Raw genomic sequence first — 115,343 nt, 5'->3', positions numbered from 1 at the left:
CAGAATCCAATACCGAGACCTATGCTGCACTGACTTTGCAGATTAATTCCCGCCGTTGGGCCGGTGTGCCGTTTTATTTGCGTACCGGTAAGCGGTTGGGTCGCCGTGTCACTGAGATTGCCTTAGTCTTCAAAGCCGCGCCACACCTGCCATTTGCCGATGTGATGACCACTGCGCTGCACGAAAACGCCATGGTGATCCGTGTGCAGCCAGACGAAGGTGTGCTGATGCGCTTCGGTGCGAAGGTGCCTGGCTCCACCATGGAAGTTCGCGATGTGAACATGGACTTCGCTTACTCTGAGTCCTTCACGGAAGAATCGCCAGAAGCCTACGAACGCCTGATCTTGGACGCTCTCCTTGACGAAGCAAGCCTCTTCCCCACTAACGAAGAGGTGGAACTGTCCTGGAAGATCCTTGACCCAGTGTTGGAATACTGGGCGCAGCGTGGCCGTCCGGAAGACTATCCGGCAGGCTCGTGGGGGCCAGAATCCGCCAACCGCATGTTGGCCCGGGATGGGCGTGCATGGCGGCGCCCATAACCGTCAACATAACCGTCACAAAGCGAAGGCGTTAAGGACTCAGGATGATTATTTCATTGCCGGGAACCACCACCCGGGCGATTTCGCGACAACTGTCGGAAATGCGCGAATCCGGCGGGCAGGTGACCACAGGGCGGGTGCTGTCCCTCATTGTGGTACTGTCCGTCACTGACGATGTCGAAACGGCGATTTCCACGGCGATTGAGGCATCGCGCGAGCACCCAGCACGTGTGTTGGTGATGATCACTGACGACACTCCGGACCAGCCAGATTCCTTCAATGCAGAGATTCGTGTGGGCGGTGACGCCGGCGCCGCGGAAGTGATTGTGATGTGGATTGGCGGGCAAGCTACCGGCCACTTGGAGTCCATTGCGACGCCGTTGCTGCTGCCAGACACCCCAATTGTGGCGTGGTGGCCATGCCGAGCGCCGGATTTCCCGGCAGAAACGGGCATCGGGCGGATTGCAACGCGTCGCATCACCGACAGTCAATCGGATATGACTGATGATTCAATTACGATTCGTCGCTCCGGCTACTCCCCAGGCGACACCGACCTAGCATGGGCGCGGCTGACATCCTGGCGCGGAGTGCTCGCCTCCATTTTTGACCTCCCACCGGCAGAACCAGTCACCCGTGTGACTATTTACGGCCCGTCGAAGTGTGCGTCGGTTGACTTGGCGGGCGGTTGGCTCGCGGACCGCCTCGGCATTGGTGTACGCCGTGTCGACACCGGCGAGACCGCCCCAGCCTTAGATGCGCGCGGTCATTTGGCCCCGCCAGTGACGAAGATTGTGCTGGAACGTTCCGAGTCCACCGTCGAGCTAGAAGTCGTTGACGCTACGACCTCTGTGCAGCGGATTTCCGGCCGGGAAGAACTAGCCATCGCACTATCAGCCCGCTCCGATGTGGACTGCCTGTCGGAGGAGCTGCGCCACTTGGACCCCGATGTCGCCTACGCAAAGGCACTGCGTGGCCTGTCCCGCCTCAGCTTCGTCCGCGCTGACCAGCTTGCGGACTAGACTCTGCGGACTAGATGAAGGGCGCAGCCTGCCCTTGTCGCCCCTTCCCCCGACATTGTTGCTTGTTGACGAAAGGATTGCCCCGTGACCACCCATAGCTTTTCCCACCACAGTGACCTTGACAGCCTAGTGGCCGCTGCCCGCGCTGAATTTTGCCGAGTCGTGGAAGCAAAACAAGCAGGCGGAGGCGATGCCTATGTGGTGCTGACCGGCGGCGGCGCCGGAATTGGTTTGTTGCGGGCGCTGCGCGCCGACTCCGGAGCTATCGATTGGCAGCGGGTGCACGTGTTCTTCGGCGACGAACGGTTTGTCCCGGCAGCTGACGGTGACCGGAACGCATTGCAGGCCCGAGAGGCGCTGCTCAACCATGTTGATATTCCAGCCGCGCAGATTCATGAAATTGCGGCCAGCGATGGTGAATTTGGCGATGACCCAGACGCTGCCGCCGCAGCATATGCAGCTGTCATCGCTGACCAAGCTCCTGAAGGCTACGACATTCACCTGCTGGGCATGGGCGGCGAAGGCCATATCAACTCGATCTTTCCGCACACTGCGGAAGTCGCCGAGGGGGCGCCACCGGTGATGGCGGTGCGGAACTGCCCGAAGCCGCCACCAACCCGAGTGACGCTGACCTTGCCGGAAATTCACCGGGCGCAGCATGTGTGGCTCTTGGTAGCTGGACAAGAAAAAGCGCAAGCAGTCCGGGGCATTGCCGGTGGACTGCCTGCGCGTGACTTGCCAGCTGCTGGTGTTCAGGGGCAGCAATCAACCATTGTGTTTGTTGATGCTGCCGCTGCCAGTGAACTGAACTAGAAGAAAACCCGCGGGAGCTTTACCAACCCGCGGGGCTTTTACCAACCGAAGCGGGTAAACAGCAGCAGCAGGATGATGCTGGCCAACCAAATCACTGCGGTGATAACGGTGAAGCGATCCAGGTTCTTCTCCACCACAGTCGAACCAGAAAGGTTCGACTGCATGCCGCCACCAAACAGGCTGGACAGGCCACCGCCGCGGCCCTTATGCAGCAAGATGAAGGTCGTCATCAGCAGGGTTGAGATGACAAGCACGATCTGGATAGCGAGGTACACGCGGTATCCCTCCGGGGTTGGTGGACATATGGACGTTAATCATAGCCATGATACACGCCATGGTTATGAATCCAGGTTTCTAGCTCGAGTTTCTAGCCCGAGTTTCGCAGTGCGGTCGCCAGACCATTCATGGTCAGCTGGATCCCGCGACGCACCTTCGGCCGGTCATCGCCGGCGCGGTAACGTCGCAACAGCTCTAACTGGATGATGTTGAGCGGCACCAAATATGGGAAACGCATGGCAGACGAACGCTGCAACTCAGGGTTGTCCTGCAGCAACGAGTCATACTTGGTGACCTTGAGGAACATTTCCAAGGTCAGCTCGTATTCCGCTTCAATTGTTGAATAGATACGTTCGGCGGTTTCCGAATCGTCAACAAGCTCCGAATACATCTTGGCTAACGGCAAGTCGACCTTACTCATCACCTGCGCCATATTGGACAGCACCGAGTTGAACCACGGCCACCGGTCCTTCAGGCTTTGCAGGTACTCGAGGCGCTCTGCGGAGCCAGCATCGTCACCAATCCACTGCTTCAAGGCACTGCCGACGCCGAACCAGCCTGGCAGCATCGTGCGGGACTGCGACCACGCCAGCACCCACGGAATTGCCCGCAGATCCGCGATGGACGTGGTCTGTTTGCGGGACGATGGCCGCGACCCAATATTGAGGTCACCAATCTCCGACACCGGCGTCGACTGCTCAAAGTAGGCAATGAAACCAGGGTCTTGGTGCATCACCGCGGCGTACGCTTCCTGGGACAGCTCTGAAATCTCTTTCATCGCCTGGAAAGCGTGCTCTGGGTCCTCCAGCGCGTCCACCGGCAGCAGCGATGCTTCCAGTGTCGCGGACACCAACACCTCAAGGTTTCGCGTCGCCGTCGACGTCGTGCCGTACTTGGCGGAAATGATTTCGCCCTGCTCGGTGACTCGAACACTGCCCTGCACGGCACCTGCAGGTTGCGCCAAGATCGCATCGTAGGATGGGCCACCGCCTCGACCGACAGTGCCACCGCGGCCGTGGAAGAGGCGAAGGGAAATGCCGTTATCTGCTGCGGCTTGCACAATGTCTCGTTCTCCGTCGTAGAGCGCCCAGTTCGCCGCGAAGTAGCCGCCGTCCTTGTTGGAGTCGGAATAGCCGAGCATCACTTCCTGCAAATCACCGCGACTAGTCACATAGCCTCGGTAGAGCGGCAGGTTCCACGCATCGCGCAGCACAGTCGCGCCAGCTTGCAGGTCTTCAATCGTCTCGAAAAGCGGGACGATGTCAACGCCGCCGGTGATGGTGCCGTTGGCGCAGTCGATGATGCCAACTTCCTTCAGCAGAATCATTGGTTCTAGCAGGTCGGAAACTGAGGTGCACATCGAAATGATGGAATGCGGCACAATTTCGCGGCCAAAACGGTGAACCGCCCGCGCAGCTGCACGATGGATGCCCAATTCCTTCTCTGCAACTTCGCTGAGTTGATGTCCCACCGGCACCAGTGGGCGCGCATTCGACAACTCGGAAGTCAAGACCTTAACCTTGTCGGCTTCTGGCAAATCACGGTAGTTCTCGCAGACTCCTCCCAACGCGAAAAGCTCAGTGAGAATATTCTCGTAGCTCTCCGAATTCTGTCGAAGGTCCAGGGAATACAAGTGGAAGCCGAAGGATTCAACCGCATATTGCAGGTCTTTGAGCCGGTGGTCGGCAATGATGTCGTCATTGGACTGTCGCAGGGACTTTTCGACGATTGCAAGGTCCGTTCGCAGTTCGTCGGCGTCAGAATATGGGGTGTATTCGTCCCAATTGCCTTCCACAGCGCCAGTTCCCAGCAAGTGTAAGGCAGTAGCGGCCACGCGTCCGCGAATGCCATGGACAGCCTTGCGGTATGGCTCGTCGACGCGCGACGGTATGTCATTGTGGCCTTGGGATGCCAGGTTCACGAGGTCAACGGTGACATTGGACAGGCGGTCGGACAGCGACAGTTCCCGTTCCAGCAGATGCAGCTGACCAAGGTAATAGCGCAGCACTACCCCGGCGGCACTTCGGGTGGCGTAATCGACCACTGAGCTATTGACGTAAGGGTTGCCATCGTGGTCGCCGCCGATCCAGGAACCCATCTGGATGACCGGGCGTTCTGGGAGATTTTCGCCGAAATCTGCGCGCAAACCTTCGATGACGGCGCGGTTAATCTTCGGGACGGTCTCCAGTAAAGAAAGCTTGTAGTAACGCAGCCCAACGTCCACTTCGTCAGTGATTTGTGGGCGGTTCAGGCGGATCAATGCGGTCTGCCAGAGCGTTGAAATGCGGCGGTAGATGTCCGCATCAATTGCGTCAAGACGCTGCTGAGTGCGCGCGGTGTGCGGCGCCTGTAGAACATCGTGGCGTTGTGCCATCAGCGCGGTGATGTGCTTTTGGGAGTCGAAGACGGTGCGACGACGCGTTTCCGTTGGGTGAGCCGTCAGCACCGGCACCACTTCCACCTTGTCCAAGATTGCAGCGACTTCCTCTGCCGAAACGTTGTGTTCCTGCAGTTTCCGGCGGGTTGCCGTGAACGAAGAATCCGGTGCTGGGGCCCCAGCATCCAGCAGCGCTTCTCGCTTGCTTTCGTCGTGCAGGTCCTCTGAGAGGTTGGCCAGCAAGGCGAAGTGGGAGAAGGCTCGGATGACGGGGTTTGCGGACTCAGGGTCGATGTCTTGGAACAGCTCGGAGATTTCCTCAATGCCGGATTCGCCCCGGCGCAGCCGGAAGGCGGCCTGCCGTGCGTTTTCCACGAGGTTGAAGACTTCTTCGCCTTCTTGTTCGCGGATGACATCGCCGAGGATTCGTCCGAGGTGTCGGATATCCTCGCGCATCGTGTCATCGAGGGAATGTCCCTGCTGATCGGTTAGAAGATCGGTTTCGATATTCATTGCACCTTCACAAGCGTCCGAGGTGGAAGTGGGTATTCAGTTATTAGTTGTTAAGCGGTTGGCGCTGGCTTGGAGATATCGCCGGCTGCCAAGGCGCAAAGCTTGGCGAACATTTCGCCGTCCAAAGAAGCGCCGCCGACGAGGCCACCGTCAACGTCTGGTTCGTTGATGAGTTCTTCGACGTTGTCGACCTTCATGGAGCCGCCGTAGAGGATGCGCATCTTGTCAGCAGTCTCCTGGCCCGCCAGTTCCACCAGTGCCGCGCGGATAGCACCGCACACTTCCTGGGCGTCAGCTGCAGAAGCGGTCTTGCCAGTACCGATTGCCCACACTGGTTCGTAGGCAATGACGACGTTCGCAAGGTCGGTGTCGCGCAGGTTCTTTAGCGATTGCGTGGTCTGCTCAACCACGAAGTTGACGTGCTCGCCAGCTTCACGAACTTCGAGGGACTCGCCGACGCACACGATTGGGCTGATGCCTTCGCGCAATGCAGCGGCGGCCTTCTGGGCAACCACTTCGTCGGTTTCGCCGTGCATGGAACGGCGCTCGGAGTGGCCGGCAACAATCCAGCGGCAGCCGAGCTTCGACAGCATACCTGCGGAGATTTCACCGGTGTAGGCGCCCGCCTCGTGCACAGAGACATCCTGTGCACCGTAAGTGACCTGAAGCTTGTCTCCTTCCACCAAGGTCTGCACGGAGCGGATGTCGGTGAAAGGTGGGATGACGGCAACGTCAACGTACTCGTAGTACTCCTTCGGCAGTGCAAAAGCCAGCTTCTGCACAACGCCAATGGCCTCGAGGTGGTTGAGGTTCATCTTCCAGTTACCTGCGATAAGTGGCTTACGAGCCATAATCAGTTCTCTTTCGTCTAGAGGTGGGCAATACTTCAGATACTAGAACAACTCGGTTCTGCTGGGTTTAGCTCTCCAAGACAGCGATGCCTGGCAGTTCCTTACCCTCCAGGAACTCCAGCGATGCGCCGCCACCGGTGGAAATGTGGGAGAAGCCAGCTTCGTCCAAGCCCAGCACGCGGACCGACGCTGCCGAGTCGCCGCCGCCAACGACGGAGAATGCGCCGGCTGCGGTGGCATCAATGATGGCCTGAGCCACGCCACGGGTGCCATCAGCAAATGCTGGCATCTCAAACACGCCCATTGGGCCGTTCCAGAACACCGTCTTGGCGGTGGACAGTACCTCTGCGAACTTCTTCACAGATTCTGGGCCGATGTCCAGGGACAACCAGCCCTCAGGGATACCGTCCAGACCGTTGACCTGCTTGTCAGCATCCGGTGCGAACTCGCTGGCAGAAACCAGGTCCACTGGCAGCACAATCTGGTCGCCGTACTTTTCCAGCAGTTCCTTACAGGTCTCCAGCATCTCTTCCTGCTTCAGGGACTTCTGCACGTCGTAGCCCTGGGCTGCGAGGAAGGTGTAGCACATGCCGCCGCCAACAATCAGCTTGTCTGCCTTGTTTGCCAGCGCTTCGATAACACCAAGCTTGTCGGAGACCTTCGAGCCGCCGAGGACCACTACATACGGTGCCTCTGGGTTCTTAGCGATCTTGTCCAGCACGTCCAGTTCCTTCTGAACCAAGTCGCCGGCGTAGTGAGGCAGCAGCTTCGCAACGTCGTAGACGGAAGCCTGTGCGCGGTGAACCACACCGAAACCGTCGGAGACAAAGGCACCATTGTCGGCAGTCAGTGCAGCCAGTTCCTTGGCAAAAGCAGCGCGTTCTGATTCATCCTTAGAGGTCTCGCGAGCGTCAAAACGCACATTTTCCAGCAGCAGCACATCGCCGTCGTTCAGGCCATTAGCGCGTTCGTGGGCGTCTTCACCGGTGACATCCGCAGCTAGTGGAACGAACATTTCGAGGCGTTCGGACAGGGCCTCGGCAACTGGGGCCAGGGAGAACTTTGGGTTCACTTCGCCCTTTGGACGACCCAGGTGTGCGGAGACGATGACGCGGGCGCCAGCATCTGCGAGGGCCTTGATGGTTGGAACCGAAGCGTCGACGCGGCCAAAGTCGGTGATGCGGTCACCGTCAAGTGGAACGTTAAGGTCTGAACGGACGAGGACGTGGCGGCCTTCGACGCCTTCCTTCAGCAGGTCAGACAGGGTCTTAACGGACATAATTTTCCCCTTTACAAGGTGTTGTTCGTGCTGTGAGCAAAAATAAGATCCCCTCGGATGTCTGGAGTCGCGCTCAGGCGCGCCCCAGCCCGAGGGGATGAGTATTCAGTTTTTGGTCGCTCCTACAGAGCGTTGCACACCTGGGAGGTCAGGTCGACCAGACGGCAGGAGTAGCCCCACTCGTTGTCGTACCAGGACACAACCTTGACCTGGTTGCCAATGACCTTGGTCAGTGGTGCATCGAAGATCGAGGAGTGGGAGTCACCAACGATGTCGGTGGAGACAATTGGGTCCTCGTTGTATGCCAGAACGCCCTTCAGTGGGCCTTCAGCAGCTTCCTTGATGGCAGCGTTGACAGCTTCGATGGACACTTCGTTCTTTGCTTCGAAGGTCAGGTCGGTGACAGAGCCGGTTGGTACTGGAACACGCAGAGCGTAACCGTCCAGCAGGCCCTTCAGCTGTGGCAGCACCAGGGAGACAGCCTTAGCTGCACCGGTGGAGGTAGGGACAATGTTCAGAGCTGCGGCGCGGGCACGGCGCAGGTCCTTGTGTGGTGCGTCGTGCAGACGCTGGTCACCGGTGTAAGCGTGAATAGTGGTCATCAGGCCGCGTTCGATGCCGAACTTCTCGTCCATGACCTTTGCCATTGGTGCCAGGCAGTTGGTGGTGCACGAAGCGTTAGAGATGATGTTGTGCTTCTCTGGGTCGTACTGGTCGTTGTTCACGCCCACGACGAAAGTTGCGTCTTCGTTCTTCGCTGGAGCGGAGATGATGACCTTCTTCGCGCCTGCTTCGATGTGGGCCTTAGCCTTCTCAGCGTCGGTGAAGAAACCAGTGGATTCGATGACAACGTCAACGTTGTTCTCGCCCCATCCCAGGTTCTGTGGGTCGCGCTCTGCCCAAGCAATGATGCGCTTGCCGTCAACGGTGATGGACTCGTCATCGAAGGACACGTCTGCGTCCAGCTTGCCCATGATGGAGTCGTACTTCAGCAGGGTTGCCAACGTCTTGTTGTCGGTCAAGTCGTTGATGGCCACGATTTCGAAATCTGCATTCATCTTGCGCGCTGCGCGGAAGAAGTTACGACCGATGCGTCCAAAGCCGTTGATACCTACACGAACCGTCACGATGTACTCCTAAAGCTAGGGGATGTTCGATGGCCGGACTAGCCGCCCGGCGAGGCCGAACCTGAATGCCCGGCTTCTAGGAACCACTGTACGCAAAGTGAAGGTTTGGCGCAGGGGTGAAAATGGCCTAGGGTGGTTAGATTTCATCCATCAATTCTGCCGTGACAGCAGCATGCGTGTCTGGTATATCAAGCTCCTGCGCACGACGGTCCGCCATCGACAACAACCGTCGAATCCGACCTGCCACAGCATCTTTCGTCATTGGTGGATCGGCAATCTGCCCCAATTCCTCCAACGAAGCCTGTTTGTGCTGGATACGAAGTTGCCCGGCGGTCATCAAGTGGTCCGGAACTTCCTCGCCCAAGATTTCCATGGCCCGCTCAACTCGTGCCGCCGCAGTCACCGCCGCCCGCGCCGAACGACGCATATTCGCATCATCAAAGTTCGCCAACCGATGCTTTGTCGCTCGTGCTTCCCGCACCTGCGACAATTCATCCCATTCCAGCCGCGAAGCGTGTGCCCCCATCCGGGACAACAACGCCCCGATGGCCTCTGCATCACGCACAATCACGCGATCATTGCCGCGCACTTCCTTCGACTTTGCTGCCACACCCATCCGACGGGCGCAGCCCACTAATGCCAGTGCCACTTCTGGGCACGGACACACCAGCTCCAAGGAAGAAGAGCGTCCTGGTTCCGTCATTAAGCCCTGCGCTAAGAACGCACCGCGCCAGGCTGCTTCGGCATCTGCAACGGTGCCGGAGACCACCATTGGCGGCAAACCACGTACTGGTCGGCCGCTCCGGTCAATCAAACCGGTACGCCGAGCGACCTCTTCTGCCCCATCAGTGACCGTGACCAGCAACTGCGCTGACTTATCTACCGCCCGTGGCGCCGCATTCGACACCTTCGTCTGGCAGCCGAACTGTTCCTCCAGCTCATCGGCGAGCCGTCGCGCAATCGCCGCGGAATCGACCCACACCTCGATAGCCATTTTCCCGGCAACCACACTGAGGGTGCCGGACATCCGAATCATGACGGACACTTCCGCAGACCGGCAACTGCCCCGGCTCGTACCAACCTGGGTAAGTTCCTGTTTAATTTTGGCCGTCAGCGTCACCTAGTTCGCCCTTTCCGCATGCATCGACTGCCCTTAACCCTACAAGCCAGTGATGGCCGAGAAGGCCGCTGCCAGCTTTTCCGGATCATGGCGGCCGGTGGGTTGCCCAGTGTCAGAGAGCTTTGCGACGTCGTGGTACACCACATGCGCACCAAGCTCAGACGCAGACCGCTGCAGGTACATGCGCTCAGTCGGGTCGAGAAGCTGATTTTCGTCAACAAGCACCGTGTCGACCTGAATACCTGGGGCGTGCCGCGCAATCATGTGGATATGCCGCTCCGCCGAAAAGCCTGCGGTCTCCCCTGGCTCGGCAACCAAATTCAACACCACAATGCGGTGCGCATCGGTGTCATTAATGGCCGCCGCGATCTCCGGAACCAGCAAGTGTGGCAGCACCGAACTGAACCACGAACCTGGGCCAAGCGTGACGATATCGGCGTCCATGATCGCGGCAACTGATTCAGGTTGCGCAGGCGGCTGCACTGGGATCAGCGACACCCGGCGGACCTGGCCCGGCGTGGTAGCAACCGCAACCTGCCCGCGGACTTTCCGCACAATGCGCGGATCATCGGCCAAACCCACTACCTCGGCCTCAATATCCAGCGGGATGGGCGACATTGGCAGCACACGTCCGCGCACGCCGACGAGCTTGCCTACTTCGTCGAGCGCCGCGATCTGGTCGCCGAGTACCTCCACTAACGCGGAGATGAGCAAGTTACCGGCAGCGTGCCCAGCGAGGGCACCTGTGCCAGTGAACCGGTGCTGCAGCACCTGCTCCCACAATTGACCGTGGTCATCGGTACCGGACAGGGCCGCCAAGGCCATCCGCAGGTCCCCGGGTGGGATTTGCCCCAGCTCGCGGCGGATCCGGCCAGAGGAGCCACCATCGTCGGCAACAGTGACGACGGCAGTGACTTTTTCGGTCAGGCTTCGGGCAGCGCGGAGTGTGGAAAACAAACCATGGCCACCGCCCATACTGGTGATGCGTGGCATGAGTCGTTAACCTCGCTTCAAATCGCGGTGGACCACCGCAACATCGATCGGGAGTTCTTCTTGGAAACGTTCCGCCAGCGCCTCAACAATCGCGACGGAACGGTGATGCCCGCCGGTACATCCGACAGCCAACGTAATGAAATTCTTGCCCTCGCGGCGGTACCCCGGCAGCATCCCGGCCAGCATGGTGGTGAAGTTCCGAAGGAACTCTTGCGCACCATCTTGCCGCAGCACAAAGTCGGACACCGGCTCGTCAGTGCCGCGCATGTGGCGCAGCTCCGGCTGCCAGTACGGATTCGGCAGGAATCGGACATCAATCATAAAGTCGGCGTCCATCGGGGCGCCGTGCTTAAAACCGAAGGACTGCAACGTGATTTTCTGCCGGTTGCGTTCCTTATTCAAGAAATGCGACTCAATTTCGCGGCGCAGGTCATGCACACTCATTGACGAGGAATCAATGACAATGTCGGCGCGACCAAAAATCTGGGATAACATTTCTCGCTCTTTTTTAATGCCTGCCAGCAGCGTGTCATTGCCTTGCAACGGGTGGGTACGCCGCAGCGCGTCATAGCGACGCACAATGACGTCGTCGGCCGCGTCGAGGAATAGCACCGTTGGCCATCGGCCTTCGGCCTGCAGCCGATCAAGTACCTCCACGAGGTTTCCGGCAAAGCTCCGGGAGCGCACGTCTGTCACAATCGCGAGGCGTTCGACTGGCGATTCAGAGGCGAACGCAAGCTCCACCATTCGCATAATGAGTTCCGGCGGTAGGTTATCGGCGACGTACCAACCGAGGTCCTCAAAAACATTGGCGGCAGTGTTGCGGCCGGAACCCGAAACGCCGGTGATGAGAACCAGCGATGAGTCAGAAAAGTGCTCCGGAGTTTTCATGGCCCCAACATTACCCATTGTTATCTTCCTCATGCAGGGCGTCATACACACTGCCCGCCAGCCGCGGACCAAACCCGGGAACTTCTTCGATCTCCGCTTTGGATGCCTTCTTCAGCTTGGCGACCGAACCGAAGTGCTTCACTAAATCAGTGCGCCGCTGCGGACCAAGGCCATGCACTTTATCTAGTACAGATGAGCGCATTCGTTTAGACCGCTGCTGCCGGTGGTAGCTAATGGCGAATCGGTGTGCTTCATCGCGAATCCGTTGCATGAGGAACATTGCCTCGGAGTTACGCGGCAAAATCACTGGGTAGTCTTCGCCCGGCAGCCAAATCTCTTCCAGGCGTTTAGCTAGCCCGACCAGCATGACGTCGTTAATACCGAGTTCTGCCAGCACCTCGGCGGCTGCGTTGACCTGTGGCAGACCACCGTCGACGATGAAAAGTTGCGGTGGGTAGGCAAACTTCTTCGTTGCCGCCACATCGGTCATCATTTCATCCACGAAGGTGGTTTCCTGTGCCTGTTCATCAGGCACTGCAGTTTTGTCTTGGTGGTATCGCTGGAACCTGCGGCGCGTCACTTCAGCAATCGAGGCAACATCGTCACTGTGACCGTCGCCGGCGGCTTCTTTAATGCGGTAGCGCCGATAATCGGAGTTCTTCGGCAGACCATCTTCAAACACTACCAGGGATGCCACCACATCCGTGCCCTGAATATGGGAGATGTCCGTGCATTCAATTCGCAGTGGTGCATCGGACATATCCAACGCCTCTTGCAGTCCCTGCAGCGCCGCTGAGCGGGCGGTGAGATCACCGGAACGCTTCAATTTGTGCTGCGTCAACTTCTCTTTCGCATTGCGTGCCACTGTTTCCATGAGCGTGGCTTTATCGCCGCGTTGCGGTACCCGCAGGTCAATCTTGGTGCCGCGCAGTTGCTCTAGGAACTGCAATGTTGCGTCGGCATCATCTGGCATCTCTTGCACCAGAATCTCTCGTGGCACCGCCATTTCGGCGCCAGTCTCGGCATCACCATCGACAGCTAGGTGCGCGGCGTTGTCGCCATAAAACTGCGTCAGAAACTCCTGCATGAGCTGTGGAACCGTTGAGTCAGCGGTCTCCACCACCCATCCACGCTGGCCACGGATACGACCACCCCGGACCTGGAAGACAGTCACCGCCGCTTCCAACTCATCCGCAGCAAAGGCGATGAGGTCGGCGTCTGTGCCGTCGCCGAACACCACGGCCTGCTTCTCCATCGCCTTTTCGAGGGCAGCAAGGTCATCGCGCAGCCTTGCTGCTTTTTCAAAGTCCAGTTCTTCCGCCGCCGCGAGCATGTCCCCTTGCAGTTGCTTGGTGACGGAAGCGGTCTGCCCGGACATAAACCGAGTGAAACCACGCACAATCTCGCGGTGTTCGTCTGCTGTAACCCTGCCGACGCACGGAGCACTACATTTGCCGATATACCCAAGCAAACACGGCCGATCTAGTAGCTGCTGGCGTCGGAACACGCCTTTTGTGCAGGTGCGGGCGGGAAATACGCGCAGCAACAGATCGAGTGTTTCTCGGATTGCCCACGCGTGGGAATACGGTCCGAAGTATCGGACGCCTTTGCGGCGCGGCCCGCGGTAGACGAAGAGTCGTGGAAATTCTTCCGCAACGCTGACTGCCAGCATTGGGTAGCTTTTATCGTCGCGGTACATGACGTTGTACCGGGGGTTGTAGCGCTTAATCCAGGTGTATTCGAGCTGGAGCGCTTCTACCTCGGTTTGCACCACAGTCCAGTCCACTTTGCTGGCATGGGTGACCATCTGTTTAGTGCGCGGGTGCAGCGCGGTGAAGTCCTGGAAATAGTTGGACAGGCGAGCACGCAAGTTCTTCGCTTTGCCGACGTAAAGGACTTGGCCAGCATTGTCGCGGAAACGATAGACCCCTGGCTCAGTAGGAATGCTGCCAGGGGCTGGTCGATAAGTTGATGGGTCTGCCACTGTGGACGAACTACTCCTCAGGCATGTATTTGTCTGCCAAGTCACGCAGGTCGTTCAGAGACTGCACGGCGCGTTCATTATCACCGGTATTGATGGCGTACAGCGCTACATAGTCATAGCCCGGCAGTTCCAGACGTGCTGAGCGAGCCTTTGGCGGGAAAGATACACCGTAGACCATGTGCCATGGGAAGAAGCGGCTCGCAGCAAAAGACCGCACCTCTACCCCAGCAGCGTTTGCTCGGACGCGCGGTCGGTAGGTGAGCATCAGAACGACGCCGGAAATCAGTACACCCACGATTGGGTAGGCGAAGCGGTCGACCAGGGTCACGGCGGCGCCAGTGTACTTCAGGCCGACGACGTAGCCCATGAAAATGTGGATTGCCATGACAATGACCACCAAGATCCAGCCCCACATGCGCAGGAACTTGGACACGACTTCGAGCTGCCAGGCACCGCCAGCCCGGGCACCGATGCGGTAATCGTCCAAGGCTGGGTCGTAAGAGCTGGACGCAGGGGTCACTGCGTCGTCACCGTGAGCCACTTTTCTCCCTAACTATTTCGCAGAGTTTTCAGCAGGTGTGCGGTATGTAATGCCGCAATCATCGCTTCACGGCCTTTGTCCTCGGCTGCGCCGGGGACACCGCTGCGATCTACTGCTTGCTCCAGAGTATTAGTAGTCAGCACCCCGTTGCCAATCGCAATCCCGGTGTCCAGTGCAATTCGGGTCAAACCTTCCGTGACCGAGTCACAGACATACTCAAAGTGCGGTGTGCCACCGCGGATCACACAGCCCAAGGCGACAACGGCGTCGCACTGCTTGGCTAGTTCCTGCACCACCACTGGGATTTCCAACGCACCTACAACCTGGACATCCAGCACCGTAGCGCCGGCTTCCTCAGCAGCTGCCAAGGCGTTAGCACGCAGCTGCCCAGTGATGTTCTCATTCCAGTGGCTAGTGACAATGCCAACCCGCATGCCGGTGCAGTCCGGCATCTCGATTGTGGGTAGTCCAGCTCCGCTCATCGCTGTGCTCCTTACTCTGTGCCTTCATCTAGGCAGTGCTCTTTGACACAATCATGCCCGGAGTGGTCGTGTTCTGGGTGGTCTGCCACCCAGTCCTTAACCCACGGCAAGTCGTGCCCCATGCGAATCTGCTTGGTCTGCAGGTAGGCAATGTTTTCTGGGTTCACCTTGACTGGCAACGGAACTCGTCGGCTCATCGATAGACCATAGCCGCCGAGGCCTGCACGTTTGGTTGGGTTGTTGGTCATCAGGGCCATCGACTTTACGCCAAGGTCCGCCAAGATCTGCGCGCCGGTGCCGTATTCTCGGGCGTCGGCTGGCAACCCCAGCTTCAGGTTGGCATCCACAGTGTCGACGCCATCGTCCTGCAGTCGGTAGGCCTGCAGCTTATGGATAAGACCGATGCCGCGACCTTCTTGGCCACGCAAGTAGAGAATAATGCCGCGGCCCTCCCGCTGCACCATCTCCATAGATAGATGCAGCTGTTGGCCGCAGTCGCAACGCTGCGAGGAGAATACGTCACCGGTCAGGCACTCCGAGTGCACCCGAACCAGCACATCCTCGCCGTCGTTTTCGGAGATATCCCCGACCACCAGTGCAACGTGTTCGATGCCGTCAACCAGGCTGGTGTACCCAACAGCGCGGAATAGGCCCCATTCGGTAGGCAGTCGTGTTTCCACGTTGCGTTCGACTAGGACTTCGTTGCGGCGGCGGTAGTCAATCAGCTGTTCAATGCTGATCATCTTCAGGCCGTGGGCGTCAGAGAATCGGCGCAGCTCTGGGCCGCGAGCCATATCCGTAGGGTCTTCCTCGGAAACGACTTCACACAGCACACCGGCTGGGCGAAGACCTGCGAGTCGTGCGAGGTCAACGGCAGCTTCGGTGTGACCCGCGCGCACCAAGACGCCGCCTTCGCGAGCCCGCAGTGGGACCACGTGGCCCGGGCGGGTGAAGTTACTTGCGACGCTTTGAGGGTCAGCCAGCAGCCGAGCAGTGTTGGCGCGTTCCTTCGCGGAGATGCCTGTCGAACCATTCGCAGCGTCCACCGTGACGGCGTATGCGGTACCGCGGGCGTCCTCGTTGGAGGCAACCATCGGTGGCAGCCCCAGTCGGTCGCAGTCTTCGCCGACCAGCGGCACGCAAATGTAGCCGGAGGAGTAGCGCACGGTAAACGCCATCAGTTCTGGGGTGGCTTTTTCCGCGGCGAAGATGATGTCGCCTTCGTTTTCGCGGTCTTCGTCATCGACGACGACGACGGCTTCACCGTTTTTGATTGCGGCGATTGCCTCTTCGACAGTGTCCAATTGAATCACAGTGTCCACCCTATCTAGGAAGCATTTTCTCAATGTATTTGGCTACCACGTCCACCTCGACGTTGACGATGTCGCCTGGTTGACGCAGCCCAACAACCGAATCGGTCAGTGTCACCGGAATCAGGCTGACTTCAAACCAGTCATCGCCCAGCGCAGACACCGTCAGCGAGGTGCCGTCAATGCTGATGCTGCCCTTTTCCACCACGTACCGAGCCAGGTCGGCAGGCAGCGTGAATCGAACAATCTCCCAGTGCTCATCAGCGGTGCGGGAGATAACTTCGGCGGTTCCGTCGACATGGCCCTGCACAATGTGGCCATCGAGACGACTGCCTACTTGTGCGGCCCGCTCCAGGTTCACTTTGCTGCCCACGGTCACTGTCCCGAGGCTGCTGCGGTTTAGTGTTTCCTGCATGACATCTGCGGTGAAGGTGTTGTCGTCCCGTTCGGCGACGGTGAGGCAGACACCGTTGACGGCGATGGAGTCACCAAGTTGTGCATCACCTAAGACGGTGCTGGCGGCGATTGTCAGGCGCAGGGCGTTGGTCTGTTCGGTGATGTCCGCAACTTCGCCGACTTCTTCGATAATTCCGGTGAACACTGTTACTTCGTTTCGTCCAGTGGGCCCAGCTCGTTGACCAGTACTTCCTGTGCGACTTTCATTGCCGACAGAGCAGCCGGTGCGCCGCAGTAGCCCGATGCGTGGATGATGGCTTCGGAAATTTCCTCACGGGTCAGGCCGTTGCGAATACCGCCGCGAACGTGTCCCCGCAGCTCTTCGGTGGCGCGCAGTGCCACCAGCATGCCGATATTTAGCAGGCTGCGGTCGCGCTTGGACAGGCCACCACGGGTCCAGACACTGCCCCAGACTGTTTCACTAATGTGCCGCTGGATAGCTTCAGAGTCGGTGCCGGCGGAACGCTCCAGCGCGGCGTCTACGAAATCGTCGCCCATCACTTCGCGGCGAATGGCAATGCCGTTGTCGAAGCGGTCGTCGTTGTAGATGTTGTTGTCAGTGATGTTAGTCATAGTTTCCTTTATAGTTATGTTTCGGCCACTTTCGGGCCATTTCAGTTAATTCGGATTAATTTCCGGGCGGATCTGCTCTCCGCTCCGCAGTAATGAGCACGTCATCGCCCAGTTGCTGCACCGATGTCGTCGCAAACCGAGCAATATCCGCCATCGACGTTGCCGCAACCCCTGCCAGCGCAGATTTGCCGCTACCGAGCAGTGCCGGCGCCACGTACGCCGCAATCGCATCCACTAATCCGGCCGCCATAAAGGCCCCAGCCAGTTGCGGTCCGCCTTCCACTAGGACGTCGACATAGCCTTCCTCAGCACAGAGCTTGACGACGTTGTGAAGGTCCCGTGATTTCACATGATGAAACGCGGCCCCGGGCGCACGGACTGCGCTATCTGCTGGGATATCGGATTCGCCAACCACGATCCGTGCTGGCTGCCGGTCGTAGAGCGTGCCATCAGGTCGCCGCGCTGTTAGTCGAGGATTGTCTGCAAAAACGGTGCCGGTACCGACGATAATGGCATCGCGACGAGCTCGGTCCGTGTGGACAAACTCCCGAGCTGCTGTCCCAGTGATCCATTGGCTTGATCCATCAGAGGCGGCAACTTTGCCGTCCACGGTCGTCGCGGTTTTCAAGGTGAACTTCGCGCGGCCATACTGTTGTGCGAAAAGCCACGCAGATAATGGGCCAGCTACGACCTCATCACGCAGCAGGTGATGCACAACCTCTACGCCAGCATTTTCCAACGCCGCTGCCCCACCGGTTGCCACCGGATTCGGGTCAGACACGGCATAGACCACTCGGCGCACTCCAGCCTGAATCAGAGCTTGGGAACACGGGCCGGTCCGGCCCTGATGGTTGCAAGGCTCTAGGGTCACCACCGCGGTGGTGCCGGCAGCTGCAGTGCCAGCCGCTGCCAGTGCAGCAGCTTCCGCATGTGGCCCACCAGGCGGGCTGGTAGCTCCGGTGGCAACCACATGGCCCAACTCGTCAATAAGCACACACCCTACGGGAGGGTTCGGGCTGGTAGTGCCCTGCACACCTTGCGCAAGTGCAATGGCCTGGCGCATCGGGCCGACAAAGTCGGACATACTATCGAGCAGCAGCAGCAAGGTCACGCAGCTGGGTGACCATCGCATTCGGATCAGCGGCCTTGTACACCGCGGAACCAGCAACGAAAGCATCACAGCCAGCCTCAGCAGCCTGCGCAATGGTCTCCGCGCCGATACCGCCATCAATCTCAATGGTCACCGGCAAGTGATTGTTATCGATGTACTTGCGCAGCGTGCGGACCTTCTCCAACTGATCCGGCATGAAGGACTGGCCACCAAAACCAGGCTCCACCGACATGACCAACACCTGGTCAAAATGCGGCAGCATGGACAGGTACGGCTCAATTGGGGTGCTCGGGCGCAAGGAGAAACCAGCGCGGCAACCTTCAGCCCGCAGGTGCTTCGCCAAGGCAATCGGCTCCTCGGTGGCTTCGACATGGAAAATGACGGTCTTCGCACCGGCGCCGACATAACCGTCGACCCACAACTCCGGCCGTTCAATCATCAGGTGCACATCTAGCGGCTTATCCGTAACCTTCGCGACCGCCTCCATCACCGGCAAACCAAAAGACAGGTTCGGGACAAAGTGGCCATCCATCACGTCAATGTGCAGCCAATCGGCATCCGACACCCGGGCAATGTCATCAGCCAGATGCGCAAAGTCAGCAGCAAGAATTGACGGGGCAATAATCGGGGCGGGAGCAATCATGATTTCATCCTACTTATCGTTGGGGCGCTGAAGAACGGCGAAGAACATGGCATCAGTGCCATGGCGATGCGGCCACATCTGAACGGAAGTGCCAGGTCCAACATCAGCCATCGGGGTGACAAACTGCTGTGCATCCAATTCCACCAAACCGTGGTTCTTCACTGCGTCAGCAACCACGGAGACGGTTTCACGGAGCAACGGCGAACAGGTAGAATAGACCACAATGCCACCAGGCCGAACCAGCTTCGCGGCGCTCGCCAACAGCTCCTTCTGCAACGCAACGAGCTCCGGAATATCGGTTGGCTGCTTGCGCCAGCGAGCCTCCGGACGGCGGCGCAGCGCACCGAGCCCGGAACATGGTGCATCGACGAGCACCCGGTCATAACCTGGCTCCAAACCAGGTTCGCGACCATCAGCAACATGTACTGTCACCGGCAAGTTCCGGACGGTCTTTGAAATGAGCTCAGCACGGTGCGGCGAGACTTCCACCGCATCGACCGTGGCGCCATCAATCCCGGCGATGGCACCCATGAAAGCCGCCTTACCGCCAGGGCCTGCGCACAGGTCGAGCCAACGGCCGGAGTCTTCACCGTCGACAGGGACTTGAGTAGCGGCGCGTGCGATGAGCTGAGACCCTTCGTCCTGTACGGCAGCCATACCGTCGCGGACAGGTTCCAACGCGCCAGGATCGCCACCGTCCAAGTGCACGGCATACGGCGAGTAGGGGCCTTCCTCACCGCCGGTGATCAGCGCCAGTTCCTCCGCAGAGATCTCGCCAGGGCGGGCAACCAAATGCACAATTGGTCGTTCGTCGGCAGCGGCCAGCGCAGCCTCCAGCTCGGCAGCTTGGCTACCAAGAGACTGCGCAAACGCTTCAACAATCCACTTTGGGTGGGCATACTTAGTGGCCAAATAGCCGATTGGGTCGGCCGCAGGGTTCGGGACCAGCTCCATCACCCAATGGTCAAAATCATGCTGCGCCACTTTCCGCAGGATTGCGTTGACGAACCCTTTCGCCCCCGGTTTGCCAGCGGCTTGTACTGCAATGACGGAAGTATCAACGGCAGCATGCGCGCCGACCCGGGTCTTCAACAGCTGGTATGCGCCCAGGCGCAGAATGTCCAGGATTTCCGGTTCAATATCGCGCAACGGCCTCGTAGAAGCGCGGGACAAAATCTCATCGAGTACCCCTTGGGCACGAAGGGTGCCGTAGGTGATCTCGGTGGCAAAGGCAGCGTCGCGGCCTTTAATCTTCTTCGCGCGCAGTCTCTTCGGCAGCACCAAGTTCGCGTACGCACCATCTTGGCGGACAGCTTTGAGCACTTCGAGAGCAGCTTTACGCGGCGCGTCTAGGAGCTCACGTTCGCGCGTCCGACCGCCACGCTGATCCCGTCGCTGGTTACCGCCCCGGGAGTTACCGCCGCGCTGTCCGCGGCGTTGCCCGCCGCGATTGCTTTGTCCATCGGCCATTAGCTAAACACCTCTCCTGCCGGGTTCGCACCACGCGCCCAGTCCGCAGCATTCATCATCCGCTTGCCTGGTGCCTGCACCTGCTCCAGCTGAACCGCGTCGGAACCGGTCCCCACAAACACTGCCTTCTTCGTTGTGAAAATCTCACCCGGAGCTAGCTGCCGGTCATCCGGCAGAACCACGTCAACTACCCGCGCAAACGGGCCAACTTTGATGCGCTGCTCCCCCAGTACGCTCCATGCGCCTGGCGCTGGGGTGTGCGCGCGTACCTGCCGGTCAATGACGTGTGCTGGCAGCTGCCAGTTAATCTGTGCGTCCTCGACCTCAATCTTTGCAGCGTGGCTGATGCCTTCTGTCGGCTGCGGTTCCGGACGGATCGCACCAGCTGCCAAGCCGGTGAGCGATGCCGCAAGTAGCTCTGCGCCAGTCACCGCCAGCCGACCGAGCAAATCATCGGCAGTATCGGTTGGCGCGATGCGTTCGGTAATGGTTCCAAGGACCGGCCCGGTGTCCAATCCTTCTTCAATGCGGAACGTACTCGCGCCGGTGATGTCATCGCCCGCCGCAATGGCAGCTTGCACGGGAGCTGCGCCGCGCCACGCTGGCAGCAAACTAAAGTGCAGGTTAATCCAGCCATGGGTTGGCACATCGAGCAGGTTTTTCGGCACCAAGTTGCCGTAGGCCACCACCGGAATCGCTTCTGGGGCTAGCTCGGTAATCCGAGCCACTACCGCGTCATCTTTCAGCGTCGTCGGAGTGAGAACTTCAATGCCGTACTCGTCAGCAAGCTCCCCTACTGGGCTGCGGCGCAGGGACCTACCCCGGCCGACCCGCGCATCTGGCCGGGTCAGCACCGCTACGACGTCGAAGTCTGGTGAATCGATGAGCTTTTGCAGTGATGGCACCGCCGGCTCTGGTGTCCCCGCGAAAATTACCCGCATGTGTCACAGTCCCTTTCGTTGCAGCGTCTGGTTACCGGTTCAAAAACCACTCGGCGTGGCGGATCTCCGCCATTGCCTGCTTTCGGTCGGCCGGTGCCAACCGCTTCACAAACAGCACCCCATCCAGGTGGTCCGACTCGTGCTGCATGCAGCGAGCCAGCATGCCGGTCGCCTGCATCGACACTGGTCGACCGGTCATATCAACACCACTCATCTGAATCGTCGTTGGCCGCTGCACATCTGCCCGAATGTCCGGAATGGATAGGCACCCTTCAGCAACCACATCGGTGTCGTCGCCAACACGCTGCCACACCGGGTTCACAATGTGTCCGGCTACCCCATCGACGTCGTAGACGAAGACGCGGCGCAGCACACCCACTTGGTTTGCGGCCAGCCCAATGCCACCTTCAGCATGCATCGTTTCAGTCATGTCGGCAATCAGTTGCCCGAGAGCCTCATCGAAGCTGGTGACTTCTTCAGCGCGGGTGGTCAGCACTGGGTCGCCGAAAAAGCGCAGTGGCAGCAGGGCCATGTATTCCTTCTCCTTGAGTGGTTTTCAGTTTGTGCTGTTAGTTTACCTATTCGTCTTGCGCTACCCGATTGCCGGTGGATCAATCTGCACCCGCAGTGGGAGTCGGTCCTGCTGCGCCGCTCGAATGATCTGCGCCGAGCGCAGTGCATGCCCGAGCACTTTCGATTGCGCCCGCGGCACCCGAATGAGCAGCCGCAGCGTTGGACCATGCAGTCCAGGGTCGGCGCCGGCGGGTGGTCGGACCCCAGGTGGGAGTTCGACCGGGCCGAGCAATTCTGCTTCCGCTGGCAGTTCCGCCACGGCCAACAGTTCGTCGATGGCCGGGTTGGAGCCGTCGATTGCGGCCATCAGTACTGCCGGTGGGAACAGGGCTTGTTGACGAATATTTAGCTCCGCTTGCGCTGCGCTGGCCGCATCCCAGTGCTGCAACGCTGTGATAGCGGGATTGTCGGATTCACCAATGACGATCACCTGGCCGTGTTCGGCTTCACTGCGCACTAGTGCTGCCGCGCCCATCCAGTGGGCAAGCGCTCGTTCATGGGCGCGCAGGTCCTGGCGGTTAAGCAGCGCCCATGTGTCGGCAATAATCGCAGCGCCGTATCCACCATCAGCGATGGGTTCTGCGCCCGGTGTGGCAATGACTAGTCGCGCCCCTTCTGGGACGGTGGCTTTTACATGGTCATCGCTGGATGCGGTGACGGGGACGCCAGGGAAAGCGCGGCCAAGTTCTTCCGCGGTACGTTCCGCGCCCATGACAATCGGCCGCAGACTGGAGCTGCCGCAGGACGGGCAACTGTAATGCGGATCAATGCGGCCACACCACCGGCAGGTTGGCGCTGCCGAACCGCTGCCCTGGTCTGGGCCCTTCTTCGGCATCCCCAGTGGCCCATGGCAGTGTCGACATCGCGCCGGGGTGCCGCAGGACCGGCAGCTGAGCACCGGAATATAGCCACGGCGCGGTACTTGGACCAGCACTGGTTGTTCGGCGGCCAATGTGTGCTTAATGCTGGCGAACACAGCGCCGGGAAACCTCGACCGAGCCAGCGAGGAGTCGCGCCCCAGCACCACTTCTGAATCATCTAGGGTGCGGATAATCGGCATGCTGCGCTGCATCGTCTCTGCTGTCGGCACCAGGTCGTGCAGCCACTGTTGTTGCACCCATGCCGCTGTTTCGGCGGTGCGACCATAGCCAGCAATCATGAAGGCGGCGCCGGTAATCGTCGAGCGCAGTGCAAGTACTTCTCGCATATGTGGGTATGGGGCCCGTGGTTCATTGTGCTGGTCATCGCCGTCGTCAACAAGCACGGTGAGCCGCAGGTTCTGGATCGGTGCCCACGCCGCTGACCGGGTTCCCACCACAATCCGGCCGCCGCCGAAGAGGATGCGCAGGAATCTGCGGTAGCGCGTTTCGTGGCCGGCGTCGTGGTTCAAAATGGTGACTTGTTTGGCGCTGACAAACTGGGTCAGGGCTTCGGCTACCCGGTCAACCATTCGTTGGTGTGGCACCACAATCAGCACGCCACCGCCGCCCACTGCAGTGTGGACGGCAAGCTCCGCGAGCCGGGTCTCCCACTGCGCATTCGGCTGGAGCTGCCAGGCGGCTCGCACTGTCTGACCGCCAATGACCGCATTGGCAAAGGAGCGGCCGAAGACGAACTCGTCCCAGCCGTCTAATTCCGGCAGGCTAATTTCTGGGCCTAACGATTCCCACGCGACGTCGCGGCGTTCCAATTCGGCTGCCTCGGCGCGGGCATGGCGTGGCGGCACCGCTAGTCGCCAAAGGTCCCCGCGGAAACCCGCATAGCGCGTAGCCACCGCTTCAATGAGGGTGGAAATCTCCGGGGTGTGGACGGGCTCTGCAGTGATGACTTGCCGAATATCGGACAAGGCGCCGTCGTAGTCAGTGTCCGCGCGCCGTTCGAGCACAATCGCGTCGGTCAGCCGACCAGCAAACTTGACTCGGACCCGGGTGCCGGGCTGCGCGCTATCGGCAAACTTCGCGGGGACAGCGTAGTCAAAAGGCCGGTCGAGGTGCGGCAGCGACAATAACGGAAGCACCCGGGCAACTGGGGCCTCGGGTGCTGTCGTCTTGGTCATGTACCTAGTTTAGGCCAGCAGCTGCGCGCAGCGCGTCCACGCGGTCCAAACGCTCCCACGGCAGGTCCAAGTCCGTGCGGCCAAAGTGGCCGTAGCTGGCGGTACCGGCATAGATCGGCCGGAGCAAATCCAGGTCGCGAATAATTGCGGCCGGACGCAGGTCGAATACTTCCTGTACGGCAGCCTGGATCGCTTCATCGCTCAAGCCATGCTTGCCGGTGTCGTAGGTTTCAACGTACAAGCCCACTGGCTTCGCCCGGCCAATGGCGTAGGCTACCTGCACTTCAGCGCGTTCCGCCAGGCCTGCTGCGACGATATTCTTCGCCACCCAACGCATGGCGTAGGCACCGGAGCGGTCCACCTTTGATGGGTCTTTGCCGGAAAACGCGCCGCCACCATGGCGTGCCATGCCGCCGTAAGTGTCCACGATAATCTTTCGGCCGGTCAGCCCAGCGTCACCTTTTGGTCCGCCCAAGATGAAGGAGCCGGATGGGTTGACCAGCACGGTCAGCTCGTCGGTGACAAAGTCATGCATTTTGCTTTCAGAGATGACGTAGTCGACCACATGCTCACGCATCTGCTCCGAGAGCCAATCCTGAGTGATTTCCGGGTCATGCTGCGTCGAAATGACGATGGTATCGAGCGCGACCGGCTTGTCGTTTTCGTCATAAGCAAAGGTCACCTGGGTTTTACCGTCTGGTCGCAGGTGTGGCACGATGCCCTTCTTCCGCACTTCAGTGAGGCGGCGCGCCAGACGGTGCGCCAGCGCAATCGGCACCGGCATGAATTCGGGGGTCTCGTTGGTGGCGTAGCCAAACATCAGGCCTTGGTCACCGGCGCCAGCCAGGTCATCAACATCAGCGGAGCCGTGGACGCGGGCTTCATACGCTGTGGTCACGCCGTCAGCGATTTCCTGAGACTGCTCACCGATAGAGACCGTGATGCCGCAGCTTTCGGCGTCGAAGCCCTTCTCTGAGCTGTCGAAGCCAATCTCGGCAAGGGTGCGCCGCACAATCCGTGGAATGTCGACATAAGCCTCGGTGGAGACTTCCCCGGCGACATGGACCAGACCGGTGGTTACCAGCGTTTCGACGGCGACCCGCGAGTTGGGGTCCTTGGAAATCAGAGCGTCGAGAATATTGTCGCTGATTGCATCCGAGATTTTGTCTGGGTGACCTTCAGTGACGGATTCGCTGGTAAACAGCCGATGCGACATGAAATGCCTACTTTCAATGAGGGCTAAGCTAAGAGACAACCTTATCTAAATTAGACCAAGCTGTCTATAAATCCAAAAAGCTCCGCTTGTTGACGATTATGGGCACTTAGTTCCGAAGCTGACGGACACTGTCCAAAAGCGCGGCGGCCAACGCGAACTTGGAGCCAAACTCGACTTCCGTTTCGCCACCATTTTTGTCCAAAATCCAGCCAGCGTTATCGGTCGTACCGAAGGCCTTGCCATCGCCAACTACATTGCACAACAGTACATCGCAGCCTTTACGCGCTAGTTTTGCCCGGCCATATTCCAACGGGGTGCCATTCTCGTCGCCGGTTTCCGCTGCAAAGCCAACAATTGTGGGTTGCTTTTCGAAAACGCCAGCGGTGCGGGACTGAACTAGCCCGGCGAGGATATCGGGGTTCTCCACCAATTTGATGGTGGTCAGTTCAGAGTCCGATCCCTTTTTGGCCTTGGAGGTAATAACGGTCTCTGGGCGATAGTCAGCCACCGCAGCGGACATAATGATGACATCCGCAGTTGGCGCTACCTCGTTCATCGCGGCTTCCATTTCCCGGGTGGTTTCTACCGAAATCACCGTTGCGCCGGCTGGCGTCGGCAAGCTATCCACTGACCCTGCCACCACAGTGACTTTCGCGCCGCGTTGCGCAGCAATTTCCGCCAGCGCAAAACCCTGTCGACCGGAGGAACGGTTACCGATAAACCGGACTGGGTCAAGTGGCTCGCGAGTACCGCCGGCCGAGATGAGAACGTGCAGCTCTTCAAGATCTCGGGTGAACGCCCGAGGTTTGGTTGCCGCCAACATAGCCAACGAGGCGATCTGCTCAGGCTCTAACATGCGGCCAGGCCCGGTATCTTTACCGGTCAATCGTCCATGCGCCGGTTCCAGCACAATGATCCCGCGCTGGCGCAGCGTCTGCACATTTGCAACCGTTGCCGGGTGATGCCACATTTCGGTGTGCATTGCCGGAGCAACCACAACTGGACAGGTAGCCACGAGCAAAGTGGCGGTGAGCATATCGTCAGCACGCCCCATCGCCATCCGGGCCATGAGGTCTGCAGTGGCAGGGGCAATGACGATCAGGTCAGCTTCTTGGCCGACGCGAACGTGGCGCACTTCATCGACACCCTCGAATACGGTGGTGGTGATGACGTTGCCGGAGAGCGCCGCGAAGGTGGTTTCGCCCACAAAGCGCAGTGCTGATTCTGTGGGCACTACGGTGACGCTGTGGCCCTGTTCGGTGAACTGTCGCACCACCGAAGGGGCTTTAAATGCAGCAATGCCGCCGGCCACTCCGACGACAACTTTAAGAGAATCGACATTAGTGGCGGCGGCCATATGCTTGCGGTCCTACCCTTCGGTGTGGTTCAGCAGACCGTCGTTGATTTCGCGCATCGCCAACGACAGTGGCTTTTCGCCAGCCTCGTTGCCGACCAGCGGTCCAACGAACTCCTGGATCTGCTCATCCGACTCCAGGTAGTACTGGTTAATCTGTCGGGCACGCTTCGCCGCGAAGATGGCCAGCGCGTACTTCGAGGACGCGTGTTCCAGCAGCTCATCGATCGGCGGGTTGGTGATGCCATCCGGCTGGTCGAAGATAGCTTCTTCGTGCTTGGCGTTAGTTGCAGCGTTGTCAGTGCTCACGTAAGTGACAACCTTCCCTGGAGGTAGTTAGTTCTCGTTCAGTACAACGGTATCGCGCATGTCATCCCGAACAACTTCCTTGACAGGTTTGTTCAGCAACAGTGCTGCAATTGCGTCGACTGCGTGGTCAACATCGTCGTTGATGACCACAAAGTTGAATTCGTCAGTGCACCGGAGCTCATTCTTTGCTGTCTGCAACCGACGCTCGATGACCTCAGGTGCTTCGGTACCACGGCCAGTAAGCCGTTCTACCAGCGTATCCCAGTCAGGTGGTGCAAGGAAAACCAGTTGTGCGTCAGGCATAGCCTGGCGCACGTTCCGAGCACCTTCGATGTCGACTTCGACCAAAACTGGTCGTCCGTCATCCAACGCTGACTGCACTGGGCTAGCTGGAGTACCAGATAGCTGCAAGCCACCGTGGATTTCCGCCCATTCCAGCATCAGACCGTTGTCGATATTGCGCTGGAATTCGTCAACAGACACAAAATAGTAATGGTGCCCATCAACCTCGCCCGGACGTGGAGCCCGAGTGGTCATGGACACACTAAAGTAGAGCTCCGGAACTTCGGTACGAAGCCGATCCACCACGGTGGATTTTCCGACGGCCGACGGGCCAGCCAGCACAATCAGCTGGCCTTTCGTGGACGCCGCGGATTCGTTAACCGTATTAGCTCCGGTCATCGCCGTTTAGGCCTCTTCGGAGAAGCCGAAACGCTCCAGCAGGGCACGACGCTGGCGGTCACCAAGACCACGCAGACGACGAGTTGGGGCGATTTCCAGGTCAGTCATGATTTCCTGAGCCTTGACCTTGCCCACCTTTGGCAGGGCTTCGAGCAAAGCAGAGACCTTCATCTTGCCGATGATGTCGTCGTTGTCAGCGCGCTCAAGAACTTCCTTGAGGTCGATGTCGCCGCGCTTGAGCTGATCCTTCAATTCTGCGCGAACCTTACGTGCCTGTGCTGCCTTTTCCAGGGCTGCTGCACGCTGCTCAGGGGTCAACTGCGGAAGGGCCACGGATTCCTCCGGTTCAAATAGATTGCAAATGGTGTGCGGCTAACAATAGCCGCGTTATCGTCTGACCAACGAAAATCGGTCAACTTTCGGCAAGTGTAGCACTAACAGCAGCAAGCCCATGCCAAGGGAGCCTGTGACATGGGTTTTAACTGTGTTTATGCAGGAAAATCTTCGGCCGCAGCCAAAACTGCACTACGCAGTTTCTGCAGGTCAGGTCCCTGCTTCAAGATTGCGCGAGAAATATTTGGCAAAGCCGCGTGTCGCATATCCCCAGCAATCCGATCTACATCCGCTGCCGTTGCGCCCTGCGCACCAACACCTGGCATCAGAATCGGGCCACCAAGTTCAGACAGGTAAGGCGGGTCAGTAAGCGTCGCACCGACGACCACACCAAACGAACCCAAACCGGCTTGCTCCACCTCAATCTCATTGAGCGCAGCAACCGTATCCACCACATCCTGCGACAAAGTATCGCCCAGGATCTGGGCATCCTGCACCCGACGAGCCTCCGGATTCGATGTCGCCGCTAGGAAAAACAACCCGCGGCCGTTTTCCTGCGCCAACTCAATAGCAGGCTGCAGCGCGCCCATCCCAAGGAACGGGTTCACGGTCAACGCATCCGCAGAAAGCGCCGACCCCTCCCCTAACCAGGCCTGTGCATAGGCAGCCATTGTCGAGCCAATATCGCCACGCTTAGCGTCTGCGACGACCAGAACACCGGCCGCCCGCAGCTCAGCCATTGTCTCCTCAAGCACAGCGAAACCAGCCGAACCATATGCTTCGTAAAACGCCACCTGCGGTTTGACCACCGCAACAGTGTCAGAAAACGCAGCAACACAGATCTGCGAGAATTCCCGCAGGCCGGCGGCGGTGTGCGGTAGGTCCCATTGCGTCAACAAGCTCGGATGCGGGTCGATACCCACACACAACCTGCCACGCTCTGCTACCGCAGCGGACAGGCGGGCGCCGAAGGACGCGGCGTCAGATGCAACGGATGCCATGATGCTGCCGCCTACTTCCGGTTCGCCTGTGTATCCAGGTCCTGGAGCGCGCACACTTCAGTCTTACCGGTCTGCGCAGCCTCAATACCCTGGATAGCGGCCACAGCGCCCTGCACCGTGGTCACACACGGCACACCCATCCGCACCGCAGCGGCGCGAATCTCGTAGCCATCGACACGCGAAGCGCCAGTGCCCAACGGAGTATTGATAATCAGGTCCACTTCACCATCCAGAATGTGATCCACAATCGTGGCCTCACCTGGGGTTTCCGGCCCATCCTCAGTCAGCTTGCGGACAACAGTGCAGTCAATACCATTGCGCTGCAGCATCCCAGCCGTACCGGCAGTGGCCATGATGGTAAAGCCCAACTTCTCCAGCTGGTGAATCGGCAGCACCATCGCACGCTTATCGCGATTTGCCAAGGACACAAACACATTGCCCTTGGTTGGCAACGCGCCAAACGCCGCTGCCTGGCTCTTGCCGAACGCGGTACCGAAGTCCCGGGCCAAGCCCATCACTTCACCAGTGGACTTCATCTCCGGCGACAGCAGGTTATCCAAGCTGGTGCCGTCTGGGCGCTGGAAACGGTTGAACGGCAGCACAGCTTCCTTCACCGCAATTGGCGCGTCCAGTGGCAGGTTGCCGCCATCAGTATCAGCCGGAATCATGCCCTCTTCGCGCAGCTGAGCAATAGTTGCGCCAGCCATAATGCGCGAGGCCGCCTTCGCCAGCTGCACACCGGTCGCCTTCGACACGAACGGCACGGTGCGCGATGCCCGCGGGTTCGCCTCGATGACGTAAAGGATTTCATCCTTCCAAGCGAACTGGACGTTCATCAGGCCCTTAACACCAATGCCATGTGCCAACTTCGCAGTAGCTTCACGGACCTTGTCGATGGTGTCTTCCGACAACGTCATCGGCGGCAGGGCGCAGGCAGAGTCACCGGAGTGAATACCAGCTTCCTCAATGTGCTCCATCACACCGCCGAGGTACACCTCTTCGCCGTCGCACAGCGCGTCAACGTCAATTTCGATGGCGCTGTCCAAGAAGCGGTCCACCAACACTGGGTGGTCGTCGGTGATTTCAGTGGCGCGAACAATGTAGTCGGCCAGCGACTTCTCGTCGTAGACAATTTCCATGCCGCGGCCGCCCAGCACGTAGGACGGACGGACCAGCACTGGGTAGCCCACCTTCGCGGCAACTTCGCGGGCTTCCTCGAAGGAGGTAGCCGTGCCGAAGGCCGGTGCCGTGAGCTCCGCATCAGCCAGAACCTTGCCGAATTCGCCGCGGTCTTCCGCAGAGTTAATCGACTCAGGGGTGGTGCCAATCACTGGAACACCAGCATCGGATAGTCGCTGTGCCAGGCCCAGCGGGGTTTGGCCACCAAGCTGCACAATCACACCGGCAACGTTGCCGGACTGAGCCTCCGCGCGGTAGACCTCCATCACGTCTTCGAAGGTCAGTGGTTCGAAGTACAGGCGGTCAGCGGTGTTGTAGTCGGTGGACACGGTCTCTGGGTTGCAGTTGACCATGACGGTTTCGTAGCCGACACGGGACAGTTCCAGTGCCGCGTGGACACAGGAGTAGTCAAACTCAATGCCCTGACCGATTCGGTTCGGGCCGGAACCCAAAATGATGATCTTCTCGCGGTCCGTCTGCGGCTTAATTTCCGACACAGCGGTCGGGTCCAGCTCGTAGGTCGAGTAGTGGTACTCCGCAGCGGATTCGAACTCACCAGCGCAGGTATCCACGGTCTTGAACACAGGGAAGATGCCCATACGCTCACGGAGGTTACGAACACCGTCCTCACCAGCTAGCTCTGGGCGCAGCGCCGCGATCTGCTTGTCGGACAGGCCGTAGTACTTCGCTTCCCGCAGCAGGTCGGCATCGACCACTGGGGCGTCGAGGATACGGCTGCGCAGCTCCACCAGGTTCGCCACTTCGGACACGAACCATGGGTCGACACCAGAGTGCTTGTAGACGTCATCAACCGACGCACCGAGGCGCAGCGCCAGCTCAATGTCGTACTGGCGACCGTCGGTTGGCCGTTCCAGGTCCTTGAGGATTGCGTCAACGTCGGTGGCGTTCTCGCCGGCGAAGGTCTCATCTGGCATGGTCCAGAAACCGGCCTGCTTAGTCTCCATCGAGCGCATTGCCTTGTTCAGTGCGCTGATGTAGTTACGGCCAATGGCCATCGCTTCACCAACGGACTTCATGGTGGTGGTCAAGGTGTCGTCGGCACCTGGGAACTTTTCGAAGGCAAAGCGCGGTGCCTTGACGATGACGTAGTCGCATGCTGGCTGGAACAGGGCTGGCGTGGTGCCAGTCATGTCGTTGGTGATCTCGTCCAGGGTGTAGCCGATAGCCAGTTTCGCGGCGAACTTCGCGATTGGGAAACCAGTGGCCTTAGAAGCCAGCGCCGACGAGCGGGAGACTCGTGGGTTCATCTCAATGGTGATGAGACGGCCGTTGGTTGGGTGGATGGCGAACTGCAGGTTACAGCCGCCCGACGCCACGCCAACTTCGCGGATAATGTCCACACCCTGCTGGCACATCTTTTCGTACTCTGGCGCGGTCATGGTCATCGCTGGTGCCAAGGTGACAGAGTCACCGGTGTGCACGCCCAGCGCGTCGACGTTTTCAATGGAGCAGATGACGATGACGTTGTCGTTGTGGTCACGCATCAGCTCCAGTTCGAGTTCCTTCCAACCAAGGATGGACTCTTCAATCAGCACGTTGGCTTCTGGGGACGCTGCCAGACCACCGCCGGCAATGCGGTCGAGGTCTTCGTAGGTGTATGCCAAGCCGGAGCCGAGACCACCCATGGTGAAGGATGGGCGTACCACCACTGGCAGACCCAGTTCCTTAACGGTTTCGTGGACTTCTTCCATGGAGTGGCACACCGCCGAGCGTGCGGATTCGCCGCCGATGGAAGCAACAATGTCCTTGAACTTTTGGCGGTCTTCGCCGCGTTCAATAGCGTCAATGTCCACGCCGATGAGCTCGACGTTGTACTTATCCAGGATGCCGCGGCGGTCCAGTTGGATGGCGGCGTTCAGTGCGGTTTGTCCACCAAGGGTAGCCAGCACCGCGTCGACTGGGTGGCCTTCTTCGATTTCCTTCTGGAAAATCCGCTCAATGTATTCCGGCGCGATCGGTTCAATGTAGGTATGGTCGGCGAACTCCGGGTCGGTCATGATGGTGGCCGGGTTGGAGTTAATCAGGGTGACGCGCAGCCCTTCTTCTTTCAGGACGCGGCAGGCCTGGGTACCGGAGTAGTCAAACTCGCAGGCTTGACCAATGACGATTGGGCCGGAGCCAATGACCAGAACGTGGTTAATGTCTTGACGACGTGGCATGGATTTAAGCCTCTTCCTGGGTCTTACCGGCAACGCGGTTAATGAACTGGTCAATCAGGTTTTCCGCACCAACTGCACCTGCAGCGCGAGTTGGGTCAAACAGCACACCAACAGCGGTGTCGTTCAGTGCGATGCCTTCGACGGTGCCGTCGTTCAGGCTGATGTGGGAGACGCGAGCTTCGCCGAATTCAGATTCGACCTTCTGCCCCTCTTCCCCGACGATGCCGTAAGAGTGGTTCTGCACCGTGATGTAGGTGCTGCCATCTTCCGCACGGACCGGAATATTCGAGCCGCGGTCCGCAACCGGCAGCTTTTCCGTGTCAAAGCCCACTGCTCGTGCCAACAGCTGTGCACCGAAACCAAACGCGAACACTGGCAGGCCAGCGCGCAGGACAGTTTGTACTGCCGAAAGGTCGGCGTCCGCAGGGTTTCCAGGACCCGACGACAGCAGCACAGCTGCTGGTTGCTTATTGACGATTTCTTCACCACAAGTCGCAGAGTTCACAACGGTGACCTTGGCGCCGCGGTCTGCAAATGCCTGTGCTTCTGGCTTCGGCATTCCGTAGTCCACGGCGACGATGTCCAGTCCGTCAGCGTCTGGGTTGTTGACGAGGTATTCCGCTTCGGTGCTCACCTGGTTAGCCAGAATCTCGAAGCTGTACTCGGCAACCGCCTGAGCCAGTTCTTCGACTGGTCGTTTCGCATCCGCACCAGTGAAAATGCCGCCCATCTGGCTGCCGTTGTCCCGGATGTACTGCACTAGGGCACGAGTATCGATATGCGAGATGCCGGTGATTTCCTGGGCATTCATAACGTCAACAAGCGAAGAGGTCGCACGCCAATTCGAGGTGACTGTGGACGGGTCACGAATAATGATGCCTGCGGTCCAAATTTTGCCGTCGCGGCTGAGGGAGTCTTCTTCGTTCCAGCCGGTGTTGCCGATTTGTGGCGCAGCGAAAGCGAGCAGAACGCCGTGGTTAACCGGGGTGGTCATTGCCTCCTGGTAGCCAACGAAATCGGTGGTGAAACCAACTTCACCGTAGACGGTTGCGGTGGCGCCATAGGAGCGGCCATAGAAGGCGCGGCCGTCGGCCAGTACCAGAACTGCAGAGTTCGTCACGACAGTCTCTTTCTGATGTGAGGTGTTAGGAATCATTTTTGGACTACTCCATTGTGCAAGGTCACACGACCACGTAGCAGCGTTGTCGTCACTCTGGAGGAAAAGGTCATGCCTTCATATGGGTCATTTTCGGCCTTGGACTGGGTGTCCTTGCCGTAGGAGGTCCACTGCTTGTTGGTGTCCACAGCGGTGAGGTTGGCAGGTTCACCAACTGCAATTGGGCGGCCATGACCTGGCAACCGCACCAGTTCAGCTGGGCGTTCACTCATGACTTTGGCGACAAAACGCCAGTCTGCCAGACCCGGCTTAACAAAGGTGTCCACGATGACCGCGAGGGAGGTTTCCAGACCAAGCATGCCTGGGCGAGCATTATCAAACTCGCAGCACTTTTCTTCCGATGAGTGTGGCGCATGGTCAGTGGCCACGCAATCGATGGTGCCGTCCAGCAAACCCTGGCGCAGCGCCATAATGTCCCGGTGCTCACGCAGCGGCGGGTTGACCCGGTTCACGCCGTCATAGGTTTCCAAGCGTTCGTCGGTCAGGATGAGGTGGTGCGGGGTGACTTCAGCAGTCAGCGGGATGCCTTCGTTCTTCGCCCACTTCACCAAGCTGACGGTGCCTTCCGTTGAGGCGTGACAGATGTGCATTCGGCCGCCATAGTCGCGGGCCAGCAAAGCATCGCGCACGACGATGGATTCTTCAGCAGCCCGTGGCCAACCACGAAGTCCCAGACGAGCAGCCACTGCACCTTCATGCGCCACTGCCCCGTCGGTCAAGCGTTCTTCTTCGCAGTGCTGTGCCAACATCACGTCCAAGCCTTTGGCATATTCCAAAGCGCGGCGCATCAGCTGCGGGTCGTTGACGCATTTACCATCATCGGAGAACATTCGGACTTTTGCTTCCGAACGGGCCATCATGCCGAACTCGGTGAGGGTTTTGCCGTCGAGGTCCTTAGAGATAGAACCAATTGGGTGCACATCGCACAGGCCGGTGGCTTGTCCCTTGAACCATACGGACTCGGCGATGGAAGGGTCATCCATCACTGGCTTCGTGTTTGCCATGGTGAACACTGCGGTGAAGCCACCCACGGCAGCTGCGGCCGAGCCGGTTGCAATGGTTTCAGTGTCTTCACGGCCTGGTTCGCGCAGGTGAACGTGGATATCCACCAGACCTGGCAGCAGCACCTGGCCGGTCAGTTCAATTTCCTGACCATTCTTCGCATCGTCATCAAGCTGAACGTCCGGACCAATTGCGGCAATGACGCCGTCTTTGACCAGTACGTTCGTTGGCTCGCCTTCGCCATACGGGAGCACACCAACCAGCAAGGTCTGCTGGGGGCTTACCGGCGCCAAGGTGCCTGTTGCTGGGTAGTTTTTATCATCAGCCATGACTTAGGCACCTTCCTTGGCTTGAGCCGAAGCAATGAGTTGGAACAGCACCGCCATGCGGACGTGCACACCATTAGATACCTGCTGCAGCACGGCGGTACGTGGCAGGTCGGCGACGTGGTCGTTGATTTCCATGCCACGGAGCATCGGTCCTGGGTGCATGACAATCGCGTCGTCTTTCATCATCGCTTCTCGTGCCCGCGACAGCCCGTAGAGTGTGGCGTATTCGCGGTGCGATGGGAAGAAGCCACCGTTCATGCGCTCTTGCTGCACACGCAGCATCATGATGACGTCTGCGTCCGCAATTTCGCTATCGAAGTCGTAGCTGACGCGTACTGGCCATGTGTCCACGCCAAACGGCAGCAGCGTCGGTGGTGCAACGAAAACTACTTCCGCGCCGAGCTTCGACAGCAGGTCCGCGTTCGAGCGGGCGACGCGGGAGTGCAGAATGTCACCAACCAGCACAATTTTGCGGCCGTCAATATTGCCTAGACGCTGGCGGATAGTCACTGCGTCCAGCAGGGCCTGCGTTGGGTGCTGATGGGAGCCATCGCCGGCATTAATCACAGCGGGACCGTTGCCGCCTGGTGCTACCCAGTCGGAGATGAGTTTCGCCGCGCCGGAGTTCGGGTGGCGCATCACAATCGCGTCAGCGCCGATGGCCGCGAGAGTCTGGGCGGTGTCTTTGAGGGACTCGCCCTTCTTCACCGAGGAGGAGCTAGCCGACAGGTTAATCACGTCTGCGCTCATCCACTTACCCGCAGTTTCAAAGGACGCGCGGGTGCGGGTGGAGTTTTCGTAGAACAGGGTGAAGATGGTGCGGCCGCGTAGGGTCGGCAGCTTCTTGATTTCGCGGTCCCCGAGCGCTTCCTGGAAACGGTCGGCTTCATCCATCAAGGAAATGATTTCATCGCGGGTCAGGTCCGCGATGCTCAGCAAATGCTTCATCTGCGTTATGCCTTTTCCACCGGGCGGGACAGAACTACCGCGTCGCGGTCGTCAATCTCCGAAATGAGTACATGCACATCTTCGGTAGCGGCGGTCGGCAGGTTCTTGCCGACATAGTCCGCGCGGATTGGCAGTTGCCGGTGCCCGCGGTCGACCAAAGTCGCCAGCTGGATGATGCGTGGTCGGCCAATGTCCCGCAAGCCATCAAGGGCGGCGCGGATGGTGCGGCCGGAGTACAGCACATCGTCAACAAGCACTACGATGGTGCCGTCAATGCCGCTGTTTGGAATTCGGGTTGGTTTCAGTGCCCGGTGTGGTTTGGTGCGCAGGTCATCTCGAAACAGTGTCACATCCAGGGAACCGGTTTGTGGCCGGACGCCGGAGAACTGTTCAATGCGGTCCGCTAGGCGCTGCGCTAGTGGCACGCCGCCGGATGGGATTCCCAGTAGCACCACTGTCGGTGCGCCTTCGGAATCAAGTGCAGTCTTTTCGATTATCTGGTGCGCGATGCGAGATACGGTACGGCCGAATTCATCTGCGGTGAGCAGTTCAATTTCTTGGAACTGCGGTGCAGACTCGCCCGGTTTAGTCGTGTCGCTCATCGTGACCCCCTTCCCCGCCTCTCAGTGCGGTCCGTTAAAGGTTGTCGGATGCGGCCCAACGTGGTCCGCGGGTTGCCCCATCACTTTAGCAGTACCCGCCCGCCATATTGAACCGACCCGACTCATGAATTTTTCAGGCGTTCCTTTTCGACCTCAGGGTCGAAGTCTGCTTCGGGCCATGTCAGCCCCAAGCTGCGCATTTTCTCGAGCATGAGGCCTTTGACCACAAGGCGTGAGTACCAGCGGTGGTCGGCGGGTACGACATACCAAGGATTTTCGCTTGTTGACGTTCGTTTCAATGCAATTTCGTAGGCCTCTTGGTATTGGTCCCACAGCAAGCGTTCGTCAATATCGCCCGGGTTGTATTTCCAGTGTTTGTCCGGGCGTTCAATGCGTTCGAGCAAGTGCTCAGTCTGCTTTTCCTTGGAAATATGCAGCATGACTTTAACGATGTGAACGTTGCGCGCATTGAGCTGATTTTCAAAGTCCACAATGGCGCCATAGCGACGCTCAATCTCTTCCGGCGGTGCCATATTGTGCACCCGCTGCACCAACACATCCTCATAGTGGGAGCGGTCGAAGACTCCGACAATTCCGGGGGTGGGCACTGCTTTGCGGATGCGCCACAAGAAGTCATGGGAGGCTTCTTCCGCGGTCGGTTTACCAAACCCAGTGATGCTGACGCCTTGTGGGTCCATGGAACCGATCACGTGGCGAACAATGCCGCCTTTGCCGGAGGTATCCATACCTTGGAGCACTAGGAGGACCGCAGGCGCGGCACCGTTGTTGACCCGGTGCTGCGCGTACATTTGCTCCTGAAGGTCAGCGAATTCCTCGTCGTGGTCGTCGAAGAGGTCAGCTGCTTCTTCCTTGGCGTTCTTGCCGGTCAGGCCGGGCGTGGAGTCTGGGTCTATGTCGGCTAGTTTGAAGCCAGACGTGACCTTAAGTTGCTCAGCTTGCTTGATAGTGAAGTGGCGTGTCTTTTTGCCCATACCTTCAAGTGTAGGCAAGCTGAGCGACAAGCAGCGTTACTCAGCCGAATCGTCAGCCGATTCCTCGGCTAGTTCCTCGACTGAATCCTGAGGCTGCTCGGCAGGAGTTTCGCTAGGCGGATTATCGTCAATAAGCACGGCGCTGGTGACCGCAGCGGCGGCCTGACGGGCATACTCTGCCACCTCGGATTCCGAATCCAGCACCGCATTGATATACGGCGGGGCGGCATCCGTGGAGTACTCCGAAGCCAATTCAACGGCTTCGACAACTGCAACCTTCACCGGAACTTCCGGATTGTGGAACAGTTCCCACGTTGCGACCCGCAAGATAGCGCGGTCCACCGCAGGGATCCGGTGCAGGGGCCACTGCGCGGACAGGTAAGTAGCAATCGTCGAGTCCAGGCCCGACTGCTGCAGGTGCACACCCTCCACCAACTCCACGGTGTATGGATTCACTGGTGCAATTCCAGAGTCGCGGTCCCGGCCAAGGGCCATCCGCTCGTTGACGATCTTCGCTGGGTTCGCGCCCCGCTGCTCTGCCTCAAAGAGGATGTCCACTGCACGGCGACGGGCACGGTAACGCGCGCCGCGGCGCTGCACTGGGCGCTCCGGCTCTGGCACTGGCTCCGCGACGATATCCCCGGCCGCCAAACCGGCGGCTAGGTCATCTGGGTTACGCGGGTCAAGCTGCTGCCCGCGTTCTTCATCTGGGTATGTCACGGTCTACTTGGTCACGCGCGACAGGTAAGAACCATCACGGGTGTCAACCTTTACAACGTCGCCGATGTTCAGGAACAGTGGCACCTGAATCTCGGCGCCGGTTTCCAGAGTTGCTGGCTTGGTGCCACCGGAAGAGCGGTCACCCTGCAGACCTGGCTCGGTGTGGGAAATCGCCAAGTCAACCGACACTGGCAGTTCTGCGAACAGTGGGGTGCCTTCGTGGAACGACACCTGCACCTGCATGTTCTCCAGCAGGAAGTCGGCAGCGGAACCGAACAGGTCTGGAGCCAGTTCCAGCTGTTCAAAGGTCTTGTCGTCCATAACGACCTTGGCGGTGCCGTCGTCGTACAGGAAGGTCATATCGCGGCGGTCAACGTTTGCAGTCTCGACCTTGACGCCAGCGTTGAAGGTCTTATCGATGGTCTTACCCGAGACAACGTCCTTCAGCTTGGTCCGCACGAAAGCTGGGCCCTTGCCTGGCTTGACATGCTGGAATTCGACGATCTGCTGCAGCTTGTTGTCGATCTTCAGAACGAGACCGTTCTTAAAGTCGGAGGTGCTTGCCACGGGTGTTCTCCTGAATGTTGACGGACTATACGGCTGGATCGAGGTTACTCCACTAAACCACACCGGGGAAACTGGCACGCCGAGCGTGCGCAGAAAGCCAGCGGAAACTACGGCATCACAATCTGCGGTTCGCGTGTCCAGTTGGTCAAAACACGAGCTTCGGCATCGGTGACCACAACGGAATCTTCGATACGTACCCCGCACTCGCCTGGAATGTAGATGCCTGGCTCCACGGTGACCACCATGCCAGCAGCCAACTTATCCTCACTGGTGGCGCTCAGCGACGGTGCTTCATGCACGTCGAGGCCAAGGCCGTGGCCGGTTGAGTGCACGAAGTATTCACCAAAACCTGCTTCGGTAATAATGTCGCGGCACACTTTGTCGACCGCAGCACAGTCGACGCCTGCGGTCACTGCTGCTACGCCCGCTGCCTGGGCACGCTGTACCGCCGAGTAGATATCCCGAGCTCGGCCAGACGGCTCACCGACCGCGACGGTGCGGGTCATATCGGAATTCCAGCCGTTGGAGATGATGCCGAAGTCAAAGGTCACGAGGTCGCCAGCCTCGATGACTCGGTCCGAGGCATTGTGGTGCGGTTTCGCCGAGTTTGGGCCGGAGGCAACAATGGTGTCGAAACCAATACCGTCTGCCCCAGCCATACGGAAGCGGTACTCCAGCTCTGCGGCGATTTCTCGTTCCCGCTTCCCAGCGCGCAGCACTCCGTCGGCAAGCAGCTGTTCGAAGCAGCTAGTGGCTAGGTGCGCCACTCGGGACAGCTCCTGCAGTTCCTCCGGCGCTTTCGTCATCCGCAGAGTTTCCACTTCGTCGGAGACCGCTACCAGCTCGATCTGGTCTCGGAACTCCGCCTGCAGCGCATTCCACTGCGCCACCGTCAGGTGGTTTGCTTCCAGGCCAACGCGCTGCACTCCATCGGCCTCAGCAGCCCACGTCAGGAGCTTCTTGAGCACATTTCGGGCATGTAGCGCTTCAATATCCGGTACCTGTTGGGCGATCTGTGTGGTGTAGCGGCCGTCGGTGGCCATCTTCGCCTCGCCACCGGCAGTGACGAGGACGGCGCCGTTGGAGCCGGTGAAACCAGTCAGGTAGCGCACGTTGACCGGAGTGTTGGTGATAAACGCGTCGATGCGTTCTTGGTCCTGCGCTGGTCGTGCTAGCCGGTCGATAAGCCGGTTTCGGTTCACTGCTGCAGTGCTCACTGGGGTCACTTTTCCTCCGCAAAGTAGATCAACGCAAGTTCGTAGCCCAAGGTACCGAGCCCGGCAATGACGCCTCGGGCAATTGGGCTGAGATATGAATGTGCCCGGAATGGTTCGCGGGCGTGCACATTCGAAATGTGCACTTCGACGAAACCGGCACCGTCGGCAACTTCGGCGAGCGCGTCCCGCAATGCAACCGACGTGTGGGTCAAGCCACCAGGGTTGATTATCACCGGCCAGTTATTGTCGGCTGCTTCATGAACCCAATCAATCAGCTCACCTTCATGATTCGACTGCCGGCATTGCACCGCGAGCCCAAGCCGCTGCGCTGCCGCCGTAATCCTAGCTTCCACATCAGCTAGCGTCGTCGAGCCGTAAATCTCCGGCTGCCGCTTCCCCAGCCGGTTAAGGTTCGGTCCGTTCAGGACGAGCACAGTATTCGTCATGGTGTCGTTGGTCATAGAGTCCATTTAACTGGAAATCGCGTCGTAGGCGCTGCGCAGCTGTTCTTCAGTTGGCCCATCAATTCGCGTGGTCTGCCCCGCCTCCGTCAACGCGACGAAACGAATCTGGCCGTCTCGGTTCTTCTTGTCGCCGCCCATTGCGTCAACAAGCTCAGAGAACAGTCCCGGCTGATAGGTAGTTGGCAAACCAATCGCGGAAATAATGCGTCGATGCCGTTCCACCAGGTCGGCATCAATTAAACCGCAGACCCGCGCCAGCTCCGCTTCAAACATCATCCCGACGGCAACGGCCAGGCCGTGGCGCCACTGGTAGTTTTCGAGCTTTTCGACGGCATGACCGAAGGTGTGCCCATAATTCAAGGTCTCGCGCAGTCCAGCTTCTTTCAGGTCCTGCCCCACCACATTCGCTTTGACGGCAATGGCCCGGTAAATCAGGTCGGCCAACTGGTCGGAATTCGGATCGATGCACGCCTGTGGGTCGGACTCGTACACATCAAGGATGCCGGTGTCGGAAATAAACCCAGCCTTAATGATTTCAGCGCTGCCGGAAACCAGCTCTGCCTCCGGCAACGTCGCCAAGTAATCCAAGTCAATAAATACCGCCGCTGGCTCGTGGAAGGCGCCAACCATATTCTTGCCGGCCGCCGAGTTCACACCGGTCTTACCACCGACAGCGGCGTCGACCATGCCGAGCAAAGACGTTGGTACCTGAATGACGGCGATTCCGCGCATCCAGCAGGCCGCTAGGAAACCAGCCATATCGGTTGCTGCGCCGCCGCCGATACCAATGATGAGGTCTTTGCGACCGAGGCCGAGCTCCCCGCAGCGGTCCCAGACTTCCTCCGCTACTGGCAAGGTCTTCCCAGCCTCTGCATCTGGAATGGTGTGAACCGTCGCGGTGACACCATCGACAGTGGAAAGCGCGCCGAGCAGCCGGAATGCCTGCTGCTCCATAGACGGCTGGCAGACAATCAGCACATTGCGGGCTCCGACATCAGCTACCGCCGCCACAATCTGCGGGGTCAGTCCCCGACCAATCTGCACCTGGTACGGCGCGGGGCTATTGACGTCGATGGTGCGGATACTCATTATCCAGCTGCTCCTTTAACGGGGTTGTTACTGCACTTCCAGGAAACCGAGGATGTCCGCAACCACCCGCTGAGGTGGGCGTTCATCAGAGCGAACCCGATAGGTCGCTACTTCGTCGTAAAGCGGGGACCGGGCGTCGAGCATCGCTTGGTAGGTTTTGCGGCGGTCATCGCCATCAAGCAGCGGCCGGTCCGCGGCTCCGGAGGTTCGACGGAGGCCTTCGTCGGCAGACACCTCAATCGATACGACGGTGTGTTCTTCCAGCAGGTGCCGGGTTGCTTCCGATAGCACTGCCCCGCCGCCCAAGCTCACAATGCCTGGGTGGGTTAATGCTTCGGCGACTACTCGCTCTTCCACTTCCCGAAAGGCGGCTTCGCCTCGGTCGCGGATGATGTTGCCGCATGCGCTGCCTTCTTGCAGCTCGATCATCGTGTCGGTGTCGGTCAATGGCACGTTAAGTGCGCGGGCCAAGCGGCGACCGATGGTTGACTTTCCGGCGCCCGGTGGACCAACTAGCACCAGAATCGGGCCGTCACTCACGAGTTCTCCTCCCACCGCAGCCGCTGAGAAATCTGCTGCAGATATCCAGAAACATTACGCTTCATTTCGGTGATTGAGTCGCCACCGAACTTCTCGACTACGACTTCTGCCAGCGCCAGTGCCACCATTGCTTCGGCAACCACACCGCCGGCTGGGACGGCGCATACATCCGACCGCTGGTGGATCGCGGTCGCTGCAGCGCCCGAAGCCATGTCAATGGTTTTCAGCGCGCGTGGCACCGTCGATATAGGCTTCATCGCAGCTCGCACCACCAATGTTTCACCGTTGGTCATGCCGCCTTCGAGCCCACCGGCCCGATTCGACAGCCGTTCGATGCCTTGGTCACCAAGAATCATTTCATCGTGGGCCTCAGAGCCGCGGCGGCGTGCCTCTTCAAAACCATCGCCGATTTCCACGCCCTTCACCGACTGAATCGACATCACGGCCTGCGCTAGTCGGCCATCCAGTCGAGTGGTGCCGGATACGTGGCTACCCAAACCAACTGGCAGTCCGTGGACCACCACTTCAATGATTCCGCCGAGGGTGTCACCGGACTTCTTTGCCGATTCAATTTCGGCAATCATCGATTTTTCCGCCGCCTTGCTGTAGGCGCGCACCGGCGATTCATCGATAGCAGGCAGGTCGGCGATGGTCGGCAGGTCGCCGTCGAAGGTTTCCGACCGTCCGATTGAGACGACATGGCTCAGCACTTCTACCCCGAGCACTTCACGCAGCAGGTTGCGGGCGACAGTTCCGGCGGCGACGCGCGCTGCGGTTTCTCGGGCGCTGGAGCGTTCCAGCACGTTCCGGGCGTCGTCGAAGTCGTACTTCAGCATGCCGTTGAAGTCGGCGTGTCCTGGCCGTGGGCGCGTCAAGGTGGCGCCGCGGCCAGAGTCGAGTTCTGCTTCATCAACGGGGTCGGCGGACATGACGGTGGTCCACTTTGGCCACTCGGTGTTGCCAATCATGATGGCGATCGGCGAGCCCAAGGTTTTGCCGTGCCGGAATCCACCGAGGAAGGTCAGTTCGTCGGTTTCGAACTTCATGCGTGCGCCGCGGCCATAGCCGAGTCGACGACGAGCCAATTGCTCCGACACTTCTTCGCGGGTTAGGTTCAGCCCGGAAGGGGCACCTTCAACCATCGCAATGAGTGCTTGACCGTGAGATTCACCAGCAGTAGTCCATCGAAACATGGCCCCATTGTTCCATGCTTCACACTTTGTCGACGCACTAGACCCAGGTAACTCCGAGCAGCAGCGCCGCACAGGTGCCAATGAGCATTCCGGGACCGTGCGGAATACGGCGGGAGGAGCTTATTGACGATAGCGACCCAGATCGGGTTCGTGCCCGCGCAGCCAGCACAATTCCCGCCATTCCGGTGCAGACACCAGCGGCAATCACAGCAACAAACCAACCGAGAGCGCCGCCAGCTACCGCTGCTATGCCTCCGACGGTTGCGGCGAGTTTTATATCCCCGCCGCCGTAAGAGTGTGGCGTCACGAGAGCAGCTCCCACGTACAGCAGCCACCATAATGTGGCGCCGAGAAGTGCGGCGCCAAAGTGGCCGGTCATCAGCGCCCACATCAACATGATGGGGATTGCTGGCAAGGTCAGGCTGTCAGGTAGTCGGCGTTGGGTGAGGTCAAAATAGCTGAGCGAAACACCCCAAACGGTAAACACCGTTGCGGCGATAATGACGAAGAGCTGGTCGTAGGCAGTGGAATAGTTGTCGACGAACATTTTCGCTCCCCCTTCCAAGCGGGGAGCCTAGTTGTTCTATCCCAACAGTGCGCGGCGCATTGCCTCTCGCGGAGCTGGCCTGTGAGTAAACTGCTCAAACTGACCAAACGCTTGATGAAGCAGCATCGACAAGCCGCCAACAGCGGAGTGTCCATGAGTTTGCGCCGCCGTGAACAGCGGCGTTGGCCACGGGTCATAGATTACGTCGACGATTCGCGGTGCCAGCGCAAGAATTTGCGCATAATTCATCTCCGAACCATCAGCCACGGAACATACAGGTTCCAGTGCCGCTGATGGCACCGTGGAGACAAGTGCGTCTGCTGCGGCGCAAATTTCCGCGAGTCGCTGCCCGCCTTCGTCAAAAAGCACCAATTCGAAGGTCATGCCACACTGTTCGGCGAGGTTTTTGACAGCCAAACCGCGGTCGCTGCGCGCAATGACGGTGAGATGACGGATGCCGAGCTCGGAAAGGGCCCAAATGGCAGGGCGTGCTGTGCCACCGGCTCCGACCACCACGGCACGCCCGCCAGCGAGGACGCCCGCGGTCGCACCAGCTTCCGCCAGTGCCCCAACGACGCCATCGCAGTCGGTGTTATCGGCGCGCCAACGGCCCTGGCCAAGGTTAACCAATGTGTTTGCAGAGCCGATTGCAGCGGCGCGGTCAGTGGTCTCGTCCGCGTAGGCCAGCGCAGCGAACTTACCGGGCATGGTGACCGAAAAACCGGAGAACTCTGCACCACGAGCATCGACAAGTTCAGGAAGCTGCTCAGCGGTGCACCGAATCTTCTCGTAGTGCCACCCGGCAAGCCCTGCCGCTTCGTACCCAGCATTATGCAGAATCGGTGAGCGAGAATGTTCAACTGGATCACCAAGTACCGCGGCACGTTGTGGCCCAGCCGATGCGGACGCAGATGCAAACATCGATGCAGACATGCAAGCCCCTCTTTTCCCTAGTGGTTAGCGACCGGAGTCCAACACACCGTTGTCGATAGACTCGCGAGTTGCTTCCTGGTGGGCGTCAAAGTCACGGTTGAACACGGTGCGGCCGTCCTTATCGACGGTGACGAAGAAGAGCCAGTCACCCTTCGCCGGGTGTTCCATTGCCAGCAACGCCTCTTGGCTTGGCGAAGCGATTGGGGTCGCAGGCAGTCCGTCCTTAGCGTAGGTGTTCCACGGAGTCTTTCGACCACGGTCCTCGTCGGTGGTAGCTACCTCAACTTCGGACAGGTCATAGTTCACCGTCGAGTCGAACTCCAAGCGCATTGGCTCAGCCAGGCGGTTCAAAATGACTCGGCCCACCTTATCGAAATCGCCTGCTGGTGCTTCCCGCTCCACCAGAGACGCGGCGGTAATCAGCTCATACGGTGTGAGCTTCACTGCCTTAGCCTGACGCAGCAAACCAGTTTCTTCATACGCCTGCACCGACGTGGCGACCAGCTTCTGCAGGATCTGTGCTGGTGCCAACGATGGGTCAAAGGAGTGAATACCAGGTCGAATCAGACCTTCGAGACGCTTGGCATCACCCTTGTGCTCAGAAACCACCTTCATGGCCCATTCCGGCACACCAAGCTCTGCGGCAGGAGTCGTTGCGGCTGCATCCATGAACTCCTGCGGCTGTTTACAGGTGTCTTGGTCTTTACAGGTTGACTGCGAGAGCAACGTGTAGATACCGAAGCGGGTGTCACCGCCGACAACCTTCACGTCCTGCAGGGTCAAACCGTTAGGGATATCAACTACTCCGGCGCGACCTTCGCCATCGAGCAGGGCTTCCACTGCCGACTCGGCGGACATTTCCTCTTCGAGGCGGTAGAAACCCGGCTGGAGGCTCGCGGTATTGGTGGTTGACACCGCTGCCGACTGGAATGCAGCGTCGGAAGCCACCACATTCTTCTCCACCAGCATTGGGCCGAGTTGAGACAAGGAGCTGCCGTCAGCCACTTCGATGAGTACCGCGGTTCCGTTGCCAGTGCCTTCATAGTCTTCCGGCCCGACGTTATTCCACGCGTTCACCACGTTACGGACTCCGATGCCAATGACACCTGCAATGAGAAGGAGGAAAACAATAATGAGTGCGGCCGCGGTTTGCCGGCGCCGACGGTAGACGCGCCCCATCCGTCGACGGGGTGCGCGCCGCGGTCCGGTGGACGCTGGTCTCCGGGAACGGGGTGTGCTCATACACTTCCTTTGCAGTCGGCGGGCCGGCAATTCGGCCTAACCGAATTGTTACATTTCTGTCACTCTAGCAATGGTGGCGCGCCGTTGGTCCAACCAACTCTGCAAAATCTCTACCGCTGCAGCCTGATCGATAATTGCCCGCCCCGCTTTGGTCGACACTCCGGAGGCATGCAAAGCCGCTTGCGCCGACACCGTGGTGAGTCTTTCATCGGCCCATCGCAGTGCCGGTTGTGGCCTTTCCGTGCGTTGCTTCAACCGACGATTAATACGAAAACCCAGTTCAGCGGCAACTTTAATGGAACTAGAATCGCCGCCCGAAAGTGTGCGCGGCAACCCAATAATGACTTCTACGGCGTCGTATTCGTCAATAAGCTCCAATAGACGGTCGATATCGGCACCATCCGGGTCTTTTCGCTTAGTGACGGCGCGGACGGTTTCTACCGGAGTTGCCAAAATGCAGTCGGGGTCCGAGACCGCGACCCCAATACGAACAGTGCCAACATCCAGACCGAGCCGGCGGCCACGACCGGGATCATCGGCGCCGGGACGGTCAGGCTGTGGAACTTTAGCCATTGGTTACTTCGCAGCCAGCTCGTCGACTACTGCTGCGACCGCAGCGTCCCAGCCAGCGGTGTTGCTGCCGGAACCTTGAGCCATAGCTGGCTTGCCGCCACCGCGGCCATCAACGTACTGCCCCATCGACTTGACCAAGTCGCCTGCCTTGACTCCAGCTTCGCCAGCAAGCTTGGTGACTGCGACCAAGTACGGAAGCTTCTCTGCCCCCTTAATGGACAGCAGAACCACAGCCTTGCGGTCGCGGACGCGGTTAGCGATATCGGTGGCCAAGCCGCGCATGTCGTTCGAATTGACGGAATCCGGCAGTTGAGCCGTGATGACATCGAAGTCGCCTGCTGTGCGTGCATCCTTGATGAAGGTGTCCGCTTGAGCGAGCAGCTGCTGCGCACGCAGGTCTGCTAGCTCCTTTTCTGCCTGCTTCAACTTATCGGTCAGTGCCGCGATGCGATCTGGCAGTTCCTCCGAAGGTGCCTTCATTGAGGCCGCAAGACCCGCGGCTAGGGCGCGTTCCTTCGACAGGTAGTTGAAGGAATCCAAGCCGGAGTACGCCTCAATGCGGCGGATGCCGGAACCGACGGAAGATTCACCCAGCACCGCAATTGGGCCAATCTGAGAAGAGTGGCTGACGTGGGTACCGCCACAGAGCTCCATCGAGAATGGGCCACCGATTTCCACTACGCGCACCTGATCGCCGTAGTTTTCACCAAACAGCGCCATGGCGCCCATAGCTTTAGCTTCATCCAGGGAAGTCTCAATGGTGTTGACGGCGTAGTCAGCATCCACTGCGCTGTTGGCGATGCTCTCGATTTCACGCAGCTGTTCTGGGGTCAGACCCGCACCGAAAGTGAAGTCGAAGCGCAAGTAGCCCGGCTTATTCAACGAACCAGCCTGCACTGCAGTCTTGCCGAGCACTTCGCGCAGTGCAGCGTGAATCAAGTGCGTGCCCGAGTGCGCTTGGCGGGCAGCATGCCGCCAATCCTTATCCACAGCAGCAATAACATCTGCGCCAACCGCCAGTTCACCTTCGGCGACAGTACCGCGGTGCACCCACAGCTTCTTGCCGATGCGCTGAACATCATCAATATTGACTAGGACACCATCTGAAGTGGTGAACTTACCGCGGTCAGCCATCTGACCACCAGCCTCGGCGTACATCGGCGACTGATCGACGATCACTTCAACGCTTTGGCCCGGGGTAACAGCATTGACCAACTGTCCATCGGACACGAGCCCGAGCACCTTCGCTTCGTCAACAAGCTCAGTGAAACCGGTAAACCGCGTTGGGTGCTCATCAACGAATTCGCGGTACACATTCAAGTCTGCGTGCGCCATCTTCTTCGCACGGCTGTCGGCCTTGGCGCGCTCGCGCTGTTCAGCCATTAGTGACTTGAAGCCAGCGCGGTCGACGGTTAGGCCACGTTCAGCAGCCATCTCCAGTGTCAGGTCGATTGGGAAACCGTAGGTGTCGTGCAGTGCGAAGGCAGATTCGCCCGAGAGCACTTTGCCGCCGCCGGAGAGCACATCGCTGGCTGCGGACTCGAATAGGCGGCTACCCGATTCCAAGGTCTTGAGGAACGCCTTTTCCTCGTTGACAGCGGTGGTGCGGATGCGATCGAAGCTCTCAGTGATCTCCGGGTACGAAGGGGTCATGGTGTCGCGGACTGTGTCCATCAGTGCGCCGATGGTATCGCCAGTGGCGCCAAGCAGGCGGGCCGAGCGGATGATACGGCGCAGCAAACGGCGAAGAATGTAGCCGCGGCCTTCGTTACCTGGCGTGACACCATCCAGAATCAGCATCAGCGCAGTGCGGGAGTGGTCAGCGATCACGCGGAAGCGAATATCAGCGTTAGCGTCGGCGTTCTTATCGCCGTACTTAGCACCGGTCAGCTTTTCGGCGGTTTCGATGACTGGACGCAGCAAGTCGGTTTCGTAAACGTTCTCCACGCCTTGCAGCAGGAAAGCAACGCGTTCGATGCCCATGCCGGTGTCAATGTTCTTCTTCGGCAGATCGCCGAGGATTTCAAAGGAGTCTTTGCCGGTACCTTCGCCGCGTTCCTTCTCCATGAACACGAGGTTCCAGATTTCGATGTAGCGGTCTTCGTCGGCGACTGGGCCGCCTTCAACGCCGTAGTCTGGGCCGCGGTCGTAGAAGATTTCCGAGCATGGGCCACATGGGCCAGGCACCCCCATCGACCAGTAGTTGTCAGCCATATCGCGACGCTGAATGCGTTCTTCTGGGATACCGACGACGTCGCGCCAGATACCGAAAGCTTCGTCGTCATCAAGGTAGACGGTCACCCAGAGCAGTTCTGGGTCAATGCCAAAGCCGCCCTCTTCCAAGCTGCCGGTGAGCAATGCCCACGCGTGCTTGATGGCGCCTTCCTTGAAGTAGTTACCGAAGGAGAAGTTACCCGCCATTTGGAAGAAGGTGTTGTGGCGGGTGGTGATGCCCACTTCTTCAATGTCCAAGGTGCGGACGCACTTCTGGATGGAGGTCGCGGTGCTGAAATCTGGGGTCTGCTGACCCAAGAAGTATGGTTTGAACGGCACCATGCCTGCGTTGACGAATAGCAGGTTCGGGTCGTCGAGAATCAGAGAGGCGCTTGGCACTTCGGTGTGGCCATTGTTGGTGAAGTGCTCTAGGAAACGCTTCCTAATCTCATGGGTTTGCACGTTGGTCAACCTCGCAACTTGATGATGGGGATAGTCGAGGTGACAGTCTACTCCCCCGCGCCGCAGAGGTGTAGCGCAGGTCAATGCTTCTTGCGGCGGCCTACTTCTTTTTGACGATGCCGCGGATAATTCGACGCAAATTCCCCAAGTGTTCGCCCATACCGCGTTCGCGACCATGTTGGGTTGGTCGGTAATAAACTCGGTCGGCTAACTCATCCGGAATGTACTGCTGCTGCAACACTCCGCGTGGGTCATCATGTGGGTACTGGTAGCCGATGGCATTGCCGATCTTCTTCGCTCCGGAATAGTGCCCGTCTCGCAGGTGTGCTGGCACTTGGAGGTTGCCGCCCTTATTGACATCAGCGAGGGCTTCGCCAATCGCACGGTAGGAAGCGTTCGATTTCGGGGATGTCGCAAGGTGAACTACGGCCTGGGCCAATGGAATCCGGCCTTCTGGCATCCCGATGTATTGCACTGCATCGGCGGCGGCGACGGCGGTTTGCAACGCCGACGGGTCGGCCATGCCGATGTCTTCTGATGCGGCGATGATGAGCCGTCGTGCGATGAACCGCGGGTCTTCGCCACCGACAATCATGCGGGCAAGGTAGTGCAGCGCAGCATCAACGTCACTGCCTCGAATCGACTTAATCAGCGCGGATGCGATGTCGTAGTGCTGGTCGCCATCTCGGTCGTAGCGGGCAGCCACTTGATTGACGCTGGCTTCAACATCAGCAACGGTGATTTCACCTTGGCCATCTTTCGACTCAGCGGCTGCCTCGAGATAGGTCAGCGACCTGCGGGCATCGCCACCAGCCATGGCAACAATGTGGTCCCGTGCTTCGTCGGTAAGGGTGATCTTTCCGTCAAAGCCACGCGGATCGGAGGCAGCGCGGGCGACGACATTGGCAATATCGTCGTCAGTGAGTTGTTCCAGTTTGAGGAGCAACGACCGCGATAGCAACGGCCCGACCACGCTGAAACTTGGGTTCTCCGTGGTGGCCGCAACTAGCAGAACGGTGCGGTTTTCCACTGCTGCGAGGAGCGCGTCTTGCTGAGTTTTCGAGAAGCGATGGACTTCGTCGATGAACAGCACAGTTGGAATGCCGGCTGTTGCCAACCTGCGACGCGCCGCTGTAATGACCGCACGAAGCTCCTTCACCCCAGAGCTCAGCGCAGAGAGCGCTTCAAAGTGGCGGCCGGTGGAGGCAGAAATAAGGCTTGCCAGCGTGGTTTTGCCGGTGCCTGGCGGGCCGAACAGGATGACCGAACTGTCCCCGGCTCCCTCGATGAGTCGTCGCAGGGGTGTGCCTGGACCGAGGAGGTGCTGCTGCCCTACCACTTCATCAATGGTCCGAGGTCGCATCCGTACCGCGAGCGGGGCGTGTTCGCCGGGGTGGAAATAGCGTTCCGCAGAGTTTTCTGATGCAGCGTCGTCACTGCCGGGTGCGTCAAAAAGCCCTGGTTCGGTCATAGTTACTCTCTAGCTTCCAAATACGCCACCACTCGGCTGGCGAATTCAGTGATGACTTGGTGCCGTTGTTCCGAGCCCTTTTCTGCAAAGGTAGCCAGGGCCTGGAAGGTATCCATCAAGTCGATGCGTTGGTCTTCCTGGTCCAAACTGTGGGCGTCCACAAAATTGTCGATGTCCACCGGTGGCACACCCTTGGTGTACTGCGCCGCATGTGGGCTTCCGAACGCTGCCACGGTGACGGAGATTAGGCTCCAACCGACCAAAGCAGTCAGCACTCGTTCATGCAGCCGCTGGTCATCGTCGACTCCTGGCCAGACGCCTCGCAGATCCGAGCGCCAAGCGTTTAGGAAGTCTTGAGCTTCATCATCTGTGAGGGGTTCGGCCTCCAAATACTGCGGAAAGCCGGCCAAAACAGCTGCGACATCGAAGGTGACGTCGCGGAATCCGGCCCATTCGTAGTCGAGGAAGTGTACCCGGCTGGAAAAGACGATGTTGTCTGGCGACAAGTCAAAGGGGGTAAAGGCACGATGACGGCCCTTAACCAGTCGGCGCTGCGCATTTTCGGCGTAGTGCATGAACTCGACCGGAATGTCCAGGTTAGTCTCTTGCAGCAGTTGCAAGCCAACCCCGACGCCATTAGCAATCGTGTGGTCGGCGGATACATGCGACTCTGCAGGCAAGTCCAACTTGGTGTGCATCCGATTGGTCAACGTACGCATCGACTGCTCGGAGTCGAAGGTTCCGGCGTGCACGCGACCCAAGGCATGGCCCAGCAGGTTCAGGGCACGTCGACGAGCATCAACGTTGCCCGAAGCGAAAATGTCCGCGAAGTTGTCGCCGTCGCCGATATCGGAGATGACGAGAATTCGGCGGTTGATGTCGTAGGCCAGCAGCATCGGGCCTGGACGGACATCTTCAGGAAGTGTGGTTGTGTACTGGTAAGCGACCACTTCGCGGACGAAAGACATGGTCAAACCATCGCCTTCATCCGCAGGTAGCTGCTTGATTACTACTGACCGGTCCGCGAGGAACGGGTTCGGTGCCACCCGGACCCGTACGACGAGGGAGCGGCCAGAACCGCCCAGATCAACTGGTTCGAATAGTTCTGGTTCGCCGCCAAGGCGGGCGCCAAGGAGATTGGCGGCCGCTACCACAACATCGTCGATGTTGAGCAGGCCAGATTCTTCAGTGTTGTGGGGCGATTCTGTCACGGTGCTTCAGCATACGCAGCCGAGGGCTGCGCGCGCTTTCCTTACTTACTTTTTCGGGGCTTCAGTCTTGCCGGAGTTGGTGGCAGCTGTCTTTGGCTTGGCGTCGATGCCGGACTCCTTGCGCTGCTGCGCGGTAATAGGCGCAGGCGCATCGGTCAGTGGATCGACACCGCCGCCAGACTTCGGGAAGGCAATGACTTCGCGGATGGAAGCTTCCCCGGCAAGCAGTGAGGTGATGCGGTCCCAGCCGAAGGCGATGCCGCCGTGCGGTGGTGCACCGAAGGCAAAGGCGTCGAGCAGGAAGCCGAACTTCTCCTGAGCTTCCTCATTGTCAATGCCCATGACCTTGAACACGCGTTCCTGAACGTCCCGCTGGTGGATACGGATGGAGCCACCACCAATTTCGTTGCCGTTGCAGACGATGTCGTAGGCGTAAGCCAATGCCTCACCAGGGTTGGTGTCAAAGGAGTCCAAGTGTTCTGGCTTCGGCGAGGTGAATGCGTGGTGCACGGCGGTCCATGCGGAGTTGCCCAGTGCGACGTCGCCGGATGCGGTGGCGTCGGCTGCTGGTTCAAACATTGGAGCGTCGACAACCCAGGTGAAGGCCCAGTCGCCTTCCTTGATGAGGCCCAGCTTGTTGGCGATTTCGCCGCGGGCTGCGCCGAGCAGCGCACGGGAGCTCTTGGTGTCTCCAGCTGCGAAGAAGATGCAGTCGCCTGGCTTGGCGCCCACGTGTGCGGCGATGCCGGCACGTTCTTCTTCGGTGATGTTCTTGGCCACTGGGCCGCCGAGTTCGCCGTTTTCGTCGACGAGGATGTATGCCAGTCCCTTTGCGCCGCGTTGACGAGCCCAATCCTGCCAAGCATCCAGCTGGCGGCGAGGCTGGTCCGCGCCGCCTTCCATCACTACGGCACCGACGTATTCGTTCTGGAATACACGGAAAGTGGTGTCTTTGAAGAACTCGGTGCACTCGGTGATTTCAATATCGAAGCGCAGGTCCGGCTTGTCGGAGCCGTATCGACGCATAGCGTCGGCGTAGGTCATGCGCGGAATCGGGGTGGAGATTTCGTAGCCGATCTCCTGCCACAGTGCTTTGAGGATGTCTTCGGCCAGGGCGATGACATCTTCCTGGTCAACGAAGGACATTTCGATGTCCAGCTGGGTGAATTCTGGCTGGCGGTCTGCGCGGAAGTCCTCATCGCGGTAGCAACGCGCGATCTGGTAGTAGCGCTCCATGCCGGCAACCATCAGCAGCTGCTTGAACAGCTGTGGTGACTGTGGCAGTGCGTAGAAAGAACCTGGGCGCAGACGTGCTGGCACCAGGAAGTCGCGGGCGCCTTCTGGGGTCGAGCGAGTCAGCGTTGGGGTTTCGATTTCGGTGAAGTCATGGTTGTCCAAGACCTTGCGGGCAGCGCGGTTGAGCTTAGAGCGCAGGCGCAGAGCGTTTGCTGGGCGTTCGCGGCGCAGGTCCAGGTAGCGGTACTTCAGTCGGGCCTCTTCGCCTACTTCGTTGTCCGAGGACTGGTCATCCAACTGGAAAGGCAGTGCGGCGGATTCGTTGAGAATCTTCAAATCGGTGACGTTGACTTCTACGTCGCCGGATGCCAGGTTCGGGTTTTCGGAACCTTCTGGGCGCTTTTCTACGACACCAGTGACCTCGATGCAGTATTCCGAGCGTAGGCGGTGGGCCTGTTCCGCAACCTCGGACTCGCGGAACACTACCTGGGCAAGGCCGCTGCGGTCACGCAGGTCGATGAAGATCACTCCACCGTGGTCACGGCGGCGCGCCACCCAACCATTAAGGGTAACGGTGTGGCCAGCCTGTTCGGCCCGGAGCTGCCCGGCAAGATGAGTACGCGGCACGAGGGTTCCTTCCTGTAGGAGAGGCGTTGAGCAATGCCTATGCAGTCTACCCGCCCGTTTGAACACATATGACTTTGGGCAGTACTGACGGGGCTTGGCATGGCAATATATTAGGTATGACATTCAAATCAGGTATTGAAAAGGGTGGCGACCGCGCGCGCCGCACCGGTGGCGGTGGTGGTATCGCAATCGGCGGCGGTATCGGTGGTCTGCTGCTGGTTGGCCTTTTCGTGCTGCTCGGCGGTGACCCATCGATATTGCAGGGCGGCGGCCAGGAAGAATTGCCACAAGGCAGCAGTCAGTGCAACACCTCCGATGATGCCAACAAGTCCTCCGACTGCCGTGTTGAGTTCACTGCGATTTCGGTGGACCGAGTGTGGCAGGAGCAGCTGGAACGTCAGTCGGGTGTGAAATACACCGAGCCTGGCTTGAACATTTTCACGAATTCCACTCGCTCGGGTTGTGGCATCGCTTCTTCGTCAACCGGCCCGTTCTACTGTCCTGCTGACCAATCTGCCTACTTCGACGTGTCTTTCTTCGACATGTTGGCGAAGCTTGGTGGTTCCGACGGTCCGCTGGCGCAGGAATATGTGGTCGCCCATGAGTTTGGACACCACATCCAGAAGTTGGAGGGCACACTCGGTCGTTCCAATTACAACCAGCCGGGTCCAGAGTCCGATGCGGTGAAGATTGAGCTCCAAGCAGACTGCTACGCCGGAATGTGGGCACATTTCGCCGACGATGGCGAAAATGCCCTGCTGGAGCAGCTGACTGATGCTCAGGTTCAGCAGGCTTTGGATACCGCTATGGCCATTGGTGACGACACCATCCAGCAACACCAAGGTGGCGAAGTGAAGCCGGACTTGTGGACCCACGGCTCCGGTAAGCAGCGCAAGCAGGCCTTTTTGACTGGGTATCAGCATGGCTCGATGAAGAAGTGTGACTACTTGGAGCGCGGGGTCTACAAGTACTAGGGGACGCACCACCCCTAATACGATCAGGTGTTCGGGCCAGATTATTTGCTGTCTGACCGGTGTGTCATACTTTCCATTATTGTGACTGCCCCACTCTTTTCCCTGCGTAACACCCTTCGCATCCTCGCCGCGGGATGCGCCGCATTGGTGTTCACTGCCTGCGCCCCAATTTCCGATCCGGCCCCGTCGCCGACGTCAGAATCAGCTGCCACTGCGAGCGACGATTCCAATACGTCAACAAGCGAAAGCCTAGGTTCTAACCTCGGTGACTTGGATAGCTTCGGTAACCGCCTTGATGCCGACCCAAGCCGAGACGCGGAGCCGGAGCAACCGGACGGTGCCGACTATCCGGAACTCACCGGCACATCCGATAGTGACATTGCGCAGCCAGCGTCCCAGGTACGGCCGCTGCTTGCTCAGCTGCAAGTGAAAGGGCGCGCCCCGAAAACTGGGTACAGCCGCGACTTCTTCGGTCAGGCGTGGACTGATGACGTCACGGTGGAGTTCGGACATAACGGCTGCGACACTCGCAATGACATTCTTCGCCGTGACCTGACAAATATTGAGATCAAGCCGAATACGAATGACTGCGTTGCGAAAAGTGGCACGCTCATTGACCCGTATTCCGGAAAAGAGATTGCGTTCGTACGTGGCCCGCGCTCATCGGAGGTTCAAATTGACCATGTGGTGCCGCTGGCTGATGCCTACCAAAAAGGTGCGCAAGGCTGGGATGAGCAAAAGCGCAAAGACTTTGCCAATGATCCGCTGAATCTGTTGGCTGTCGATGGTCCGCTGAATCAGAAGAAGGGCGCTGGTGACGCTGCTACCTGGCTGCCGCCTGCAAAGAGCTACCGCTGTCTTTACGCCACTCGCCTAGTTTTGGTGAAGGCGAAGTACGATGTGTGGGTGACCCAGGCAGAGCATGACGCGCTGAGCCGACAGTTGGACACCTGCGCGGAACAGTAGCTGGGCCGAAAACCGATGGGCGAAGCAATAGCTGCGCGGAGCGGTGCCTAAGCCTCGAGCTGGCCTTCCTCTAGCGCCAACTGCCATGCCTTGCGGACTACCTCACCGAAACGGGCCAGTTCCTCATCGAGCCCAAAGTTAGCCCGGTAGTAAAGCGACACTGTGCGCTGCGGACGCTGCTCGGCGGCAAACCGCGCGAAGCTAACCCCATCGCGACTGCCCTCAAATGCGATCGCAGACGCGGGCAACAACGTCGTGCCCAATCCGCCAGCGACGCAGTACACCAATGTCGACAAGCTAGCCGTGCGCGTATCCGTATTTTGCGCCTGCTCCTCGGCGCGCGCTGTCCGGCATACCTCTAACACTTGGTCACGCAAACAGTGGCCTTCGTCCAACAGCAGCAAATCCAACTCGCGCAGCTCCGAGGTCGGAACATCCTGGCGCCCCTCCAGCTCATGCTCCGACGGCAATAGCAGATAAAACTCTTCGTCGTATAAGTCGATGCGGGTCAAACCCTTGTTCGCAACGGGTGGAGACATCAGCGCAATGTCAATGTCGCCGGCTGCGAGGGCGTCAACCAGATGGGCGGTGCGGTCCTCCATAATGCGCGGTTCCAAATCTGGAAACTCATGCTGCAACATCACCCATAGCTGCGGAAGAATATACGGCGCGATAGTAGGAATGACGCCGATCGTCAGTGGACCAGCAAGCGTGCCACCGAAACGCCGCGCCTGCCCAATAAAAGACTCGGTGGCTGTAAGAACATCGTTGGCATACGGCAACAGCGCCTGGCCGACTGCAGTGAGCATCACTTTGCGGGTGGAACGCTCAACGAGCTGATATCCCAAACCTTCTTCCAAGCTGGCAAGCGCCTGCGACAACGACGGCTGAGAGATGCCGAGCTTCGCAGCGGCCTCTCGGAAATGGCCGTGGGCGGCAATTGCGGTGAAGGCGCGGAGTTGAGGTAATGAGGGCCGGAAATCTTGATAAGTATTAGCTATCACAGTGACCAGTATAAATTAGGCAAACCTCTTGCCGGAAGTCGGAGTTTTCCTTAGGCTTAGAACCAGAACGCGGCAGAGAGTTCCGATTCTGAAACTTCTCAACCGAAAGCTGCGTCCCAGTACCCGCACCATCACAAGGAGTTTTTACATGGCTTTGCTCACTGTTGGCGACAAATTCCCAGAGTTCAACCTGACCGCACTCAAGGGCGGCAACCTGCGTGACGTGAACGCAGCGCAGCCGGAAGACTACTTCGTCAACGTCGCACACGACGCTTTCCCAGGCAAGTGGCTGGTCGTCTTCTTCTACCCGAAGGACTTCACCTTCGTCTGCCCAACCGAAATCGCTGCTTTCGGCAAGCTGAACGAAGAGTTCGAAGACCGCGACACCGTCATTCTGGGTGGTTCCGGTGACAACGAGTTCTCTCACTTCAACTGGCGCGCAACCAACGAAGAACTGCTGGACGTCCCATTCCCAATGTTCTCCGACATCCGCCACGACCTGATGCGCGAACTGGGCGTGGAAAACGCAGACGGCGTTGCAGACCGTGCAACCTTCATCGTTGACCCAGACGGCATCATCCAGTTCGTGTCCGTCACCCCTGACGCTGTCGGCCGCAACGTTGACGAAGTGCTGCGCGTTTTGGACGCACTGCAGTCTGAAGAAGTGTGCGCTTGCAACTGGCAGGCAAACGACCCAACCAAGGTCATCAACAAGATGGACGTTCTGTCCGAGGAGCTGAAGTAACACATGTCGATTGAAAACCTGCGCTCTGGTCTTCCTGAGTACGCCAAGGACCAGAAGCTGAACCTGGGTTCCCTGACCCGCTCCACCGAACTGTCGGAGCAGCAGCTGTGGGGCACCCTGCTAGCCTGCGCTGCAGCCACCCGCAACGACACCGTGCTGGCTGAAGTTTCCGAGGAAGCCAAGGAGCACCTGTCTGAGGAAGCATTCGAAGCTGCTCTTGGCGCTGCAACCGTGATGGCCATGAACAACGTGGCCTACCGCGCGAAGCACTTCCTGGGCGACGACTTTGCCAACGTCAAGTTCGGTCTGCGGATGAACATCATCGGCAAGCCGGGCGTTGAAAAGGCTGACTTCGAACTGTGGTCGATGGCTGTCTCTACCATCAACGGCTGCGAAAACTGCGTCACCGCGCACGACAAGGTGGTTCGTGAAGAAGGCCTGACCAAGGAACAGGTCTGGGAAGCAGTCAAGGTTGCTGCTGTTATCCAGGCTGTTGCTCAGGCAGTACAGATTGAAGCCGCTCGCTAAGCATTAGCTTTTTGACGGTTACAAAACGCCGCTCTCCCCTACCGGAGAGCGGCGTTTGCGATCGGTGCCATCAATATCACCTGTTCTGAGCAGCTTTCTGGACAGCGTCGGCCAGGCTTTCGAAGGTCACTATGGCCGTCCCATGCGTTGGTGTTAGCGGACCAGCTGGTGGCTTCACGCACACCAAATGACGGACGCGAGTACGTGGATTGCCGCCATGACTGCAGGTACGCGGCAGACTTTACCTCCGCCTTGAAGCCGTTGGAGCCCATCGCCAGAAATCAAGCAGTGTCCCCTTCGGCTCGCCGTTGCCACCAATGACAGGTTCGGAACCAGTCTTCTGAGTAGGCACTACCGGCGGTGCGGGGACAAGGGGATCGTTCATGAAACAACTGTATATCTCCGTGCAGTACGGGCAACCTGCGAGCACTGTCAGCTATTAGGCTGCGGCGCAGCTGGCGACTAGGATCGGAAAGCGTGCAGCAACTGAGCAAAATCCTTCTCTACTACAAGTTTCTCCCCATCGCTGACCCGAAGGCAGTGATGTTGTGGCAGCGGGAATTGTGCGAACGCCACGGTCTGCGCGGCCGCATCTTGATTTCCGAACACGGCATTAACGGCACGGTCGGCGGCGACATCAACTCCTGCAAGGCTTATATCAAGGCGTGCCGGGAGTACTTCGGCAAGATGGAGTTCAAGTGGTCCGAGGGCGGGGCGGAAGATTTCCCACGCTTGTCGGTGAAGGTGCGCGATGAGATTGTTGCCTTCGGCGCATTGGGTGAGCTGAAAGTTAACGAACACGGTGTCATGGACGGCGGCGTGCATCTGAAACCAGAGCAAGTGAACCAGCTGGTGGAAGAACGCGGCGACGACGTGGTCTTCTTCGATGGCCGCAATGCGATGGAAGCGCAGATCGGCAAGTTCAAAAATGCCATTGTGCCGGATGTGGAAACCACCCACGACTTCATCAAGGAGTTGGAGTCCGGAAAGTATGACGATTTGAAGGATAAGCCGGTTATCTCGTACTGCACCGGCGGTATTCGCTGCGAAATCCTCTCGGCGCTCATGAAGAACCGCGGTTTCAAAGAGGTCTACCAAATTGATGGCGGCATCGTCCGCTACGGCGAGAAGTTCGGCAACAAAGGGCTGTGGGAAGGCTCGCTGTATGTCTTTGACCGCCGGATGCATATGGAGTTCGGCGAGGGCACCGAGGACCCCGATTATGTGCAGCTCGGCCACTGCGTCCACTGCGGCGCCGAGACCAACAACTTTGTCAACTGCACCAACCTGGCTTGCCGCAAGCAGACCTTGGTCTGTGAGGAATGCGCCAAAGTCCCCGAAAATCGCCACTGTGGTGATGCCGACTGCTTGCAAGTTGTCATGAGCACCGCGAGTTAGCTGCCGCTTCCCACTAGTGTGGGAAGTATGACCTCCGCCGAGTACTCCGCTCCAAACCGTGCCATCGAGTTCATTGCTGTGTTCAATGACATCGAAGCTCATATGCGCAAGGAATTGCAGGCGCGGCCGACGGACAGTTTCAAGTGGATGGTCGGCCTGTTTCTGAAGAAGAACTGGATTAACGAGCACCAAGCAAATCAGCTGCGTGCCTATTCTGACCTGCGCAATGCCATTAGCCACGGCCGCTACCGAAACGGCCAGCCGATTGCAGAACCGCTCCCCGAGACCGTTGCAGAAATCACCGCTCTTCGGGGCTTATTGACAGATCCACCAACCGCGATGGACTTATTGGGCAAGCAGGACGTGATTGTGATGCGCCCAGATGAGTCGATTCATCGGGCGCTGAGGATCATGCGGAAGACTCCCATTTCACAGTTCCCGGTCTATGACGGAAAGAAATACGTGGCGTTGCTGACCACGAACACCATTGCGCGCTGGGTCGCAGCTGATTTAGACGATAATGACCACCTGGATGCCCGCGCTATTTCGGATGTGCTCGACTATGCCGAACGCGGCGATCATGCGGTGTTTTTGCCCGCGGATGCGACTGGCTTTGAAGTCATTGAGACGTTGACCACCCCAAGTAGGCGCAATCGCATTCCACGCACGGTCATTTTGACCGAGTCCGGCGACGCTGATGGTGAGCCGGTGCGGGTAATTGGTGGTGGCGACTTGATTCGCCTCATTGATGCGCTCGAACTGTATTAAGACCGAAATGGTGCGCGTTAAGGCGGGCTTTGGGAATAGACCCCAAGGGCTCGAGGTTGTACGATATGGAAATTAGATGACACGTCAACAAACTAGGAGTTCTCGTGCAATTCGGCATCTTTACCATCGGTGATGTCACCACCGACCCAACCACTGGCACTACCCCAACTGAGGCAGAACGCATCCAGGCCATGACTGCCATGGCACTGAAAGCCGAAGAAGCCGGCCTCGACGTTTTCGCCACCGGCGAACACCACAATCCGCCATTTGTGCCCTCCTCGCCGACCACCCATTTGGCCTATATTGCGGCGAAGACCGAGAACCTCATTCTGTCGACCTCGACTACCCTCATCACCACCAACGACCCAGTCAACCTCGCGGAGCACTACGCCTTCCTGCAGCATCTTGCCGAAGGTCGCATGGATCTGATGATGGGCCGCGGCAATACCGGCCCGGTCTACCCTTGGTTCGGTAAAGACATCCGCCAAGGCATCCCACTGGCCATCGAAAACTACCACCTGCTTCGTCGTCTGTGGCGAGAAGAGGTCGTCAACTGGTCGGGCAAATTCCGCACTCCACTGCAGGGCTATACCTCTACCCCGATGCCACTCGATGGTGTGCCACCGTTTGTCTGGCATGGTTCCATCCGTTCCACCGAAATCGCCGAGCAGGCCGCCTACTATGGCGACGGCTTCTTCCACAACAACATCTTCTGGAATAAGGAACACACCGCGAAGATGGTCAACCTCTACCGTCGTCGCTACGAGCATTACGGACACGGCCAGGCTGACCAAGCAATTGTGGGCCTGGGCGGTCAGATCTTCATCGGCGAGACCGAAGAAGCAGCTAAGAAGTTCTTCCGACCATACTTCGATAATGCCCCGGTCTATGGCCATGGACCGTCACTGGAGGAGTTCGAGGAGCTCACTCCGCTGACCGTCGGCACCGTTGATCAGGTCGTTGACCGCACGTTGCAGTTTGCCGACTGGGTGGGCGACTACCAGCGTCAACTCTTCCTCATTGACCACGCTGGCCTACCGCTAGAGGTTGTGCTGGAGCAGATTGAAATCCTGGGCACCCAAGTTGTTCCAGAGCTGCGCCGCCGCTTCGAGGATCGCCGCCCAGAACACGTCCCATCCAATCCACCTACCCACCAGTTCCTGGCTGAGCACCGCGACCTACCGCACTTCCAGGTCCAGCCAGCGGCTACTGGAAAGTAGCTGTCCGAACACCGCATAGAAAGGAGCCATCATGCGACAACTCACCGTCATATCGGCGGGTCTTGGCACCCCATCATCGACCCGAAACCTAGCTAACCAATTGGCGCAAGCCACCACCGCTGCCGTCACCGCGCGCGGCGAGGAACTCAGCATCACCCACATTGAGCTCCGCGACCTCGCGGTCGACTTGGCAAACGCCATGACCGGCGGTGGTTTAGGTAGTAAGAAGCTTGATGACGCTAAACGAAGCGTTTCTCAAGCCGACGGCATGATCGTGGTGACGCCAGTATTCGCAGCAAGCTATTCCGGGCTGTTCAAGATGTTCTTCGACACCCTCGATCCGGATGCCATCAATGGCATGCCAGTGCTGATTGCTGCGACTGCCGGGACAGAGCGCCACTCCCTCGTACTCGACTTTGCGCTGCGGCCACTGTTTAGCTACCTGCGTGCAGTCGTGCTACCTACCGGTGTGTTTGCCGCTACTGCGGACTTCAGCTCGACGGAGCTTGCCGGCCGCGTTGCGCGCGCCGCGAGCGAATTGGCGCAGCAACTAGTCAGTGAAACCGGCGCCGTCGGCGGCCTGTCCGGTATTGGTGCTGATGGTTCCCCGGTGTTGACCCGCCAACGTAAAAATGGCGTCGACCCCGAAGAAGAAGTCACGCCATTTTCCCAGCTCCTCGCTGGCCATGACGGTCACTAAGCGCACATGCCTAGTCAGAGCTGCTGGCTAGGCCTTGAGTTCCTGCAGCAAAGCGTCAACAAGCCCGGTTAGTCCCACCGTGTGCTGTTCGTGGGCGGCAAGGTCCTTGACCTGCACTTCGCCGGCAGCCAGTTCGGACTCGCCAAGGACCAACGCGAAGCGGGCACCCGCGCGGTCCGCACCCTTCATCGCGCCCTTAAGACCGCGACCGCCGTAGGCCATGTCGGCGCGAATACCGGCGCGGCGCAGATCGTTGATGATGGTGACCATCTGGTCGCGGGCAGCATCGCCCAGCGGTACACCGTAGACGTCAACGCGGCGGCCATCGCCGACCTGCGCCTTCTCCACCTCTGCGGCGAGCAACGCACGGTCAACACCCAAACCGAAACCAATACCCGATAGCGGCTGGCCACCAAGCTGTTCCATCAAACCGTCATAACGGCCGCCACCGCCAATACCGGACTGCGCGCCCAGACCATCGTGCACAAACTCGAAGCAGGTCTTGGTGTAGTAATCCAAGCCGCGCACCATCCGCGGATTCACGACATACGGGATCTGCATGGCATCGAGGTAGCCCTTGACTGCCTCGAAGTGCTCGGCAGCAGAATCCGACAGGTAGTCGAGCATCAACGGCGCATCCGCGGTCATCTCCTGGACCTCAGGGCGCTTATCATCCAGCACTCGCAACGGGTTAATTTCTGCGCGGCGACGAGTTTCCTCATCGAGCGGCAAATCAAATAGGAACTTCTGCAGCGCTTCGCGGTACTGCGGACGGCAGGTGTTATCGCCCAAGCTGGTCAGCTCCAAGCGGAAACCGGTCAGCCCAATGGAGCGGAAGCAGCGGTCAGCCAAAGCAATAATCTCTGCGTCCAGCGCAGGATCATCAACACCAATGGCTTCCACACCCACCTGCTGCAGCTGACGGTATCGGCCCGCCTGCGGGCGTTCGTAGCGGAAGAACGGGCCTGCGTACGCCAACTTCACTGGGAGCTGGCCACGGTCCAGATTGTGTTCAATCACCGCGCGCATCACCCCAGCGGTACCTTCCGGCCGCAGCGTCACCGAGCGGCCGCCGCGGTCCTCAAAGGTGTACATCTCCTTGGAGACCACGTCAGTTGACTCGCCCACCCCGCGGGCGAACAAGCCGGTTTCCTCGAAGATTGGCAGTTCAATGTGCTCAAAACCGCTCAACTGCGCTTGATGCAGGAACGTGTTACGCACCGCAGCGAACTCATTCGACTGCGGCGGCACATAATCGGGAACACCCTTAGGTGCGGAAAACGGCTGAATCTTCGACTTGTCACTCACGCCGATAATCCTACCGGTTGCCGAAAACTACAGCCCCAGCAGGAAGGGGTTGGAGGCGCGTTCGGTGCCGATAGTCGTTTCTGGGCCGTGGCCTGGGTACACGACAGTGGCGTCTTTCAGCGGCAGCACCTTTGTTTTCAGCGAGGTCATCATCGCTTCCGGATCGCCGCCCATAACGTCAACACGCCCAATTGCGCCCTTGAACAGCACATCACCCGAAAAGAGGATGTTCCCGATCTGCAGCATGGAGCAGCCCGGCGAGTGGCCAGGGGCGTGGTGCAGCACAATGTCCAGGTCGGCGGCGGAAATCTGCTCGCCGTCAGTCAAAGTGATGGCGTCGGTGACTGCTTCCATATTCTGCATGTCAAACCCTCGCGACAATGCCGGCGACAGCGACAACCGCGGGTTTTGCAGCATGAAGTTATCGTTTTCGTTGATGTAGACCGGCACATCCCAGTTCGCGCGCACGTCCCCAACATCGCGGGTGTGGTCTAGGTGACCGTGGGTCAGCACGACGGCCGCCGGCTGGATATCCTCCTGCGCGGACAGTTGCTTAATCCAGTCCGCAGCGCCGTAACCAGGGTCAATGACGATGCACTTGGTTGGCCCGTCGACCTCCGACTTCGCCTCCGGGGCAACCACATAGCAGTTAGTCTGCAACGGCCCGGTTGCATACGCGAATACTCGCACGGAATTTCCTTTCCCTGGCAAACATAGAACTGAAGAAATACTACCCGACCCTAGCAACACAACGCGAAGGTTAACGGGCATAATCGTTCGAAGAGAATGTATTGCCCATTTCTTTGAAGGACATCAAGAATCGTGACCAGTAATCGGGAACTTCGCGAACAATCGCTGAAGAAGTTGGACAAAGAACTCAAGGCGCGCCGACGCGCAGAGAAGCTGCGACCGCTAGGTGTAGTCGTCGCCGCCCTCGCCATCATCGTCGTGCTCGTCGGCGGTATTTGGTTCGCCGCGACCCGCGACGGTCAGTCCGAGGAAGAAATCCAGGCGTCCGAAGAGGAAACCTCCACTCCGGAAACCCCAGAAGCACAGCCGCTGCCGACCGCACGCACCACCCCACTGCCGGCTAATGTCACCTGCGAATACCCAGATGAGATGGGTCCAGATGGCAAGCCAATGAAGGCATCGCGCGATGTGACCAAGCCGGAGACCGAGAATATTTCGGCGCGCGGCAAGGTCACCGTGGTTTTCAAAACCAACCAGGGCGACATCCCCGTGGAGATGGACCGCGACTTGGCTCCATGTGCCGTCAACAGCGTGCAGTCGCTGATTGAACAAAAGTTCTACGACGACACCAAGTGCCACCGCCTGACCACCGACGGCATCTACGTCCTACAGTGCGGTGACCCAGACGGCACCGGCGCTGGCGGCCCAGGCTACACCATGAAGGAAGAGTTCCCAGGCGACGAAATGGGCGATACCCCATCGGTCGCACCGTCCCTCTACGAGCGTGGCACCTTGGCAATGGCGAAGAAGGCCACCCCAGGTTCGACCGGTTCGCAGATGTTCTTCACCTACAAGGATTCCCCACTTGCCCCGGAGTACACCGTGGCTGGCAGGATCAGCGATGATGGTCTGAAGGTGCTGGATAAGATTGCCGAAAAGGGCATTGCTGAGCCGGAAGGTCAGCCTGCCGCCGGCGACGGCGAGCCAAAGGACGAAGTGCGCATTGAACAGGTGGTCATTGAGTCCTAGTTTCTGGGCTTATTGACGAATAGAGGCGGCGAACGCTCGGTAACCAAGACCGAGGTTCGCCGCCTCTTCGCTATCCGCACTAACCGCTGGGTGGTCGGGCTGATTAGCCGCCCGAGGTCACGCGGTACACGTCGTATACACCTTCGATATCGCGCAGCCTGCGGATGATGTACCCCAGTTGCTTGGTATCGGACACTTCAAACGTCAACCGGCTGGTTGCTACTCGGTCTGGTGACGTCTGTGACGCCACCGCAAGCAGTGGAATATGCTCATCGGAAATCAAACGAGTGATATCAGACAGCAACCGGTGCCGGTCCAAAGCTTCCACCTGAATGGATACACCAAAGACATTGCCCGACAGCTCCGATGCCCACGAGACTTTTACAATGCGTTCTTCGTCAGCTTTGAGCTTCTCGGCGTTAGTGCAGTCATTGCGGTGCACCGACACACCACCACCGCGGGTGATATAGCCAAAGATGGCGTCACCAGGCACTGGGGTGCAACACTTGGCCAGCTTTGCCAACATGTCGGAAGAGCCTTCCACCAACACGCCACCGCTGCTCTTTTGACGCCGCGCATCCGAGAACTGCGAATGCGGTGTCCGCGCCGCGAGAACTTCCTCCGCCTCGTCCAAGCCGCCGTAGTGCGATACCAGCCGGTTGAGCACATGCCGTGCTGACAAAGAGCCTTCGCCGATGGCGGTATAGAGCGAATCGATGTCGTGGTAGTTCAGTTCGGAAGCCACGGTGCGGATGGCGTCTGGTGTAAACAGGCGGTGCATTGGCAAGCCACCGCGCTGGACTTCCGCGGCCAACGCGTCTCGTCCGGATTCGAGTGCCTCTTCGCGGCGTTCCTTGGCAAACCACTGCCGTATTTTGGCTTTAGCGCGCGGACTGACCACGAAGCTCTGCCAGTCCCGTGACGGCCCTGCGTTGTCGTCCTTGGAGGTAAACACTTCCACCCGGTCACCAGACTTCAGTGTCGATTCCAGCGCCACAAGCTTGCCGTTAACCTTCGCCCCGATGCAACGGTGCCCCACTTCGGTGTGCACCGCATAAGCGAAGTCCACCGGGGTTGCGTCAGTAGGCAACGTAATAATGTCGCCCTTCGGGGTGAAGACGAAAATCTCCGCCGCAGTCATTTCATAACGCAGCGCATCCAAAAACTCATTCGGGTCGGCGGCTTCGCGCTGCCAATCCAGCAGTTGGCGCATCCACGCCATCTGCGAAACTTCCGCGGTTTCCCGCCCGTTTTTGCCTTTGGCTTCCTTATAGCGCCAGTGCGCCGCAACGCCGAACTCGGCGTTGAAGTGCATCTCGTGGGTGCGGATCTGCACTTCCAGTGGGCTGCCGCCCGGACCAATCACGGTCGTGTGTAGCGACTGATAGACACCAAAACGTGGCGCGGAAATATAGTCTTTGAAGCGCCCCGGCATCGGTTGATACAACGCGTGAACAGCGCCGATTGCGGCGTAACAGTCGCGAGTGGTGTCCACCAGGATCCGGATGCCGACGAGGTCAAAAATCTCGTCAAACTCGTGTCCGCGGACAATCATCTTCTGGTAAATAGACCAATAGTGCTTTGGTCGGCCCATGACTTCCGCATCAATATGCGACTTCTTTAGGTCCGCAGTGACTTCCTCAACGACCTTCTTCAGGTATTCGTCACGCTGGGGCGCCCGGTCGGCAACCAGCCGCACAATCTCTTCGTACTTCTTTGGGTACAAAATCGCGAAAGCAAGGTCTTCAAGCTCCCACTTGACGCTGGCCATACCCAAGCGGTGCGCGAGCGGCGCGATCACTTCCAGAGTTTCTCGGGCCTTCTTCACCTGCTTTTCCGGCGGCAAGAACCGCATGGTGCGCATATTGTGCAGGCGGTCGCAGACTTTAATCACCAACACCCGCGGGTCCTGGCTCATCGCTACAACCATTTTGCGCACTGTTTCTGCTTCCGCAGCGGACCCCAGCGCCACTTTGTCGAGCTTGGTCACACCATCAACAAGCTGCGCGACCTCCGCGCCGAAGTCATTTTCCAGGTCCTGCAGCGAATAGTCAGTGTCTTCGACAGTGTCATGCAGCAATGCCGCCACCAACGTGGTGGTGTCCATGCCGATTTCCGCTGCAATGGTTGCCACCGCCAGCGGGTGCGTGATGTACGGTTCACCCGATTTACGGAATACGCCTTCGTGCAGCCGCTCCGCGGTCTCATACGCCCGAGACAATGCGCTGAAGTTTGCCTTCGGATGGAACTCTCGGTGCAACGCCACCAGCGGGTTGATCACCGGGTTGAACTTTGACCGAGTTCCGGTCAGGCTGCGCGCTAGCCGTGCACTATAGAACCTCGCTCCTCGTTCATTGGCCATTCACGGCCTCTTTCAGTACTGACACTGGGGTTGGCTCTAGGCGTTCGCGGCCACCAAGGCCAGGCACTTCAATAACCACTGCGGTACCGGTGACGATTCCGCCGCCGCGTTCCATCAGGTTTTTCGCCGCGGCCATGGTGCCGCCAGTTGCTAACACGTCATCAATAATGACGACTCGTTTGCCTGCGACGGTCACACCAGTAGATGGTATCTCCAGTGCCGCCGAGCCGTATTCCAAGTCATATTCTTCGGTGAGGACCGATGGTGGCAGTTTGCCCTGTTTACGCACGGCCAATACGCCGAGGCCAAGTTCGTGGGCGACAGCTGCGCCAAGTAGGAAACCGCGGGCGTCAAGACCGGCGATAATATCGCAGCCGTAGCGTTGTGCTTCTTCGGCAAGAGCTGTGGTGACGAGCCGGAATCCGTCAGCGTCAGCGAGCACGGGGGTCAGGTCTTCAAAAACGACGCCGGGCATTGGGAAGTCCGGAACTTTCCGAATCAAGTCCTGCAAAGCTAATTGCACATCAGCGTAGGCCATATTCCTACTCACTTTCACTGTCGGTCCAGCGGTCCATATTCCAGCCTAAACCGGACTCGCTAGTGTTAATTACTACGTTACCTACTCGGTCCGAGGTCACAAACGTCCTCGGTTGAACTGATAGCGGAATGGTCGGGACTGTATCCCACAGCGCTTTCTCCGCCTCAATGAGAGCTTCCCGTGGCCCGAGGTCAGCATGCACAGTGCCCTGACGGGTACCGATGCCTTGGAACACTAGGTCCGGGTTAATTGCGTGCAAGAAGGCATCGGCTTTCGGTGCGTCTTTAAGCGCTGACAGGTCAGCTTTGTCACCAAGTTCTTTGGTGACATCCACCACGGTGATGCCATGTTCTGCGCAACTATCCGCCATCGACTTCACCATTGCAGCATACCGGGCATCACTGTCGTGGTACGCCACTCGGATAGTCGATCCAGCTAGTGGCTGCGCCGCAGCGGCATCAGCATGCAGGTAAGCCTGCTCGAGCTGCTTCACGTTACCGAATGCCGGATGGTCACCAGGCAGCAACCGTGTTGCGGCTGGCTTTACGTCCACTCCGGCAACACTGCCCGATGCCGCCGCAACTTTCTCCCGGTCCAGGCAGGCATTAAATGCCAACCGTGCCTCCGGCGTCGCTAATGTGCCGACATCAGAAATGGTGAGCTGATCAATCAGCGTGCCGGTCCGCGTCACGGTCTTCATCGCTGGCAAGTTCTCCGCAGGTGCTGCCCACTCGGCCTCTTCCCCGCCATGCAAATCAGCCAGATGCAGCTTCCTTTCCTCCCGCAACTGCGCATAGTTCGCATTGCGTGGCCACATCATAATTTGTTCAATATGCGGCTTATCGCCCCACCAGTGCTCATTAGGCACCAACAGCAGCCCGCCGTGTTCGGCGAAACTAGATAGTTTGTATGGGCCCGACGACAGTTGCACCTGCTCATCGATCTGTTGAGTCGGATCTAGGTCAAAGATGGTTTCCCATGCGTGGGCAATGCGATCCAGCTCTTCTGGCTGCTGCTCAGTAAGTGCCGCCACCATGTCCGGAACGTTGGCATGTTGGGCGACAATATGGGCCGGCAGAATCGTTCCGGCTGGGAATAGTCCCCGCCAGCCATCGTCCACACCGTCCTTGAGGGTGACGGTTGCTTCCCGGGAACCGGCTTGGCAATCAAGCTTGGTGACGATATCGGTCAGCGGTGAATATGCATTGAAGTGGTCCGTGTGCAATCCGGCCGCCCACGACAGAAGCAAGTCGTCACACACCATTGGTCGGCCATCGGACCAAGCAGACTTCGAATTGAAGGTGTAGCGGATTTGACGCGGAGTTCCAGGCAGCTCTTCAGTCGTAAGCAGGTCCGAGTTGGGAATCAACTGACCGTCGGGGCCGAAGAAAAATGCGCCAGGTAGCACTCGAGAAATCACTTCCCGCGTGCCCGCGACTGCGCCATCCAACGTGGCGGCGTTAGTGGTCAGCGGAGTCGAGCCAATTGCCACGCCTACCGCTTTCGGGAAGTTACGTTCTTCCGGAGCGACATCCTCCGGTTCTGAACTACAGGCAGCGGTGGCTGCCACACAGACTGCCGCCATGACAGCGGCTGCAGTCTTCCGCCAACCACGCATGACTACTGCCCCGGACGCCAGGTACCGCCGGTTTCAGGAGCAGTAGGAGTTTCCACCACAACCTGGCGGCGTGGTGCCTTATCCGAGGACTGCGCCTCATCATTTTCTTCCGATGCTGCGTCGCTGCTTCCGTCAATAAGCGCAGTGCCGGAACGCTCCGCTTCAACCTCGCGGTTATGCTTCTGCACGGCGGCGCGCTTGGAATGCAGCCACACCAAAATTGGCGAAGCCAGGAAAATCGAGGAGAATACGCCCTCAATAATGCCGATAAACTGGACCAACGCCAGGTCAGCAAGGGTACCGACACCAAGCAGCCACACCGCAATCACCATCAGCGCAGCAATTGGCAGCACCGAAATAACCGTGGTGGACACCGAACGCATAATCGTTTCGTTGACGGCGCGATTAACCAACTCGCCGTAGGTATTGCGCTTTTGGTGATGGAAACCTGCAGTTAGTTCCTGCACCTTGTCGAAGACAACGACGGTGTCGTACAGGGAGAACGACAGCACGGTCAGCAAACCAATGACAGTTGCTGGGGTGACTTCGAAACCGAACAGGGCGTAAAAACCAGCGATGACAATGCCGTCGACAGCCAATGCTGCGATGGCGGCGATAGCCATGTCGCGGGAAAAGACAACCATGATGTAGAGGAACACCAAGCCGAGGAAGACGCCCATCGCGATGACCATCTTCTTGGTGATGGAGCTACCCCAAGACTCGGACACGGTGGAGTCACCGACCGCGTCTGGGGAAACCTGACCGGAGGCATCCAGTGGCTTGAACTCCTCATAGAGAGCTAGGCGAGCCTTCGTGGTTTCCTCTTCGGACAGGCGCTCAGAGGTGATCTCGAGGATGCGGGCATCGCCTTGGCCGACAATCTGCACCTGCTGCGGTTCAACGCCAGTAGCTTCCGTGAACACATCGGCTGCGTTGTCTTCGGCAATCGACGCGGCCGGCAACGTCATTTTGGTGCCGCCCTGGAAATCAATACCAAAGTTGAAACCGCGAATCGCCATGCCGCCGAGGCACAGCAGCAAAATCACGCCGGTAATGACGAAAATGCGTTTGGTGTTGCCGATGAAGTTGAAGGTGGAAATGCCGTCGGCAATCCCGGACAGCGTGTTCTTCTGCTTCCGGGTCTGCTGGGTGGTCGTAGCTGCTTCAGTCATTGTTAATTCTCCTTGCCGGCAGCGACAGGTTCAGCGGCCGATTCTTCGGCACGGCGCTGCTGAGCAACCTTCATCACCGAGCCCAGACCCGTCAGGGCCGGTTTCTGCAGTGCAGGTTTGCGCGATGCCAGGATAACGAGCGGCGCGGTCACCAGGAATGCGGTCACCAAGTCGAAGATGGTAGTCAGGCCCAAGGTGAATGCGAATCCGCGAACATCACCGATGGCGAGGATGTACAACACCACAGCTGCAATCAGGGACACGAAGTTACCGGACCAAATGGTACGCCGCGACCGTTCCCACGCCCGTGGCACTGCCGAGCGGATGGTACGGCCATTGCGGACCTCGTCCTTGACTCGCTCGAAGTACACCACGAAGGAGTCGGCGGTGGTGCCGATACCAATGATGATGCCGGCGATACCGGCTAGGTCGAGGCTGTAGCCAATCCAACGGCCGAGCAGAACCAGCACACCGAAGACCATGGCGCCGGCACCAGCAAGGGACACCAGGGCCAGCAGGCCGAACGCGCGGGCGTACCACAGGATGAAGACCGCGACGAGCGCCAAGCCGACGGCACCAGCAATCAGACCCGCTTCCAGAGAAGCAGCACCAAGTGACGGCGGAATGGACGTGACGGTACCGCCGGTTTCACCGTTTTCACCGGCAAAGCTCAGTGGCAGTGCGCCGTAGCGCAGGTTGTTCGCCAGGCTCTGGGCTTCTTCCTGGGTGAAGGAACCGGTGATACGAGTGGCCTGGCCGGCTGGCGTTGGCTCTTGAATAGTTGGTGCGGAAATTATCTGCGAGTCCAACGTGATGGCGACCTGCTGGCCCACCATGTCCTGGGTCAGCTTCGACCAGGTCTCGCCGCCCTTGTTGGCATCGGAGGTCTTGAACTTGAATACAATTTCCATCTCACCGGTCTGAGTGTTTAGACCACCGGAAATTGGGCTGCCAGTGTCGATAGATTCACCGGTCAGTCGCTGTGGGTCCTTCTCGTTCTCCTGGCCAACCAGCGGCGGCACAGCGCCGAGGAACTTTGCGACGCCATCGCTGGTGTCGCAGGCCAGCAGTGGCTTGGCTGGGTCGTCGTTGCCCGCCAGTGGGTCGAGCGTGTCTTCGTCACCCTCGCCACCGCATCGCATCAGGCCCATTGCCGCGTACATGGTGGTGTGGTCTTCAGACTGGCGGGAAGCCTTAGCCTCGTCCAGTGCAGCTGCGCGCCGCTCCGCAGCGACAATCGAGTTGGCTGGCTCTTCTGGCGCCTTCTCGGTCACCGTCGGCACCTTGCCAAAGTCCACCTCTGGCATGGCGCTTGGGTCTAGGCCCTGCTGCGCAAGCTGGTCACGCTGGGCCTTCTGGCTCAAAATCCACTGTTCGTGGGCTTCCTTCAGCCGCGTGTTGGCCTCTTCCGGAGTCAAGATTCCGGTTTTGACCCAGCGGTTAGCCATATCAGTGGTGGCTTGGTTGACCTTCTCTAGGTCCACGTCCGACAGCTGCTGGACCGGCCGGAAATTCATCTTGGTGGTTTGGCCCAGCTGACGGGCTTCCTGCCCGGAGCTTCCAGGCACTGTGATGACCAGCGAGTTGCCGTCGGAGATAACTTCCGCACCGGATACGCCCATGCCGTTAACACGATTCTCCAGAATCATGCGGGCTTGGTCGAGTTGGTCTTTCGTTGGTTCTTGGCCTTGTGGCACCAAGGTCACTCGGGTACCACCCTGCAGGTCGATACCGAGTTTTGGTGAAAGGGTTTTCTCACCGGTGGTGAAGATCAAGGTGTATACCAAGACCAGCAGCGCAATGAAGCCGACGATGGCCCATTGTGGCCATGAACGACTCGATGCACCGCCGCGGCGTGCTTTGGCTTTAATCACTTGTGGGAAGCTCCTGCTTGGGCATCAATGTGCGCACCTACAGTACGCGCTTGCCGGAGCTGGCACGAAGTGTAGGTGCGCAGAGGTTACTTGTCGGTTTCGTCCTGAATCGCCTGCGGATCCTCGTCAGCTTCTGGCGCAGGGCCAGCGGCGCGGGTTTCCGCGGTCAGGTTCTTAATGACCGCCATTTTCTCCCAGGTCATAATGACGCCCGGGGCAACTTCCAAGTCCACGGTGTCTTCAGCAACGGCATTAATAATGCCGTGCACACCAGAGGAAGTTTGAACGTGATCGTTTTCCTGCAGTTCGGTCTGCATCTGGCGGACCTTCTGCAGTTCCTTGTTCTGCTTCCGGATCTGCATCATTGGCATGATGAGGAACAGAAGCAAAACACCGGCAATTAGCAACATTTCCATGCCGTTCAGTGTGCCATGACTGCCCCCACAATTTCGATTCGGGGCAGTCGACGCGCCGGTTTATGGCAAATTCAATGCACCTGGTGTGCCTTCTGGAGGTGTCAACCCGAGATGCAGCCATGCGGCTGCCGTTGCTACTCGACCCCGTGGTGTTCGTGCGAGCATTCCCGCACGCACCAAGTATGGCTCGCATACTTCTTCAATGGTGCCCGGTTCTTCACCGACCGCCAGCGCGAGCGAACTGACCCCGACTGGCCCACCGCCGTGGTTGCGCACTAGTGCGGACAACACTGCTCGGTCGAGCCGGTCCAAACCCAGCTCGTCGACGTCGAACACAATCAGCGCTGCTTGCGCCGCACCAAGGTCGATATTGCCGTTGGTGTGTACATCGGCGAAGTCGCGGACGCGGCGCAGTAGCCGGTTCGCGATGCGTGGGGTGCCACGGGAACGGCTGGCGATTTCAATGGCGGCATCATCAGTAATGGGCACATCAAGAATTCGGGCGGCGCGTGCGACCACTTGGGTCAGGTCCGAGGCGTCATAAAACTCCATTTGCGCGGTAAATCCGAAGCGGTCGCGCAGCGGTCCGGTGAGCATGCCGGAGCGAGTTGTTGCCCCCACCAGGGTAAATGGCGGAATTTCCAACGGGATAGAGGTCGCCCCGGGGCCTTTGCCGACGATGACGTCAATCCGAAAGTCTTCCATCGCCATGTACAGCATTTCTTCAGCTGGCCGAGCAATGCGGTGAATCTCATCAATGAAGAGCACGTCGCCCTCCATCAGGTTCGACAGCATCGCCGCCAAATCTCCAGGCCGTTCCAACGCCGGACCGGACGTCATCCGGAGTGCGGTGCCCAATTCCTGCGCAATAATCATTGCCAGCGTTGTTTTACCAAGCCCCGGCGGCCCTGACAGCAAAATATGGTCCGGCGCCACAGCTCGGCTCCGCGCCCCTGCGAGCACTAACTCCAGCTGCTCGCGAACTTTCGGCTGGCCAATGAACTCCCCCAGCGACTTTGGCCGCAGGTTCAGCTCCGCGTCGGACTCACCGTGTTGCATCACGGGGTCAACGGCGCGCTGCTCGTCAGATTCGGCGAATCGGAACTCAGTGCGTTCGACGTCACTCATGCGCTTCCCCCATTAGCTATTCGCCTTCCCACGGCCCAGCAGCGCCAAGGCTGCTCGCAGCGCACCAGACACATCAAGCGCAGGATTCTCATTGAGCGCCTGCTCGGTTGCCACTTCTGCTTCGGATTCGTTGAATCCCAGGCCCAGCAGTGCCGGTACCACCTGGTCGACAATGCGTGCGCCCTGTGGGCTTATTGACGGTTCGGAGCCGCCGCTCACACCGGCGGCATCGGTCTCCGCGTAACCGGCGACCTTATCTTTGAGCTCCAAGATCATTCGGTCCGCTACTTTCTTGCCGACACCTGGAACTCGCTGCAATGACTTATTGTCTTTGCTGGCAACCGCTGCCGCGATTTCTGCGGGAGTGAGCGTTGCTAGCACTGCCATGGCTAGGCGTGGCCCAAGCCCGGATACAGTTTGCAGCGTGGCGAACATGTCTTTGGCGGAAGCCGATTCAAAACCGTAGATGGTCATGGCATCTTCGCGAACGACCATAGTCGTCAATAAGCTCGCTTCTTCGCCGCGGATTAAGGTGCCCAGCACCCGCGGGGTGGTGGAGACTAGGTAGCCAATGCCGCCGCATTCAATAACGGCATAGTCGATACCAATGTCTTGCACTACGCCACGCAAGGACGCAATCATGCGGTTACTCCTCCAGTTTTCCGGCCGCTACCACCAGGGTGCAGCCGACGTGATTCTACCTGCCGGGCCTTCTCATGGGCAGCCTCCAGCTTCGCCAACTGCGCAGCGCGACGGGCTTCGATTTCCTTTTCCCGCGCTAGCATCGGGGCGCGCCAACAGTGGCAAATGGCCAGTGCTAACGCATCGGCGGCATCGGCTGGTTTCGGCGCTTCGGCGAGCCCCAGAATCCGGGTCACCATAATGGTCATTTGGGACTTATCTGCCCGGCCGTTGCCTGAAATAGCTTTCTTCACTTCCGACGGGGTGTACATGTGCACCGGGATGTTCTTGCGGGCAGCTGCCAACACCAAAACGCCTACCGCATGCGCGGTGTGCATGACGGTAGAAACGTTAGACCGCTCGAAAATGCGCTCGATGGCGACTACATCTGGCTGGTAGCGCTCAATCCATTCTTCCGCACCCACAGTCAGCCGCAACAGCCGCTCCGACAGCTCAGCATCAGCAGGCGTGCGTACAACACCCGCAGCCACCGGGACCACGCTTCGACCCCGACCGCCTTCACAAATGGACAGGCCACAGCGTGTCAAGCCTGGGTCAATTCCCATGACTCGGATTTGTCCTTCGGTACGCTGCGCCACTGCCCTGCCTTCCACTATGCTGCTGCTGATCAAAAAATGCCTAGGCGGGAAAGCCCACCTAGACATTCAAATTAGCACAACTGCTCGAACAAGCGTTGGAAGCTAGAGTTGTGCGATGACTTCTTCGCTCAGATCCATGTTCGTAAACAGGTTCTGCACGTCATCGAGCTCTTCGAGCTGGTCGATGAGCTTCATCATCTTCTGCGCACCCTCGAGGTCTAGCGACACTTCCACCGTTGGGCGGTAGTCCGGCTCGGCGGAGTCGTACTCGATGCCAGCTTCCTTCAGCGCGTCGCGGACCGCGTTCAAGTCCGACAGTTCTGACACGACTTCGAAGTTCTCACCGAGGTCATTGACCTCTTCCGCGCCAGCTTCCAGGACCGCCATCAGCACATCGTCCTCGGTCAGGTCCTTCTTTGGCAGTACGGCCACACCCTTACGGTTGAACAGGTAGGCAACCGAACCTGGGTCTGCCATATTGCCGCCGTACTTCGACATGGTCGAGCGGGTGTCGCCTGCTGCACGGTTGCGGTTGTCGGTGAGGCATTCCACCAGCACCGCCACACCACCTGGGCCGTAGCCTTCGTAGAGGATGGTTTCGTAGTCAGCACCACCGGCTTCTTCGCCGGCACCACGCTTGCGGGCACGCTCGATATTGTCGTTCGGAACGGAAGCCTTCTTGGCCTTCCGAATCATATCTTCCAGCGTTGGGTTGGCTGCTGGGTCGCCGCCGCCGGTGCGTGCAGCAACTTCAATGTTCTTCACCATGCGGGCAAATTCTTTACCGCGCTTAGCGTCGTTTGCAGCCTTCTTGTGCTTAGTTGTGGCCCATTTTGAGTGGCCTGCCATGTAAGTTCTCCTGAACTAAAATTTTTCGATTGTAAGATCCCACTGTAGGCCAGTGGCCGCTACTTGGTGTAAAAGGTCCCGTTTCGGGTCGGCACGCCCTCGGCGCCAGGTCGCAGCAGTCGGGTCAAACCTTCCTGCACCACATACGCCACTAGGTCACCGTCGCGGTTGAAGATTTTGCCCTTTGTCAACGCCCGTCCGCCTTCTGCCGACGGTGCTACCTGGTCGTAGAGCAACCATTCATCAGCGCGGAATGGCCGCAAGAACCACATTGCATGGTCCAAAGATGCTTCCTGCACCTGCACACCTGGGTGCGGCACCATGGCGGACGTCAGCAGGGTCATATCCGACATATACGCCAAGGTACAGACGTGGAAGGTGTCGTCATCAGGCAGTCGGTCCTTCGCGCGGAACCACACGACCTGCTGCGATGGCGTGTAAGGGTTGTGTTTGAACTGGTCCTGCGGCACGATGCGGATGTCCCAATCGCTCCACTCGCTCAGCAGCAGTTTTTGGGTCGGCGACAGCCGGTCGTATTCCGGTTCAATATCTTCCGGCATCGGGACGTCGCGCATCTTGTCGGCGTGTTCTGGTCCGACGTCGTCTCGGCGGTGGAAGCTGGCCTGCATCACGAAGATCGGCTGGCCGTTTTGCACTGCTTTGACGGTTCGGGAGGAAAAACTGCGGCCATCCCGAAGGCGGTCGACAAGAAACACAGTGGGGATTTCTGGTCGACCGGGGGCAACAAAGTAGCCGTGCAACGAGTGCACGTCCTTGTCGCCATCAACTGTGGAGGTCACCGCGACGAGGGCTTGGGCTGCCACTTGGCCACCGAAGGTGCGCTGCAGACTAGTTTCAATAACCGGTCCCCGGAAAATATCGAGGTCGATTTGTTCCAGGTTCAGCACCGCTTCGATTTTGCCCATGTGGCGTCCTCCTCGTCATTGCGCCTGGCACCACTGGTGTGCGCAGGTCGTAGGGTTCTCCTCCAGTATTACCAGCCGAACTGTTGCCCGGAGGTTGGTTTACCAGCCGCGCTCGGACAGGCGGTGCGACACTGGCAGTTCATCCACGTTCAGGCCGACCATTGCTTCGCCCAGGCCGCGGGAAACGTCCGCGATGACCTTTGGGTCGTTGTAGTGCTTGGTTGCAGCGACGATGGCCTTTGCGCGCTGTTCTGGGTTACCGGACTTGAAGATGCCGGAGCCAACGAACACGCCGTCTGCACCGAGCTGCATCATCAGCGCAGCGTCGGCTGGGGTGGCGATACCACCGGCGGTCAGCAGTGGCACTGGCAGCTTGCCGGTGCGGGCTACTTCCACAACCAGTTCGTATGGTGCCTGCAGTTCCTTAGCTGCGACGTAGAGCTCGTCTTCAGCCATGGAGGTCAGGCGGTTGATGTCAGCGCGGATGGTGCGCATGTGGGTGATGGCGTTGGAGACGTCGCCGGTGCCAGCTTCGCCCTTGGAGCGAATCATCGCGGCGCCTTCGTTGATGCGACGCAGTGCTTCACCGAGGTTGGTTGCACCGCAGACGAATGGGGTGTCGATGCCCCACTTGTCGATGTGGTTGGTGTAGTCAGCTGGGCTGAGCACCTCAGATTCGTCGATGAAGTCGACACCGAGGGATTCCAGGACCTGTGCTTCGACGAAGTGGCCGATGCGAGCCTTGGCCATCACTGGGATGGACACCGCTGCAATGATGCCGTCAATCATGTCTGGGTCGGACATGCGGGATACGCCACCCTGGGCGCGGATGTCTGCTGGGACTCGTTCCAGCGCCATCACTGCGACAGCACCGGCTGCTTCAGCGATCTTGGCCTGTTCTGGGGTCACCACGTCCATGATGACACCGCCGGTCAGGTGGTCAGCCTTGCCTCGGTTGGCACGTGCCTTCGGGGCATGTGCAGCTTCAGAATTGCTCACGTTGATTCTCCCTGTTTAAGGAATTGGAATGTTTCACATCGTAGTGGGTAACTAGACAAATCTGTCCATTGGGGTCGGGTTTTATCGACTCTGCAACAAATCCACGTAGTACGGCAGCGGAGCCGTCCCCGCCAGCCGCAGCGCCCGCACAATCCGGTTATCCCGAATTCGTCGGGTTTCCCGTACCGCATCATTGTAGATGTGTGCTGCTAGCACTTTGCTTTTTGACGTTGTGGGCGACGGTCGCGTCGCCGCTGTCTCATTGACGTGTTCCCAGATCTCTCGGGTCATATCGATTCGCCGGTGCAGCTGGTCAAGCCGTCGAGCAGCGCTGATCGCACTGAGCACCATCAGGCTAACCCCAACACCCGATACTACCGCCATTGTGGATCGCACTCGGCTGCTCATCGCACACTCACTTTCGCCCCAGTTGCTGTCAGTACCCGATACACATCGGTAACGTCCGCTGCCAGTACGCCCCAGTCGAACTCGCGTGCTCGGGCATGACCGGCGGCCACTAATTTTCGCCGGGCATTATCGTCGCTAAGCAATCGGTTAATGGCCGTGGCAAAACTGCGACCGCAGCCGGTTGTGCATAGCGTACCGGCGGCGCCGTTTTTCGTCACGGCGCTAAAGGCCGGCAAGTCGGAGGCCACCACCGCTGCGCCGGCCGCCATCGCTTCCACCAGGACAATTCCGAAGGATTCACCACCGGTCTGCGGGGCGACATAAATGTCACTATTAGCCAGGACCTGCGCCTTCTCAGCTTCCGACACGCGACCCAGGAAGGTGATCTGCTCGCTGCCAGAGCGGCAGGCCCGGCGAACGGCATCTGCATCTCCGTCGCCGACCACGAGGAGCTCAGCCGTTGGGTGGGCGGCGTGAATCTGTGGCCACGCCTCGATAAGTACCCGCATGCCTTTGCGTGGCTCATCGAAACGGCCGAGGAAACAAATACGGGGATGGTCTGCCGGTTCCGGTGCAGCTTGAAAGTCCTTGACCCAGATCCCGTTCGGAATGACCAGCGGGTTCTTCCCCAACTGCTCAACCTGCCACGTCCTCGCGGTCTCCGACACCGCAATGCCGACGGTGATCTTCTCCAAAATGGGAGTCAGCACCGGCTGTGCCAGTCGCAGTGCCCACGAGCGTTCCAACGCGGAATGGTAGGTAGCCACCACTGGCCCCTCTACCAGCAACAACGCGGTCATGGAGAAGCTTGGTGAGTTCGGCTCGTGGATATGCAGCACATCGAACTGCCCCGCCAGCAACCACTGCTTCAGTTGCCGCCGTGCTTTCGGGCCCAGCCGCAGACGTGCCACCGAGCCGTTATATGGAATCGCGATGGAGTCGCCGCCAGGCACAAAAAAGTCGGGCAGCTCCGGTGAGCCGCTTCCCGGACCAATCAAGCTGACATGGTGGCCAGCAGCGTGCAGCGCAGTGCACAGGCCAATCGCGTGTGCCTGCACTCCGCCGGGCGTATCGAAACTGTACGGGCACACCATTCCAATTCGCAGCGGCCGATCAGGCTGGTTCTGCGTCATTGTGTGTTCGCTCGTCATCTAGGTCTCAGCTGCCTCAGCACCGTCTGCCTCAGCACCGTCAATGTTGCCGCGGTTGATATGCGCTAGGTGCGTCTGCGGCAAATCTGCCAGCCACTGCGGTTGCAGCATATGCCAGTCCGCAGGGTGCGCTGCGATGCCAGCTGCGAAATTGTCCGCAATGTGCTGCACAAGTTCGGGCAGCGGACGCTCGGTCGGCAACGGCTCGGAAATGGATTGCCCCCAACCATTCGCGGTGTACCACAAATGCACCGTGTGCAGCGCGCAGCCAGTATCTTGCGCCAACTTTGCCGCGCCGGCGGGCATCCGGGTTTTCTCTCCGAAAAAGTCCACTTCCACACCCCGCGCCCGCAGGTCCCGCTCCCCCATCAAGCACACAATGCCGCCAGACGCCACGACTTCTCGCAGTCGCGCATAAGGGGCAACACCACCGGTCAGCGGCAACACTTCAAACCCCAGCGACTGACGATACTCGACAAACGCGTCATAAAGATGCGCAGGTTTTAGTCGCTCCGCCACCGTGGTGAACTGACCATATTGGCTAACACACCACACCCCGGCCATATCCCAGTTGCCTGAATGTGGCAGCACCAGCACCACACCCCGCCCAGCGGCCACAGACTGGCGAAGATACTGCTGCCCATGCGTATTCGCCGTCAAAGCCGCAATGAGCTGCGGGTAGTTCGCGGAGGACGTAAGCGTCGGCAAGCGGAATGCCTCCACCCAATACCGGGCGTAACTGCGCATGGACTGCGCAACCAACGCATTGGGGACCGCGGACGGCTCACATCCCACTACCCGCGCCAGGTTACTGCGCAGTTGGGCAGGTCCGGCGCCGTCACCGGAGAGTTTTGTTGCGGCCAAAGCTGCGAGCTTATTGACGGGGCCGGGCGGCAACTTCCCCACCACTTTCCAACCCGCGATATACCCGGCGGCGGCAAGACGCTCAGACCAATTCATCGGCATCAATCCTGGTCAGGTACGGGGTGCTGAAAAGTGCGGGCACCAGCTGGGGCGGCAATAAAAGCGCGGGCCTCTGGCTGTGCATGCACTTGCCACAGGCGCTGCGCGACGGTGACAACCGAACCTGCCGCAAGCAGCCACAGCGCGATGTCAATGGCATAGGGCACGCCAAAACCCTGCAAACCCAAGCCAACCAGGGCGATGATGAGGCGTTCTGGTCGTTCGACGAGGCCGCCGTCAACCGTCAAACTGGATGCCTCGGCGCGGGCCTTGACGTAGGAGGTGACCTGGGAACCGATAAGTGCGATACCGCAGGCGGCCAGCAATGATGGGTGCGGCTGGTAGGTGAACATGAGCCACCACGCAATACTGGCCAGTAGTGCGCCGTCTGTGAGCCGGTCACACGAGGCGTCTAGGACCGCGCCGAATTTCGTGCCGCCACCACGCAGCCGGGCCATCGTGCCATCGACCATGTCCAGTGCGGTGAACAGACCACAGAGCACTGCCGCCCACACGAGATGGCCGGTAGGAATCAGCGTGACGGCCAAGGCAACCGAAATGGTCGCCCCCAGGAGGGTCATTGTGTTGGGGCTAATACCCAGCTTGTTCACAGTCCGGGCCACTGGCTCGACAATCTTCGCTGCCGCCCCCCGGCCGTGCAAACTCAACACAACTAACTTTCCTCCCAGGCTTCTGCCAACAGGCGACGAGTATCCCGCAACAACTGCGGCAATACCTTCGTTTCGTCGATAACGGTAATGAAATTCGCGTCGCCCGACCAGCGTGGCACCACATGCATATGCAGATGGTCACGGACCGAACCACCCGAGCCATTACCTAGATTAAACCCAACATTAATGCCATGCGGGTTCGAGACTCGCTTCAAAGTCCGGATCGCCTGCTGCGCAAACGCCATCAGCTCCGCGGACTCAGCGGCAGTCAGGTCTTCCAACAACCCAACTTTCCGATACGGCACCACCATCATGTGGCCACTGTTGTACGGAAACAGGTTCAAAATGCAGTAGACCAGCTCACCGCGCGCCACAATGAGCGCGTCCTCGTCGCTGCGCTTTGGGGCGTCGACGAAAGGTTCCGCGGTCCTGTTGTCCTTATTTGTGATGTAAGCAGACCGGAAGGGGGCCCAGAGCCGCTCTAGGCGACCCTGCTCCCCGACACCGTTGTCTTCGTACTCGCTAGGCGCGCCGTGCTGCAACGTTGACCTCATTAGGTTGGTCATTGATGCGTTCGCGGACCCACTCCGTCACCAAGCTCACGGCCTCGTCAACTGGTACGCCGTTAATCTGGGTGCCGTCCAGGAAGCGGAAGGACACGGCCCCTGCCTCCACGTCGCGGGCACCGGCCAGCACCATAAACGGCACCTTCAAGGTGGTGTGGGTTCGAATCTTCTTCTGCATCCGGTCATCGGATTCATCAACCGATGCGCGAATACCATTGGCCTTCAGCTTGGCGGTGAAGTCTTCCAGGTGCGGTGCGAAATCATCCGCCACTGGAATACCGACGACCTGCTTAGGTGCCAGCCATGCTGGGAACGCGCCGGCGTAGTGCTCAGTGAGCACGCCAAAGAACCGCTCAATAGAGCCAAACAGCGCGCGGTGAATCATAATTGGGCGCTGCTTAGTGCCATCTGGTGCGGTGTACTCCAGCTCGAAACGCTCCGGCAGGTTGAAGTCCAACTGCACCGTCGACATCTGCCAGGTACGGCCGATGGCGTCCTTTGCCTGAACCGAAATCTTCGGGCCGTAGAACGCAGCTCCGCCTGGGTCTGGCACCAAGTCGAGGCCAGAGGCGTCGGCAACGCGCTGCAGGATGCTGGTCGAACGCTCCCAAATCTCATCCGAGCCGACGAACTTCTTCGGGTCCTTCGTGGACAGTTCTAGGTAGAAGTCGTCCAGACCGTAGTCGCGCAGCAGGGAAATGATGAAGTCCAGCACGCCGGTCAGTTCGTCTTCGAGCTGGTCTTCGGTGCAGTAGATGTGGGCATCGTCCTGGGTGAAGCCACGAGCACGGGTCAGACCGTGAATCACACCGGACTTCTCATAGCGGTACACCGTGCCCATCTCGAACAGTCGCAGCGGCAGTTCGCGGTAGGAGCGGCCGCGGGAGGAGTACACCAGGTTGTGCATTGGGCAGTTCATTGGCTTGGCGTAGTAGTCCTGCGCCTGCTTGGTGACATTGCCTTCTGCGTCAGTTTCGCCGTCGAGCTGCATCGGAGGGAACATGCCATCGGCGTAGAAGTCCAGGTGACCAGACTGCTTGAACAGGTCGCCCTTGGTGATGTGCGGAGTGTAAATGAACTCGTAGCCAGCTTCGACGTGGCGGCGGCGGGAGTGGTTTTCCATCTCCAGGCGAATAATGCCGCCATTGGCGTGGAAGACTGGGAAGCCGGAGCCAATTTCATCCGGGAAGCTGAATAGGTCAAGCTCTGCGCCTAGACGGCGGTGGTCGCGGCGTTCAGCTTCCGCCATCATCTCTTCGTACTCAGCCAGCGCTTCCTTCGACTCCCATGCGGTGCCGTAAATGCGCTGCATGTCGTCGTTGTTCTGGTCTCCGCGCCAGTAGGCGGCAGACGACCGAGTCAAGGTCACAGCTGGGATGTAGCGAGTGGTTGGCACGTGAGGGCCACGGCACAGGTCGAACCATTCCACCTCGCCGGTACGCGGGTTGACGTTGTTGTAGGCGGTCAGCTCGCCGGTGGCGTCGACATCTGCATCTTCATCCAGGACAGTGCCCTTGGACTTGTCGTCGATGATCTGCAGCTTGTACGGCTCGTCTTTCAGTGCCTCGCGGGCCTGATCCAAGGACTCCCATGCAATGCGTTCGAACTTCTGCCCCGACTTGATGATCTTCTTCATCCGCTTTTCAATGCGGGCGAGGTCTTCTGGGGTGAAGGCGTGATCGGTTCCGAAGTCGTAGTAGAAACCGTCGTCGATAGCAGGACCGATGCCGAGCTTGGTGCCCGGGAATTCGGCTTGCACGGCCTGGGCCATGACGTGGGTGGCGGAGTGTCGAATCACTCCACGGCCAGCTTCCGTATTAGCTGGAATTGCGGTGACCTTGGTGTCTTGGGTTGGTACCCACGACAGGTCCTTGAGTTCACCTTCTGGGTCCTGAACGCAGACGATGGCTTCTGGGCCCTTATTAGGCAAATCTAGGTCACGCATCACTGCGCCTGCGGCTTCGCCAGCAGGCACAATGAAGGATTCTAGGGCGGTTGGTGTCGACACTTTTGATAGCTCCTTGGCTGATCGGATGGCGGCTACATACCTGGTAGCTGCCATGGACCCCTATACCCTACTACTGCTACGACTCCAGTAGTTTCTGGCCCCAGTATTCTTCGGGGCCAGTGCCCGCCGGAATGGCGTACACCGCAGAACCAATATGGAAAATCCACTGGTTAAGCCGGTCGGACTTGTCCAGACGCTGCTGAATCGGGTCGAATTGCGCCAGCGGGTCTTGCTGGAAGCAAATGAACACCAGCCCGGTGTTGGAGGTGAAGCGATGGCCCGGCTGCGGCGGCAAATCATAGTTGTAGACTCGGCGCAGCAGCTTCTCATTCGGCTTTCCATCTGCTGGCATCGATAGCGCCATGTGGCTATTGCGGTCGATGACTGGCAGACCGTATTTGTCTCGGGCTTCCATATCCGGCTTGTCGTACTCATTTTCACCGGTCAGGGGCGCACCGGTGTCCAAGGTGCGGCCAATCACGGTTTCCCGAGATGCCCGGTCGAGCACATCCCAGCCGTCGAGGTCCATTTCGATGCGCCGCACCACCATTGCTGTGCCGCCCTTGAGCCAGTCTGGCCCATCATTAATCCAGACGATGTCGTCAAGTTCTTCTTCGGAACGTGGGTTAATGGTCCCGTCGAGCTGGCCGAACTTATTGCGCGGAGTGTGCCCCTTTTCAAAGGAACCATTCGCGTTCAAAAAGCCTTCCTGTACCCATTTAATGTCCACATACCGAGCGCCACCTTTAAGGAGGTAGCGGGCAGCGTGAGACAGGGTCAGGGAATCATCACAGCAGATTTGGAGGCAGAGGTCAGTCTCACCCCATTTTTCATCCAATTCATCTCGGCTGTATTCCGGCAGTGGTTTGAGCCATTCCGGTGCTTGGTATTCCAGGCCGGCCTTTTTCAGTAGACCGCGACCGAAACCGACGGTGGTGGTCAAGCTGGCAGTTGATTCCAGCAGTTCCCATTCCAGGTCAGCCAGGCCGGCGCCACCCTGGGTCATCCGGCGGGCGTCGTCGGTCCACAGGCGCATCAGTCGAATGATGCCTTCTCGGTCGACATCCTTTTTCAGGTTCAGGCCGATGAGCCATAGTCGAGCTTGCGCCGGGGTGGCGATGCCGGCCTGGTGGGGGCCGTCGAAGTCGACGCGTGCCTCCACTAGGGGCTGCTTTTTGTCGGCGGCGGCTTGCGGGTCGTCGTCGGAGGAGCATGCAGAAAGCGACACTGCTCCTGCGCTGATTCCTGCTGCACCGGCAGCAGTGAGGAAGGTACGTCGACGAAGCTTGTCGCTCATGGGTGTTACACGCTCTCCTTAGATCAAATAACTAGCGTTCGGTTAACTAGTGGTTGTGGCCGGCGTGTTCATCCATGCCGGTGTCCTGCTGCAGGCTGCCGTCTTCGCCGTAGTTTTCCTCACCGGATGCCTGCTCACGAACTGGGATGTCAACCTGATGTTCGGTGCCGTCAGCGAACTTCAGGGTGAACTTCAAGCTGTCACCGGCTGGGATCTCATCCTTGATCTTCATCAGCATCATGTGGTCGCCGCCTGGCTTCATTTCGTGGCTTTCGCCTGCAGGGATGGTGAAGCCTTCTGGCTTGTGGGTCATGGTGCCGTCGATGGTTTCGTGCAGCTCCAGGACTGCGCCTTCTGGCAGGCCTTCAACCGAGAAGTCCTTCAAGGTCATTTCCTTGTCGGTGCCGTTTTTCAGGGTGCCGAAGCAGCCGGTCATCATCTGCTTTTCCTTAGGGGTGGCAGCATCTGGGTTACCTTTACCCTTTGCCTTGCAGTATGCGCCTTCCAGCGTCATTTCGGACGCTGTTGCTTCCGACGAAGCCTCGGATGCACCGGTGGTTGCAGAGGTCGATGCGTCGTTGGCCTTGTCGGAAGCCTCTTCGCTGTTGGTGCAACCGGTGATGGTCAGGGCAGCTGCAGCGAAAACGGCGGCTAGGGCGCGGCGGTGGTTAATCATTCGATTGTTCCTTTCGGCTGAGGAAGATGATGGCTCCAATAGCGATGACTGCGAATCCAATGCCAGCGGCGATAATGAATGGCATGTTGCTGGATTCGGTCTCAGTGTCAGGTTCATCGGCAGTGACCACTACTTCGTCTCCGACCGAGAAACCGATTTTCCCGCGTGTGGAGTGACCGTCTGAGGAGGTGATTTGAAACCCGACGATGTAGTTTCCGTCTGGGGTTTCAGTTCCTTCGGGAATCGCAATCCGCACCTGCTGGTTTTCCAGCTCCGGTTCGCCGCTGTAGACGACGGTTCCGGTTTGCTCATGGGTGATGGCAACGGTGTTGTAGGTTTCCTTCGGAATGCCCGAGAAAGTCATTTCAATAGTGCGAGGGAACTCATCAACATGGCCGCCATCAGTGGGTACTGACTTAATGACAGAGTCGTGCGCCTGAGCTTCAGGCATCACCAACACCATTGACATCACGGTCAAGATGCTGACTGCCAACAGGGCGGCGATATTGTTCATTGCCACCCGACAGCGTTGAGTCATCAATCTTCCTTCTTTCGGTAAAGACCCGACGATTGCGGATCACATAAGTAGTCGGAGGCCAGTTGCGAAAAGTTCCCCGCTGTTGATTACTCGGGGTTTTCGGGGGTGCTGGGCATCAGCTCCGCTAGCGCTAACCTGCAGTTTCACTAAAAACTGTACGCCACAGTCCAGACAACGCAAAGAACCCAAGGCACAGCACTGTCATGCTTAACCTTGGGTTCGTCGTGGTGGTCCCAGCTGGGATTGAACCAGCGACCTTTCCGGTGTGAACGGAACGCTCTCCCACTGAGCTATGGGACCGCAACGAGATGAAAAGTTAGCACGGTCCACAGAGTTTCACCTAATCGCACAGCTCTGAGCACTTTTCCTTCCGCACCCTTGTGCACGAGGTGTGCGACCACCGCCGGGCCGATGAGGGGGCCAATGAGGGTTAGGACTTAGGGGCTTATTGACGATTTGGGTGACCCACTCACCCATGCGGACCATTCTCGGACCATTCTCGGGCCATTCTCGAAGCACCACTAAACCCCATCGATGTAATTTAGCGTCACATTCGCGGCCAACTACTCACCTCAGTTTTGCGGAGCTACCTGCAGATTTGTGTTTATTGGAAGTGTCCGGCTAATGTTTGTTCTCGCACCAAGCAAACGGCACAGCCAAGAAGCACGGTGCATGCGGATGTAGCGCAGCTGGTAGCGCATCACCTTGCCAAGGTGAGGGTCGCGGGTTCGAATCCCGTCATCCGCTCTGGTTTTTGAATAGTTATCACCTTCGGGTATAACTTGAGAAAGCCGCAGAGGCGGAAACGCCACGGTGGAATGGCCGAGTGGTGAGGCAACGGTCTGCAAAACCGTGCACACGGGTTCGATTCCCGTTTCCACCTCAAAGCCTTACGGCTCCAAGCGCGATTAGCTCAGCGGGAGAGCGCTTCCCTGACACGGAAGAGGTCACTGGTTCAATCCCAGTATCGCGCACCAAATCATCTTTGATGAATGTCGAAGCTGATTGTGCGGATGTAGCGCAGCTGGTAGCGCATCACCTTGCCAAGGTGAGGGTCGCGGGTTCGAATCCCGTCATCCGCTCTGAGTACCGCCCTCGGTGAAGAAGAGATCCTATCACCGAGGGCGGTTTTGTATTTTGCTGTCAGGTACTTTTGGTTTTAACCACTTTTGCACCCATGGCAACTTCTGCCATGGTCCCGACAAGCAGGAGCACTGACGATGGACACGATTGATATGGACAAGCTGATCGGCCCAACACTGCCGGCCACTACCCCGGAAACCCGTGCGGTGGCTATCCAGTCGATTAATGGTGTCGCCAGCATCGGTGGTTCGTCGCATGTGCTCGGCAACGATAATGATGCAGCACTGCTTCAGGGTCTTCGCCAATGGTCGGATGTCATTTTGGTCGGTGCGACCACCGTGGTGGCGGAAAGCTACGGCCCAGTGCATTTCCCGCAGGATGTTCGAGAGCTTCGGCGCTCCCGCGGCCAACTGTCGAACCCTCCGATTGCCATCTTGTCGCACAACCTCAGCCTCGATCCTCAGTCCGCATTCTTCACAGAGGCCGCCACCCCACCGATCATTGTCACGCCGGTGCCTACCGAGCCCGACATCGTCAATAAGCTCAAAGCCCTGCAGGACGCAGGCGCGCAAGTCATTCACCCACCAAAACCAGGTGTGGCGGCCGCAATTTCAGCTTTGCAGGACCACGGGTTTCAGCGAGTGGTGTGCGAAGGCGGGCCAACGGTCTACGCCCAGGCGTTTGCCGCGCAGGCTATTGATGTGCTGCACCTGACTATTGACCCACGCATCAATTACCCAGTCAAAACCCGTACGTTCAGCGGGAATTCAGCATCCTTGGACTCCCAGTTCACTCTGGAAGACCACAGCTCCGATAATGCCGGCATGCTCTTTCTGCGCTACCGCCGTGTTATGTCAGGTCAGTAGTTGCAAGCAGGTAACCTCGACCCAGTGAGCACCACATCGACAATTGACCGCCCTGCATCCCTGGCAATGCCGCCCCAGGCCGCCCGCATCGCGACCTATGCGGCATGGCCCTTTGCCATTGCTGTGGCGCTGCACCTGATTTTCGTCGATGCCGTCAATGGCGCCGTCACCGATGACTTCACCACCGTGTGGAATGCGCTGCAGAAGTTCATCCACGGCGAACCGATTTACACCGAGCAGTACTGGACCGTCGATCCGCACTACCTCTACTCCCCTGGCGGCACACTGTTGCTGGCACCGTGGGCGTACCTACCGGATTTCGATTCGGCGCGGCTGCTGTTCATTATTGTCAACGCCGCGGCTGTGGCCGTCGGCATTGCGTTATTGACCAAGGCGGTCGGCTTTTCACGGCGGGGCCCCGCTTTGCCGTTGGGCCTGCTTGCCGTATTTCTCACCGAAACGGTGCAGAACACGCTCATCTACAGCAATATCAACGGTGTATTGTTTCTGCTGGTCACCGGCTATTTACTCTTGCTCCGAGCGGATCGACCATGGCTTGCCGGTCTGCTGCTCGGCATCGGTTTGACCATCAAACCCGTGGTTCTAGTGTTGTACTTCTTGCCGCTTATCAAGTGGCGCACCTGGTGGCCAGCCTTTATTTCCGGCGGCGCACTGACTGTCGTGTCCAACGCCATCGGCGCCTGGTTGATGGTCGCGCCAAGCCGGTATTTCACGGAGCTGCTGCCGTATCTCGGCGAAGTCCGCGACTTTTCGAATGCCTCGATTTCCGGGCAGGGCGTCTATTTCGGGGTGCCGGAAGGCTGGATTTTGTTCTGGCGCGTGGTCGTTGGGGTCCTAGTGCTGGCCACCTTGCTCCTGCTGCTGCGCTACCGCGACACGGAAGAATTGTTCTGGCTATTGACCAGCTCCGGGATGCTGTTGCTTGCCGGGTTTTCCCTGTCGTCACTTGGCCAGCAGTACTACTCCATGCTGTTGTTCCCGATGCTCTACACAGTGGTGCTGCGCCGGTCGGTGTTCCATAACCCTGTGGCGTGGGTTGCTGCGGCGCTCTTCCTGTTGGATTTGTCCTCGCGCATCAACCGCATTGGCATCACGTCAATGTGGGTTGGGTGGGCGGCCCCTGCGGTCGGCTGGGTGTTACTGATTGCAGTTTCGTGCTTTATGACGTTTTGGTGGCGTGCCTCGGATACGAATTCTCTAGACTCGGGGCATGACGACCAACGAGACGAATCCACAGAACTGGCAACAACTCACTGACGCGCAGTGGCGGGAACGACTGACTCCACAGGAGTTCCATGTGCTGCGAGAAGCTGGCACCGAGCCGCCGTATGTCGGCGAATACACGGACACTGAAACTGTTGGTGTCTATTCCTGTAGGGCGTGCGGCAGCGAACTTTTCCGCTCGGCAGAAAAGTTCCATAGCCATTGCGGCTGGCCATCCTTTTTCTCCCCGCTCGCTGGCGATCGGGTTATCGAACGAGTTGATAATTCCTTGGGCATGCGCCGCGTAGAGGTGCTGTGTGCAAACTGCCACAGTCACCTTGGTCATGTTTTCGAAGGTGAAGGCTACGACACCCCAACTGACCTTCGATATTGCATCAATTCGATTAGTCTGCGGCTCGACGCAGCCGAGTAGTCACCGAGTACTCACCGAGTAGTCACGTCGCGGCTTAACCAACCAGGTTCTTTAGTTCCCGAGCCGCGGCTTCTGGGTCGGCGGCATCAGCAATTGCCCGCACCACCACAATCCGCTGCGCACCAGCAGCCATAACCTCAGGGGTGGTGTCGGCGTTGACTCCCCCGATGCCCCACCATGGTTTATCCCCGCCCACATTGGCCACATGCTCAGCGACTGCTCGCACGGTGTCAAGGCCAACAGCAGGCCGCCCTGGCTTCGTTGGGGTCTCCCACACCGGCCCGATTACGGCGTAGTCCAGTTCCGGGTCGGCATAGGATTCAGCGAACTGCACCAGCGAGTTGTTGGACCGCCCGAGTAGCACGTCTGGCCCAAGTACTCGGCGCACTTGCTCCGACGTGAGGTCTTTCTGTCCAACGTGAAAGACATCGGCTCCCGTCAATAAGCACACATCTGCGCGGTCATTGGCGGCAAACAATTTATCGTGTTGCCGGGCAACGTCACCAAGCAACTCCAACGCGGCAATTTCCGCGCGGGCCTCAATCCTTTTATCCCGCAGCTGAATAATGTCTACGCCACCTTCGTAAGCCGCGTGCAGAAACTCCTCAAGGTCGCCTTGTTCGCTGCGGGAATCAATGCAGAGGTACAGGCGGGCGTCGGCGAGCTTCTCGGCTCGGGTGCGGCGCAGGTCGGAGGGCTGGTGTGACGATGCATTCATGGCTCCTATACTAGTGAGAGGAAATCCGCGGGTGCCTATTTCGGGCTGAGAGAGCACTGCTCAACCGCTTTGAACCTGATGCGGGTCATGCCGCCGGAGGGAGAGATTGCATATGGGCAACGCCCAACACACACCACAGTCTGCACTGGTCATCGGTGCCGGAGTCATTGGCCTGGCTACGGCTTGGCGGCTGCGGCAACGCGGTGTGAGTGTCACCCTCGTGGACCCAGAGCCGGGCTCTGGCGCAGCATATGCGGCGGCCGGGATGCTCGCCCCCATCACCGAAGTGGTGTGGGACCAGCCAGGCCTCTACCCACTAATGATTGAGTCGGGGCGCCGCTACCGTAGCTTCGCCGAGGAAATCGTCGCCGAGTCTAGGATGGACGTCGGGTATCTGGAAACGGAAACGATCGTCGTGGCTGGCGATAGTGCTGACCGCACCACGCTGCGGGAGTTGATGGCGCTGCAGTCCGATTTGGGTATGGCAGTGGATATGGTCACCGCGACAACCGCCCGCCAGCTGGAGCCGGGGTTAGGCCCGAAGATTTCCGGCGCGGTGCACGTCCCGTCCGACCACCAAATCAATCCGCGTTCGTTGTGCGCGGCGTTAGTACATGTGCTTGCTGACGCGATGGTGTACGACAAAGTCACACAGCTCACTTGGTCTGACGGCCGGGTAACCGGCGTGCAGCTGGAGTCTGGCCGCGAACTGTCTGCCGATGTCACTGTGGTCGCCGCCGGCGTTGATATTCCAGAAATTGGCGGGATGCCAGAGGCCGTGCAGCTGCCGATCCGTCCTGTGCACGGTGATGTCCTGCGCCTTCGCGTTCCGCAACATCTGCAGCCGCTGGTCACACGAGTGGTGCGCGGTGTGGTGCAGGGTCGGCCGGTGTATATCGTGCCGCGCGCCGACGGCACTATTGTGCTGGGTGCCACCAGCCGGGAAGATTCCTGCGCTGGAGTGTCTGCAGAAGGTGTGTACCAGCTGCTGCGCGATGGCCAGCGCATTGTGCCAGGGCTGGTGGACTGCGAAATCTACGAAATGACGGCCCGGGCACGACCAGGTTCCCCAGATGATGTGCCGCTGATTGGCTACATCGCCGATGGACTGGTGCTTTCCGGTGGTTTCTTCCGGCATGGAATATTGCTCACCGCAATTGGCGCTGATCTAACTGCAGACATTATTACTAACGAACCCATTGCCCCAGAGTTTGCGCAGGCAATCAACCCGCTCCGATTCTCTACCCCAGCAATGACGACACAAGAAGGAAGCGTGTAACCATGACTACCGTCAACGGTTCGGATTATCAGCCACACCAAGGCGAAACAATTAAGGACCTCGTCGCTACCACCACCGGCCGCGAGCTCGATGATGCCGGTCAGCCTGTCGATGGTTCCCGGCTGGGGGTCGCCGTCGCTGTCGACGATGCGATTGTGCCGCGTTCACAGTGGGCCACGACGCCAGTTGCTGGCGCCATCGATATTGTCACTGCTGTTCAGGGAGGCTAACCATGACCACTGACGTCGCACTGAAAATTGGCGAGCTGGAGCTATCCTCCCGGCTGATTATGGGCACCGGCGGTGCGTCCTCCATGGACACGCTGGAACGCGCACTCATTGCTTCGGGGACCGAATTGACCACCGTCGCAATGCGCCGCTATTCCCCGGCGACCGGCACGAATCTCTTTGAGCTGCTGAACCGGAACAATATTGTGGTGCTGCCAAATACTGCCGGCTGCTACACCGCCCGGGACGCGGTGCTCACTGCGCAGCTGGCCCGGGAGGCATTGGAAACCAATCTGATCAAGCTGGAAGTCATCGCCGATGAGGACACGCTGCTGCCTGACCCAGTAGAGCTTGTAGCCGCCGCTGAGCAGCTGGTCATGGACGATTTCACCGTCATGGTGTACACCAATGACGACCCTGCACTTGCTAAACGCCTCGAAGATGTTGGCTGCGCGGCGATTATGCCAGCTGGTTCGCCAATTGGCACTGGACTCGGCATTTTGAACCCGCACAATATTGAGCTGATCGTCGACCGCGCGAACGTCCCAGTCATTTTGGACGCCGGGATCGGCACCGCGTCGGAAGCGGCGCAGGCGATGGAACTCGGCTGCGACGGTGTTCTGCTCGCTACTGCGGTCACCCGCGCGCACAACCCAGAGCAGATGGCAACTGCAATGCGCCGGGCGGTCGAAGCAGGTTACCTTGCCCGCCACGCTGGCCGGATTCCGCGTCGTCGCTTGGCACAGGCAAGCTCCAGCTTCGAGGGCATTATCACTGGTAGCCGGGAGGCGGACAGCCTGTGAGGCCACTTGTTGCACCAGGTGCTGAGCTCACCCCTGAGCAGTCCGCCCGCTACGCCCGCCACCTCACCTTGCCGGGAATAGGTTCGCTAGGCCAGCGCCGACTACTCAACGCCAAAGTGCTGGTCATTGGCGCCGGTGGTTTGGGCTCTCCGACCATTTTGTATTTGGCGGCCGCCGGGGTTGGCCACATCACGATTGTCGACGATGACCGCGTTGAAGCGTCTAATCTGCAGCGCCAAGTCATCCACGATACGGATGCGATTGGCATGCTTAAGGCCGAGTCTGCCCAGGCCCGCGCCCAAGCACTGAACCCAGATGTCACTATTGATGTGGTGCCGCAGCGTCTCGGCGTCGATAATGCCGAAGCGCTCTTCGCCGCCCATGATGTGGTGCTCGACGGAGCCGATAACTTCGCCACCCGCTACCTGTCTAACGATGCATCGGAGCTGACCGGTACCCCACTGATTTGGGGCACCATCGCCCAGTTCTCCGGCCAAGTTTCTGTTTTCTGGCCGGGCGAAGGCCCCATGCTGCGTGATCTTTTCCCCGATATCCCAGCCGCAGATTCCGTCCCGAACTGCGCAGCCGGTGGTGTCCTCGGCGCAATGGTCGGCGTCGTCGGCTCAACGATGGCCGTGGAGGCCCTAAAAGTCATCACCGGTGTCGGCACCCCTGCAGTCGGCAAATTGTTGCTTATTGACGTATTGGAAAACACGCAACGAGCACTGTCTTTCAAGCCGGACCCAGACCGGCCGAAAGTCACGGGCTTGGCCGAACTGGCTGAGGTATGCGCAGCGGCGACCCCGCCGGCAGAAATCACTGTCACTGAGCTGCAGAAACGGTTCGATGGTGATGGTAGTACCCGGCCGTTCATTCTTGATGTTCGAGAGCCGGAAGAACTTGCTGACGGTACGATCCCGGGTGGTATTCAGGTTCCGTTGGGCCAAGTTGAGCAGTTGGGATGGGCTGGCGTGAGCAACCAGTTGCCTGAGCTGGCGGCTGCGTCTGAAGTGGTTGTGCACTGCCGTTCTGGGGTCCGGTCGGCTAAGGCTATTCAGGAATTGAAAAAGCAGGCCCCAGCCACGGTGACGTGGTGGAACCTGCAAGGCGGCATGCTTGCCTGGAACAGCGCTAGTTAAGGCAGCGTGGTGATGATTTCGGCGATGTCCGCGACTCGGCGGCCGGTGAAGAATGGGACTTCTTCGCGCACGTGCAGGCGCGCTTCGGTGTAGCGCATCTTGTACATCAGCTCCAGAATGCGTTCTGGGGCCGGCGCTTCAAACGCCAGGATCCATTCGTAGTCGCCCAGGCCGAAGGCTGGCACCGTGTTGGCACGGACGTCTGGGAAGTCTCGGGCGTTCGCGCCGTGCTCCGCGAGGATGCGGCGACGTTCCTTCGGTTCCATGAGGTACCACTCGTAGCTCCGGATGAATGGGTAGACGCACAGCCAAGCACCTGGTTCTTCGCCCATGATGAAGGACGGCAGGTGCGACTGGTTGAATTCCGCTGGCTGGTGCAGCGACATTTCGGACCATTCGCAGATGGAGATTTGACCCAGGGTGGTTTCGCGCAGGAATGCCTTGTAGAACTCCTGGAGTTCTTCTGCGGTTTCGGCGTGGGCCCAGATCATGAAGTCAGCTTCGGCGCGCAGACCCGAGATGTCGTAGATACCACGGATCTCCAGATCGGCGTCGTCGTACTGTGCGAAAAACTCGCGTGCGTTAGTGACGGCCGCGTCGCGGTTTCCGTCAAGTGCTCCCTGCTCAGCCTTGAAGACTGAGATCAAGGAGAACCGTTTCATTTCATTCAGCTTTTTGAAGTCAAGACGCTCTGCCATAGGTCAAAGGTTACCCTAACTGAAACTAATTAGAAGTACCCTACCCCCTATTTGCGCCAGCTCCCTTGAGAAACTATTTCCGCAAGTCAGCGACGATTTTATCCGCAGCGGCGTAGGCACTATTCAAACAAGCTGGCACGCCAACGCCAGACATGAATGCCCCAGCAATGGCAACACCTTCAGTCTCAGCCAACTCTGCGTTCGCGATCTCCATCAATCGGCTGTGGCCAACCCCATATCGAGGCAATCCACCCCACCACCGCTGCACCAGAGTTTCTGCTGGCTCCTGCGCAAACCCAGTGATGGTTTCCAAGTCAGCAACAGCCATCGCCACTAGGTCGTCGTCAGACTGGTGCACCGCCCAGTCGTCCTTGAACCGGCCAAAGCTAGCTCGCACAATGGCACCGCCACGGTCACCCAAATGTGGCCACTTCCGCGACGAGAACGTAAAGGCCTTCGCCTTTACTGGTGCGTCTGCGGCAATCAAAATGCCAGAGTGCTGCGGCAGTCCCGCATCCGAGTCGTAGCGCAGCGCCACTACCGCGGAACTAGCCAAATCCACCGAACCGATAATCTCAGCTGCGTCAGCGTTCAGTTCAGTGAGCAGTTTCGCAGTGGCATCAGCAGGTGCCGCCACAACCACAGCATCAACATCGATGCGGTCCACTTGGTCACCCTCGGAGTCGATGCGGCGCGACTCGATGGTGAAGCCACCAGAGGTCCGCGCAATCGCTTCCACCCGAGTGCCATAACGCACCTCTGCATCACTGCGGTCAATCAAAGCGTCAATAAGCTCCCTATAACCGCAACTAAGGGTGTTGAACACTGCCTTTCGGCCGGCGCCGGGTTGCAACGTTGGGCGGCGCGCAATAATTCGGGACACTGCCCCGGTCACTGACGCAGGTTCACCTTCGGCAATCATCGTGTCGAGTTCTTGAGCCAGTTGCGGTACCGCAGCGCGCACACCCAAGTCGTCGGCCAGGGCTGAATACACCCCGCCGATGAGCGGTGACGCGATGTGGTCGACAACCTGCTGGCCGAGGCGTTCCCGAATCAGGGTGCCCAAGAGCATGTCATCGCCCGGTTCCCACGGCAGCGGGATTGCCTTAGCTGGGTCGCCTTCTGCGTCAATTTTCGCAGCGGTGTCGGCGTCCACGAGGCCAGCCACCGACTCTGACGAAGCCGGGATCCCCATCAAGGTTGCCTTCGGCATGTCATGGAGCGCACCGTTGCAGTACAGCGCCGAGCTAGCCTGCGACGGTTCGACTACATGGTCAGACAAGTCCAAACGGCGGACTAGGTCGGTGATCTCAGGGCGCACCGCGAGCCACGCTTCCGCGCCGATTTCCACCGGTCCGGTCGCCATGTCGGTTGTGCGCAGTTTGCCACCTGCCTGCGCTTCTCCTTCAAAGACGATGATTTGAGCTGCTGGCAATTCACGGCGCACGGACCAGGCGGCAGTTAGGCCGCTGATACCTGCGCCGACGATGGCGACGGTAGTCACAGTTTGTGTACTTCTTCCACGGTTCGGGTGATGACATCAGGGTCTGTGGTTGGCAGGACCCCATGTCCCAGGTTAAAGATGTGGCCGCGAATTGTCTCGCGGGCCAAGGAGCGGTCCGCTTCCCGGCAAATGCGTGCCACTTCGGCATTGACAACATGCTGGCCGGCGAAGAACACCGCTGGGTCCAGGTTGCCCTGCAGCACCTTGATGTGCTTGGTGCGCTCGCCGGTCGGCTCAGCGACGGCCAGTTCATTGTTAATCCGGGCGGCAGCCACATCCAGCGGTACCCGCCAGTCCACGCCGACGCATTCGGTGCCGGCTTCCGCCATGGAACCGAGCAGCTCGCCTGTGCCCACACCAAAGTGGATGCGCGGAACCTGGCCGTCAACCGCGGCCATGATTTCCGTGGAGTACGGCAGGACATACTGGCGGTAGTCGCGGCGGGTGAGGTAACCAGCCCAGGAATCGAATAGCTGCACTGCATCGACACCGGCATCAATCTGTGCCTGCAGGAAGGCAATGATGGTCGGGGTCAGTCGGCGCATCAGCTTGTGCCACAGTTCAGGGGCGCCGAGCATCATGGCTTTGGTCTTCTCATGATTCTTCGACGGACCGCCCTCAATCAGGTAGCTAGCCACCGTAAATGGCGCGCCCGCAAAACCAATCAACGCCTGCGTATCCGACAGTTCCCCCAAGATTTGGGCGATACCGGCTTGGACTTCCGGAATGCCATCGACGGTGAGGGTCGGCAGGTTGTCAATGTCCGCTTCAGTTTCAATGGGCTTATCGACGACAGGGCCGCGGCCTGCAACAATATCGATCCCAAGTCCGGCAGCTTTCAGCGGAACGACGATGTCAGAGAACAAAATAGCGGCATCAACGTCGTGGCGGCGTACTGGCTGCAACGTGATTTCGGCGAGCAGCTCCGAGTTGAAGCAGGATTCCAGCATTCCCACGTTCGCGCGAATTTCACGGTATTCGGGCAGAGACCGGCCAGCCTGGCGCATAAACCATACTGGGCGCCGGGAAGGGGTCCGGCCGTTAAGAGCCGCAACTAGTGGCGCGCCTGGGATATCACGTCGTTGAGTCATGGCTCCATCATGCCCTAATTCCCAGATAACGCTATAATCTCGACCCCGGCGCGCCTACCCACTATGGGCGTGGTTGGAGATTAGGTTTCCAAGTTGTGACTACCTCTGAAGCCACCACCCCTGAAGCATTCAGCGCTGCTGTTGAGTCCATGCTCGCTGCGCGGCTCCGCCCGGAGATTTCCGTCGGGCCGATCCGGCCGCCGCAACGCTTGGCTCCATATTCGTATGCGGTTGGTTTAGAGATCACGCAACCTCAAGACGATGACGCCACAGATGCGTCAGGCGGGGACGCCTTTGGTCGGCTGATTTTATTGCACGACCCAAAGGGCGAAGAGACATGGCGCGGTTCGATGCGCCTCGTGGCATACATCCAGGCGGATATGGATGCACAAGTCGCTGAAGACCCGTTGTTGCCGCAGGTAGCGTGGCAGTGGCTCACCGAAGGGTTGCAGACCACTGGCGCGGAATTTAGCTCTTTGGGCGGCACCGTCACCGCCACTCAGTCGGTGCGTTTTGGTGATCTTGGCGGCCCGCCGCAGGCCTACCAGCTGGAGATGCGTTCCAGTTGGACTGCGGAGTCGGAGGACCTCGGCCCGCATGTTGAGGCTTTTGCCAAGCTACTGGCGAACGTGGCGGGCTTGCCGCCGGAAGGTGTCCGACTGCTCGGCCAGTAGCCATACTGTCAGCTAGCCGCCGATGCAGCGGCCGCGTGGGCTGGGCGTTCCCAAGTGCACAGGACCGGCATCAAACTCCGAGTCCGGCTCCCACACTGGCATGGCGCGGTGCCACGCTTGGTGCTTGCCGGTACCGCGGCGAAAGTACATGGCGATGGAGCGGCCTGAGATTTCGGCAACATCCATTTCCATGTCGTAGAGGCTCGACAGCACCGCCGGGCGCATGACCTGCGACGGGGTGTCATGGATGACCACTTCACCATCTTTCATCGCCAGAATCCGGTCGGAGTAGGCCGCAGCAAAGTTAATGTCGTGAATCACGATGACAATCGTCTTGCCGAGTTCATCGGCAGCTTTGCGGGCGAGCTCCATCATGGCGACGGAATATTTGATGTCCAGGTTGTTGAGTGGTTCGTCCAGCAAGATGACGTCGGTGTCTTGCGCCAGCACCATCGCGACGAATGCACGTTGACGTTGCCCACCGGACAGTTGGTCTAGGTAGCGGTGCTGTAGGTCAGTGAGGTCGAGATAATCTAACGACTGGTCGACATGCACTTTGTCTTCAGCAGTCAGCCGACCCTGGCTGTATGGGAACCGGCCAAACTCAACGAGTTCACGGACGGTAAGCCGCACTGCCACGGTGTTTTGCTGCCGCAGAATCGCCAGCCGCTTCGACAGCTGGTCCGATTTGGTGGTCTGTACATCGAGGCCGTCAACGGTAATAGTTCCGGTATCTGGTGCCGAGAGCCTAGCCATCATTGTCAGCAAGGTGGACTTTCCGGCACCGTTGGGGCCAATGACACAGGTGACGCCACCGGTCTGAATTTCCAGAGAAACGTCTTTAATAACTTTGGTGTCGCCAAAGGATTTACTGACGTGGTCAACGACAATCATCGTGCGCCAGCCCCCTTTCGAAGTAGCAGATACAAGAACATCAAACCGCCGAGGAATTCAATAATCACCGACAGGGACGTATCGAAGGAAAAGACCGTCTTCAAAATCATCTGACCGCCCACCAGTGCAATCACTCCGATGAGTACTGCAGCCGGCAATGTCCACGAATGTCGATCAGTAGCCATCAGCTGATACGCCAAGTTAGCTACCAGCAGGCCGAAGAAGGTCACCGGACCGACCAATGCCGTGGCGGCAGAGACCATGATGGAGACCATAACCAGCACTAGGATCAGCTCGCCGCGCCAGTTGATCCCCAAGTTGATGGATAAATCCCGACCGAGCAGCATAACGTCATAACGCTGACGCCGAAGCCAAACAACCAGGACGCACAGGCCGACGAGCACCGAGGTGACCAACAGCAGGGAACTATTAACAAAGCTGAACTTGGCGAAGAAGCTATCCTGCAGGACCTGGTACTCGCCCGGGTCGAGCATCCGCTGCAGCAGCGACGCGAGGGTGCGGAAGAACACGCCGACCACAATGCCGATGAGCAGCAATAGGTCGATGCCGGTGCCGCCGCGGCCAAACACCAGGCCAAACAGGAGCAAGGAGAATCCGACCATCAGTACGGTGTTGATGGCAAAACTGGCGATGTCGTTCCCACCGAGCGCATATGCACCGAAGAGGAAGACCAGCACGGTCTGAATCAAAATATACAGCGCGTCGTAGCCCATCAGGCTTGGTGTCAAAATGCGGTTCGCGGTGACTGTTTGGAACAGCACCGTGGACACACCAATCGCGATGGCAACCACAATCAAACCAGCCAACGTGGTGGCGCGGCGCGGCAGAATAAACTGCCATGCCTTCGGCAGATCCCAGAACAGGAAAAAGCCCGAAAGAGCCACTGCAATGGCGAGCATCACCACAATAATGAGCAGCCGCGGACGAGAATCAGACTTGAGCACGGTTCCTCCTCAGCAGCATGGTCAAGAAAATGGCGCCGCCCACGACACCCACGACCGTCCCGACTGGCATTTCGAATGGGTAGCGAATGAGGCGACCGATGATGTCGCAGGACAAGGTAAAAATTGCTCCGAATAGTGCTACCCACGGCAGCGACTTTCGGGCGTTATCCCCCATCCATAAAGACACCAAGTTGGGCACGACCAATCCAAGGAATGGGATGGAACCGACAACGGTGACCACGATAGCGGCCACCGCTGCGACAATCGCCAGGCCAAGCGCTTCCATTCGGCGGTAGTTCAGCCCAGCATTGACTGCGTAGGCCTCGCCTAGCCCAACGAGGGTGAAGCGATCCGCGGCGATGTACGCCACGATAAGGGCGAGAGCAACTAGCCACAGCAACTCATAGCGGCCACGAATGGTGCCAGCGAAAGAACCAAGCGTCCACGCGTTCAGCGATTGCAGCATGTCGAATTGGTAGGCATAAAACGTAGTGACGGCACCGATAACACTGCCGAGCATGATGCCCACCAGCGGAACGGTAAAGCCACCGCGGTGCTTAATGGAACGAATAGCCAGCAGGAACACTGCAGTACCAGCCATGGCGGTGGCTGCGGCAACGAACATTTTCCAGCCGATAGCGGTCGACGGTGCAAGCACACTGACTGCCAACAGACCCAAAGTGGCAGATTCAGTTGTGCCGACCGTGGAAGGTTCCACGAATCGGTTCTGGGCAAGAAGTTGCATCAGCATTCCGGCGATTCCGAGTGCGGCACCGGCCAAGATGGCGGCGGCGGTGCGTGGGACTCGGGAAATTGCCAGAATGTCCGAGCTGGTGTCGGAGACTCCGATAACCAGGCTAAGCCCTGCCAGCATCGCAAGTGCGATTACTGCCAGGGCTAGCCACGTAAGATTGCGTGATTTCACGGATTACGCGTTAGCGTCGACGGCCTTGTCGACCTCGTCGAGCATGGAGTTCAGGGTGGTCAGGCCGCCACCAACCAAGTACCAGTCTGCACCATTGAGGTAGTGGATGTTGTTGTCCTTAGCAGCCTTGGTGCCCTTGATCAGTTCATTGTCCAAGGTGGCTTCTGCGGTGTTTGCGTCAGAGCCGATTGCCTTGTCGCGGTCGACAACGAAGATGTGGGTTGGGTTGGCCTTAGCGACGTACTCAAAAGAAATCGCTTCGCCGTGACGGCCATCCATCTTCACTTCGGTGGCTGGCTTGAAACCAAGGTCATGGTAGACAATGCCGAAACGGGAGTCTGGGCCGTAGGTGGACAGCTCGCCGCCATTGGTCATCACCAGCATGGCGTCCGTGCCGTTTGCCTTCTCAGCGATCTTGTTTGCCTTGTCCTTCAGGCCTTTAATCTTTTCATCCACTTCCTTTTCCTTGCCGAAAATCTGGCCGACGGTGCGGGCAGACTCAACAGCAACGTCGAGGGTGGCGGTGTCGTTCGAGGCGGTCAGGTCCAGGGTTGGAGCAATCTTCTCCAGTTCGCTGTAAGCATCCTTCTGGCGCGCATTGACGATAATCAGGTCTGGCTCAGCCTGTGCGATGGTTTCGAAGTCAGGTTCCTTCATTGCACCTGCGGTTGCCTTGTCTTCGAAAGGCTTTGCAACTGCTGGGAATGCCTTGGCGGTGGAGATGGACACAACCTTGTCCGATTCACCGATGGCTTCCATAACGTCCAGTGCAGCGTAGTCCAAGACCACGACCTTTTCTGGTGTGCCGTCGAGCTTCAGTTCACCCTTGGCATGCTTCACCGTGATGGTGTCGCCGGATGCAGCGGAACCATTTGGCGCGTCGCCACTGTTGCTGCACCCAGTCAATGCCAGTGCGCCTGCTACAACGGCAGCGGCTGCTGCGCGCGAGAAGATCTTCATACGGGAGTCTCCTTGTCTTGTTGGGTCTGTCGCATGGTTCCTAGTGAAACCAGCGCATGTTTTTAGGTAAGGGATACCTAACAACTTCAACTAAGCATAGGCAACGTTTACTCAAAAGCAAAACATTAACCAACACTCTAGTTTCGTTAATAACTATTCGGAAGGGGGGTTGCGAAGAAAATCCCACGCCACGCCGTCTAATCAACTGCTTGGGCGACTTCATCAATCATGGCGCCGAGCGTATTGAGGCCACCCCCAACCAGGTACCACTTCGCACCATCGAGGTAGTGAATATTCCTCGCCTTAGCTGCCTTAGTAGTGGCAATCAGCTGATTATTCAGCGCCGCTTCTGCAGAGTTGCCCGGCCGACCAATTGCTTTGTCGCGATCAAGCACAAAAATGTGGGTTGGATTTGCATCGGCAACATATTCAAAAGACACCACTTGGCCGTGCGGGCCAGCCTGCTCCACCTCTACAGAGGGACGGAAGCCAAGATCTTGGAAGACCATGCCGAATCGCGAGTTTGCGCCGAAGGTAGACAGCTCACCGCCACTGGCCAGCAGCATCATCGCATCGACACCCTTGGATTTTTCGGCGACATCTTTTGCTTTTGCCTTCAGCTCAGAAATCTTTGCGTCCACCACCTCTTCCTTCTGGAAAATCGTGCCAATGGTTCGGGCAGAGTTCAGCACTCCATCAAGAGTGACTTCACGGCTCGCAGAGGTCAGATCCAGGGTCGGCGCAATTTTTGCCAGTTCCCCATACGCTTTTTGGGTGCGCGCATTAATGATGATGAGATCTGGCTCGGCTTCTGCAATAGCCTCCAGGTCAGGCTCTTTCATCGACCCGCCGACCGCTTTGTCCTTGAATGGTTGCGCTACCTCCGGAAAGTTTTTGACGGTAGCAATGGCAGTGACCTTATCCGACTCGCCAATGGCATCCATGACATCTAGTGCAGCGAAGTCGAGCACAACCACCTTCTCCGGGACGCCATCTAGGGTGAGCTCACCTTGTGTGTGCTGCACGGTGATTGTTTGTGCCTTATCCGATTCATTGGCCACACTCTTGCTGCCGGCGCCGCCACTGCAGCCAACAAGCGCCATAGTGCCTGCCATAACTGCTGACACTGCAATCCGAGAGATGAGCTTCATCTATCGATCTCCTATTTCCTCAAGTTATTTCCCGCACCCCACACTAAGAGGCGCCTTAGGCTAGGCATACCTAACCTTAAGTTGAGAGCTTAAACGCCTCTCCCCCAAAAGCAAAGCTTTTGTGAACACTTGTGTTGCGTTAATCGGAATCGGTACTACCTAGAGCAGCGTAGAATCGCAGTTATGTCACAGCCGCTGCACGCCCCGCGCGAAGGGATTCCTGCCCCATTAACCACTCCGGAAGATGTAGCGGCGGCAGCAAACACCCTGGCTAACGGCAGTGGCCCCTTCGCCATCGACACCGAACGCGCAGCCGGATACCGATACACTGACCGCGCCTTCCTCATCCAAATCCGCCGCCGCGGAGCCGGCACCTTCCTCATCGATCCCGAGCCCCAGCGGCATGCGGCAGTTACCCCCGAAGCCATCACCGCGCCCCTCAAAACCGTCCTCAACGACTCCGTCTGGATCATCCACGCGGCAAGCACCGACTTACCGTGCCTAGCCGAACTTGGCCTGCACCCCGGGGAATTGTTCGACACTGAGCTAGCTGCCCGCCTTGCCGGCTTCGACCACCCCAACCTCGCGAACATGGTTGAGCTGCTGCTTGGATACCAACTAGCCAAAGGCCACGGCGGCGAAGATTGGTCCCGCAGGCCGCTGCCAGCTGACTGGCTCAGCTACGCGGCCCTTGACGTCGAGCTGCTCATTGAGCTGGCCGACGTGCTCTACGATATCCTCGCTGAGCAAGACAAACTCGCTATTGCCCGGCAAGAATTCGACCATATCCGCATCGAAAACCGCCCCGGCAGCACCAGCCTCTACCCCACCGACGACGACTGGCGTCGCCTCAAAGGCCTTGGCGCACTACGTACACCCGAACAGCTCGCTGTTGCACGCAGCCTATGGCAACGCCGCAACACCCTCGCTGCCCGCCGAGACCTCGCCCCCGGCCGCATCCTGCCAAACTCAGCCATCATTGCCGTCGCACGCAACCTCCCTGCCACCATGGGTGAGGTTTCCGCCCTCCGCGGCGTCCCCCGGGATCGCCGTAGGTTACAGAAGCTTTTTGACGCAACCAACCTTGCGCGAACCTCAAACCCCCAGCAGTGGCCCGAGCGAGAACGTGGTGACGCAATGCCGAACCATCGGAATTGGAAAGATACGTGGCCCGAAGCCGCGGGCATACTCGCCACCAGCAATGAGCTNCTCCGAGCACAAGCGGACGCTATCGGCATCCCGACAGAGAACCTGTTGAAGCCCAAGATTGTGCGAGTTGCCGCATGGGCAAGTGCCTACGGGCACGCCGAAACTGGCTTCATCCCCGACAGCCTGCCGAAGATGCGGCAATTACTTCTCCGCGAGGGTGCTCGCGACTGGCAGGCTGATATCGCTGCGCCGTTGCTATTTTTCGGCGCAGCCGGCGACATCACCGCCGCCAACCTTGAAAAGGATGACGACAATCAGCCTTCGTCGGAGGCAGAATCCTGACGCACGATTTCCGGCTTGCTTTCGTCAACAAGCTCTGAATCCTCCAACGCCAAGCTCCAACCAATAATGTCCCGCGCCACGGACGCGGCGGTCAGGCCGAGCTCCTCCAACACCTCGCTGCGCGAAGCATGGTCGAGGAATCGTTCCGGAACGGCGACATGACGCAGCGGAGTATCCACTTCCGCGGCGGTCAGCGCCTCACCAATCATCGAGCCGACGCCGCCATGAATCACACCGTCTTCCACTGTGACGACCAGGGAGAACCGGTCGGCAAGCTCGACAATTTCTGGGGCGACCGGCACGACCCAACCAGGATCGACAACAGTAACTGCATAACCCTGCGCCGCCACAGCCTTCGCAGCGTCGAGAGCCAAAGCGGCAAACGGGCCCACCGCAACAATCAGCACGTCACCGGAATCAGTGTCACCGGTGAGCACATCCAGCGGGCCGAACTGCGACTTCGCCTCAATCGGTGCTGGCACATTCCCCTTCGGGAACCGCACCACCGTCGGACCGGATTCATCCGCCACGGCCTCCCGCAACTGCTGCTGCAGTCGGACGCCATCACGTGGAGCCGCGACCCGAATACCAGGGACAATGCCGCAAATCGACATATCCCAGACACCATTGTGGGAAGCACCGTCCGAACCGGTCACACCAGCGCGGTCCAGCACAAAAGTCACTGGCTGCTTCAGCAGCGCGACGTCCATCAGCATCTGGTCAAACGCACGGTTCAAGAAGGTTGCGTACACCGCAACAACCGGCTTCATGCCACCCATTGCCAGACCCGAGGCGGAAGTGACTGCGTGCTGCTCGGCGATACCAACATCAAACATGCGATCTGGGAAGCGCTCCCCGAACTTTGCCAACCCGGTTGGGCCCGGCATAGCGGCGGTAATCGCCACGACGCTATCGTTCGCCGCACCAATCTCAATCAGCTCATCGGCAAACACACTGGTCCAGGCGGTACCGGAGCTGCTTGACTTCGATTCGCCAGTGATCGGGTCAATGACCCCCGTCGAGTGCATCAAGTCGGCCTGATTCGACTCTGCTGGGGCGAAGCCGTGACCCTTCTTCGTCACCGCATGCACAATGACCGGTCCGCCATATTCCTTCGCGTGCCGCATAGCGTTTTCCAGGGACTTAATATTGTGACCGTCCACTGGGCCGATATATTTCATGCCGAGGTCAGAGAACATCTCCGACGGCAGCACAACCTCCTTGACGCCTTCTTTAAAGAGGTACGCAACCCGGGCGATGGCCTTGCCAAACGGACCAAGCTTAAGCAGCTTAGACTTCCCTTCAGCCATGACCTTATCGTAGCCCGGTTGCAGACGCAGCGCCGACAGGTTCTCCGCGAAACCACCAATGGTTGGCGCGTAGGAGCGGCCATTGTCATTGACGACAATCACCAAGGAACGGTCCTTACCAGCAGCAATATTATTCAGTGCCTCCCAGCACATGCCACCAGTTAACGCACCGTCACCCACCACGGCGACCACGCTGCGGTGAGTTTCGCCGCGCAGCTCAAACGCCTTAGCTAACCCATCCGCGTAGGACAACGAAGCCGACGCATGGGACGATTCCACCCAGTCATGTGGGCTTTCCGCCCGGCACGGATACCCCGACAGGCCATCCTTTTTCCGCAGGGTATCGAAATCCTTCCGGCGTCCGGTCAGAATTTTGTGCACATACGCCTGGTGCCCCGTATCGAAAATGATCGGGTCCTTCGGGGAGTCGAAGACCCGATGAAGGGCCATCGTCAATTCCACAACGCCCAGGTTGGGTCCTAGGTGTCCGCCCGTGGCAGAAACCTTTTCCACCAAAAAGCTGCGGATCTCGGCAGCTAACTGCACCATCTGCTTTTCGGACAGCCCCATAATGTCGGCTGGGGATGACACGCGGTCAAGAATTCGCATAACCTTCTCCGAGATAATTCCAGGGTTAGCTTTCCATCATAGGTCGCTGGCGGCGCAGCAACACAAACGTCTCCATATGGTGCGTCCCAGGAAAAGCATTGAACAAGGTCCACTGCTGTGGGTAGTAGCCAGCCTGCGTCCACGCCGCTAGATCACGGGCCAAGGTTGCAGGGTCACACCCGACATGGACCACATGAGTAGGGTTCGCTTCCGCAATCTTCGCAATGACCTTCGCCCCCGCGCCTTTACGTGGCGGGTCGAGGACAATCGCATCGACGCTGCCCTGTGGGTTCCGAGCCAGAACATTCAACATATTCTCCACTCGGCCAGTGCGGAAGGTCACTGGTTTGCCGCTGAGCGACTGGGCGCCGTACTTCGCGGACTTCGAATCCAACTCCACCGACTCCACGCGGCCGCTATCGCCAACTAAATCGGCGAGCGGCGCCGCGAGCAACCCGACACCGCCATACAAATCCCACACTGTCATGCCCTCGGAGACGTGTCCGGATAGCCACGCTCGGACTTGCTCTTGGTAGGCCTCCGGTGCAGCTTGGTGTGCTTGCCAGAACCCAGTCGCTGGCAGCGTGAATGTGGTGCTGCCTACCTGCTGAGTGGCAGTGCCACTACCCTTGTGTACCTTGTGGCGACGGTTTCGGCCCCGGCCCGTTTCTTCAACGGTGTGGCGTTCACCCTCGGTATCCATCGCTACGATCACTTCCGCGCCTGGCGTAAACCGGTACTTGTCTAGTCCAGCCATCAAACCAGGAACTGCCTGCGTGCATTCAATGCCAGTGACTAAGGCATGGGACTGCCGCTTACGGATTCCTGCCTGACCAGTGGCGTCGACACCAAACCGCATGCGAGTGCGCCAACCAGTGTGCGGCTGCAATGGAACGTAGTCAATCTCTTCCGCGGCGACCTGGATCTTGCCAATGCGGCGCAGCTGGTCAACCAAAACCTCAGTCTTCAGCCATTTTTCGCCCTCTGCGCTCAGAAAGCCGAGGTCGCAACAGCCGGCACCTGCTACCGCCGCTGGGCAGCTTTGCGGCACCCGCCACGGGGACGCTTTGATGACGTCCACAACATCAGCGCGGAGGAAGCGGCCGGAATCTTGGGTGATTTTCGCCGTGACAGTGTCGCCCGGTAGTGCGCCGGTGACAAAGACGATGCGGCCGTCCTCAAGGTTGGCGATGGAATCGCCGCCATGCGCTGGCCGGGTCACAGTCAGCGTTAGTTCTCCAGTGTCGTTCACTCCGCGCTGTTCCCAGCTTCAGGATTGTTCTGCTGTGCAAGCTCCGCTTCCCGTGCCTGAATAGCTTCCTTCAGCGATTCCACCATTGGGGCTGGCAATACCACTGGCAGGGACTGGCCAGCTGGGATTGGGCTGTCGCTGCGGGTGACCACGGTGCGCGCCAAAATGCCGTGTGCGGTTTTATGCAGCTGCGCTGCCGTTTCCGCCGGGCCGGCGACGACAAGTCGCATCATCCAGCGTGGGCCTTCTGCAGCGATAACACGCATTACGGCGTTTGGTGCCACACCGACGATTTCATCGCCCCACGGGCCCCGTTCCACGGACACTTCTAGCTGGTCCTGCTGAAAACCGGTGATGATTTCGTTTTTGACTTCATCCCACAGACCACCGGAAGTTGGGGCTGCGAAGGCTACCGGGGTGATCCGCCCTGCTTCCGTGACAAAGTGCACGAGCTTTGGGCCAGTCTCCCCCATCTCCACCTGGACCTGCGCCTCGTGTGGCAGCGGAATGTGCATAGAGCCTAAGTCAACGAAACCGCTCGCGAAGTCGCTAAAGTTCAGCTCGTCCACGTCCACGTCGTGGGAGTCGAATGGGCCCATCATTGCTTCGCGGGCATCGGCGGGCACTGCGTCCTCTTCCGCATCGGCTTCAGTTGTCACTTCAGCGGCGGTGGTGTCTTCCGGCTGAATGTCCTGCTTATCTTCATCCGACTTCTTGCCAAATGGCCACATGATGCATTTCTCCTCAGTTGTTTATCTGTTCTAAGCGCCACGATACGGCAATAGTTGCTTAGCGAACTCCGGTTGAGCCGTACCCGCCTTCCCCGCGGACGGTCTCATCAAGTTCATCAACTTCGATGATTTCGGGGAGCTCGACACGTTGCACCACCAATTGAGCAATGCGATCGCCCCGCTGAATCTCAATCGGTTCCGCAGGGTCCAAGTTGATAAGGCAGACTTTCAGCTCACCGCGGTATTCAGCGTCAATGGTGCCTGGAGTGTTGACGATGCTCAGTCCTTGCCGAGCAGCCAAGCCAGAACGTGGATGAATCAGGCCAACCGTGCCATAGGGCAAAGCAACCGCAATGCCGGTCCCTACTAGTTGTCGTTGCCCTGGCTGCAGGGTGACATTGTCGGTAGCGCACAAGTCGACGCCTGCGTCGCCTGCGTGGGCACGGCGCGGCAATGGCAGTTCTGGGTCCAGGCGGCGCACTTTCAGCGTGGTTAGTGGCTCATAGGCGGCTGGATTAGCGGCTGGGTTTTTTGAGTCAGTCACGGGCTCAACCTTACCGATGTTGCCATCTATTCCTACGGTAGGGTTAAAGGTCGTGAAGGAAAACAGCAGTTCAGGCGCCGTGCTATATTCGGAGCAGCTTCGTACTCCATGGTATTGGTGGCTCGGTGTGGTGTTATTGGCCGGTCTGATTGCCGGGACCATGAGTTTTAACCGGGATCCGATCTACCCCGTCATCACTTTCGTGGTGGTGTTCGCTCTTGCTGCCTGGTTTGTGCTGTGGCTGGGCCGAGCAAAGATTCAGGTCGTTGAGCGTGGCGGACAGCGCTACTTAATAGCCCCCACCGCTACGTTGCCCGCCAGTGTCGTTAGCCGCTCGATGGTGATTCCGCCCACCGCCAAGCAGGCCGCGATGGGACGTCAGCTCGATCCGCTGGCGCATTTGGTTGTCGCTTCGTGGATTCCAGAAATGGCCATGCTGGTCATCGATGACCCAGCCGACCGCACCCCGTATTGGCTTGTGTCCTCGCGCAACCCGCAGGAACTGCTCAACGCACTGATCGGTTAGCGCTGGGCCTAGCGCTAGCTAGGCACAGCGACTGGGACTACTAGGCGCAGTCCAGACAGATTTTGTCGCCGTTTGGCAGGGTTTCTGCCAGACGGGAACGGTGCAGCACCAAGAAGCAGCTGGCACACGTAAATTCGTTTGCCTGCTTTGGCACAACGTCCACATTCAGGTCTTCACCGGAAATGTCCAAGTCCGGCAGGTCGTAAGATTCGATGATTTCGCTGTCGTCGTCATCGGATTCGGACATCTTATCGGCCTGTGCTGCCTGCAAGCCTTCGAGGGAATCGGTTTCCAATTCCTCTTCGACTGTAGTGGCGCGGGGCGCGTCGTAGTCAACAGCCATGAGTGCTCCTTTTATAGCGTCCGAGCTGCGACAAGTCTCATGCCGCTAACTCTCTGTTTGGGCGGTATATTAAGTCAGTTTTGCTGCCGTGTCATATCTGCATGTCACACGCGGTTTTTGACCTGTGTTTCTATCGCTTTATCCCCGTGGCTTACCATTGGCACTTAACTGCTAATCCAGCTGCAGATTAACCTGCTAGCGAACCAGTTAATGGAAAGGGCCACCTTGTCGTACACATTTTTGGATGAGGCGAGCAATTCCGGTCCCGCGGTCCGGGCAAGCACGCCGTATTTGGTGTCGACGATTGCCCTTTTAGTCGTGGGCGTTGTTGCGTGGGCCGTCGTGTTCACCACCGACTCGGCAGAGACCGAAGTGTTGGCATGTACTTCCGCGTCAACGCCGAAACCTGATGGCCTCGGTGAAGTCATTTCCCACGATGAGCTAGCCAAAGTTGAACCGATAAGTCCAAAGGACATTGAGGTCCGAGTTTTCAACGCGAACGGTCAAGCTGGCCAGGCTGGTGAAGCCGCTGCTACTTTGACCGAATTGGGTTTCCAGCCCGCACCCGGCGACTCTATCGGAAATGACCCGATTTTCACTGAGCAGGACTTGGACTGCCGTGGCCAAATTCGTTTTGGCTCTGAGGGTCGCGCTGCTGCCGCGACGTTGGCATTAACTACTGCTTGTGTCGAGTTCCGCCAGGACGACCGCGACGATGCCACTGTTGATTTGGCGTTGGGTTCGCAGTTTGACAACACCCCGCCGTCGAAGGCTGCGCGCGATATTTTGCGGCAGCTCAGCCGCGGCGCGGAAGTTGACCAAGTCGCGCTTGATACTGTCCGCAATCAGCCCTGCTGATTCCCGTTATTCAGGCAGTTGGCCTTGCCCGCCTGCTGCCGTCACAGCGCCGACCAATTCGTCAAAAAGCGTCGATGGTGCCGCAATAATTGGCCCCGGTAGCGCCTCACTGATGCTTGGCGTGGTGGTGCGTGCGCCTGCTTCCTGCGCAATCAAGAGGCCTGCCGCCCAATCCCATGGTTGCAGCCCGTGTTCCACGTATGCGTCGATGTTCCCAGCTGCCAGCATGCACAAGTCCAACGCCGCGGACCCCGCACGGCGAATATCGCGGACCTGTGGCAGCATCGCAGCAATGAATTGTCCCTGCGCCGCGCGCCGTACTGCTGAGTAGCCGAACCCAGTCGCTAGCAGTGATTTCCCCAAATTCTCGGGCTTATTGACGGATAGGGGGACGCTGGTTCCATCGGCGTGAAGCACTGTGGCACCGGCACCTCGGGCAGCCGAATACAGTTTGCGGTGTGGCACATCCGCTACCGCCCCGACCAGCATCTCGCCATCGCGAACCGCGGCGATGGACACCGCATAGGACGGGAAGTCGTACATGAAGTTGACGGTGCCATCGATCGGGTCGACAACCCACTGGACTTGATCAGCCGCTGCGGTGGTACCGCCTTCCTCCTCGCCCAACACAACATCATTCGGGCGTAGCGCGCGCAGCAAACGGCGAATGTGCAGCTCCGATTCCCGGTCCACTGCAGTGACTGGATCCACGCCCGAGGACTTAGTGTCTGTCACTGCAGACCAGTCCTTAATCATGCGGCGGCGTTGGCGCACCAACGAGCTGGCGGATTCAGCGACAAAACAGGCGATGTCGCGCAGATCGGAAAGTTCACGGTCCAATTCAGTCATGCCCACCATTGTGCCCCTTTCCGTACAATCAGCCATATGGAGCCAAAAATCGGATTCGGTGTCGACGTAGGCGGGTCCGGCATTAAAGCCGCCGCGGTAGATCTCAGTACTGGGGAGCTGGTGTACGAACGCAAAAAGCTAGCGACCCCGAAACCTGCAACTCCTGATGCAGTCGCAGCGACTATTGCGCAACTGGTAGCCGAATGCGGCTGGACCGGTAAAGACATCGGTGTGACGCTACCTTCGGTGATTCAGAACCAAGTGGCGCACACCGCGGCGAATATTGATCCGACGTGGGTGGAGACGGACTGCGCCGCACTGTTTGAACGGCACCTGCCCGGCCGTACCGTCCACGTTCTCAATGACGCGGACGCTGCGGGACTTGCGGAAGTGAAGTTTGGCAACCCAGCTGCACGCGACGGCTCCGTACTGATGCTGACCTTCGGTACCGGAATTGGTTCCGCTTTGCTTTCCGACGGTGTGCTCTACCCCAACTCCGAGCTCGGGCACCTAGTTATTGATGGCACGGAGGCTGAGCATTTTGCATCCTCGCGCATTCGTACCGTGGAAAACCTCGACTTCCCAGAGTGGGCCGCGCGAGTTTCCCATGTGCTGACAGTGCTGGAAAAGTTGCTGTGGCCGCGCGTCATTATTGTTGGCGGCGGAATTTCCCGTGAACACGAGCAATGGATCCCGCTGCTAACTAATAAGACTCCGGTGGTTCCAGCGCAGCTGCGCAACACTGCGGGCATCGTTGGGGCCGCTTTCGCAGCAGAACAAGGATTGCTTCCATAGGCAAAATCAGTCAGTAAATATTGCCCCGATTTGGGGTCAGCTAGTTCCCAAACTCCGAACGTGGTTATACTGGGGAGTCGATTCAACGCACGACGGGTTACCCCAGAAACCACCGTCAGATTTCGTGAATGTGAAAGGGCGTACGTGGCAGCCACAGACAAGGCACAGTCGGCCGAGCAGGCATCCTCCTCCGGCGACGACAGTTCGAGCGCGGTCAAGAAGGCCGTGAAGAAGGCTGTCAAGAAGACCGCTGCGAAGAAGACTATCGCTAAGAAGGCAGTAGCGAAGAAAACTGCTGCCAAAAAGACGGTTGCAAAAAAGACCGCCGCCAAAAAAGCCGTAGCGAAAACTGCTGCGAAAAAGGCAGTGGCCAAGAAGGCGACCCCAACCAAAAATGCGGCCAAGAAGACTGCAGCGAAAAAGACCACTGCTCGGAAGACCGCCGCACGCAAGACTACGGCGAAATCCGCAGCTTCCAGCGCAGCGCAGACCGCAAAGGCAGCGATCAAGGCGTCGAATGAACAGGCAAAGGCTGCAACCGACGCGCCTGAAGGTCAGGACGCGGATGAGTTGGAAGAGGGCGAACTCGAAGACGAAGATGTCGAGTACAACCCAGACCTGCATGAGGACGAAGTCGACGAACTCGGTGACGAGGAAGAAGACGACATGGACAAGTCCGGTTCGGACTTTGTCTGGGACGAAGAAGAGTCTGAAACTCTGCGGCAGGCCCGTAAAGACGCGGAACTGACCGCCTCTGCAGACTCCGTTCGTGCTTACCTGAAGCAGATCGGTAAAGTCGCACTTCTGACAGCTGAACAGGAAGTGTCGCTGGCAAAGCGCATTGAATCCGGCTTGTACGCGGCCCACATGCTGGAAGCGGATAAGAAGGCCCAGCGCGGTGAAGGCGGCGAACGTATCGCAACTGGCCTACGCCGCGAGCTGCGTGAAATTAACCGTGACGGTAAGAAGGCCAAGAATCACCTGCTGGAAGCGAACCTGCGTCTGGTCGTGTCGCTGGCTAAGCGCTACACCGGTCGCGGTATGGCGTTCCTGGACTTGATTCAGGAAGGTAACTTGGGTCTGATTCGTGCGGTCGAGAAGTTCGACTACACCAAGGGCTACAAGTTCTCCACCTACGCCACCTGGTGGATTCGCCAAGCAATCACCCGCGCGATGGCCGACCAAGCCCGCACGATTCGTATCCCAGTGCACATGGTGGAGGTCATCAACAAGCTGGGCCGTATTCAGCGTGAGCTGCTGCAGGACCTCGGCCGTGAACCGACCCCAGAAGAGTTGGCACGCGAAATGGATATCACCGAGGAGAAGGTGCTGGAAATCCAGCAGTACGCTCGGGAACCTATTTCGCTGGACCAGACCATTGGTGACGAAGGCGACTCACAGCTCGGCGACTTCATTGAAGACTCTGAAGCAGTCGTCGCTGTTGACGCCGTGTCCTTCACCCTGTTGCAGGACCAGCTGCAAGACGTGCTGGAGACGCTATCCGAGCGTGAAGCTGGCGTTGTCCGGCTGCGTTTCGGCCTCACCGACGGCATGCCACGCACCTTGGATGAGATTGGTCAGGTCTACGGCGTGACCCGTGAGCGTATCCGCCAGATTGAGTCGAAGACCATGTCGAAGCTGCGCCACCCATCGCGGTCTCAGGTGCTGCGCGACTACTTGGAGTAGAGCTCCGAGCCGAGACAGCGAAGAACCGCCCCAGTCCCCTAGGTTTCCTAGGATGCTGGGGCGGTTCTTTTAGTTGGTGCCTCTTTTGGTTGGTGCTCTTATGCACAGTGCCGACCTCTGCACGAGAGGTCGGCTGAGTTGAACTGGCTTAGAAGACCAGGCCGAACACCCACACAGACAGGGTGACGGAGACGACCGAGATGAGAATCAGCGCGGCGATGTTCAGCCAGATACCGGCCTTGACCATATTGCCCATGGTGACGTAACCCGAACCGTAGGCAATCGCGTTTGGTGGGGTTGCTACCGGCATCATGAAGGCGGATGTTGCAGCCAGTGCCACTGGGACGGTCAGGAACATCTGGTCAATGCCCATACCAATGGCCAGTGCGCCCATCAGCGGCAAGAAGGTAGCAGCAGTTGCGGTGTTGGAGGTGAACTCGGTCAGCGCCAGAACCACTGCAGCCACGATGACAACCAGTGCGACCATTGGCAGGACGTTCAGGCCGGACATCTGCTCACCGATCCAGTCGGACAGACCAGACTTGCCGAACTGGGAGGACAGTGCCAGACCGCCACCGAAGAGCAGCAGAACGCCCCATGGCAGTTCGAGAGCGTCAGCCCAGCGCAGCAGAGGCACACCGTTTGGAGCACCCGGGATAATGAACAGCGCGGTACCGACCAGCATTGCAATCACTGCGTCGGAGAACATCGAACCCTTGAAGAAGACTGGCACCAGGATCCAAGCCAGCGCAGCGATGACGAAGATGGTCATAACGGAGGCTTCGCCGCGGGACATGCCACCCAGCTTCGACAGTTCCTTGCGCATCAGTTCACGGCCGCCCGGAATGTGGTCGATTTCAGGCTTAAACAGCACGGTGGTCAGCAGTAGCCAAGCGGCAATCATCAGCACAATTGCGATTGGCACACCGACGAGCATCCACTGGCCGAAGCCGATTTCCACGCCCTGCTCGGCCATGTAGGCACGCAGCATGGTGTTTGGCGGGGTACCAATGACGGTACCGAGGGAACCGATGGACGCGGCGTATGCGATACCCAGCATCAGTGCAATGCCGAAGTTCGAGGATGGCGCTTCACCACGCGCAGTGGATTCCATTTCCTCTTCAAGTTCTTCCGAGGTCTTTTCCGACTTCAGCAGCCCCACAATTAGCGAGAGCACGGAAATACCAATCGGCAGCATCATCACCGCGGTGGCGGTGTTGGAGACCCACATGGACAAGAAGCCGGTGGCCGTCATAAAGCCCAAAATCAACATCTTTGGCGACGAACCCATCGCCACCAGCACCCACAGCGCAATCCGCTTGTGCAGGTTCCAGCGCTGCATACCCAACGCCAACAGGAAGCCACCCATGAACAGGAAGATGGTTGGGCTGGCGTAGC

Annotated in this window: 112 protein-coding genes, 5 tRNA genes and 1 riboswitch (2 of these 118 cut by a window edge); of the genes, 29 read left to right on the top strand and 88 right to left on the bottom strand. The window is 58.8% G+C overall.

What is annotated here, in order from left to right:
- The 3 genes from zwf to pgl form a co-directional block, all read left to right on the top strand.
- Positions 1 to 539: the final stretch of a glucose-6-phosphate dehydrogenase gene (zwf, locus tag A3EC_RS0104540; protein WP_051060987.1), read on the top strand. Its footprint begins 1,018 nt before the window's first position; the window shows 539 of its 1,557 coding nt (coding positions 1,019–1,557); the start codon falls outside the window, past its left edge; the stop codon is at positions 537 to 539.
- 44 nt (positions 540 to 583) lie between these two features.
- Positions 584 to 1,558 (top strand): glucose-6-phosphate dehydrogenase assembly protein OpcA, encoded by a 975-nt coding sequence (locus tag A3EC_RS0104535; RefSeq protein WP_018023988.1) that lies wholly within the window; start codon positions 584 to 586, stop codon positions 1,556 to 1,558.
- An 84-nt stretch (positions 1,559 to 1,642) separates the two neighbouring features.
- Positions 1,643 to 2,371, top strand: a complete 729-nt coding sequence (gene pgl, locus A3EC_RS0104530; RefSeq protein ID WP_018023987.1) for a 6-phosphogluconolactonase — start codon at positions 1,643 to 1,645, stop codon at positions 2,369 to 2,371.
- A gap of 38 nt (positions 2,372 to 2,409) precedes the next feature.
- Here the strand turns inward: pgl and secG are convergent, their stop codons facing one another.
- From secG to aspS, 47 genes are all read right to left on the bottom strand, one after another.
- Positions 2,410 to 2,646, bottom strand: coding sequence for a preprotein translocase subunit SecG (gene secG, locus A3EC_RS0104525; RefSeq protein ID WP_018023986.1), 237 nt, complete (start codon positions 2,644 to 2,646; stop codon positions 2,410 to 2,412).
- A 92-nt stretch (positions 2,647 to 2,738) separates the two neighbouring features.
- A complete protein-coding gene (gene ppc / locus A3EC_RS0104520) occupies positions 2,739 to 5,537 on the bottom strand; it encodes a phosphoenolpyruvate carboxylase (protein WP_018023985.1) in 2,799 nt (932 codons plus the stop codon).
- A 50-nt stretch (positions 5,538 to 5,587) separates the two neighbouring features.
- Positions 5,588 to 6,388 carry a triose-phosphate isomerase gene (gene tpiA, locus A3EC_RS0104515; RefSeq protein ID WP_018023984.1) on the bottom strand — a complete coding sequence of 267 codons (801 nt, stop codon included), beginning with the start codon at positions 6,386 to 6,388 and terminating at the stop codon, positions 5,588 to 5,590.
- A gap of 67 nt (positions 6,389 to 6,455) precedes the next feature.
- The gene (locus A3EC_RS0104510; protein ID WP_018023983.1) at positions 6,456 to 7,667 is read right to left on the bottom strand and encodes a phosphoglycerate kinase; all 1,212 of its coding nucleotides are present in this window, start codon (positions 7,665 to 7,667) and stop codon (positions 6,456 to 6,458) included.
- 122 nt (positions 7,668 to 7,789) lie between these two features.
- Positions 7,790 to 8,794 (bottom strand): type I glyceraldehyde-3-phosphate dehydrogenase, encoded by a 1,005-nt coding sequence (gene gap, locus A3EC_RS0104505; RefSeq protein ID WP_018023982.1) that lies wholly within the window; start codon positions 8,792 to 8,794, stop codon positions 7,790 to 7,792.
- Between the two features lie 136 nt (positions 8,795 to 8,930).
- Entirely contained in the window at positions 8,931 to 9,914 is a 984-nt protein-coding gene (gene whiA, locus A3EC_RS0104500; RefSeq protein WP_026162209.1) for a DNA-binding protein WhiA, read from the bottom strand.
- A gap of 39 nt (positions 9,915 to 9,953) precedes the next feature.
- Positions 9,954 to 10,907 (bottom strand): gluconeogenesis factor YvcK family protein, encoded by a 954-nt coding sequence (locus A3EC_RS0104495; protein ID WP_018023980.1) that lies wholly within the window; start codon positions 10,905 to 10,907, stop codon positions 9,954 to 9,956.
- Between the two features lie 6 nt (positions 10,908 to 10,913).
- A complete protein-coding gene (gene rapZ, locus A3EC_RS0104490) occupies positions 10,914 to 11,816 on the bottom strand; it encodes an RNase adapter RapZ (RefSeq protein ID WP_018023979.1) in 903 nt (300 codons plus the stop codon).
- Entirely contained in the window at positions 11,809 to 13,782 is a 1,974-nt protein-coding gene (gene uvrC, locus A3EC_RS0104485; protein WP_018023978.1) for an excinuclease ABC subunit UvrC, read from the bottom strand. The genes rapZ and uvrC overlap by 8 nt, the downstream gene beginning before the upstream one ends.
- A 10-nt stretch (positions 13,783 to 13,792) precedes the next feature.
- Complete coding sequence (locus tag A3EC_RS0104480; protein ID WP_018023977.1) at positions 13,793 to 14,323, bottom strand: PH domain-containing protein; 531 nt, start codon at positions 14,321 to 14,323, stop codon at positions 13,793 to 13,795.
- Positions 14,324 to 14,331: 8 nt separating this feature from the next.
- Positions 14,332 to 14,805, bottom strand: coding sequence for a 6,7-dimethyl-8-ribityllumazine synthase (ribH, locus tag A3EC_RS0104475; protein ID WP_026162207.1), 474 nt, complete (start codon positions 14,803 to 14,805; stop codon positions 14,332 to 14,334).
- An 11-nt stretch (positions 14,806 to 14,816) separates the two neighbouring features.
- Positions 14,817 to 16,127, bottom strand: coding sequence for a bifunctional 3,4-dihydroxy-2-butanone-4-phosphate synthase/GTP cyclohydrolase II (locus tag A3EC_RS11325; RefSeq protein ID WP_018023975.1), 1,311 nt, complete (start codon positions 16,125 to 16,127; stop codon positions 14,817 to 14,819).
- Position 16,128: 1 nt separating this feature from the next.
- Positions 16,129 to 16,716 (bottom strand): riboflavin synthase, encoded by a 588-nt coding sequence (locus tag A3EC_RS0104465; RefSeq protein ID WP_018023974.1) that lies wholly within the window; start codon positions 16,714 to 16,716, stop codon positions 16,129 to 16,131.
- Positions 16,717 to 16,718: 2 nt separating this feature from the next.
- A complete protein-coding gene (locus A3EC_RS0104460) occupies positions 16,719 to 17,144 on the bottom strand; it encodes a carboxymuconolactone decarboxylase family protein (protein WP_018023973.1) in 426 nt (141 codons plus the stop codon).
- 55 nt (positions 17,145 to 17,199) lie between these two features.
- Positions 17,200 to 18,228 carry a bifunctional diaminohydroxyphosphoribosylaminopyrimidine deaminase/5-amino-6-(5-phosphoribosylamino)uracil reductase RibD gene (ribD, locus tag A3EC_RS0104455; protein ID WP_026162205.1) on the bottom strand — a complete coding sequence of 343 codons (1,029 nt, stop codon included), beginning with the start codon at positions 18,226 to 18,228 and terminating at the stop codon, positions 17,200 to 17,202.
- A 1-nt stretch (position 18,229) separates the two neighbouring features.
- Positions 18,230 to 18,898: a ribulose-phosphate 3-epimerase gene (gene rpe, locus A3EC_RS0104450; RefSeq protein WP_018023971.1), complete on the bottom strand. Its 669-nt coding sequence runs from the start codon at positions 18,896 to 18,898 to the stop codon at positions 18,230 to 18,232.
- Positions 18,899 to 18,907: 9 nt separating this feature from the next.
- Positions 18,908 to 20,368 (bottom strand): RsmB/NOP family class I SAM-dependent RNA methyltransferase, encoded by a 1,461-nt coding sequence (locus A3EC_RS0104445; protein WP_018023970.1) that lies wholly within the window; start codon positions 20,366 to 20,368, stop codon positions 18,908 to 18,910.
- Positions 20,368 to 21,309 carry a methionyl-tRNA formyltransferase gene (gene fmt, locus A3EC_RS0104440; protein ID WP_018023969.1) on the bottom strand — a complete coding sequence of 314 codons (942 nt, stop codon included), beginning with the start codon at positions 21,307 to 21,309 and terminating at the stop codon, positions 20,368 to 20,370. Before fmt ends, A3EC_RS0104445 begins: the two co-directional genes overlap by 1 nt.
- Positions 21,310 to 21,340: 31 nt before the next feature.
- Positions 21,341 to 21,841 (bottom strand): peptide deformylase, encoded by a 501-nt coding sequence (gene def / locus A3EC_RS0104435; RefSeq protein WP_018023968.1) that lies wholly within the window; start codon positions 21,839 to 21,841, stop codon positions 21,341 to 21,343.
- A gap of 60 nt (positions 21,842 to 21,901) precedes the next feature.
- Positions 21,902 to 23,938: a primosomal protein N' gene (locus A3EC_RS0104430; protein ID WP_018023967.1), complete on the bottom strand. Its 2,037-nt coding sequence runs from the start codon at positions 23,936 to 23,938 to the stop codon at positions 21,902 to 21,904.
- A 4-nt stretch (positions 23,939 to 23,942) separates the two neighbouring features.
- Positions 23,943 to 25,154 (bottom strand): methionine adenosyltransferase, encoded by a 1,212-nt coding sequence (gene metK, locus A3EC_RS0104425; protein ID WP_018023966.1) that lies wholly within the window; start codon positions 25,152 to 25,154, stop codon positions 23,943 to 23,945.
- 106 nt (positions 25,155 to 25,260) lie between these two features.
- Positions 25,261 to 26,511, bottom strand: coding sequence for a bifunctional phosphopantothenoylcysteine decarboxylase/phosphopantothenate--cysteine ligase CoaBC (coaBC, locus tag A3EC_RS0104420; protein ID WP_018023965.1), 1,251 nt, complete (start codon positions 26,509 to 26,511; stop codon positions 25,261 to 25,263).
- 12 nt (positions 26,512 to 26,523) lie between these two features.
- A complete protein-coding gene (rpoZ, locus tag A3EC_RS0104415) occupies positions 26,524 to 26,817 on the bottom strand; it encodes a DNA-directed RNA polymerase subunit omega (protein WP_018023964.1) in 294 nt (97 codons plus the stop codon).
- A 27-nt stretch (positions 26,818 to 26,844) separates the two neighbouring features.
- Positions 26,845 to 27,498 carry a guanylate kinase gene (gmk, locus tag A3EC_RS11320; protein ID WP_018023963.1) on the bottom strand — a complete coding sequence of 218 codons (654 nt, stop codon included), beginning with the start codon at positions 27,496 to 27,498 and terminating at the stop codon, positions 26,845 to 26,847.
- 6 nt (positions 27,499 to 27,504) lie between these two features.
- Positions 27,505 to 27,831, bottom strand: coding sequence for an integration host factor, actinobacterial type (mihF, locus tag A3EC_RS0104405; protein ID WP_018023962.1), 327 nt, complete (start codon positions 27,829 to 27,831; stop codon positions 27,505 to 27,507).
- A 155-nt stretch (positions 27,832 to 27,986) separates the two neighbouring features.
- On the bottom strand, positions 27,987 to 28,832 hold the full coding sequence (gene pyrF, locus A3EC_RS0104400) for an orotidine-5'-phosphate decarboxylase (RefSeq protein WP_018023961.1): 846 nt from the start codon (positions 28,830 to 28,832) through the stop codon (positions 27,987 to 27,989).
- Positions 28,833 to 28,843: 11 nt separating this feature from the next.
- On the bottom strand, positions 28,844 to 32,191 hold the full coding sequence (carB, locus tag A3EC_RS0104395; protein WP_018023960.1) for a carbamoyl-phosphate synthase large subunit: 3,348 nt from the start codon (positions 32,189 to 32,191) through the stop codon (positions 28,844 to 28,846).
- A 4-nt stretch (positions 32,192 to 32,195) separates the two neighbouring features.
- Positions 32,196 to 33,311: a carbamoyl phosphate synthase small subunit gene (locus A3EC_RS0104390; protein ID WP_169331390.1), complete on the bottom strand. Its 1,116-nt coding sequence runs from the start codon at positions 33,309 to 33,311 to the stop codon at positions 32,196 to 32,198.
- Between the two features lie 32 nt (positions 33,312 to 33,343).
- Positions 33,344 to 34,699 carry a dihydroorotase gene (locus A3EC_RS0104385; RefSeq protein ID WP_018023958.1) on the bottom strand — a complete coding sequence of 452 codons (1,356 nt, stop codon included), beginning with the start codon at positions 34,697 to 34,699 and terminating at the stop codon, positions 33,344 to 33,346.
- A gap of 3 nt (positions 34,700 to 34,702) precedes the next feature.
- Positions 34,703 to 35,647, bottom strand: a complete 945-nt coding sequence (locus A3EC_RS0104380) for an aspartate carbamoyltransferase catalytic subunit (RefSeq protein WP_018023957.1) — start codon at positions 35,645 to 35,647, stop codon at positions 34,703 to 34,705.
- 5 nt (positions 35,648 to 35,652) lie between these two features.
- On the bottom strand, positions 35,653 to 36,249 hold the full coding sequence (pyrR, locus tag A3EC_RS0104375) for a bifunctional pyr operon transcriptional regulator/uracil phosphoribosyltransferase PyrR (RefSeq protein WP_018023956.1): 597 nt from the start codon (positions 36,247 to 36,249) through the stop codon (positions 35,653 to 35,655).
- A 122-nt stretch (positions 36,250 to 36,371) separates the two neighbouring features.
- The gene (locus A3EC_RS0104370; RefSeq protein ID WP_018023955.1) at positions 36,372 to 37,241 is read right to left on the bottom strand and encodes a PPK2 family polyphosphate kinase; all 870 of its coding nucleotides are present in this window, start codon (positions 37,239 to 37,241) and stop codon (positions 36,372 to 36,374) included.
- A gap of 36 nt (positions 37,242 to 37,277) precedes the next feature.
- A complete protein-coding gene (nusB, locus tag A3EC_RS0104365; protein ID WP_026162202.1) occupies positions 37,278 to 37,862 on the bottom strand; it encodes a transcription antitermination factor NusB in 585 nt (194 codons plus the stop codon).
- A gap of 102 nt (positions 37,863 to 37,964) precedes the next feature.
- A complete protein-coding gene (gene efp / locus A3EC_RS0104360; RefSeq protein ID WP_018023953.1) occupies positions 37,965 to 38,528 on the bottom strand; it encodes an elongation factor P in 564 nt (187 codons plus the stop codon).
- Positions 38,529 to 38,635: 107 nt separating this feature from the next.
- Positions 38,636 to 39,754, bottom strand: a complete 1,119-nt coding sequence (locus tag A3EC_RS0104355; protein ID WP_018023952.1) for a M24 family metallopeptidase — start codon at positions 39,752 to 39,754, stop codon at positions 38,636 to 38,638.
- The gene (gene aroQ / locus A3EC_RS0104350; RefSeq protein ID WP_026162200.1) at positions 39,751 to 40,191 is read right to left on the bottom strand and encodes a type II 3-dehydroquinate dehydratase; all 441 of its coding nucleotides are present in this window, start codon (positions 40,189 to 40,191) and stop codon (positions 39,751 to 39,753) included. Before aroQ ends, A3EC_RS0104355 begins: the two co-directional genes overlap by 4 nt.
- Before the next feature lie 24 nt (positions 40,192 to 40,215).
- Positions 40,216 to 41,298 (bottom strand): 3-dehydroquinate synthase, encoded by a 1,083-nt coding sequence (aroB, locus tag A3EC_RS0104345; protein ID WP_018023950.1) that lies wholly within the window; start codon positions 41,296 to 41,298, stop codon positions 40,216 to 40,218.
- A gap of 27 nt (positions 41,299 to 41,325) precedes the next feature.
- The gene (locus A3EC_RS0104340; RefSeq protein WP_018023949.1) at positions 41,326 to 41,838 is read right to left on the bottom strand and encodes a shikimate kinase; all 513 of its coding nucleotides are present in this window, start codon (positions 41,836 to 41,838) and stop codon (positions 41,326 to 41,328) included.
- Positions 41,835 to 43,031, bottom strand: coding sequence for a chorismate synthase (gene aroC, locus A3EC_RS0104335; protein ID WP_018023948.1), 1,197 nt, complete (start codon positions 43,029 to 43,031; stop codon positions 41,835 to 41,837). Before aroC ends, A3EC_RS0104340 begins: the two co-directional genes overlap by 4 nt.
- Before the next feature lie 37 nt (positions 43,032 to 43,068).
- Complete coding sequence (locus A3EC_RS0104330) at positions 43,069 to 43,578, bottom strand: prepilin peptidase (protein WP_018023947.1); 510 nt, start codon at positions 43,576 to 43,578, stop codon at positions 43,069 to 43,071.
- 36 nt (positions 43,579 to 43,614) lie between these two features.
- Positions 43,615 to 44,511, bottom strand: a complete 897-nt coding sequence (locus A3EC_RS0104325) for a shikimate dehydrogenase (protein WP_018023946.1) — start codon at positions 44,509 to 44,511, stop codon at positions 43,615 to 43,617.
- 24 nt (positions 44,512 to 44,535) lie between these two features.
- Complete coding sequence (mltG, locus tag A3EC_RS0104320; RefSeq protein ID WP_018023945.1) at positions 44,536 to 45,690, bottom strand: endolytic transglycosylase MltG; 1,155 nt, start codon at positions 45,688 to 45,690, stop codon at positions 44,536 to 44,538.
- A 111-nt stretch (positions 45,691 to 45,801) separates the two neighbouring features.
- Positions 45,802 to 46,326: a Holliday junction resolvase RuvX gene (ruvX, locus tag A3EC_RS0104315; protein WP_018023944.1), complete on the bottom strand. Its 525-nt coding sequence runs from the start codon at positions 46,324 to 46,326 to the stop codon at positions 45,802 to 45,804.
- A 3-nt stretch (positions 46,327 to 46,329) separates the two neighbouring features.
- A complete protein-coding gene (alaS, locus tag A3EC_RS0104310) occupies positions 46,330 to 49,002 on the bottom strand; it encodes an alanine--tRNA ligase (protein WP_018023943.1) in 2,673 nt (890 codons plus the stop codon).
- Between the two features lie 100 nt (positions 49,003 to 49,102).
- Complete coding sequence (locus A3EC_RS0104305; RefSeq protein ID WP_018023942.1) at positions 49,103 to 50,473, bottom strand: replication-associated recombination protein A; 1,371 nt, start codon at positions 50,471 to 50,473, stop codon at positions 49,103 to 49,105.
- Positions 50,474 to 50,475: 2 nt separating this feature from the next.
- Entirely contained in the window at positions 50,476 to 51,684 is a 1,209-nt protein-coding gene (locus A3EC_RS0104300; protein WP_018023941.1) for a phosphotransferase family protein, read from the bottom strand.
- Between the two features lie 45 nt (positions 51,685 to 51,729).
- A complete protein-coding gene (gene aspS / locus A3EC_RS0104295) occupies positions 51,730 to 53,547 on the bottom strand; it encodes an aspartate--tRNA ligase (protein WP_018023940.1) in 1,818 nt (605 codons plus the stop codon).
- A 116-nt stretch (positions 53,548 to 53,663) separates the two neighbouring features.
- Here aspS and ypfJ point away from each other — a divergent pair, with 116 nt between their 5' ends.
- Both ypfJ and A3EC_RS11315 read left to right on the top strand, forming a co-directional pair.
- Entirely contained in the window at positions 53,664 to 54,521 is an 858-nt protein-coding gene (gene ypfJ / locus A3EC_RS0104290) for a KPN_02809 family neutral zinc metallopeptidase (protein ID WP_018023939.1), read from the top strand.
- An 81-nt stretch (positions 54,522 to 54,602) separates the two neighbouring features.
- Positions 54,603 to 55,487 carry an HNH endonuclease family protein gene (locus A3EC_RS11315; protein ID WP_342661859.1) on the top strand — a complete coding sequence of 295 codons (885 nt, stop codon included), beginning with the start codon at positions 54,603 to 54,605 and terminating at the stop codon, positions 55,485 to 55,487.
- Positions 55,488 to 55,534: 47 nt separating this feature from the next.
- Here A3EC_RS11315 and A3EC_RS0104280 read toward each other — a convergent pair whose 3' ends face one another.
- Positions 55,535 to 56,491, bottom strand: a complete 957-nt coding sequence (locus A3EC_RS0104280; protein WP_245532928.1) for a hydrogen peroxide-inducible genes activator — start codon at positions 56,489 to 56,491, stop codon at positions 55,535 to 55,537.
- Positions 56,492 to 56,639: 148 nt separating this feature from the next.
- Between A3EC_RS0104280 and A3EC_RS0104275 the strand changes: the two genes are divergently transcribed.
- From A3EC_RS0104275 to A3EC_RS0104250, 6 genes are all read left to right on the top strand, one after another.
- Positions 56,640 to 57,236 carry a peroxiredoxin gene (locus tag A3EC_RS0104275; protein WP_018023936.1) on the top strand — a complete coding sequence of 199 codons (597 nt, stop codon included), beginning with the start codon at positions 56,640 to 56,642 and terminating at the stop codon, positions 57,234 to 57,236.
- Positions 57,237 to 57,239: 3 nt separating this feature from the next.
- A complete protein-coding gene (gene ahpD, locus A3EC_RS0104270; RefSeq protein WP_018023935.1) occupies positions 57,240 to 57,764 on the top strand; it encodes an alkylhydroperoxidase, AhpD family in 525 nt (174 codons plus the stop codon).
- Positions 57,765 to 58,241: 477 nt separating this feature from the next.
- Positions 58,242 to 59,162 carry an oxygen-dependent tRNA uridine(34) hydroxylase TrhO gene (gene trhO / locus A3EC_RS0104265; protein WP_018023934.1) on the top strand — a complete coding sequence of 307 codons (921 nt, stop codon included), beginning with the start codon at positions 58,242 to 58,244 and terminating at the stop codon, positions 59,160 to 59,162.
- A gap of 27 nt (positions 59,163 to 59,189) precedes the next feature.
- A complete protein-coding gene (locus tag A3EC_RS0104260; protein WP_018023933.1) occupies positions 59,190 to 59,930 on the top strand; it encodes a CBS domain-containing protein in 741 nt (246 codons plus the stop codon).
- Between the two features lie 104 nt (positions 59,931 to 60,034).
- On the top strand, positions 60,035 to 61,150 hold the full coding sequence (locus A3EC_RS0104255) for a CE1758 family FMN-dependent luciferase-like monooxygenase (RefSeq protein ID WP_018023932.1): 1,116 nt from the start codon (positions 60,035 to 60,037) through the stop codon (positions 61,148 to 61,150).
- Between the two features lie 31 nt (positions 61,151 to 61,181).
- Complete coding sequence (locus A3EC_RS0104250; protein WP_018023931.1) at positions 61,182 to 61,850, top strand: FMN reductase; 669 nt, start codon at positions 61,182 to 61,184, stop codon at positions 61,848 to 61,850.
- A gap of 27 nt (positions 61,851 to 61,877) precedes the next feature.
- Here the strand turns inward: A3EC_RS0104250 and hisS are convergent, their stop codons facing one another.
- A complete protein-coding gene (hisS, locus tag A3EC_RS0104245) occupies positions 61,878 to 63,158 on the bottom strand; it encodes a histidine--tRNA ligase (RefSeq protein ID WP_018023930.1) in 1,281 nt (426 codons plus the stop codon).
- Between the two features lie 27 nt (positions 63,159 to 63,185).
- Positions 63,186 to 63,848 (bottom strand): MBL fold metallo-hydrolase, encoded by a 663-nt coding sequence (locus tag A3EC_RS0104240; protein ID WP_018023929.1) that lies wholly within the window; start codon positions 63,846 to 63,848, stop codon positions 63,186 to 63,188.
- 132 nt (positions 63,849 to 63,980) lie between these two features.
- Between A3EC_RS0104240 and A3EC_RS0104235 the strand changes: the two genes are divergently transcribed.
- Positions 63,981 to 64,877 carry a peptidylprolyl isomerase gene (locus A3EC_RS0104235; protein WP_018023928.1) on the top strand — a complete coding sequence of 299 codons (897 nt, stop codon included), beginning with the start codon at positions 63,981 to 63,983 and terminating at the stop codon, positions 64,875 to 64,877.
- 103 nt (positions 64,878 to 64,980) lie between these two features.
- Here the strand turns inward: A3EC_RS0104235 and A3EC_RS0104230 are convergent, their stop codons facing one another.
- The 22 genes from A3EC_RS0104230 to A3EC_RS0104130 form a co-directional block, all read right to left on the bottom strand.
- Entirely contained in the window at positions 64,981 to 67,239 is a 2,259-nt protein-coding gene (locus A3EC_RS0104230) for a RelA/SpoT family protein (protein ID WP_026162193.1), read from the bottom strand.
- Positions 67,229 to 67,777, bottom strand: coding sequence for an adenine phosphoribosyltransferase (locus A3EC_RS0104225; protein WP_018023926.1), 549 nt, complete (start codon positions 67,775 to 67,777; stop codon positions 67,229 to 67,231). The genes A3EC_RS0104230 and A3EC_RS0104225 overlap by 11 nt, the downstream gene beginning before the upstream one ends.
- Positions 67,778 to 67,781: 4 nt before the next feature.
- Complete coding sequence (locus tag A3EC_RS0104220) at positions 67,782 to 69,395, bottom strand: ABC transporter substrate-binding protein (protein WP_018023925.1); 1,614 nt, start codon at positions 69,393 to 69,395, stop codon at positions 67,782 to 67,784.
- 2 nt (positions 69,396 to 69,397) lie between these two features.
- Positions 69,398 to 70,567 carry a protein translocase subunit SecF gene (gene secF, locus A3EC_RS0104215; protein WP_018023924.1) on the bottom strand — a complete coding sequence of 390 codons (1,170 nt, stop codon included), beginning with the start codon at positions 70,565 to 70,567 and terminating at the stop codon, positions 69,398 to 69,400.
- Positions 70,568 to 70,569: 2 nt separating this feature from the next.
- A complete protein-coding gene (secD, locus tag A3EC_RS0104210) occupies positions 70,570 to 72,441 on the bottom strand; it encodes a protein translocase subunit SecD (protein WP_018023923.1) in 1,872 nt (623 codons plus the stop codon).
- Positions 72,442 to 72,527: 86 nt separating this feature from the next.
- Positions 72,528 to 72,857, bottom strand: coding sequence for a preprotein translocase subunit YajC (yajC, locus tag A3EC_RS0104205; RefSeq protein WP_018023922.1), 330 nt, complete (start codon positions 72,855 to 72,857; stop codon positions 72,528 to 72,530).
- Between the two features lie 60 nt (positions 72,858 to 72,917).
- Positions 72,918 to 73,985: a Holliday junction branch migration DNA helicase RuvB gene (gene ruvB / locus A3EC_RS0104200; protein ID WP_018023921.1), complete on the bottom strand. Its 1,068-nt coding sequence runs from the start codon at positions 73,983 to 73,985 to the stop codon at positions 72,918 to 72,920.
- Between the two features lie 12 nt (positions 73,986 to 73,997).
- Positions 73,998 to 74,627 (bottom strand): Holliday junction branch migration protein RuvA, encoded by a 630-nt coding sequence (ruvA, locus tag A3EC_RS0104195; protein WP_018023920.1) that lies wholly within the window; start codon positions 74,625 to 74,627, stop codon positions 73,998 to 74,000.
- Positions 74,624 to 75,232: a crossover junction endodeoxyribonuclease RuvC gene (gene ruvC / locus A3EC_RS0104190; RefSeq protein WP_051061010.1), complete on the bottom strand. Its 609-nt coding sequence runs from the start codon at positions 75,230 to 75,232 to the stop codon at positions 74,624 to 74,626. Before ruvC ends, ruvA begins: the two co-directional genes overlap by 4 nt.
- A 135-nt stretch (positions 75,233 to 75,367) precedes the next feature.
- Positions 75,368 to 76,114, bottom strand: a complete 747-nt coding sequence (locus A3EC_RS0104185) for a YebC/PmpR family DNA-binding transcriptional regulator (protein ID WP_018023918.1) — start codon at positions 76,112 to 76,114, stop codon at positions 75,368 to 75,370.
- A 59-nt stretch (positions 76,115 to 76,173) separates the two neighbouring features.
- Positions 76,174 to 77,040, bottom strand: a complete 867-nt coding sequence (locus tag A3EC_RS0104180; protein ID WP_018023917.1) for an acyl-CoA thioesterase — start codon at positions 77,038 to 77,040, stop codon at positions 76,174 to 76,176.
- 99 nt (positions 77,041 to 77,139) lie between these two features.
- Positions 77,140 to 78,039 carry a pyridoxal 5'-phosphate synthase lyase subunit PdxS gene (pdxS, locus tag A3EC_RS0104175; protein ID WP_018023916.1) on the bottom strand — a complete coding sequence of 300 codons (900 nt, stop codon included), beginning with the start codon at positions 78,037 to 78,039 and terminating at the stop codon, positions 77,140 to 77,142.
- 81 nt (positions 78,040 to 78,120) lie between these two features.
- The gene (locus A3EC_RS12870) at positions 78,121 to 78,423 is read right to left on the bottom strand and encodes a hypothetical protein (protein ID WP_156812818.1); all 303 of its coding nucleotides are present in this window, start codon (positions 78,421 to 78,423) and stop codon (positions 78,121 to 78,123) included.
- A gap of 20 nt (positions 78,424 to 78,443) precedes the next feature.
- The gene (locus A3EC_RS0104170; RefSeq protein WP_026162190.1) at positions 78,444 to 79,553 is read right to left on the bottom strand and encodes a glycosyltransferase; all 1,110 of its coding nucleotides are present in this window, start codon (positions 79,551 to 79,553) and stop codon (positions 78,444 to 78,446) included.
- Positions 79,554 to 79,598: 45 nt separating this feature from the next.
- Positions 79,599 to 80,564: a phosphatidylinositol mannoside acyltransferase gene (locus tag A3EC_RS0104165; RefSeq protein ID WP_018023913.1), complete on the bottom strand. Its 966-nt coding sequence runs from the start codon at positions 80,562 to 80,564 to the stop codon at positions 79,599 to 79,601.
- Positions 80,564 to 81,232, bottom strand: coding sequence for a phosphatidylinositol phosphate synthase (gene pgsA, locus A3EC_RS0104160; protein ID WP_018023912.1), 669 nt, complete (start codon positions 81,230 to 81,232; stop codon positions 80,564 to 80,566). The genes A3EC_RS0104165 and pgsA overlap by 1 nt, the downstream gene beginning before the upstream one ends.
- Before the next feature lie 2 nt (positions 81,233 to 81,234).
- Positions 81,235 to 81,786, bottom strand: a complete 552-nt coding sequence (locus A3EC_RS0104155; protein ID WP_051060985.1) for an ATP adenylyltransferase — start codon at positions 81,784 to 81,786, stop codon at positions 81,235 to 81,237.
- The gene (gene thrS, locus A3EC_RS0104150) at positions 81,755 to 83,743 is read right to left on the bottom strand and encodes a threonine--tRNA ligase (RefSeq protein ID WP_245532946.1); all 1,989 of its coding nucleotides are present in this window, start codon (positions 83,741 to 83,743) and stop codon (positions 81,755 to 81,757) included. The genes A3EC_RS0104155 and thrS overlap by 32 nt, the downstream gene beginning before the upstream one ends.
- Before the next feature lie 139 nt (positions 83,744 to 83,882).
- Entirely contained in the window at positions 83,883 to 85,103 is a 1,221-nt protein-coding gene (locus A3EC_RS0104145; RefSeq protein WP_018023909.1) for a Dyp-type peroxidase, read from the bottom strand.
- Between the two features lie 46 nt (positions 85,104 to 85,149).
- Complete coding sequence (locus tag A3EC_RS0104140) at positions 85,150 to 85,779, bottom strand: copper chaperone PCu(A)C (protein ID WP_018023908.1); 630 nt, start codon at positions 85,777 to 85,779, stop codon at positions 85,150 to 85,152.
- Positions 85,772 to 86,317, bottom strand: a complete 546-nt coding sequence (locus A3EC_RS0104135; protein ID WP_083879941.1) for a copper resistance CopC family protein — start codon at positions 86,315 to 86,317, stop codon at positions 85,772 to 85,774. Before A3EC_RS0104135 ends, A3EC_RS0104140 begins: the two co-directional genes overlap by 8 nt.
- Positions 86,318 to 86,542: 225 nt before the next feature.
- Positions 86,543 to 86,617 (bottom strand) — tRNA-Val (locus A3EC_RS0104130).
- A gap of 374 nt (positions 86,618 to 86,991) precedes the next feature.
- Between A3EC_RS0104130 and A3EC_RS0104125 the strand changes: the two genes are divergently transcribed.
- The 7 genes from A3EC_RS0104125 to msrB all read left to right on the top strand — a co-directional run bounded on the left by A3EC_RS0104125 (position 86,992) and on the right by msrB (position 89,923).
- Positions 86,992 to 87,064, top strand: a tRNA-Gly gene (locus A3EC_RS0104125).
- 65 nt (positions 87,065 to 87,129) lie between these two features.
- Positions 87,130 to 87,200 (top strand) — tRNA-Cys (locus A3EC_RS0104120).
- A gap of 19 nt (positions 87,201 to 87,219) precedes the next feature.
- Positions 87,220 to 87,294: transfer RNA gene (locus A3EC_RS0104115), tRNA-Val, on the top strand.
- Between the two features lie 32 nt (positions 87,295 to 87,326).
- A tRNA-Gly gene (locus A3EC_RS0104110) sits at positions 87,327 to 87,399 on the top strand.
- 138 nt (positions 87,400 to 87,537) lie between these two features.
- Positions 87,538 to 88,266, top strand: coding sequence for a pyrimidine reductase family protein (locus tag A3EC_RS0104105; protein ID WP_018023906.1), 729 nt, complete (start codon positions 87,538 to 87,540; stop codon positions 88,264 to 88,266).
- 24 nt (positions 88,267 to 88,290) lie between these two features.
- Positions 88,291 to 89,544, top strand: coding sequence for a glycosyltransferase family 87 protein (locus A3EC_RS11310; protein WP_018023905.1), 1,254 nt, complete (start codon positions 88,291 to 88,293; stop codon positions 89,542 to 89,544).
- Positions 89,498 to 89,923 carry a peptide-methionine (R)-S-oxide reductase MsrB gene (msrB, locus tag A3EC_RS0104095; protein WP_026162187.1) on the top strand — a complete coding sequence of 142 codons (426 nt, stop codon included), beginning with the start codon at positions 89,498 to 89,500 and terminating at the stop codon, positions 89,921 to 89,923. Before A3EC_RS11310 ends, msrB begins: the two co-directional genes overlap by 47 nt.
- 34 nt (positions 89,924 to 89,957) lie before the next feature.
- Here the strand turns inward: msrB and thiE are convergent, their stop codons facing one another.
- Complete coding sequence (gene thiE, locus A3EC_RS0104090) at positions 89,958 to 90,641, bottom strand: thiamine phosphate synthase (RefSeq protein WP_018023903.1); 684 nt, start codon at positions 90,639 to 90,641, stop codon at positions 89,958 to 89,960.
- A 17-nt stretch (positions 90,642 to 90,658) separates the two neighbouring features.
- Positions 90,659 to 90,761: riboswitch (TPP riboswitch) on the top strand.
- On the opposite strand from thiE, the gene thiO reads away from it, so the two are divergent.
- From thiO to A3EC_RS0104070, 4 genes are all read left to right on the top strand, one after another.
- On the top strand, positions 90,754 to 91,920 hold the full coding sequence (gene thiO / locus A3EC_RS0104085) for a glycine oxidase ThiO (protein WP_018023902.1): 1,167 nt from the start codon (positions 90,754 to 90,756) through the stop codon (positions 91,918 to 91,920). (Overlaps the previous riboswitch by 8 nt.)
- Before the next feature lie 2 nt (positions 91,921 to 91,922).
- On the top strand, positions 91,923 to 92,150 hold the full coding sequence (thiS, locus tag A3EC_RS0104080) for a sulfur carrier protein ThiS (RefSeq protein WP_018023901.1): 228 nt from the start codon (positions 91,923 to 91,925) through the stop codon (positions 92,148 to 92,150).
- 2 nt (positions 92,151 to 92,152) lie between these two features.
- Positions 92,153 to 92,950, top strand: a complete 798-nt coding sequence (locus tag A3EC_RS0104075) for a thiazole synthase (protein WP_018023900.1) — start codon at positions 92,153 to 92,155, stop codon at positions 92,948 to 92,950.
- On the top strand, positions 92,947 to 94,089 hold the full coding sequence (locus A3EC_RS0104070) for a ThiF family adenylyltransferase (protein WP_018023899.1): 1,143 nt from the start codon (positions 92,947 to 92,949) through the stop codon (positions 94,087 to 94,089). Before A3EC_RS0104075 ends, A3EC_RS0104070 begins: the two co-directional genes overlap by 4 nt.
- Here the strand turns inward: A3EC_RS0104070 and hemQ are convergent.
- The 3 genes from hemQ to hemE all read right to left on the bottom strand — a co-directional run bounded on the left by hemQ (position 94,086) and on the right by hemE (position 97,382).
- Positions 94,086 to 94,787: a hydrogen peroxide-dependent heme synthase gene (hemQ, locus tag A3EC_RS0104065; protein ID WP_018023898.1), complete on the bottom strand. Its 702-nt coding sequence runs from the start codon at positions 94,785 to 94,787 to the stop codon at positions 94,086 to 94,088. The genes A3EC_RS0104070 and hemQ overlap by 4 nt on opposite strands.
- A gap of 73 nt (positions 94,788 to 94,860) precedes the next feature.
- Positions 94,861 to 96,291 (bottom strand): protoporphyrinogen oxidase, encoded by a 1,431-nt coding sequence (gene hemG / locus A3EC_RS0104060; protein ID WP_018023897.1) that lies wholly within the window; start codon positions 96,289 to 96,291, stop codon positions 94,861 to 94,863.
- Complete coding sequence (gene hemE, locus A3EC_RS0104055; RefSeq protein WP_026162185.1) at positions 96,288 to 97,382, bottom strand: uroporphyrinogen decarboxylase; 1,095 nt, start codon at positions 97,380 to 97,382, stop codon at positions 96,288 to 96,290. Before hemE ends, hemG begins: the two co-directional genes overlap by 4 nt.
- A gap of 95 nt (positions 97,383 to 97,477) precedes the next feature.
- On the opposite strand from hemE, the gene A3EC_RS0104050 reads away from it, so the two are divergent.
- The gene (locus A3EC_RS0104050; protein ID WP_018023895.1) at positions 97,478 to 98,056 is read left to right on the top strand and encodes a DUF3000 domain-containing protein; all 579 of its coding nucleotides are present in this window, start codon (positions 97,478 to 97,480) and stop codon (positions 98,054 to 98,056) included.
- A 12-nt stretch (positions 98,057 to 98,068) separates the two neighbouring features.
- Here the strand turns inward: A3EC_RS0104050 and A3EC_RS0104045 are convergent, their stop codons facing one another.
- The 5 genes from A3EC_RS0104045 to A3EC_RS0104025 form a co-directional block, all read right to left on the bottom strand.
- Complete coding sequence (locus A3EC_RS0104045) at positions 98,069 to 98,950, bottom strand: ATP-binding cassette domain-containing protein (RefSeq protein ID WP_018023894.1); 882 nt, start codon at positions 98,948 to 98,950, stop codon at positions 98,069 to 98,071.
- Positions 98,947 to 99,915 (bottom strand): iron chelate uptake ABC transporter family permease subunit, encoded by a 969-nt coding sequence (locus tag A3EC_RS0104040; RefSeq protein ID WP_018023893.1) that lies wholly within the window; start codon positions 99,913 to 99,915, stop codon positions 98,947 to 98,949. Before A3EC_RS0104040 ends, A3EC_RS0104045 begins: the two co-directional genes overlap by 4 nt.
- The gene (locus tag A3EC_RS0104035; protein WP_040427911.1) at positions 99,902 to 100,840 is read right to left on the bottom strand and encodes an ABC transporter permease; all 939 of its coding nucleotides are present in this window, start codon (positions 100,838 to 100,840) and stop codon (positions 99,902 to 99,904) included. The genes A3EC_RS0104040 and A3EC_RS0104035 overlap by 14 nt, the downstream gene beginning before the upstream one ends.
- Positions 100,841 to 100,843: 3 nt before the next feature.
- On the bottom strand, positions 100,844 to 101,800 hold the full coding sequence (locus A3EC_RS0104030; protein WP_018023891.1) for a siderophore ABC transporter substrate-binding protein: 957 nt from the start codon (positions 101,798 to 101,800) through the stop codon (positions 100,844 to 100,846).
- A gap of 197 nt (positions 101,801 to 101,997) precedes the next feature.
- A complete protein-coding gene (locus tag A3EC_RS0104025) occupies positions 101,998 to 102,951 on the bottom strand; it encodes a siderophore ABC transporter substrate-binding protein (RefSeq protein ID WP_018023890.1) in 954 nt (317 codons plus the stop codon).
- 183 nt (positions 102,952 to 103,134) lie between these two features.
- Here A3EC_RS0104025 and A3EC_RS11305 point away from each other — a divergent pair, with 183 nt between their 5' ends.
- Positions 103,135 to 104,442, top strand: a complete 1,308-nt coding sequence (locus A3EC_RS11305; RefSeq protein WP_018023889.1) for an HRDC domain-containing protein — start codon at positions 103,135 to 103,137, stop codon at positions 104,440 to 104,442.
- Here A3EC_RS11305 and dxs read toward each other — a convergent pair.
- From dxs to dut, 4 genes are read right to left on the bottom strand one after another with little or no spacing between them, the layout of a single operon-like run.
- Positions 104,415 to 106,361: a 1-deoxy-D-xylulose-5-phosphate synthase gene (dxs, locus tag A3EC_RS0104015; RefSeq protein WP_018023888.1), complete on the bottom strand. Its 1,947-nt coding sequence runs from the start codon at positions 106,359 to 106,361 to the stop codon at positions 104,415 to 104,417. The genes A3EC_RS11305 and dxs overlap by 28 nt on opposite strands.
- A 25-nt stretch (positions 106,362 to 106,386) precedes the next feature.
- On the bottom strand, positions 106,387 to 107,613 hold the full coding sequence (locus tag A3EC_RS0104010) for a class I SAM-dependent RNA methyltransferase (RefSeq protein ID WP_018023887.1): 1,227 nt from the start codon (positions 107,611 to 107,613) through the stop codon (positions 106,387 to 106,389).
- On the bottom strand, positions 107,610 to 108,344 hold the full coding sequence (locus A3EC_RS0104005) for a DUF3710 domain-containing protein (RefSeq protein ID WP_018023886.1): 735 nt from the start codon (positions 108,342 to 108,344) through the stop codon (positions 107,610 to 107,612). Before A3EC_RS0104005 ends, A3EC_RS0104010 begins: the two co-directional genes overlap by 4 nt.
- Positions 108,345 to 108,402: 58 nt before the next feature.
- Entirely contained in the window at positions 108,403 to 108,888 is a 486-nt protein-coding gene (gene dut, locus A3EC_RS0104000) for a dUTP diphosphatase (RefSeq protein WP_018023885.1), read from the bottom strand.
- 52 nt (positions 108,889 to 108,940) lie between these two features.
- On the opposite strand from dut, the gene A3EC_RS0103995 reads away from it, so the two are divergent.
- Entirely contained in the window at positions 108,941 to 109,414 is a 474-nt protein-coding gene (locus A3EC_RS0103995) for a DUF3093 domain-containing protein (protein WP_026162183.1), read from the top strand.
- 40 nt (positions 109,415 to 109,454) lie between these two features.
- Here the strand turns inward: A3EC_RS0103995 and A3EC_RS0103990 are convergent, their stop codons facing one another.
- Positions 109,455 to 109,757, bottom strand: a complete 303-nt coding sequence (locus A3EC_RS0103990) for a DUF4193 domain-containing protein (RefSeq protein WP_018023883.1) — start codon at positions 109,755 to 109,757, stop codon at positions 109,455 to 109,457.
- A gap of 225 nt (positions 109,758 to 109,982) precedes the next feature.
- On the opposite strand from A3EC_RS0103990, the gene cei reads away from it, so the two are divergent.
- Positions 109,983 to 110,615 (top strand): envelope integrity protein Cei, encoded by a 633-nt coding sequence (gene cei / locus A3EC_RS11300; protein WP_018023882.1) that lies wholly within the window; start codon positions 109,983 to 109,985, stop codon positions 110,613 to 110,615.
- 6 nt (positions 110,616 to 110,621) lie between these two features.
- Here cei and A3EC_RS0103980 read toward each other — a convergent pair whose 3' ends face one another.
- Complete coding sequence (locus tag A3EC_RS0103980; protein WP_156812817.1) at positions 110,622 to 111,464, bottom strand: inositol monophosphatase family protein; 843 nt, start codon at positions 111,462 to 111,464, stop codon at positions 110,622 to 110,624.
- A gap of 36 nt (positions 111,465 to 111,500) precedes the next feature.
- On the opposite strand from A3EC_RS0103980, the gene ppgK reads away from it, so the two are divergent.
- Positions 111,501 to 112,259, top strand: coding sequence for a polyphosphate--glucose phosphotransferase (gene ppgK, locus A3EC_RS0103975; protein WP_018023880.1), 759 nt, complete (start codon positions 111,501 to 111,503; stop codon positions 112,257 to 112,259).
- A 144-nt stretch (positions 112,260 to 112,403) separates the two neighbouring features.
- Positions 112,404 to 113,945: an RNA polymerase sigma factor gene (locus tag A3EC_RS0103970; protein ID WP_018023879.1), complete on the top strand. Its 1,542-nt coding sequence runs from the start codon at positions 112,404 to 112,406 to the stop codon at positions 113,943 to 113,945.
- Positions 113,946 to 114,093: 148 nt separating this feature from the next.
- Here the strand turns inward: A3EC_RS0103970 and A3EC_RS0103965 are convergent, their stop codons facing one another.
- A protein-coding gene (locus tag A3EC_RS0103965; RefSeq protein ID WP_018023878.1) for an SLC13 family permease crosses the window boundary here: on the bottom strand, positions 114,094 to 115,343 show its 3' portion. The gene runs 310 nt beyond the window's last position; 1,250 of the gene's 1,560 nt are visible here — the last part of the coding sequence; its start codon lies off the right edge, out of view; its stop codon occupies positions 114,094 to 114,096.

This window comes from Corynebacterium ulceribovis DSM 45146, from assembly GCF_000372445.1.
Classification (GTDB): Bacteria; Actinomycetota; Actinomycetes; order Mycobacteriales; family Mycobacteriaceae; genus Corynebacterium; species Corynebacterium ulceribovis.
Note: the sequence above shows the minus strand (reverse complement) of the source record. Positions and strands in the feature narration are given on the sequence as shown.

Excerpts from the sequence above, each read along its gene's own strand:
- A3EC_RS0104535 (WP_018023988.1), top strand. The coding sequence starts at position 584 with ATGATTATTTCATTGCCGGGAACCACCACCCGGGCGATTTCGCGACAA.
- ppc (WP_018023985.1), bottom strand. The coding sequence starts at position 5,537 with ATGAATATCGAAACCGATCTTCTAACCGATCAGCAGGGACATTCCCTC.
- tpiA (WP_018023984.1), bottom strand. The coding sequence starts at position 6,388 with ATGGCTCGTAAGCCACTTATCGCAGGTAACTGGAAGATGAACCTCAAC.
- A3EC_RS0104510 (WP_018023983.1), bottom strand. The coding sequence starts at position 7,667 with ATGTCCGTTAAGACCCTGTCTGACCTGCTGAAGGAAGGCGTCGAAGGC.
- A3EC_RS0104495 (WP_018023980.1), bottom strand. The coding sequence starts at position 10,907 with ATGCCACGCATCACCAGTATGGGCGGTGGCCATGGTTTGTTTTCCACA.
- rapZ (WP_018023979.1), bottom strand. The coding sequence starts at position 11,816 with ATGGGTAATGTTGGGGCCATGAAAACTCCGGAGCACTTTTCTGACTCA.
- ribH (WP_026162207.1), bottom strand. The coding sequence starts at position 14,805 with ATGAGCGGAGCTGGACTACCCACAATCGAGATGCCGGACTGCACCGGC.
- A3EC_RS0104460 (WP_018023973.1), bottom strand. The coding sequence starts at position 17,144 with ATGACTAACATCACTGACAACAACATCTACAACGACGACCGCTTCGAC.
- ribD (WP_026162205.1), bottom strand. The coding sequence starts at position 18,228 with ATGTCCGACTTTGTCGGCCCGATGCGCCAGGCCATTGCACTTGCGCAA.
- rpe (WP_018023971.1), bottom strand. The coding sequence starts at position 18,898 with ATGATTGCTCCCGCCCCGATTATTGCCCCGTCAATTCTTGCTGCTGAC.
- A3EC_RS0104445 (WP_018023970.1), bottom strand. The coding sequence starts at position 20,368 with ATGGCCGATGGACAAAGCAATCGCGGCGGGCAACGCCGCGGACAGCGC.
- fmt (WP_018023969.1), bottom strand. The coding sequence starts at position 21,309 with ATGCGGGTAATTTTCGCGGGGACACCAGAGCCGGCGGTGCCATCACTG.
- def (WP_018023968.1), bottom strand. The coding sequence starts at position 21,841 with ATGGCCCTGCTGCCACTGCGCTTTTTCGGCGACCCAGTGCTGACCACC.
- A3EC_RS0104430 (WP_018023967.1), bottom strand. The coding sequence starts at position 23,938 with ATGACCAAGACGACAGCACCCGAGGCCCCAGTTGCCCGGGTGCTTCCG.
- metK (WP_018023966.1), bottom strand. The coding sequence starts at position 25,154 with ATGTCGCATCGGCTGTTTACCAGCGAATCCGTCACTGAAGGTCACCCA.
- coaBC (WP_018023965.1), bottom strand. The coding sequence starts at position 26,511 with ATGGCCGCCGCCACTAATGTCGATTCTCTTAAAGTTGTCGTCGGAGTG.
- gmk (WP_018023963.1), bottom strand. The coding sequence starts at position 27,498 with ATGACCGGAGCTAATACGGTTAACGAATCCGCGGCGTCCACGAAAGGC.
- pyrF (WP_018023961.1), bottom strand. The coding sequence starts at position 28,832 with ATGGCATCCGTTGCATCTGACGCCGCGTCCTTCGGCGCCCGCCTGTCC.
- carB (WP_018023960.1), bottom strand. The coding sequence starts at position 32,191 with ATGCCACGTCGTCAAGACATTAACCACGTTCTGGTCATTGGCTCCGGC.
- A3EC_RS0104385 (WP_018023958.1), bottom strand. The coding sequence starts at position 34,699 with ATGGCTGATGATAAAAACTACCCAGCAACAGGCACCTTGGCGCCGGTA.
- A3EC_RS0104380 (WP_018023957.1), bottom strand. The coding sequence starts at position 35,647 with ATGAAGCATTTGCTGAGCATCGCGGACCTGACCCGCGATGAAATCATT.
- pyrR (WP_018023956.1), bottom strand. The coding sequence starts at position 36,249 with ATGAGCGACACGACTAAACCGGGCGAGTCTGCACCGCAGTTCCAAGAA.
- A3EC_RS0104370 (WP_018023955.1), bottom strand. The coding sequence starts at position 37,241 with ATGGGCAAAAAGACACGCCACTTCACTATCAAGCAAGCTGAGCAACTT.
- aroQ (WP_026162200.1), bottom strand. The coding sequence starts at position 40,191 with ATGACGAATACTGTGCTCGTCCTGAACGGACCGAACCTTAACCGGCTG.
- aroB (WP_018023950.1), bottom strand. The coding sequence starts at position 41,298 with ATGAGTATCCGCACCATCGACGTCAATAGCCCCGCGCCGTACCAGGTG.
- aroC (WP_018023948.1), bottom strand. The coding sequence starts at position 43,031 with ATGTTTCGATGGACTACTGCTGGTGAATCTCACGGTCAAGCACTCATT.
- A3EC_RS0104330 (WP_018023947.1), bottom strand. The coding sequence starts at position 43,578 with ATGTTCGTCGACAACTATTCCACTGCCTACGACCAGCTCTTCGTCATT.
- A3EC_RS0104325 (WP_018023946.1), bottom strand. The coding sequence starts at position 44,511 with ATGTCTGCATCGATGTTTGCATCTGCGTCCGCATCGGCTGGGCCACAA.
- mltG (WP_018023945.1), bottom strand. The coding sequence starts at position 45,690 with ATGGGGCGCGTCTACCGTCGGCGCCGGCAAACCGCGGCCGCACTCATT.
- ruvX (WP_018023944.1), bottom strand. The coding sequence starts at position 46,326 with ATGGCTAAAGTTCCACAGCCTGACCGTCCCGGCGCCGATGATCCCGGT.
- A3EC_RS0104305 (WP_018023942.1), bottom strand. The coding sequence starts at position 50,473 with ATGACCGAACCAGGGCTTTTTGACGCACCCGGCAGTGACGACGCTGCA.
- ypfJ (WP_018023939.1), top strand. The coding sequence starts at position 53,664 with ATGACATTCAAATCAGGTATTGAAAAGGGTGGCGACCGCGCGCGCCGC.
- A3EC_RS0104275 (WP_018023936.1), top strand. The coding sequence starts at position 56,640 with ATGGCTTTGCTCACTGTTGGCGACAAATTCCCAGAGTTCAACCTGACC.
- ahpD (WP_018023935.1), top strand. The coding sequence starts at position 57,240 with ATGTCGATTGAAAACCTGCGCTCTGGTCTTCCTGAGTACGCCAAGGAC.
- A3EC_RS0104260 (WP_018023933.1), top strand. The coding sequence starts at position 59,190 with ATGACCTCCGCCGAGTACTCCGCTCCAAACCGTGCCATCGAGTTCATT.
- A3EC_RS0104250 (WP_018023931.1), top strand. The coding sequence starts at position 61,182 with ATGCGACAACTCACCGTCATATCGGCGGGTCTTGGCACCCCATCATCG.
- A3EC_RS0104230 (WP_026162193.1), bottom strand. The coding sequence starts at position 67,239 with ATGGCCAATGAACGAGGAGCGAGGTTCTATAGTGCACGGCTAGCGCGC.
- A3EC_RS0104225 (WP_018023926.1), bottom strand. The coding sequence starts at position 67,777 with ATGGCCTACGCTGATGTGCAATTAGCTTTGCAGGACTTGATTCGGAAA.
- A3EC_RS0104220 (WP_018023925.1), bottom strand. The coding sequence starts at position 69,395 with ATGCGTGGTTGGCGGAAGACTGCAGCCGCTGTCATGGCGGCAGTCTGT.
- secF (WP_018023924.1), bottom strand. The coding sequence starts at position 70,567 with ATGACTGAAGCAGCTACGACCACCCAGCAGACCCGGAAGCAGAAGAAC.
- yajC (WP_018023922.1), bottom strand. The coding sequence starts at position 72,857 with ATGGAAATGTTGCTAATTGCCGGTGTTTTGCTTCTGTTCCTCATCATG.
- ruvB (WP_018023921.1), bottom strand. The coding sequence starts at position 73,985 with ATGAGTGACGTCGAACGCACTGAGTTCCGATTCGCCGAATCTGACGAG.
- ruvA (WP_018023920.1), bottom strand. The coding sequence starts at position 74,627 with ATGATTGCGTCCTTGCGTGGCGTAGTGCAAGACATTGGTATCGACTAT.
- ruvC (WP_051061010.1), bottom strand. The coding sequence starts at position 75,232 with ATGGGAATTGACCCAGGCTTGACACGCTGTGGCCTGTCCATTTGTGAA.
- A3EC_RS0104185 (WP_018023918.1), bottom strand. The coding sequence starts at position 76,114 with ATGGCAGGCCACTCAAAATGGGCCACAACTAAGCACAAGAAGGCTGCA.
- A3EC_RS0104180 (WP_018023917.1), bottom strand. The coding sequence starts at position 77,040 with ATGGGCAAAATCGAAGCGGTGCTGAACCTGGAACAAATCGACCTCGAT.
- A3EC_RS12870 (WP_156812818.1), bottom strand. The coding sequence starts at position 78,423 with ATGGCGGTAGTATCGGGTGTTGGGGTTAGCCTGATGGTGCTCAGTGCG.
- A3EC_RS0104165 (WP_018023913.1), bottom strand. The coding sequence starts at position 80,564 with ATGCCGATGAATTGGTCTGAGCGTCTTGCCGCCGCCGGGTATATCGCG.
- A3EC_RS0104155 (WP_051060985.1), bottom strand. The coding sequence starts at position 81,786 with ATGAGGTCAACGTTGCAGCACGGCGCGCCTAGCGAGTACGAAGACAAC.
- thrS (WP_245532946.1), bottom strand. The coding sequence starts at position 83,743 with ATGCGTGACCTAGATTTGCCTAATAAGGGCCCAGAAGCCATCGTCTGC.
- A3EC_RS0104145 (WP_018023909.1), bottom strand. The coding sequence starts at position 85,103 with ATGAGCGACAAGCTTCGTCGACGTACCTTCCTCACTGCTGCCGGTGCA.
- A3EC_RS0104140 (WP_018023908.1), bottom strand. The coding sequence starts at position 85,779 with ATGATTAACCACCGCCGCGCCCTAGCCGCCGTTTTCGCTGCAGCTGCC.
- A3EC_RS0104135 (WP_083879941.1), bottom strand. The coding sequence starts at position 86,317 with ATGACTCAACGCTGTCGGGTGGCAATGAACAATATCGCCGCCCTGTTG.
- A3EC_RS0104105 (WP_018023906.1), top strand. The coding sequence starts at position 87,538 with ATGGACACGATTGATATGGACAAGCTGATCGGCCCAACACTGCCGGCC.
- msrB (WP_026162187.1), top strand. The coding sequence starts at position 89,498 with ATGACGACCAACGAGACGAATCCACAGAACTGGCAACAACTCACTGAC.
- thiE (WP_018023903.1), bottom strand. The coding sequence starts at position 90,641 with ATGAATGCATCGTCACACCAGCCCTCCGACCTGCGCCGCACCCGAGCC.
- thiO (WP_018023902.1), top strand. The coding sequence starts at position 90,754 with ATGGGCAACGCCCAACACACACCACAGTCTGCACTGGTCATCGGTGCC.
- thiS (WP_018023901.1), top strand. The coding sequence starts at position 91,923 with ATGACTACCGTCAACGGTTCGGATTATCAGCCACACCAAGGCGAAACA.
- A3EC_RS0104075 (WP_018023900.1), top strand. The coding sequence starts at position 92,153 with ATGACCACTGACGTCGCACTGAAAATTGGCGAGCTGGAGCTATCCTCC.
- hemQ (WP_018023898.1), bottom strand. The coding sequence starts at position 94,787 with ATGGCAGAGCGTCTTGACTTCAAAAAGCTGAATGAAATGAAACGGTTC.
- hemE (WP_026162185.1), bottom strand. The coding sequence starts at position 97,382 with ATGACTCAACGACGTGATATCCCAGGCGCGCCACTAGTTGCGGCTCTT.
- A3EC_RS0104045 (WP_018023894.1), bottom strand. The coding sequence starts at position 98,950 with ATGATTGTCGTTGACCACGTCAGTAAATCCTTTGGCGACACCAAAGTT.
- A3EC_RS0104030 (WP_018023891.1), bottom strand. The coding sequence starts at position 101,800 with ATGAAGATCTTCTCGCGCGCAGCAGCCGCTGCCGTTGTAGCAGGCGCA.
- A3EC_RS0104025 (WP_018023890.1), bottom strand. The coding sequence starts at position 102,951 with ATGAAGCTCATCTCTCGGATTGCAGTGTCAGCAGTTATGGCAGGCACT.
- dxs (WP_018023888.1), bottom strand. The coding sequence starts at position 106,361 with ATGCGAATTCTTGACCGCGTGTCATCCCCAGCCGACATTATGGGGCTG.
- A3EC_RS0104005 (WP_018023886.1), bottom strand. The coding sequence starts at position 108,344 with ATGTGGCCATTTGGCAAGAAGTCGGATGAAGATAAGCAGGACATTCAG.
- A3EC_RS0103990 (WP_018023883.1), bottom strand. The coding sequence starts at position 109,757 with ATGGCTGTTGACTACGACGCGCCCCGCGCCACTACAGTCGAAGAGGAA.
- A3EC_RS0103980 (WP_156812817.1), bottom strand. The coding sequence starts at position 111,464 with ATGACTGAATTGGACCGTGAACTTTCCGATCTGCGCGACATCGCCTGT.
- ppgK (WP_018023880.1), top strand. The coding sequence starts at position 111,501 with ATGGAGCCAAAAATCGGATTCGGTGTCGACGTAGGCGGGTCCGGCATT.